Annotated in this window: 106 protein-coding genes, 4 pseudogenes and 1 riboswitch (2 of these 111 cut by a window edge); of the genes and pseudogenes, 63 read left to right on the forward strand and 47 right to left on the reverse strand. The window is 71.9% G+C overall.

Annotation, left to right across the window (positions count from 1 at the left end; translation table 11 throughout):
• The 5 genes from FVS66_RS21995 to FVS66_RS22015 form a co-directional block, all read left to right on the forward strand.
• Positions 1-282, forward strand: partial view of an HAD family phosphatase gene (locus FVS66_RS21995; RefSeq protein ID WP_149182900.1) — the 3' end only. It extends 426 nt beyond the left edge of the window; only the last 282 of its 708 coding nucleotides appear in the window; the start codon falls outside the window, past its left edge; it ends in the stop codon at positions 280-282.
• A gap of 79 nt (positions 283-361) precedes the next feature.
• Positions 362-1369, forward strand: coding sequence for a branched-chain amino acid ABC transporter permease (locus FVS66_RS22000; protein ID WP_149182901.1), 1008 nt, complete (start codon positions 362-364; stop codon positions 1367-1369).
• Positions 1370-1382: 13 nt separating this feature from the next.
• On the forward strand, positions 1383-2375 hold the full coding sequence (locus FVS66_RS22005; RefSeq protein WP_149182902.1) for a branched-chain amino acid ABC transporter permease: 993 nt from the start codon (positions 1383-1385) through the stop codon (positions 2373-2375).
• Positions 2365-3276 carry an ABC transporter ATP-binding protein gene (locus tag FVS66_RS22010; RefSeq protein ID WP_222946969.1) on the forward strand — a complete coding sequence of 304 codons (912 nt, stop codon included), beginning with the start codon at positions 2365-2367 and terminating at the stop codon, positions 3274-3276. The genes FVS66_RS22005 and FVS66_RS22010 overlap by 11 nt, the downstream gene beginning before the upstream one ends.
• Positions 3266-4048 carry an ABC transporter ATP-binding protein gene (locus FVS66_RS22015; protein WP_149182903.1) on the forward strand — a complete coding sequence of 261 codons (783 nt, stop codon included), beginning with the start codon at positions 3266-3268 and terminating at the stop codon, positions 4046-4048. The genes FVS66_RS22010 and FVS66_RS22015 overlap by 11 nt, the downstream gene beginning before the upstream one ends.
• Positions 4049-4077: 29 nt before the next feature.
• On the opposite strand, the gene FVS66_RS22020 is transcribed toward FVS66_RS22015, so the two are convergent.
• The 5 genes from FVS66_RS22020 to FVS66_RS22040 all read right to left on the reverse strand — a co-directional run bounded on the left by FVS66_RS22020 (position 4078) and on the right by FVS66_RS22040 (position 13669).
• On the reverse strand, positions 4078-5337 hold the full coding sequence (locus FVS66_RS22020; protein ID WP_149182904.1) for an ABC transporter substrate-binding protein: 1260 nt from the start codon (positions 5335-5337) through the stop codon (positions 4078-4080).
• 109 nt (positions 5338-5446) lie between these two features.
• Positions 5447-6745: a TIGR02679 family protein gene (locus FVS66_RS22025; RefSeq protein WP_149182905.1), complete on the reverse strand. Its 1299-nt coding sequence runs from the start codon at positions 6743-6745 to the stop codon at positions 5447-5449.
• Positions 6736-10851 carry a TIGR02680 family protein gene (locus tag FVS66_RS22030; RefSeq protein WP_149182906.1) on the reverse strand — a complete coding sequence of 1372 codons (4116 nt, stop codon included), beginning with the start codon at positions 10849-10851 and terminating at the stop codon, positions 6736-6738. Before FVS66_RS22030 ends, FVS66_RS22025 begins: the two co-directional genes overlap by 10 nt.
• A complete protein-coding gene (locus FVS66_RS22035; RefSeq protein WP_149182907.1) occupies positions 10848-12080 on the reverse strand; it encodes a TIGR02678 family protein in 1233 nt (410 codons plus the stop codon). Before FVS66_RS22035 ends, FVS66_RS22030 begins: the two co-directional genes overlap by 4 nt.
• The gene (locus tag FVS66_RS22040) at positions 12077-13669 is read right to left on the reverse strand and encodes a TIGR02677 family protein (RefSeq protein WP_149182908.1); all 1593 of its coding nucleotides are present in this window, start codon (positions 13667-13669) and stop codon (positions 12077-12079) included. The genes FVS66_RS22035 and FVS66_RS22040 overlap by 4 nt, the downstream gene beginning before the upstream one ends.
• A 147-nt stretch (positions 13670-13816) precedes the next feature.
• Between FVS66_RS22040 and FVS66_RS22045 the strand changes: the two genes are divergently transcribed.
• The 3 genes from FVS66_RS22045 to FVS66_RS22055 all read left to right on the forward strand — a co-directional run bounded on the left by FVS66_RS22045 (position 13817) and on the right by FVS66_RS22055 (position 16408).
• Entirely contained in the window at positions 13817-14176 is a 360-nt protein-coding gene (locus FVS66_RS22045; RefSeq protein ID WP_149182909.1) for a zinc ribbon domain-containing protein YjdM, read from the forward strand.
• Positions 14177-14327: 151 nt separating this feature from the next.
• A complete protein-coding gene (locus tag FVS66_RS22050) occupies positions 14328-14669 on the forward strand; it encodes a metalloregulator ArsR/SmtB family transcription factor (RefSeq protein ID WP_149182910.1) in 342 nt (113 codons plus the stop codon).
• Between the two features lie 56 nt (positions 14670-14725).
• On the forward strand, positions 14726-16408 hold the full coding sequence (locus FVS66_RS22055; protein ID WP_149183016.1) for a SulP family inorganic anion transporter: 1683 nt from the start codon (positions 14726-14728) through the stop codon (positions 16406-16408).
• Between the two features lie 133 nt (positions 16409-16541).
• Here FVS66_RS22055 and FVS66_RS22065 read toward each other — a convergent pair whose 3' ends face one another.
• The 7 genes from FVS66_RS22065 to FVS66_RS22100 all read right to left on the reverse strand — a co-directional run bounded on the left by FVS66_RS22065 (position 16542) and on the right by FVS66_RS22100 (position 27526).
• Entirely contained in the window at positions 16542-16763 is a 222-nt protein-coding gene (locus tag FVS66_RS22065) for a Trm112 family protein (RefSeq protein WP_149182911.1), read from the reverse strand.
• Positions 16760-17665 carry a DMT family transporter gene (locus tag FVS66_RS22070; RefSeq protein WP_149182912.1) on the reverse strand — a complete coding sequence of 302 codons (906 nt, stop codon included), beginning with the start codon at positions 17663-17665 and terminating at the stop codon, positions 16760-16762. The genes FVS66_RS22065 and FVS66_RS22070 overlap by 4 nt, the downstream gene beginning before the upstream one ends.
• A gap of 3 nt (positions 17666-17668) precedes the next feature.
• Positions 17669-18430 carry a class I SAM-dependent methyltransferase gene (locus FVS66_RS22075; protein ID WP_149183017.1) on the reverse strand — a complete coding sequence of 254 codons (762 nt, stop codon included), beginning with the start codon at positions 18428-18430 and terminating at the stop codon, positions 17669-17671.
• A 1583-nt stretch (positions 18431-20013) separates the two neighbouring features.
• Positions 20014-24282, reverse strand: a complete 4269-nt coding sequence (locus tag FVS66_RS22085) for an alpha-(1->3)-arabinofuranosyltransferase family protein (RefSeq protein ID WP_149182913.1) — start codon at positions 24280-24282, stop codon at positions 20014-20016.
• 22 nt (positions 24283-24304) lie between these two features.
• Entirely contained in the window at positions 24305-25054 is a 750-nt protein-coding gene (locus FVS66_RS22090) for a class I SAM-dependent methyltransferase (RefSeq protein WP_149182914.1), read from the reverse strand.
• Positions 25055-25060: 6 nt separating this feature from the next.
• Complete coding sequence (locus FVS66_RS22095) at positions 25061-26275, reverse strand: glycosyltransferase family 4 protein (RefSeq protein ID WP_149182915.1); 1215 nt, start codon at positions 26273-26275, stop codon at positions 25061-25063.
• A 291-nt stretch (positions 26276-26566) separates the two neighbouring features.
• Positions 26567-27526 (reverse strand): DUF3068 domain-containing protein, encoded by a 960-nt coding sequence (locus tag FVS66_RS22100; protein WP_149183018.1) that lies wholly within the window; start codon positions 27524-27526, stop codon positions 26567-26569.
• Between the two features lie 240 nt (positions 27527-27766).
• On the opposite strand from FVS66_RS22100, the gene FVS66_RS22105 reads away from it, so the two are divergent.
• Positions 27767-27949 carry a hypothetical protein gene (locus FVS66_RS22105; RefSeq protein ID WP_149182916.1) on the forward strand — a complete coding sequence of 61 codons (183 nt, stop codon included), beginning with the start codon at positions 27767-27769 and terminating at the stop codon, positions 27947-27949.
• A 56-nt stretch (positions 27950-28005) separates the two neighbouring features.
• Complete coding sequence (locus tag FVS66_RS22110; RefSeq protein ID WP_262387134.1) at positions 28006-29220, forward strand: PucR family transcriptional regulator; 1215 nt, start codon at positions 28006-28008, stop codon at positions 29218-29220.
• Positions 29221-29320: 100 nt separating this feature from the next.
• On the opposite strand, the gene FVS66_RS22115 is transcribed toward FVS66_RS22110, so the two are convergent.
• The gene (locus FVS66_RS22115; protein ID WP_149182917.1) at positions 29321-29743 is read right to left on the reverse strand and encodes a YjbQ family protein; all 423 of its coding nucleotides are present in this window, start codon (positions 29741-29743) and stop codon (positions 29321-29323) included.
• A gap of 63 nt (positions 29744-29806) precedes the next feature.
• Here FVS66_RS22115 and FVS66_RS22120 point away from each other — a divergent pair, with 63 nt between their 5' ends.
• The gene (locus tag FVS66_RS22120) at positions 29807-30943 is read left to right on the forward strand and encodes an NAD(P)/FAD-dependent oxidoreductase (RefSeq protein ID WP_262387135.1); all 1137 of its coding nucleotides are present in this window, start codon (positions 29807-29809) and stop codon (positions 30941-30943) included.
• A 51-nt stretch (positions 30944-30994) separates the two neighbouring features.
• Here the strand turns inward: FVS66_RS22120 and mltG are convergent, their stop codons facing one another.
• A complete protein-coding gene (mltG, locus tag FVS66_RS22125; protein WP_149182919.1) occupies positions 30995-31855 on the reverse strand; it encodes an endolytic transglycosylase MltG in 861 nt (286 codons plus the stop codon).
• 261 nt (positions 31856-32116) lie between these two features.
• The gene (locus FVS66_RS22130) at positions 32117-34006 is read right to left on the reverse strand and encodes an ABC transporter ATP-binding protein (RefSeq protein WP_149182920.1); all 1890 of its coding nucleotides are present in this window, start codon (positions 34004-34006) and stop codon (positions 32117-32119) included.
• A gap of 124 nt (positions 34007-34130) precedes the next feature.
• Here FVS66_RS22130 and FVS66_RS22135 point away from each other — a divergent pair, with 124 nt between their 5' ends.
• The 4 genes from FVS66_RS22135 (at position 34131) to FVS66_RS22150 (ending at position 41288) form a co-directional block, all read left to right on the forward strand.
• Positions 34131-34580 (forward strand): MarR family transcriptional regulator, encoded by a 450-nt coding sequence (locus FVS66_RS22135; protein WP_149182921.1) that lies wholly within the window; start codon positions 34131-34133, stop codon positions 34578-34580.
• Between the two features lie 40 nt (positions 34581-34620).
• Positions 34621-37557 carry an FAD-binding and (Fe-S)-binding domain-containing protein gene (locus FVS66_RS22140; protein ID WP_149182922.1) on the forward strand — a complete coding sequence of 979 codons (2937 nt, stop codon included), beginning with the start codon at positions 34621-34623 and terminating at the stop codon, positions 37555-37557.
• Between the two features lie 132 nt (positions 37558-37689).
• Positions 37690-39504, forward strand: a complete 1815-nt coding sequence (locus FVS66_RS22145) for an ABC transporter ATP-binding protein (RefSeq protein ID WP_149182923.1) — start codon at positions 37690-37692, stop codon at positions 39502-39504.
• Positions 39501-41288: an ABC transporter ATP-binding protein gene (locus FVS66_RS22150; RefSeq protein ID WP_149182924.1), complete on the forward strand. Its 1788-nt coding sequence runs from the start codon at positions 39501-39503 to the stop codon at positions 41286-41288. Before FVS66_RS22145 ends, FVS66_RS22150 begins: the two co-directional genes overlap by 4 nt.
• Positions 41289-41396: 108 nt before the next feature.
• Here the strand turns inward: FVS66_RS22150 and FVS66_RS22155 are convergent, their stop codons facing one another.
• Entirely contained in the window at positions 41397-42188 is a 792-nt protein-coding gene (locus FVS66_RS22155) for a metal-dependent hydrolase (RefSeq protein WP_149182925.1), read from the reverse strand.
• A gap of 120 nt (positions 42189-42308) precedes the next feature.
• Here FVS66_RS22155 and FVS66_RS22160 point away from each other — a divergent pair, with 120 nt between their 5' ends.
• Positions 42309-44831, forward strand: a complete 2523-nt coding sequence (locus tag FVS66_RS22160; RefSeq protein ID WP_149182926.1) for a DEAD/DEAH box helicase — start codon at positions 42309-42311, stop codon at positions 44829-44831.
• A gap of 16 nt (positions 44832-44847) precedes the next feature.
• Positions 44848-45729 carry an acyl-CoA thioesterase II gene (locus FVS66_RS22165; protein ID WP_149182927.1) on the forward strand — a complete coding sequence of 294 codons (882 nt, stop codon included), beginning with the start codon at positions 44848-44850 and terminating at the stop codon, positions 45727-45729.
• A 34-nt stretch (positions 45730-45763) separates the two neighbouring features.
• Here FVS66_RS22165 and FVS66_RS22170 read toward each other — a convergent pair whose 3' ends face one another.
• Positions 45764-45967 carry a DUF6011 domain-containing protein gene (locus FVS66_RS22170; protein ID WP_149182928.1) on the reverse strand — a complete coding sequence of 68 codons (204 nt, stop codon included), beginning with the start codon at positions 45965-45967 and terminating at the stop codon, positions 45764-45766.
• Between the two features lie 50 nt (positions 45968-46017).
• Between FVS66_RS22170 and FVS66_RS22175 the strand changes: the two genes are divergently transcribed.
• The gene (locus tag FVS66_RS22175; RefSeq protein ID WP_149182929.1) at positions 46018-46503 is read left to right on the forward strand and encodes a glutathione peroxidase; all 486 of its coding nucleotides are present in this window, start codon (positions 46018-46020) and stop codon (positions 46501-46503) included.
• A gap of 18 nt (positions 46504-46521) precedes the next feature.
• On the opposite strand, the gene FVS66_RS22180 is transcribed toward FVS66_RS22175, so the two are convergent.
• The 3 genes from FVS66_RS22180 to FVS66_RS22190 are packed head-to-tail and all read right to left on the reverse strand — an operon-like array spanning position 46522 to position 50185.
• A complete protein-coding gene (locus tag FVS66_RS22180; RefSeq protein ID WP_149182930.1) occupies positions 46522-48825 on the reverse strand; it encodes an ABC transporter permease in 2304 nt (767 codons plus the stop codon).
• 5 nt (positions 48826-48830) lie between these two features.
• Entirely contained in the window at positions 48831-49673 is an 843-nt protein-coding gene (locus tag FVS66_RS22185) for an ABC transporter ATP-binding protein (protein WP_149182931.1), read from the reverse strand.
• Entirely contained in the window at positions 49670-50185 is a 516-nt protein-coding gene (locus FVS66_RS22190; protein ID WP_149182932.1) for a PadR family transcriptional regulator, read from the reverse strand. The genes FVS66_RS22185 and FVS66_RS22190 overlap by 4 nt, the downstream gene beginning before the upstream one ends.
• Positions 50186-50315: 130 nt before the next feature.
• Here FVS66_RS22190 and FVS66_RS22195 point away from each other — a divergent pair, with 130 nt between their 5' ends.
• The 6 genes from FVS66_RS22195 (at position 50316) to FVS66_RS35175 (ending at position 57556) form a co-directional block, all read left to right on the forward strand.
• Positions 50316-51590, forward strand: coding sequence for an ABC transporter substrate-binding protein (locus FVS66_RS22195; RefSeq protein WP_149182933.1), 1275 nt, complete (start codon positions 50316-50318; stop codon positions 51588-51590).
• 242 nt (positions 51591-51832) lie between these two features.
• The gene (locus tag FVS66_RS22200; RefSeq protein ID WP_149182934.1) at positions 51833-53509 is read left to right on the forward strand and encodes a glycoside hydrolase family 13 protein; all 1677 of its coding nucleotides are present in this window, start codon (positions 51833-51835) and stop codon (positions 53507-53509) included.
• Between the two features lie 100 nt (positions 53510-53609).
• Positions 53610-54950, forward strand: a complete 1341-nt coding sequence (locus FVS66_RS22205) for an ABC transporter substrate-binding protein (RefSeq protein WP_149182935.1) — start codon at positions 53610-53612, stop codon at positions 54948-54950.
• A gap of 14 nt (positions 54951-54964) precedes the next feature.
• Entirely contained in the window at positions 54965-56317 is a 1353-nt protein-coding gene (locus FVS66_RS22210; protein WP_149182936.1) for an ABC transporter permease subunit, read from the forward strand.
• Positions 56314-57231, forward strand: a complete 918-nt coding sequence (locus FVS66_RS22215; RefSeq protein WP_262387136.1) for a carbohydrate ABC transporter permease — start codon at positions 56314-56316, stop codon at positions 57229-57231. The genes FVS66_RS22210 and FVS66_RS22215 overlap by 4 nt, the downstream gene beginning before the upstream one ends.
• 148 nt (positions 57232-57379) lie before the next feature.
• Positions 57380-57556, forward strand: a complete 177-nt coding sequence (locus FVS66_RS35175; RefSeq protein WP_187645646.1) for a hypothetical protein — start codon at positions 57380-57382, stop codon at positions 57554-57556.
• 18 nt (positions 57557-57574) lie between these two features.
• Here the strand turns inward: FVS66_RS35175 and FVS66_RS35180 are convergent, their stop codons facing one another.
• Together FVS66_RS35180 and FVS66_RS22225 are read right to left on the reverse strand one after the other, a co-directional pair.
• Positions 57575-57748, reverse strand: a complete 174-nt coding sequence (locus FVS66_RS35180; RefSeq protein ID WP_187645647.1) for a hypothetical protein — start codon at positions 57746-57748, stop codon at positions 57575-57577.
• 49 nt (positions 57749-57797) lie between these two features.
• Positions 57798-58265 carry a hypothetical protein gene (locus FVS66_RS22225; RefSeq protein WP_149182938.1) on the reverse strand — a complete coding sequence of 156 codons (468 nt, stop codon included), beginning with the start codon at positions 58263-58265 and terminating at the stop codon, positions 57798-57800.
• A gap of 223 nt (positions 58266-58488) precedes the next feature.
• Here FVS66_RS22225 and FVS66_RS36930 point away from each other — a divergent pair, with 223 nt between their 5' ends.
• A complete protein-coding gene (locus FVS66_RS36930) occupies positions 58489-58830 on the forward strand; it encodes a DUF5959 family protein (protein ID WP_399226070.1) in 342 nt (113 codons plus the stop codon).
• A gap of 64 nt (positions 58831-58894) precedes the next feature.
• Here the strand turns inward: FVS66_RS36930 and FVS66_RS22235 are convergent, their stop codons facing one another.
• A complete protein-coding gene (locus FVS66_RS22235) occupies positions 58895-59275 on the reverse strand; it encodes an SUKH-4 family immunity protein (RefSeq protein WP_149182940.1) in 381 nt (126 codons plus the stop codon).
• A 416-nt stretch (positions 59276-59691) separates the two neighbouring features.
• Positions 59692-60954, reverse strand: coding sequence for an acyl-CoA dehydrogenase family protein (locus FVS66_RS22240; RefSeq protein WP_149182941.1), 1263 nt, complete (start codon positions 60952-60954; stop codon positions 59692-59694).
• 142 nt (positions 60955-61096) lie between these two features.
• Here FVS66_RS22240 and FVS66_RS22245 point away from each other — a divergent pair, with 142 nt between their 5' ends.
• Positions 61097-61744, forward strand: coding sequence for a TetR family transcriptional regulator (locus tag FVS66_RS22245; RefSeq protein ID WP_149182942.1), 648 nt, complete (start codon positions 61097-61099; stop codon positions 61742-61744).
• Positions 61745-61764: 20 nt separating this feature from the next.
• Here FVS66_RS22245 and def read toward each other — a convergent pair whose 3' ends face one another.
• Entirely contained in the window at positions 61765-62310 is a 546-nt protein-coding gene (gene def, locus FVS66_RS22250) for a peptide deformylase (RefSeq protein WP_149182943.1), read from the reverse strand.
• 114 nt (positions 62311-62424) lie between these two features.
• On the opposite strand from def, the gene FVS66_RS22255 reads away from it, so the two are divergent.
• From FVS66_RS22255 to FVS66_RS22280, 7 genes and pseudogenes are all read left to right on the forward strand, one after another.
• Complete coding sequence (locus tag FVS66_RS22255; RefSeq protein WP_149182944.1) at positions 62425-63663, forward strand: MurT ligase domain-containing protein; 1239 nt, start codon at positions 62425-62427, stop codon at positions 63661-63663.
• A gap of 25 nt (positions 63664-63688) precedes the next feature.
• Complete coding sequence (locus FVS66_RS22260; RefSeq protein WP_149182945.1) at positions 63689-64417, forward strand: glutamine amidotransferase; 729 nt, start codon at positions 63689-63691, stop codon at positions 64415-64417.
• Positions 64418-64608: 191 nt separating this feature from the next.
• Positions 64609-65634, forward strand: a complete 1026-nt coding sequence (locus FVS66_RS22265) for a 6-phosphofructokinase (RefSeq protein ID WP_149182946.1) — start codon at positions 64609-64611, stop codon at positions 65632-65634.
• Positions 65635-65758: 124 nt separating this feature from the next.
• On the forward strand, positions 65759-66712 hold the full coding sequence (locus tag FVS66_RS22270) for a cytochrome c oxidase assembly protein (protein WP_149182947.1): 954 nt from the start codon (positions 65759-65761) through the stop codon (positions 66710-66712).
• 90 nt (positions 66713-66802) lie between these two features.
• Positions 66803-66961 carry a hypothetical protein gene (locus FVS66_RS35185; protein WP_187645648.1) on the forward strand — a complete coding sequence of 53 codons (159 nt, stop codon included), beginning with the start codon at positions 66803-66805 and terminating at the stop codon, positions 66959-66961.
• 117 nt (positions 66962-67078) lie between these two features.
• Positions 67079-67783: pseudogene (locus FVS66_RS22275) on the forward strand (pectate lyase); the annotation flags it as partial.
• 235 nt (positions 67784-68018) lie between these two features.
• A complete protein-coding gene (locus FVS66_RS22280; protein WP_149182949.1) occupies positions 68019-69029 on the forward strand; it encodes an SDR family oxidoreductase in 1011 nt (336 codons plus the stop codon).
• A 134-nt stretch (positions 69030-69163) separates the two neighbouring features.
• Here FVS66_RS22280 and FVS66_RS22285 read toward each other — a convergent pair whose 3' ends face one another.
• Together FVS66_RS22285 and FVS66_RS22290 are read right to left on the reverse strand one after the other, a co-directional pair.
• Positions 69164-69607, reverse strand: coding sequence for a YetF domain-containing protein (locus FVS66_RS22285; RefSeq protein ID WP_149182950.1), 444 nt, complete (start codon positions 69605-69607; stop codon positions 69164-69166).
• A gap of 10 nt (positions 69608-69617) precedes the next feature.
• Positions 69618-70112, reverse strand: coding sequence for a hypothetical protein (locus FVS66_RS22290; RefSeq protein WP_149182951.1), 495 nt, complete (start codon positions 70110-70112; stop codon positions 69618-69620).
• Between the two features lie 199 nt (positions 70113-70311).
• On the opposite strand from FVS66_RS22290, the gene FVS66_RS22295 reads away from it, so the two are divergent.
• Positions 70312-71049, forward strand: coding sequence for a lysophospholipid acyltransferase family protein (locus FVS66_RS22295; protein WP_149182952.1), 738 nt, complete (start codon positions 70312-70314; stop codon positions 71047-71049).
• 64 nt (positions 71050-71113) lie between these two features.
• Here FVS66_RS22295 and FVS66_RS22300 read toward each other — a convergent pair whose 3' ends face one another.
• The 7 genes from FVS66_RS22300 to FVS66_RS22330 form a co-directional block, all read right to left on the reverse strand.
• The gene (locus tag FVS66_RS22300; protein WP_149182953.1) at positions 71114-71896 is read right to left on the reverse strand and encodes an urease accessory protein UreD; all 783 of its coding nucleotides are present in this window, start codon (positions 71894-71896) and stop codon (positions 71114-71116) included.
• Positions 71893-72588 carry an urease accessory protein UreG gene (gene ureG / locus FVS66_RS22305; RefSeq protein WP_149183021.1) on the reverse strand — a complete coding sequence of 232 codons (696 nt, stop codon included), beginning with the start codon at positions 72586-72588 and terminating at the stop codon, positions 71893-71895. Before ureG ends, FVS66_RS22300 begins: the two co-directional genes overlap by 4 nt.
• A 92-nt stretch (positions 72589-72680) precedes the next feature.
• Positions 72681-73355 carry an urease accessory protein UreF gene (locus FVS66_RS22310; RefSeq protein ID WP_149182954.1) on the reverse strand — a complete coding sequence of 225 codons (675 nt, stop codon included), beginning with the start codon at positions 73353-73355 and terminating at the stop codon, positions 72681-72683.
• A 17-nt stretch (positions 73356-73372) separates the two neighbouring features.
• Positions 73373-75115 (reverse strand): urease subunit alpha, encoded by a 1743-nt coding sequence (locus tag FVS66_RS22315; protein WP_149182955.1) that lies wholly within the window; start codon positions 75113-75115, stop codon positions 73373-73375.
• Positions 75108-75419 (reverse strand): urease subunit beta, encoded by a 312-nt coding sequence (locus FVS66_RS22320; protein WP_149182956.1) that lies wholly within the window; start codon positions 75417-75419, stop codon positions 75108-75110. Before FVS66_RS22320 ends, FVS66_RS22315 begins: the two co-directional genes overlap by 8 nt.
• Before the next feature lie 13 nt (positions 75420-75432).
• On the reverse strand, positions 75433-75735 hold the full coding sequence (locus FVS66_RS22325) for an urease subunit gamma (RefSeq protein WP_149182957.1): 303 nt from the start codon (positions 75733-75735) through the stop codon (positions 75433-75435).
• A 135-nt stretch (positions 75736-75870) separates the two neighbouring features.
• The gene (locus tag FVS66_RS22330) at positions 75871-76497 is read right to left on the reverse strand and encodes a TetR/AcrR family transcriptional regulator (RefSeq protein ID WP_149182958.1); all 627 of its coding nucleotides are present in this window, start codon (positions 76495-76497) and stop codon (positions 75871-75873) included.
• A 105-nt stretch (positions 76498-76602) separates the two neighbouring features.
• Between FVS66_RS22330 and FVS66_RS22335 the strand changes: the two genes are divergently transcribed.
• Complete coding sequence (locus FVS66_RS22335; RefSeq protein ID WP_149182959.1) at positions 76603-77601, forward strand: ABC transporter permease; 999 nt, start codon at positions 76603-76605, stop codon at positions 77599-77601.
• Positions 77602-77682: 81 nt separating this feature from the next.
• Here FVS66_RS22335 and FVS66_RS22340 read toward each other — a convergent pair whose 3' ends face one another.
• The gene (locus FVS66_RS22340) at positions 77683-77952 is read right to left on the reverse strand and encodes a type II toxin-antitoxin system Phd/YefM family antitoxin (protein ID WP_149182960.1); all 270 of its coding nucleotides are present in this window, start codon (positions 77950-77952) and stop codon (positions 77683-77685) included.
• Between FVS66_RS22340 and FVS66_RS22345 the strand changes: the two are divergent.
• From FVS66_RS22345 to FVS66_RS22355, 3 genes and pseudogenes are all read left to right on the forward strand, one after another.
• A pseudogene (locus FVS66_RS22345) lies at positions 77935-78405 on the forward strand (ATP-dependent Clp protease proteolytic subunit); the annotation flags it as partial. The gene FVS66_RS22340 and the pseudogene FVS66_RS22345 sit on opposite strands and share 18 nt — an antisense overlap.
• A 2-nt stretch (positions 78406-78407) precedes the next feature.
• Positions 78408-78716, forward strand: a complete 309-nt coding sequence (locus tag FVS66_RS22350) for a hypothetical protein (RefSeq protein WP_187645649.1) — start codon at positions 78408-78410, stop codon at positions 78714-78716.
• Between the two features lie 316 nt (positions 78717-79032).
• Positions 79033-79217, forward strand: a riboswitch (cyclic di-AMP (ydaO/yuaA leader).
• A gap of 3 nt (positions 79218-79220) precedes the next feature.
• Positions 79221-79739: a C40 family peptidase gene (locus tag FVS66_RS22355; RefSeq protein ID WP_399226047.1), complete on the forward strand. Its 519-nt coding sequence runs from the start codon at positions 79221-79223 to the stop codon at positions 79737-79739.
• Positions 79740-80032: 293 nt separating this feature from the next.
• Here FVS66_RS22355 and FVS66_RS22360 read toward each other — a convergent pair whose 3' ends face one another.
• Positions 80033-80476: an ATP-binding protein gene (locus FVS66_RS22360; RefSeq protein WP_149182963.1), complete on the reverse strand. Its 444-nt coding sequence runs from the start codon at positions 80474-80476 to the stop codon at positions 80033-80035.
• Positions 80477-80718: 242 nt separating this feature from the next.
• Here FVS66_RS22360 and FVS66_RS22365 point away from each other — a divergent pair, with 242 nt between their 5' ends.
• Together FVS66_RS22365 and FVS66_RS22370 are read left to right on the forward strand one after the other, a co-directional pair.
• Positions 80719-81585, forward strand: a complete 867-nt coding sequence (locus FVS66_RS22365; RefSeq protein WP_149182964.1) for a helix-turn-helix transcriptional regulator — start codon at positions 80719-80721, stop codon at positions 81583-81585.
• 14 nt (positions 81586-81599) lie between these two features.
• Entirely contained in the window at positions 81600-81815 is a 216-nt protein-coding gene (locus FVS66_RS22370; RefSeq protein WP_149182965.1) for a DUF397 domain-containing protein, read from the forward strand.
• Here the strand turns inward: FVS66_RS22370 and FVS66_RS22375 are convergent.
• On the reverse strand, positions 81808-82956 hold the full coding sequence (locus tag FVS66_RS22375; RefSeq protein WP_149183023.1) for an 8-amino-7-oxononanoate synthase: 1149 nt from the start codon (positions 82954-82956) through the stop codon (positions 81808-81810). The two genes, FVS66_RS22370 and FVS66_RS22375, sit on opposite strands and share 8 nt — an antisense overlap.
• Before the next feature lie 167 nt (positions 82957-83123).
• Here FVS66_RS22375 and bioB point away from each other — a divergent pair, with 167 nt between their 5' ends.
• From bioB to FVS66_RS22415, 7 genes are all read left to right on the forward strand, one after another.
• On the forward strand, positions 83124-84341 hold the full coding sequence (gene bioB, locus FVS66_RS22380; RefSeq protein WP_149182966.1) for a biotin synthase BioB: 1218 nt from the start codon (positions 83124-83126) through the stop codon (positions 84339-84341).
• Positions 84334-85629 carry an adenosylmethionine--8-amino-7-oxononanoate transaminase gene (locus FVS66_RS22385; protein ID WP_149182967.1) on the forward strand — a complete coding sequence of 432 codons (1296 nt, stop codon included), beginning with the start codon at positions 84334-84336 and terminating at the stop codon, positions 85627-85629. Before bioB ends, FVS66_RS22385 begins: the two co-directional genes overlap by 8 nt.
• A gap of 1 nt (position 85630) precedes the next feature.
• A complete protein-coding gene (bioD, locus tag FVS66_RS22390; RefSeq protein ID WP_149182968.1) occupies positions 85631-86350 on the forward strand; it encodes a dethiobiotin synthase in 720 nt (239 codons plus the stop codon).
• A 117-nt stretch (positions 86351-86467) separates the two neighbouring features.
• Positions 86468-86812, forward strand: coding sequence for a VOC family protein (locus FVS66_RS22395; protein ID WP_149182969.1), 345 nt, complete (start codon positions 86468-86470; stop codon positions 86810-86812).
• Between the two features lie 80 nt (positions 86813-86892).
• Positions 86893-87573 carry a class I SAM-dependent methyltransferase gene (locus tag FVS66_RS22400; protein ID WP_149182970.1) on the forward strand — a complete coding sequence of 227 codons (681 nt, stop codon included), beginning with the start codon at positions 86893-86895 and terminating at the stop codon, positions 87571-87573.
• A 368-nt stretch (positions 87574-87941) separates the two neighbouring features.
• On the forward strand, positions 87942-88625 hold the full coding sequence (locus FVS66_RS22410) for a metalloregulator ArsR/SmtB family transcription factor (RefSeq protein ID WP_149182972.1): 684 nt from the start codon (positions 87942-87944) through the stop codon (positions 88623-88625).
• A complete protein-coding gene (locus FVS66_RS22415) occupies positions 88622-89986 on the forward strand; it encodes an MFS transporter (RefSeq protein WP_149182973.1) in 1365 nt (454 codons plus the stop codon). The genes FVS66_RS22410 and FVS66_RS22415 overlap by 4 nt, the downstream gene beginning before the upstream one ends.
• A 30-nt stretch (positions 89987-90016) precedes the next feature.
• Here FVS66_RS22415 and FVS66_RS22420 read toward each other — a convergent pair whose 3' ends face one another.
• The 3 genes from FVS66_RS22420 to FVS66_RS22430 form a co-directional block, all read right to left on the reverse strand.
• Positions 90017-90229 carry a hypothetical protein gene (locus FVS66_RS22420; protein ID WP_149182974.1) on the reverse strand — a complete coding sequence of 71 codons (213 nt, stop codon included), beginning with the start codon at positions 90227-90229 and terminating at the stop codon, positions 90017-90019.
• Between the two features lie 150 nt (positions 90230-90379).
• A complete protein-coding gene (locus FVS66_RS22425) occupies positions 90380-90751 on the reverse strand; it encodes a fic family toxin-antitoxin system, toxin component (protein ID WP_149182975.1) in 372 nt (123 codons plus the stop codon).
• A gap of 16 nt (positions 90752-90767) precedes the next feature.
• On the reverse strand, positions 90768-91019 hold the full coding sequence (locus FVS66_RS22430; RefSeq protein ID WP_149182976.1) for a toxin-antitoxin system HicB family antitoxin: 252 nt from the start codon (positions 91017-91019) through the stop codon (positions 90768-90770).
• Positions 91020-91119: 100 nt separating this feature from the next.
• Between FVS66_RS22430 and FVS66_RS22435 the strand changes: the two genes are divergently transcribed.
• From FVS66_RS22435 to FVS66_RS22445, 3 genes are all read left to right on the forward strand, one after another.
• Complete coding sequence (locus FVS66_RS22435) at positions 91120-91548, forward strand: GNAT family N-acetyltransferase (protein WP_149182977.1); 429 nt, start codon at positions 91120-91122, stop codon at positions 91546-91548.
• A gap of 220 nt (positions 91549-91768) precedes the next feature.
• Positions 91769-93139: a hemolysin family protein gene (locus tag FVS66_RS22440; protein WP_149182978.1), complete on the forward strand. Its 1371-nt coding sequence runs from the start codon at positions 91769-91771 to the stop codon at positions 93137-93139.
• On the forward strand, positions 93136-94152 hold the full coding sequence (locus FVS66_RS22445) for a hemolysin family protein (RefSeq protein ID WP_149182979.1): 1017 nt from the start codon (positions 93136-93138) through the stop codon (positions 94150-94152). Before FVS66_RS22440 ends, FVS66_RS22445 begins: the two co-directional genes overlap by 4 nt.
• 39 nt (positions 94153-94191) lie before the next feature.
• On the opposite strand, the gene FVS66_RS22450 is transcribed toward FVS66_RS22445, so the two are convergent.
• Positions 94192-95127, reverse strand: a complete 936-nt coding sequence (locus FVS66_RS22450) for a maleylpyruvate isomerase N-terminal domain-containing protein (protein ID WP_149182980.1) — start codon at positions 95125-95127, stop codon at positions 94192-94194.
• Positions 95128-95243: 116 nt separating this feature from the next.
• Between FVS66_RS22450 and FVS66_RS22455 the strand changes: the two genes are divergently transcribed.
• From FVS66_RS22455 to FVS66_RS22465, 3 genes and pseudogenes are all read left to right on the forward strand, one after another.
• Positions 95244-96023, forward strand: coding sequence for an SGNH/GDSL hydrolase family protein (locus FVS66_RS22455; RefSeq protein ID WP_149182981.1), 780 nt, complete (start codon positions 95244-95246; stop codon positions 96021-96023).
• A gap of 100 nt (positions 96024-96123) precedes the next feature.
• A complete protein-coding gene (gene purB, locus FVS66_RS22460; RefSeq protein WP_149182982.1) occupies positions 96124-97557 on the forward strand; it encodes an adenylosuccinate lyase in 1434 nt (477 codons plus the stop codon).
• Positions 97558-97570: 13 nt separating this feature from the next.
• Positions 97571-97740: pseudogene (locus FVS66_RS22465) on the forward strand (mismatch-specific DNA-glycosylase); the annotation flags it as partial.
• Positions 97741-98001: 261 nt separating this feature from the next.
• Here the strand turns inward: FVS66_RS22465 and FVS66_RS22470 are convergent.
• Positions 98002-100428 (reverse strand): FtsX-like permease family protein, encoded by a 2427-nt coding sequence (locus tag FVS66_RS22470; RefSeq protein WP_149182983.1) that lies wholly within the window; start codon positions 100426-100428, stop codon positions 98002-98004.
• Positions 100425-101189, reverse strand: a complete 765-nt coding sequence (locus FVS66_RS22475; RefSeq protein ID WP_149182984.1) for an ABC transporter ATP-binding protein — start codon at positions 101187-101189, stop codon at positions 100425-100427. The genes FVS66_RS22470 and FVS66_RS22475 overlap by 4 nt, the downstream gene beginning before the upstream one ends.
• Positions 101190-101454: 265 nt before the next feature.
• On the opposite strand from FVS66_RS22475, the gene FVS66_RS22480 reads away from it, so the two are divergent.
• Positions 101455-102033: a TetR/AcrR family transcriptional regulator gene (locus FVS66_RS22480; protein ID WP_149182985.1), complete on the forward strand. Its 579-nt coding sequence runs from the start codon at positions 101455-101457 to the stop codon at positions 102031-102033.
• Here the strand turns inward: FVS66_RS22480 and FVS66_RS22485 are convergent.
• From FVS66_RS22485 to FVS66_RS22495, 3 genes and pseudogenes are all read right to left on the reverse strand, one after another.
• Positions 102023-102355 carry a hypothetical protein gene (locus tag FVS66_RS22485; RefSeq protein ID WP_149182986.1) on the reverse strand — a complete coding sequence of 111 codons (333 nt, stop codon included), beginning with the start codon at positions 102353-102355 and terminating at the stop codon, positions 102023-102025. The genes FVS66_RS22480 and FVS66_RS22485 overlap by 11 nt on opposite strands.
• An 18-nt stretch (positions 102356-102373) precedes the next feature.
• Positions 102374-102513, reverse strand: a pseudogene (locus tag FVS66_RS22490) (IS5/IS1182 family transposase); the annotation flags it as partial.
• A 42-nt stretch (positions 102514-102555) separates the two neighbouring features.
• Positions 102556-103116 (reverse strand): hypothetical protein, encoded by a 561-nt coding sequence (locus FVS66_RS22495; RefSeq protein ID WP_149182987.1) that lies wholly within the window; start codon positions 103114-103116, stop codon positions 102556-102558.
• Between the two features lie 1266 nt (positions 103117-104382).
• On the opposite strand from FVS66_RS22495, the gene FVS66_RS36190 reads away from it, so the two are divergent.
• From FVS66_RS36190 to FVS66_RS22540, 9 genes are all read left to right on the forward strand, one after another.
• Positions 104383-104664, forward strand: a complete 282-nt coding sequence (locus FVS66_RS36190; protein WP_262387141.1) for a site-specific integrase — start codon at positions 104383-104385, stop codon at positions 104662-104664.
• A 64-nt stretch (positions 104665-104728) separates the two neighbouring features.
• Positions 104729-105832, forward strand: coding sequence for a tyrosine-type recombinase/integrase (locus FVS66_RS22505; protein ID WP_149182988.1), 1104 nt, complete (start codon positions 104729-104731; stop codon positions 105830-105832).
• A 16-nt stretch (positions 105833-105848) separates the two neighbouring features.
• Positions 105849-106202 (forward strand): helix-turn-helix transcriptional regulator, encoded by a 354-nt coding sequence (locus FVS66_RS22510; protein ID WP_149182989.1) that lies wholly within the window; start codon positions 105849-105851, stop codon positions 106200-106202.
• Positions 106199-108655 (forward strand): hypothetical protein, encoded by a 2457-nt coding sequence (locus tag FVS66_RS22515; RefSeq protein ID WP_149182990.1) that lies wholly within the window; start codon positions 106199-106201, stop codon positions 108653-108655. The genes FVS66_RS22510 and FVS66_RS22515 overlap by 4 nt, the downstream gene beginning before the upstream one ends.
• Positions 108652-109182 (forward strand): hypothetical protein, encoded by a 531-nt coding sequence (locus tag FVS66_RS22520; protein WP_149182991.1) that lies wholly within the window; start codon positions 108652-108654, stop codon positions 109180-109182. The genes FVS66_RS22515 and FVS66_RS22520 overlap by 4 nt, the downstream gene beginning before the upstream one ends.
• 146 nt (positions 109183-109328) lie before the next feature.
• On the forward strand, positions 109329-109658 hold the full coding sequence (locus tag FVS66_RS22530; protein ID WP_149182992.1) for a helix-turn-helix transcriptional regulator: 330 nt from the start codon (positions 109329-109331) through the stop codon (positions 109656-109658).
• A 4-nt stretch (positions 109659-109662) separates the two neighbouring features.
• The gene (locus FVS66_RS36195) at positions 109663-110619 is read left to right on the forward strand and encodes a hypothetical protein (RefSeq protein ID WP_262387142.1); all 957 of its coding nucleotides are present in this window, start codon (positions 109663-109665) and stop codon (positions 110617-110619) included.
• Positions 110573-111253 carry a hypothetical protein gene (locus tag FVS66_RS36200; RefSeq protein WP_262387143.1) on the forward strand — a complete coding sequence of 227 codons (681 nt, stop codon included), beginning with the start codon at positions 110573-110575 and terminating at the stop codon, positions 111251-111253. Before FVS66_RS36195 ends, FVS66_RS36200 begins: the two co-directional genes overlap by 47 nt.
• A gap of 43 nt (positions 111254-111296) precedes the next feature.
• Entirely contained in the window at positions 111297-111806 is a 510-nt protein-coding gene (locus FVS66_RS22540) for a hypothetical protein (RefSeq protein WP_262387144.1), read from the forward strand.
• Between the two features lie 113 nt (positions 111807-111919).
• Here the strand turns inward: FVS66_RS22540 and FVS66_RS22545 are convergent, their stop codons facing one another.
• On the reverse strand, positions 111920-112760 hold the 3' portion of the coding sequence (locus FVS66_RS22545) for an acetylhydrolase (RefSeq protein ID WP_149181395.1). It continues 233 nt past the right edge of the window; the window shows 841 of its 1074 coding nt (coding positions 234-1074); its start codon lies beyond the right edge, outside the window; its stop codon occupies positions 111920-111922.

Consider the following 112760-nt stretch of genomic DNA (forward strand, 5'->3'; position numbering starts at 1 on the left):
GAGCCGGACGTCTTCCTGGAGGCCGCCCGCCGGCTCGGCGCCGACCCGGCCGAGTGCGTCGTCCTGGAGGACTCTCCGCCGGGCGCCGCGGCGGCCCTCGCGGCCGGCATGCGGTGCATCGCCGTACCGTACGTGCCGGCGACGGCCGACGACCCGGCGTTCCTGCGCGCGGGGCTGCTGTTCCGGGGCGGTCAGAGCGAATTCAGCGCGTCCGCGGCGTACGCGTTCACGGCGGGCCGCACGGGTGGCGGCGGGCCCGGAGGCCGGGCATCGGCGCGCTGAGCGTCGCCGACGGTGCGAAACTGAGTCTCACGGGGTGCGCGGGCACTCGCGCCGACTCCCGTCCCCCACCGGAGCTGCCGTGCGTCATCAGCGGTTCTTCGCAGCAGTACTCGCCCTGTTCCTCGTGGCGGCCCCCGCGGTCCCCGCGGCGGCGCGGAGTAAGGCACAGGGCGAGGAGGTCCCGCGCGGCCCGACGTTCTGGGACCGGGCACTGCAGGCCCTGCTCGACGGGGTGCAGTTCGGCGTCATCATCGCGATCACCGCCGTCGGCCTGTCCCTGATCTTCGGGACCATCCATCTGATCAACTTCGCGCACGGCGAGCTGGTGACCATCGGTGCCACCTTCGCCTTCTTCCTGAACGTCTCCCCCTCCGGGCCTGGCTGGCATCTGATCCCCGCCGCCATCGCCGCCACCGCCTTCGGGGCGGTCATGGGCGCGGCCATCGACCGGGGTCTGTGGCGGCCGCTGCGGGCCCGCGGCACCGGGCTGATCAACATGTTCATCGTCACGATCGGCCTCTCGCTGCTGCTGCGGCACGTGGTGCTCGTGCTGTACGGGACGCGGCCGGGCTCGTACGCCCAGTACGACATCCAGAAGGCGTTCGACCTCGGCCCGGTCGGCATCACCCCCCGGGACCTGACCGTCACCCTGCTCGCGATCGCGACGCTGCTCGGTGTGGCCGCGCTCCTCGGGCGGACCCGGATCGGCACGGCCATCAGGGCCGTCTCCGGCAACCGGGACCTCGCCGAGGCGTCCGGTATCGACGTGGGACGTGTGGTCCTGGTGGTGTGGATGATGGGCGGGGCACTCGCGGCGCTCGGCGGGGTGTTCTTCGGGCTCGTCGAGATCATCAGCTGGGACATGGGCTTCAAGCTGCTCCTGCTGATGTTCGCCGGGGTCATCCTCGGGGGGCTCGGCTCCGCGTACGGGGCGATGGTGGGCAGTCTGGTCATCGGCATCGTCGCCCAGATGTCCACGCTGTGGTTCCCCGTCGACCTCCAGTACGCGTGGGCGCTGCTCGCGCTGATCGTCGTGCTGCTCGTCCGGCCGCAGGGCATCCTCGGCCGCCGCGAGCGGGTCGGATGAGAGGCGGTGGGCCATGGACTTCGAGATCGTCCTCACCGACGCCCTGCGCTCCGGCCTCGGCCCCATCGCGGCGATCTTCGCGCTCTCCGCGATGGGCCTGAACCTGCACTTCGGCTACACGGGCCTGCTGAACTTCGGGCAGGTCGGCTTCATGCTCGTCGGCGGGTACGGGCTGGCGATCACCGTGGCGACCTGGGGCGGCTCCATGTGGCTGGGCGTCCTGGTCGGCACCGCCTCCGCGGTCGTCCTCGCGCTGCTGCTCGGCCTGCCGACACTGCGGCTGCGCGCCGACTACCTGGCCATCACCACCATCGCCGCCGGTGAGACGCTACGGCTGTTCTACCGGTCCAGCTGGGCCGAGCCCACCACGGGCGGCGTGTTCGGGCTCCAGCGGTTCGCCAACGACTTCTACGACCTGAACCCCGTCCCGCCGGGTACGTACGGCTTCTGGCTGGTCCGGTTCAGCTCCCGGGACCTCTGGGTGCTGATCGTCGCCTGGTCGCTGGTGGTGGTCGCCGGGGTCCTGCTGGCCCTGCTGGTGCACAGCCCGTGGGGCAGGGTCGTCCGGTCGATCCGCGACGACGAGACGGCGGCGCGCAGCCTGGGCAAGAACGTGTACGCCTTCAAGATGACGAGCCTGGTGCTGGGCGGTGTGCTCGGCGCGGTCGCCGGCATGCTCCAGGCCATCCAGGTGCAGTCGGTGAACCCGGACAGCTTCGACCCCGGGGTCACCTTCTTCCTGTACACGCTGCTGATCCTGGGTGGTGCGGGGCGGATCCTCGGGCCGGTCGTCGGGTCGGTCCTGTTCTGGTTCCTGCTCGCCTTCGTGGACAGCGCGCTGCGGCAGGCCATCGGGGCGGGGATCATCTCGCCCGAGGTGATCAGTACGTCGGAGGTCGGTGCCGTCCGGTTCGCGCTCGTGGGGGTGGCGCTGATACTGCTCATGGCGTTCCGGCCGCAGGGGATCCTCGGCAGCCGGAAGGAGATGCTGCTCAGTGGCCGCTGACCCGCCCGTCCCGTCCGCACCCGGGCCCGCACCGGAACCGGTGGCCGCACCGGGAGCAGGGGCCGCACCGGAGCCCGTGCCCGGTGTGCGCAAGAGCGACCCGCTGCTGGTGATCGACGGGGTGACCCGGTCCTTCGGTGGTCTGGTCGCCGTGGCCGTCGACCACCTGGAGGTGCAGCGGGGCACCATCACGGCCCTCATCGGGCCCAACGGCGCCGGGAAGAGCACGCTGTTCAACGTGGTGAGCGGCTTCGACCGGGCCGACAGCGGCGAGTGGTGGTTCGAGGGGCGGCGCCTCACCGGCCGCTCGGCGCACCGGATCGCGCGGCGCGGACTGGTCCGTACGTTCCAGCTCACCCGGACCCCCGCCCGGCTCACCGTGCTGGAGAACCTGCTGCTTGCGGGCGTGGGTCAGCGGGGCGAGCGGCTGCTGCCCGCGCTGCTGCGGCCGGTCTGGCGCGGCCAGGAGCGGGAGCTGGTGGAGCGGGCCGACGAGCTGCTGGAGCGCTTCCGGCTCACCGGGCTCCGCGACGCGCATGCCGGCACCCTCTCCGGCGGCCAACGCAAACTGCTGGAGCTGGCCAGGGCGCTGATGGCGCGTCCGGTGATGGTCATGCTGGACGAGCCGATGGCCGGTGTGAACCCCGCGCTGACCCAGTCGCTGCTCGGTCACATCACCCGGCTGCGGGACGAGGGGCTGACGGTGTGCTTCGTCGAGCACGACATGGACGTGGTGATGGGCATCAGCGACTGGGTGGCCGTCATGGCCGGCGGGCGGCTGGTGGCCGAGGGGCCGCCGTCCACGATCGGCCGCGACCCCGCCGTGGTGGACGCCTACCTCGGCAAGCGGCACGACGAACCGGGAACGACGAACGGCGAGGAGGGCCACCATGACCGGTGACGCCTCGGGGAACACCCCCCGGAACGGGGCGGGGAACGGCACCGGCGACGAGGCCGTGCTGGTGGCGGACGACCTCTACGCCGGGTACGTACCGGGCGTCGACGTGCTGCGCGGCTGCAGCATCGAGGTGCGGCCCGGCGAGCTGGTCGGGGTGATCGGCCCGAACGGCGCGGGCAAGTCGACCCTGGCCAAGGCGGTGTTCGGGCTGCTGCGCGTCCGCGAGGGGACGGTGCGGCTGCACGGCGAGAACGTCACCAACCGGCCCGCGCACGAGCTGGTGCGGCGCGGCGTCGGCTACGTACCGCAGCTGGCGAACGTCTTCCCGGCGCTGACGGTCGAGGAGAACCTGCGCATGGGCGTGTACCTGCGGCCGAAGGACTTCGCCGGGCGGGCGGCCGCCGTCGGGGAGCTGTTCCCGGTGCTGGCCGCCCGGCGCAGGCAGAAGGCCGGTTCGATGTCCGGCGGTGAGCGGCAGATGCTCGCCATGGCCCGGGCGCTGATGATGGAGCCGCAGGTGCTGCTCCTCGACGAGCCGTCGGCGGGGCTGTCGCCGATCTACCAGGACCAGGTGTTCGAGCGGGTCAGGGAGATCAACGGCGCGGGCGTCGCCGTGCTCATGGTCGAGCAGAACGCCCGCAAGTGCCTGCAGATCTGTGCCCGTGGGTACGTCCTGGACCAGGGCCGCAACGCACACACGGGCACAGGTGTGGAGTTGTTGCACGATCAGCGGGTGATCGACCTCTATCTCGGTACGCTCGCCCGCGTCCGCTGACGCCTGTCGGCCCGGCCGACGGGACGGGGTCAGTCCTCCACGCTCGTCTGCTCGGTCCGCACGGTCGTCAGCTCACCCTCCTCGGTGTACTCGTAGACCTCGATGGTCGCCTGGCTGGGCTCACCCGCGTCGGTGAAGTCGAGCGGGCCGCTCACACCGTCGTAGTCGATGTTCTTGCCGTCGGCGATCAGCTGCTTGCACTGGGCGAACGAGTTGCACTTCTCGCCGTCCTTGGTGACCGGGATCATCTCCTTGACGAACTCGCGCGGGTCGTCGGTCTTCGCCTGCTCCGCCGCGAGCGCGATGGTGGTCACGCAGTCGAACGTCTGCGGTGCGAACTGCAGCACGTTCAGGTTCGGCGCGAAGTCCTGCAGCGAGTTCACGAACTGCTCATTGGTCTCCGACGCCGGTGCCGTGCCCTTCATACCGGCGATACGGCCGGGGTCGTTCGGTGCGACGAGCCCGGGCAGCTCCTCGCTGCGGAGTCCGTCGGTGCCGTACACACCGCGCTGAGCGGGGCCGATACCGGCCTCGATCAGGCCCTGGATGATCTGCGTGCCCTCCTCGAAGGCGATGACGACGGTGGCGTCCGGCCGCGAGTTCTCGACCCTCTGGATCAGCTGGTCGAAGTTGGTGGCCTTCGGGTCGTAGGTCTCGGCGACCGTCACGGTGGTGCCGCCTGCCTCCAGAGCCTTCTGGGTGGCGTCCAGCAGCCCGCGTCCGTAGTCGTCGGCGCGCGCGACGAGGGCGACCCGCTCGTGCCCGTCGCCCTGGATGGTCTCCGCCAGGACCGGGCCCTGCAGGGCGTCGCTCGGCGCGGTACGGAAGTAGTAGCCGCCGTCGTCGTAGTCGGTGAAGGTCGGCGCGGTGTTGGAGCCGGAGCACTGGACGACGCCCTCACCGGTCACCCGGTCGATGAACGCCAGCGACATCGCGGAGGCGGCGGCGCCGACGATCGCGTCGACCCCGGCGTTCAGGACCCGGGCGGCCGACTGGGACGCCACGGCCTCCTGGCCGGCCTCGTCGGCTCCGACCACCTTCGGGATCGGGTTGCCGAGGACGCCGCCGGCGTCGTTGATCGTCTTGATGGCGAAGTTGGTGGACTGGATCATGGGCGGCCCGAGGAAGGCCAGCTGTCCCGTCTCCGGGAGCACATAGCCGAGCTTGAGGACGTCGTCCTCGGCCGCCCGCGCCTCGGCGGACGCGGCGCCGCTGTTCGCGCCGCCCATGGCGACCAGGAGCGCGACCGCACTCAGGAAGATCGCGGACCGCCGTATCGGGGTGTGCATGTCCGCCTCCCGTAGGTAGAGGCTGTGGTCTCTCTGTATCGAGCCTAGGACTCCTCCCGGGGTGGCGCGCTGTGGCCGGAGGGCCGGAGGTGTCGCCCGGACACCCGGTTCAGGGCCGTCCCCGCAGGTCGGACAGCAGGAGGTCCAGCTCTCGCTCCTCCTCGACCCGGATACCGGCTTCCGCGAGGGCCTCGGCGAGGTCGGGATCCCACGGTGTCCGGGTCGGGACACCTGTGAGAGGTCTGGGCGCGAGCTTCGAGTCGCTTCCCACGAGGGCCGCACGATAGTCGGCGGCGGTATACCGCCAGGGACGCCACGGAACGCGGCTCAGCAGGGCTCCGGCGATCCGAAGGCCACCCCAGTCGAAGTCGCCGTGATAGTAGAGGTCCGAGCCGTTGCCGTGCAGGTGGCGCAGCAGGGCGAGTGCGGCGGCCGAGGGCTGGCCCTGGAGACAGATCATGGGCGGGCAGGCGGGGCCGAGGGCGTCCGCCGCCGCGGCGAGGACTGCCGGGTTCTCGCAGATCCGTACCGCTGGGGAGGCGACGGAGGGCGGGCGTCGGATGAGCTGGCGGAGTGTCAGGACGGCTGGTTCGCCTTCGTCGGCCGTCCAGTCGAGGGCGGGGGTCCCTCGCAGGTTCAGGGTGAGGACCGTCGAGGACAGTTCGTCCTTCAGCAGGCCTGCCGATGCCCAGGCGTCCCGCCGCCATTCGGCGCCGCTGCCGTCGGCGAACCCTGTCAGAGCGCGGATCCCGGACAGTGTGAGAGTGGCCTGCGGCGTGCCGTCGTCCAGGGCGTGGGCCGAGCCGAGGACGTGGGCGGCGAAGGCTGCCAGCGAGACGGCGGGCTCGGCCGGAAGCGCGCGGAGAGCGGCGCAGACCCCCGTGAGCAGGGTGTGCACGGCGCCGGGGGTGCGGCCAAGACGCCGGGCGAGGCCGTCGGCCCGCACCCTCGCGGCCCAGGCGGCGAGCTCGGGCCGGTCCAGGACGAGCGCGTCGAGGGGTGCGTACGCCCGGTCCCAAGCAGCGTCCTCCGCCGCCCTGACCTGGGCGAGCGGGGTGACGGGGCCGGTGAGGGCCGTGACGGCGGCGGCGAGGCCGTCCGGGCTGATGCCCGAACGGCGCAGCACGGCGTCGACGGCTTCCAGCCGTACGGTGAGGGAACGGCCACCCCCCGGGGCTCGGGCCAGCAGCCGTTCGACCGCGGAACGCTGGCCTGGAGTGGGGGCGGCCAGGGAGACGGCGCCGGTGAGGGGTTGCCCGGCCGCGAGCCGACCGCGTACCCGTTCGACGAGCCACCCGAACTCCGGCGCGCCCAGGAGGCGGCGCAGTCGGGGCACGTCGACCGTGCCGTCGGCGACCCGCCCCGCTGCGGCGCCGGGCGCTGCGTACCCGTCGTGCGTCAGGTCCACTGTGGCTCCCGTTCCGGCCGGGCGGCCGCGTCCGGTGCCGGTTGCCGCGCGGGGTCGTCACGGCGCTGTCGTCTCGTACCGTCCCACTCCCAGCGGGTGACGAGGACCGCCGCCACCTCGTCCGTGCGCGACAGCTGGGCGATGGCGATGCCGGGGACCTGTGGGTAGCAGGCCCATTCCCGTTCGCTGGTCATCACCACGTCCAGGTCGAAGGCGCTCAGCAGGCCGAGGCACTTGGCTCGCGAGTCGTCGTCCACTCCCGCGAACGCCTCGTCCAGCGTGACCAGACGGGGCGCGTGCGGGCTGCCCGCGCTCGCGTAGTGCGAGGAGGCGGCGGCGAACAGCGGTACGGAGACGGCGAGGACGCGTTCGCCGCCGGAGGCGGGGCCGGTGGCCGGGACCCAGCGCCCGTGCTGGTGGCGTTCGACGCCGAACTCGTGCCAGGAGCGGTAGTCGAGCGCGGCGGTGAGGTGTTCGAGCCAGCTGCCCGAGCCGTCGTCGGACTGCTGGCGGGCGATCTGGGCCTGGAGGAACTCGCCGACCGCCGTGCGGTCCTCGGCGGTCCACGCGTCGGCGGACTGGCGCAGCCGCTCCCGGGCCTGGGCGAGTCCGGGCGGGGCCTTGCGCGAGGGCCGCCATACCAGCCGGAGCTTCATGCCGGTGGAGGTGGGGCGGTCCTCCAGTTCGGCGTTCATGTCCCGCACCTGGCGTTCGGCAGTGCCGATGAGTTCCTGGAGGGTGCCCGCGACCTCGTTGATCAGGTGGGTTTCGAGGATCTCCCGTTCGTGCGCGGACAGGATGCGGGTGAGCTCGCCGACCTCCTTGGCGAGCGCTTCGGCGAGTTCGGGTACGGCCCGCTCGCGGCCCTGGTAGACGATGTCGACGACCATGCCGTCCTCGACCATGCGGGCCGAGGCGCTGTGTCCGTGCCGGGAGAGGGTGTCCTGGAGGGTCTTGAGTTCTTCACTGAGCCGACGCTGGACGCGCTCCCAGGCGGCATCCGTGTCGTCGACCGAGGAGAGTCCGGTCTCGATGGCGCGGGCGAGCGCGATGGCCGGGGTGGCGGCCCAGGAGCCGTCGTCGGCGGCGGGGACCGCGAGTTCGGGCAGCGCGACCGCGACCAGGCCAGTGGCCGTGAAGCCCTGGAGCGCGGCGATGGCCGCCGCGCGTGCGCCGACGGCTTCCGTGAGGTCCTTCTCCAGCTGCTCGATCCGCCCCTCCGCCCGGCCGGCCTCCCGATCCGCCTCCGCGTGACGCCGCAGGGCGGACTTCTGGTCGGCCTCGCACATCCGCTGCGCCTCGGCAGTCTCGGCGAGTCGCCGTTCGAGCTCCGCGACGGCCACTCCGACGGTGGAGCGCAAGGTCAGGTGGCGCTCGTCCGCCGCTGCCGCCTCATGCTCCGCGTCTTCGGCCCGCTGGGCGAGGTCGACGGCCCGCCGCTGCGCGTCGGTCGCCTCGGCGCGCTCGTCGTCGACCTGGCGTGCGGCCTCGCCTTGTTCGCGCACCGCGGGCCACAGGGCGGCCAGCGCGGCAGCGAGGGAGCCGAGGGCGTGACGTACGGCGGTGAGTCCGGCCCGGTCGGCGGGTAGCCCCAGATCGGTGGCGCTCTCGGTGAGTTCGGCGGCGGCACGCTCGGCTTGCCCGGCCACCTCGGTCACCTCGGCGGCACGCTCCTCGCACCGCATGCGGGCCTTGCGTACGGTGTCGGCGGCGGCGCTCACGAGCGCGTGTGCCCGGGTGAGCGGCGACTCGTCGGGGACGGAGGCGAGTTCGGTGTCGAGCGTGCGACGGCGGCCTGCGATCGCCTCGGATCGGTCCGCGACGACTGCCGACTCCTCGCGCAGGGCGGCGAGTTCGATGCCGACCGCGGCGACACGGGCCCTCCGTGCCGCCTCGCGCGCGCCTTCGCCGATGTACTCGGCGGCGGGCTTGGCCCATGTGCCGGTGAGCGCGCCGACCCGGAAGCGTCCGTCCGCTGCCACCCATGTCCCGGCTCCTCCCCCGCTGTCCAGGCCGATGGCGGCGAGCAGACCGATCACCGTCGCTTCGTCCGGGGTCGCGGCCCGTCCGTCGCCGTGGCCCATGGCCGGGCGCAGCACGTCGGCGAGCGAGGGGCCGCTGACCGGTCCGTTCGACGGGGAGAGCAGCACGTCGTGCCCGTTCACGGCGAGGGCGGAGCCGTCGGGGAGCACCCAGGCGTCGAGGAGGCCGGAGGCTTCCAGCGCCGCTTCGAGCCCCGCGCGTTCGGGTTCGGGCAGGTCGTCACGGAAGTCGACCAGGCGCCAGAGCGGGGCGCCCGGCAGCTGTTCGCGAAGGCCGGGGGTGCGGGTGGCAGGGGGCCGGGGCTCGCGTCCTCCGCCGGCTTCCAGGGCGGCGAGCTCCCGCCGCGCCTCGTCGGTGCGCTCCGCCAGCTCGGAGGCCCGGCGGGCGGCTTCGGCCGCCTGATCGGCGAGGTCCGCCGAGCGGACGGTGTGCGCCCTGGCTGCGTGGACGCGTGCCGGGTAGGGGCCGTCGAGGTGACGGGTCCATTCCTGGAGTTCGTCGAGGAGGCCGGTCTCGTCGGGGAAGGCCAGCTCCGTCCAGGCCCGGGCGCAGTCGCGTACGTCGTCCAGGAGGACCTGTCCGGCCCGCGCGCAGCCCTCCTCCGTCGCGCCGTGCGCTTCGGCGGCCAGAGCGAGGTCGGTCTCCGCCTCGTCGAGACGGCCCGACGCCCGGCGGTGCGCGGCGGCGGCCCGCTCGGCTGCTTCGAGGAGGCCCTCGACGTGGGCGAGGGAGCGCTGGGCGCGGCCCGCGGCGTCCTCGGCGGCGCGCCGCAGTTCGGGCTCCGGCAGCCGGTCGTCCAGGGGCAGGGCGATGTGCGCGGCGGTGGCGTGCTCCCTCGCCTGGGCGAAGGTCTCCTGGACCCTGAGCCGCGTGGCACGGAGCCGGTTCTCGGCAGCGCCGAGCCGCCCGAGCACCTTGGTGTGGAGAGCCGTCGCCTGCTCCCGGTCCCCCCGCGCCCGGTCCGCCGCCTGCGCCGTTCGCGTCATGGCCAGCGCGGCGTGCTCCAGTTCCCGCGCGTCGCGCATCTCGGGCGCCTCGCGCAGGGCCTTGTCCTGGGCCCGCAGGCGTTCCGCGGTCTCCGCCAGGGAGCTGATCTCCTCCCCGGCCGCCGCCCGCTTCTCCTCGGCGCGCCTGCGCCGCTCCTGTGCCTCGGCCAGATCCCGTTGCACGCGCTCGTAGCGGGAGTGTTCGGCACGCGGAAGCCGTGCCCGGCGGCGGGTGGCGATGCGGGCGTACCGCCGGTAGTGCTCCAGGAAGGTGGAGGCGGCCCGTTCGGCGGCGGAGGCGGCGGCGAGCTCGTCCTTCTCCTCGTCGAGGGAGCGGAACGCCTCGGCCACGTCGGCGATGACGGCCTGGTCCATGGGCGGCAGGGCCTCGGTGAGAGCGCGGGAGAGGGCGGCTTCGTTGGGTCGCTTGGAGAGCTGGGGCTGACGCAGCTGGACGAGCAGGTCGACCAGGGCGGCGTACCGCTGCTCTCCGAGGCCGAAGAGTGCTTCGTCGACGGCTCGGCGATATGCCTTGGCCTGGTCGTACACCATGCCGTGCCCGGCGACCGCTTCGGCGAGCCGATCCCGGGACAGGGCCGTGCCGGTGGCGTCGAGCAGCCGGAAGGTCTCCTCCGTGCGCTCGGTGGAGCCGTGGTCGACACGCCGGCGGGTGACGGCGTACCAGTGGCGGGCGACGCCCCGCCCGCTGACGGCCTTGAGCCCGCACAGCAGTGTACGGAAGTGCTGCTCGCCGGTCGTGTCGTCGAGCCTGCCGAACTCGATCCACGTGTAGCCGAGCCGTTCGGAGTGCGGGTGCTCGCCTCCGAGGAGCAGGTTCCACTCCATCCTCTTGCCGGGGTCGCCGTCGGGTTCGACGCGGCGCGGGCTGAGGTCGCCGTCGAGCAGGAACGGCAGCGTCAGGGCGAGCACCTTGGACTTGCCGGTGCCGTTGTTGCCGCGCAGCAGCAGGCGCCCGTCCCGGAAGTGGAACTCCTCCACGTCGTAGTGGAACAGGTCGACGAGCCCGACGCGCAGGGGCTGCCAGCGGGATCGCCGTGGGGTCGGGAGGCGGGTCACGGAGCGGCCTTTCGCTGTGGGGGCACTGAGGCGGAGCCGGGCTCGCGGATGACGGTCTCGCCGACCGCGTACCGGGCGAGGGCGGGGCGGGCCGCGACCGTGTGCCGGGTACGGGCGACCAGGCCGAGCGCGGTGAGCCGGGCGACGGCCTGTTCGACGAGCTCGGTCTCCATACCCGGCTCCCGGGCGGACTTCGACCAGAAGCCGCCGTGCTCGGCCGCGAGTTCGCGGACTCGGAGGGCGAGGGCTCCGAGGGTGACCGGCCCGTCGGCGCCGGCGAGATGCTCGGCGATCAGCAGGGTGATGTGGCCGTGGGTGCCCTGTTCGGGCATGCGGAGGTCGGTCAGGTCGTCGTCGGGGTCGACCATGGCGAGCCCCTCGGCCCGCACCTCGGCGACGAGTCCCGTCAGCTCGGTGATCCGGGCGGTGAGGAAGCCGCGCTGTCGGGTGAGGTAGCCGAGCTCGGCGTCGGTCAGTTCGTCGTAGTAGAGCACCGGGTCGTCGAGGAGCCTTCGGGTGAGTGAGCGGCGCATGGCGCGGAAGCGCAGCTCGTCGCTGTCCAGGGCGGTTTCCGCGACGAGCTCGGCGAGCCGGTCCTCGAGGTTGTCCGCCCGCACGGTGGAGGGGCCCCGCCGGGTGGCGAGGAGGCCGGCCAGGACCCGGCGTTCCACGTCGTACAGGACGTCGCCCACCCCGCTGACGTACGCCTCCTCCTCGCCCGCGACGCGCCGCAGCACTCCGAGGTCGAGCAGGAGCCGTACGACGGCGGCGAGGTCGAGGCGCTCGTCACGGCGTTCCAGAACGAACTCGACACCCGCGGCGGCGAGTCGGGGATCGGCGGCGTCGAGGACGATCTGGTCGGCGAGGCGCCCGAGAGCGATCTGGGCCTCGCCGCGTTCCAGGGCGGCGAGCGCGAGGCAGAACAGGACGTAGCGGCGACGGGTGAAGGGGGCGGCGCCCCGGCTCGCCTCTCGGGCCGGGTGCGTGGGGTCGGTGAGGACGCCGGGCGTCTTGCGCAGCCGCGCCGTCTCGGCGTCCGCCTGGAGGGACCAGCCCGTGTTGCGGTCGAACCACTCCCGGAGTTCGGTCGCGTGCCGGCGGACGAGACGGAATTCGTCGGCGTGCCGGCCGCGCGCGAGAAGGAGGGGGTGCTTCAGCAGGGCGCGCGCTGCTTTGCGCAGGTCGGCGGCGTGCTGGCCCTCCAGCACCTCGGCGAGCGGTGCGGTCATCGGTCGGGTCCTCCGTCCGTCGGCTCGTCTCCGTCCGTCAGGTCGACGATCTCGACAAGGTGGTCCGGGCCGCTGAAGACTCCGCCGGGCGTGCGGATCTCGGCGGTCGTGCCGTCGGTGACAGCGGTGAGCCTGATCTCCATGGAGCCGTCGTTGCTGGTGGCCACGGTGTGCCTCATCCCGGGTCGCCAGGTGGCCAGCGCGTCTCCGAGCAGCTGGAGGAACAGACCGAAGGAGGCCGGGTCGAGCTCGCCGAGGCCGGACAGACGCGTGACGCCGTCCGTGACGAGCCGAGCGCGGGCGGCCGCGGTCTCCGCGGCCTGCTTGGCCGCCGTCTCGGCGAGAGCGCGCCGCCGCTGCTCCCTGTCCTCGACCTTGCGGGGCTTGCCGCGCCGCTCGTAACTCCCGGTGCGGCGCAGCTGGGGACTGATCCGCAGCGGCTCCGCCTCGGCCCACGGGGTGGCAGCCGGTACGGGCCGTGCCGCACGAGCAGCGAGGGTGTCCGCGTCAACGGTGAGGTGCCGCGCCGGATAGAGACCGAAGGCGGCCCGCCACAGCCGGTGCCGGGCGTCGTCGTCGGGTGCCTCGGCGAACCAGCGTGCCAGGGTCCGGAAGTCCGCGGACCGGTCCGAGCGCCCCGACCGGCGCTCGTTCAGCGCCCGTACGACGGCCAGGAGCTGCGGAATCGCACCGAGAGCCCGGCCGCGTAGCAGCCGGGCCTGCGACTCGCGCCCGTCCCTGCTGATGAACCACGCTCCGAGCCCCGCCCAGCGCGCGGCCCACCGCTCGAACGCCTCGTCCGCGGCGCGTTCGGCCTCCTCCGGCGCTGCGTCGGCGGCCTCCCGGCCGGCGGCGGCCCTCAGCAGAGGCTCGGCCCTTCCGTCCTCCTCCAGCTCCAGGATCAGCCGGGCGATACGCCCGCCCAGCGTGATGAGGTCCTGGATGAAGCGCTCCAGGTACTGGATGAGCCGGTCCTTGTACGCGAGGAAGACCTCCTCCTCGACGTCGTGCAGGTCGATGGTCCGCTGAAGCGAGCCCATGAAGGCCCGTGCGTTGTCGGCGAGCGCCGCGAAGCGGCTGGCCAGCGTGTCGAGCGCCAGGTGCGCCTTGGCCGGGTCGGGCTCGTCCTCGGCGGCCAGGACGAGCAGGGCGCGCAGCTGGGTGACGATGTCGTGCAGCGCGACGGCCTGCAGCGCACCGCGACGGCCGAGCGCTTCGTCGTAGGCGGAGAGGGCCTCCTCGGCTGCCTCCCCCTCCCGCGTCAGCTGGTAGATGAACCGCTTCCGGTAGAAGTCCTCGACCGCGGTCACGCGGGCGGTGTCCGGATCGGCCCGCAGATTGCCCCAGCCGACGAGCTTGTCCAGCGCGCCGACAACGGCCTCCGGCTCTGGGGGGCGGATGTCCGCCGGCAGTGCGGCGTGCACGTCCTCAGGACGCAGATGAACCGCGAACCGCTCTTTGGCCACCAGGAACACCCGTATCACTCCGCGATAGAGCGGGGTGTTCGGCACGGTGAGGTGAGCGAAGGGGCCGAAGCCCACCGGCTCGGGACCCGGAACGGCCGAGGCGGTTGAAGCGGTGACGGTCATCGCCAGGCATTCTCCCTCAGACGCTGCCATCACCGGCGCGGGCCGGCGTACCTGGCTGATTCACGCCGTCGCGATCCACGCGAGACAGCAGGCCGCGGGCCTGGCGGCAGGCCGACCAGGGGCGAGCCCGGAACGTAAACTGGCCAGGTGAACGAGAATCTTCCCCCGTGTCCCCAGTGCTCCAGCGCCTACACCTACCAGATGGGCGCATTGCTCGTCTGCCCCGAATGCGGCCATGAATGGTCGGCGACCGCCGAGGCGGCCGACGGCGGCGGTGGCGGTGGCGAGAAGGTGATCAGGGACTCCGTCGGCAACGTCCTGGCCGACGGCGACACCGTCACCGTCGTCAAGACCCTCAAGGTCAAGGGCAGCCCGACCGGCATCAAGGCGGGCACCAAGGTGCGCAACATCAAGCTGGTGGACGGCATCGACGGCCACGACATCGACTGCAGGATCGACGGCTTCGGCCCTATGCAGCTCAAGTCCAGCGTCGTCAAGAAGGCCTGAGCCGCACGTTCCGCATCGCTTCGACACTTCTATTGATTGCATAATTCGGCAATTCGATACATGATGGTTTCACTGTGTTCGCAGCTGGCTGCGGGCACAACACCAGGCGAGCCCTCGCCGCGCGCGAGGCGATGAAGGAGAGTGCGAGGCCGTGTCGGTTCCGCTGTACCAGGCCAAGGCCGAGTTCTTCCGGATGCTGGGGCACCCTGTGCGCATCCGGGTCCTTGAGCTGCTGCAGGAGGGGCCGAAGGCCGTGCGGGATCTGCTCGCCGCGATCGAGGTCGAGCCGCCGGCTCTGTCCCAGCAGCTGGCCGTCCTGCGCAGGTCCGGAATCGTGACGTCCACACGCGAGGGTTCGACGGTGGTCTACCGGCTCGCGGGCGGTGACGTGGCCGACCTGATGCAGGCCGCGCGGCGCATCCTCACCGAGATGCTGGCCGGGCGGAACGAGCTGCTCGCCGAGCTCCGGGAGGCCGAGGTCTCCACTCGGTGAACGCTGTTCTCGCCAGGGTGCGTGCACTGCTGCCCGGGCATGCCGACTTCGCCGCCATGGGCCGCAACCCGCGCCGTGATCTGCTCGCCGGTCTGACCGTGGCCATCGTGGCGCTGCCGCTCGCGCTCGGCTTCGGGGTCTCCTCCGGCCTCGGCGCCGAGGCCGGCCTCGCGACCGCCGTGGTGGCCGGTGCGCTCGCCGCCCTCTTCGGCGGATCGAACCTTCAGGTGTCCGGGCCGACCGGGGCCATGACCGTCGTCCTCGTCCCCATCGTCGCCCAGTACGGGCCGAGCGGAGTCCTCACGGTCGGGCTGATCGCCGGCGTGATCGTCGTCGGCCTGGCCCTGGCCCGGGCCGGACGGTACATGGCCTACATCCCAGCCTCGGTGGTGGAGGGCTTCACCCTGGGCATCGCGCTGGTGATCGGCCTCCAGCAGGTGCCGAACGCGCTGGGCGTCGCCAAGCCCGAGGGCGACCGGGTCCTCGTGGTCACCTGGCGCGCCGTCGAGGAGTTCGTGCGGTCCCCCAACCTGACGGCCCTCGCGCTCGCGCTCGGTGTGGCCGCGATCATGCTGATCGGGGCCCGATGGCGTCCGACGATCCCGTTCTCGATCGTCGCCGTGATCGTCGCCACGGTCGTAGCGCAGTTGTTCCACCTCGACGCGGCGAAGCCGATCGGCGAGCTGCCCGCCGGGCTGCCCGCACCCTCCCTCGACTTCGTCGACCTCTCACAGCTGGGGTCCCTTATCACGCCGGCCGCCGCGGTCGCGGCCCTGGCCGCACTGGAGTCGCTCCTTTCGGCACAGGTCGCTGACGGCATGACCGTGGGCCAGAAGCACGACCCGGACCGGGAACTGTTCGGGCAGGGGCTCGCAAACCTGGCCGCACCGCTGTTCGGCGGCGTCCCGGCGACCGGCGCCATCGCCCGTACGGCGGTCAACGTCCGTACCGGCGCGTCCTCCCGGCTCGCGGCCCTCACCCACGCCGCCGTCCTCGCCGTGATCGTCTTCGCCGCCGCTCCCCTGGTCTCGAAGATCCCCCTCGCCGCGCTCGCCGGCGTGCTGCTCGCCACGGCCGTCCGGATGGTGGAGGTCGGCTCGCTGCGAGCGATGGCGAAGGCGACCCGTTCCGACGCCGTGGTCCTCGTGCTCACCGCCGTGGCCACGCTCGCTCTGGACCTCGTCTATGCGGTGATCATCGGCATGGTCGTGGCCGGCGCCCTCGCGCTGCGCGCCGTGGCGAAGCAGGCACATATCGCCGAGGTCGACTTCCGCCCCGACCTGCCCGGCGCGCACAGCGATGAGGAACACGCGCTGCTCGCCGAACACATCGTCGCGTACCGGATCGACGGCCCGCTCTTCTTCGCCGCCGCTCACCGCTTTCTCCTCGAACTGACCGAGGTCGCCGACGTGCGGGTCGTGATCCTGCGCATGTCCCGGGTCACGACCATCGACGCGACCGGCGCGCTCGTCCTCAAGGACGCCGTCGAGAAGCTCAACCGGCGCGGCATCGCCGTCATGACCTCCGGGATACAGCCGGGCCAGCGCCAGACCCTCGAATCCGTCGGCGCCCTGGACCTGCTCCGCCTCGACGGGCGGGAGTACGCCACCACGCCCGAGGCCATCGCCGGGGCCCGCGCCCACCTCCAGGGCACGGGCGTCCTTGCCGCCCCGGCCCCCGTCCCCGTCCCCGCCCCCGTCCAGCCGACCCGTACCACCGTCGAGGACCCCGCCCGATGAACGCCCCCACGACCCGCCGCATGGCCGAGATCACGGGCCTGGAGGCCCTGTGGCTCCTCCAGGGCGCCGCCCAGGGACGCCTCGCCTATGTGATGCGCGAGCAGGCCGTTGTACGGCCCGCCGTCCGCGTCCCTCACGAACTGCCGGAGTCGGGCAGTGCGGCCGGCAGTGGGTCGTGTTCCTGCTCGACGGCGGGCTCGCCGGAGGAGGGGAGCAGTTGCGGGACGCCGTCGATGATCGGATAGCGACGGCGCAGGCGCGGATTGTAGAGAGCGCCCCTGATCTCGTCGAGGATCAGCGGACCCTTGTCGAGTGGGCAGGCGAGGATCTTCAGCAGCGGGTTGTCAGGCTTCATGGCCGGGTTCCTCCGGAGGTGTCGGTGTCCGCGTCGTGTCGCGGCAGGGTGAGCAGGACCGTCAGGGCCAGTACGGTGCCGCCGAGACGCAGTAACAGCCGCAACGGGTCGTCGGGCAGCGGCTCCTCGAACGCGATCGTGCCGCTCACGATGGTGAACACGCAGGTCACCGTCGAGCACACCGGGACGATCAGTGACGCCCGGCAGCGCTGCAGGGCGGTCTGCGACAGCACCAGTCCGCTGACCCCCGTGAACAGCAGAAGGTACGGGTGGGGGGAGGCGAACAGGGCCGGAACAGAGCCCAGAAGGTCGGAGGTGTCCAGGTGCCCGGAGATGCCCTTGATGGCGAGCGAGCTGACCCCGTAGAGCAGACCGACCGCCACCGCGTAGGCCACTCCGGTGGTCGGCTGCCGGTGGCGCCGACGGGCGCGCCGTTCCGCGGCCGCGTACAGCGACAGCCCGGCCGCGAGTGTCGGCACGCACAGTCCCAGCAGGATGCCCGCGGACGCGCTGCGGCTGATCTCCTCGCTGGTCTCGTACAGCGAGGCCACCACCATCACCAGCGCCAGACCGATGACCGCCACCGCGCGCCGCTCACGCCCGGAGGGGCGCTCACCGAGCACCACCGATGAGAGCACCAGCAGGAGGACCAGCCCGGACAGGAACAAGCCCTGGGCAGCGGCGATCGGCAGTGTGCGGTAGACGGCCAACTGGGCGGCGAACCCCAGGGCCAGCGCCATGGCCCCGCAGATCCACAAGGGCCTGCCGGCCAGCAGGAGCAGAGCTCTGCCCGGCTGTGCGGCGCTCAGCGGCGGCATGCCGGCCAGCGCCCGCTTCTCCAGGACGAAGCCGGTGCTGTACAGGACGTTCGCCACCAGCGCGGCGGCCACACCCCACACCACGGGCTACACCTTTCTCGCATGCACGAGGATGATGGAGGCGAGGGACGGCAGCCCACAGGCCAGGCGGTCCAGCGGTCGGAGCGGGCGCGGCACTCCGTGGAACGGCGCACCGGCGACCGTCACCACCTCGAACCCTGACGCCGCCACGAACTCGCGCAGCGCGCGCACCGTGTACAGCCGCAGATGGCCCGCCACCTCGCTGCCCGGCCTGCCGTGGATGCGGCGCAGACTCACCTCCGAGAACACCGGCTGGACTCCGGCGAGCAGGAGCCCGCGGTTGTACCAGGCGGCGAGGTTCGGCGTGGAGAGCATCAGATGCCCCCCGGGGCGCAGCACCCGGTGCAGTTCTTCGAGGGCACTGTCGGGGTCGACGAGGTGCTCGACGACCTCGCTGAACAGCACGGCGTCGGCGCTGCCGGAGGCGAAGGGCAGCCCACTGCCGGTCAGCTCGCCGCGGACGACCTGGCTCAGGCGCGACGCCGCCCGGCGCAGCGCGTCCTGCGACCAGTCGATCCCCACGATGCGGTGCCCGTCCAGTACGCGGGCGGCGGTCGCGCCCGCCGAGCCGTCCCCGCAGCCCACGTCGAGCACGGTCGCGGCCGGGCGGCCGGGCCCCACGGGCCCGAGCGCATCGGCCAGCATCCTGGCCTGGCGCAATGTCCGGGCACGCCCGGAGGCGACGGGAACGGTGTGGTTCTCGTAGAAATCGCGCAGCCCGGGGAGGGGCGTCGTCGGCGAAGACACCGGTGCCTCGGGCGATGTCATGGCGGCGGGGCCGGTGGGTGAGGGGGTCATGATGGCCTCTTGTGGTTCTCCCCGGCGGAGCGGGCTCCACCCGGTGTCGGGTCCGGATGCGGTGCGTCGCGGCCCTACAGCCCGCCGGCCTTCCGGAGCGTCGGCTTCCGGCCTGAGATCCTCAGCGTTCGACCGGGACAGGGTGACCACCGACGTCGTCGAAAAAGACTGATCGAACAAGTCGGCCAAGTGCGCGCCCGCCGCGTCACCGAGCAGCGCCCTCGACCAGCGCAGCGTCACATGCAGTCGCCCGCCGGTGGAAGCCGCCGCCACGCTCAGCCCGCGCGGCATCCGCGCCGGAGCGGAGAACCACACGGCTGTCGCCCGGCCGGCGTCGCCGAAGTCCAGGGCGTACGGCACGCGTCCGATGTTGGTGACCAGCGCCGTCGACGTGCAGGGCGCCGCCGCCCGCCGCGCGCCACGGGTGAGCGCGCCCCGGACCCCGACCGGCAGCGGCAGTGCGGTCAACAGGCTCGCCCCAAGCCCCAGTGGCGCACCGTGGGAGGACTTGAGCTCGCGGGTTCGCCCAGCGGTGGTGCGCAGCAACCGGACCACGGCTGCCACGTCCGGCCGCTCACCGAGCAGCAGTTCGGTGTCGCGCGGGTCCTCGGAGGTCATGGCCACTTCGACGAGCCGGGTTCCGTTCCCCATCGGCATCTCCCTGCCGCGCGGGCGGTCGTCGACGGGCATCGTGATCCGCACCGGCCCGGCCGGCCGCCCCTGCGAGACGTTCCAGCGGCCCACCATCAGTGAAGTGGCGACCAGCAGCTGGTCGTTGACGGTCCAGGGATGGGGGCCTCCGGTCCGCGCCGCACGCCGCGGAACAGGCAGTTCCATTTGCAGCATGCCGTTGCCCACGGCACCGGCGCGCACCGGCTCGGGGCGGGAGTCCGGCGCGACCCGTACGGGCCGCGCGCATACCGCACGGCCGGTGCCGCCGGTCGCGCTCGGGGCCGGACCCGAGCGGCCCGGCCGTACCGGCCCGGGGACCGGGAGAGCGGCCACGTCGGCGTACTGTTCGGCGGTCGTGGCGAGCACCCTCAGCCCCGAGGGGGCGTCAAGCGCCGTGTGATGCATCGTCAGCAGCAGCACGGTCCGGGTCTGCGAAGGCCCACCGCCCACCGACGGCTCACCGGCGGCCGTCTCCCCGTGGACCTCGACGACTTCCAGGCGCATCGGCGGCGACAGGGTGAGCGACGGGCATTGCGTCAGGGCCCGGGCCCTGGCCTGCGCCAACGCGCCGGGGCCCCGCCCCGCGAAGCTCACCGGGTCGCTGTCCGGTTCGCCGGTCAGCTCCCACGCGAAGAACTGCCGGTGCCGGCGGCCGGGCACTTCCCGCATCAGCACTCTCGGATGGGTCAGCAGCGCCCGCCGGAACGCGGTCCGCAGCCGTGCCGGGTCCAGCCGTCCGGGCAGATGGACCTCAACGTGTACGGTCTCCGGTTCGTCGTCACTGAGGCAGTGCCGCGACACCTCATCGATGGTCGGGAAGGGAATCCGGACCCCGCCGGGAGGGGTTGCGGTCCCCCGCCCGGCGGTGGTCCACGGCGAGATCACGCGGGGCCACCGCCTCCCGGCTGCCGGCGGGGCGGCTCGGGCAGGTCCCCGTCGTCGGTGCCTCCCTGCCGGGCCGTCGCCACCGGTCCGGCTTCGGGCTCGTCGGGACCGTCGTCGTATTCGCGCCCGGCGGCCGCGGAAGCCGGGCTCACCGCCGTCACCAGGGCGGCAGACAGGGCCACCAGTGCCAGTACCTGCGCGAAGCCGCTGAACGCGCCTTGCCCGACGGCGACCGGCTCCCCGGCTCCGACGGCCGCGACTATGCCGGCTCCGGCCATCGTCGCCGCCGCGGTCGGCACCAGAACGGCCGGCCGGAACCGCGCCGTCACGGCGAGTACGGGCACCACCAGGGCCAGCGGACCCGCCGCCACCGCGACGACCGCGGTCAGCGCCAGCGTCCCGAGCACCATCCCCGGGGCCGCCGGCTCGGGCAGCTGCTCGTCGGTTCCGCCGACGTTGCGCCTGCGGCCCACGAAGGCGAGGGCGCCGAGCGCGACGAGCGCGAGCGCACCGCCGATCAAGGCTGCCCGGTACGGCCCGGAGGGCTCGAACTCCAGGTTCACCGTGCCGGACGCCCCCGCCGGGATCAGCCAGGCCTGCTGCCAGCCGTCGAGACGCACCGACTCCAGCTCCGTGCCGTCCAAAGTGGCCTTCCAGCCGTCGTTGGCGTTCTCGTAGGTCTGCAGGTACGTGGCCTCGCCGGAGCCGGCCGACACCGAGACGGTCCGGCTGTCGTCGGTCCACTTGGTGACGGTGGCCTCGCGACCCGCTGCTCCCGCCATCTCCTGCGGAGTACCCCGGGTCAGCGTGACGTCGGTAATCGCCAGCGGGCCCGCGTCACCCGCCTCCACCTCGTGATCGCCGGGCGGAAGTTCCAGGGTGCCGTCCTTCTCCTCACCTGCGCAGAGTGCGACGGTGACGGGAAGCCGCTCGGTGAGGTCCCGGACGAATCCGGAGGCTTCCGTCTTGTGCAGGACACCGCCCACAGCAAGGTCCGGGCCCTCACCGCACGGCAGCGAGAAGCGCGCGGACGGCTTCGGACGCGGCACCCGCAGATCGGCCAGTGCGGGAACATGCACCTCACTCAGCCCGACCGGCAGCTGCAACTGCGCGTCCGCCACCGGATTGTGGACGGTGAGCGGGGCGACCCTGCTGATGACGATGTCAAGCCGGTTCGTCTCGATCTCCGGGAAGCGGACCCGCCCGTTCTCGTCCACGTCAGCCGTCGCGGCGCCGTGCGGGGAGCTGATCATCACCTGCTCCGGTCGGGTGGACACCCCACCCGCCGGAGCGAGGATGATCTCGTCGATCTTCTCCTTCTTGGGCCAGCTCAGGTGGACGACCGGCCGGTCGCCCGCGATCCAGGCGGTCGTCAGATCGCCGTCGACCAGGTTGCGGGCGCTGAGTGACATGCCGTTGCGGCTGGTGGAGTCCACGGAGGCCGTCACCCGGTTCTTCGATCCGGGAGCCGAACGGTCGAGCAGTTCGTCCAACGGCCCGCCGGGGACGGCGACGGCTCGCGCCGACACCTTGTACTCGCCCGTTTCCCGGGTGCTGAACCGCCGGTGCAGTCCCACCTCGGCCGATACCGGCGACAAGCCGCCCGCGTCGGTGCCGCGGTGCAGGGAGTACACGCTCGCCGCCGCGTCGGTGCGCTCCGCGTCTGCAGGCAGCACCAGCATGCGCGTCACCTGCACATCCGGGATCGACACCTCGGAGAAGCCGGCCCCGGACAGGCCCGGCCGCGCCTGTTGCGCGGCAACGATGCCGATCTTCATCCAGGAGGCCTCGCCGGAGGGCGCCCTTACGGTCTGCGGCAGGCCGTTCGTCCGCAGCGGGCTTTCGGCCGAACCGCGGTCGGTCTCGATCCGCACCCGCGTGGGCGCCGCGCGCATGCCGTCGCCCGGCAGGGGCGTCAGCTGGATGGAGGCAGGGATGTCGGTCGGCCGGGAGAAGTCCACTCTGAGCCACTGTCCGACCGGCTTGCCCGGGCTGCCCTCGGCCCAAGCGGTGTCCGGGTTGCCGTCGAAGGCGTTCGCCGGGTCGTACTGCGGCAGGTGGAACAGCCAGTTGCCACTGCTGGAAGCCGTCACGGACTCAGCGCCACGCAGCACCGCCGTCGTCTGATGATCGGTGCCCTCCGACGGCAGGATCTGTTTGGGCTTCTCGCCCGGGTTCTGCAGGCTGCCGGAGTGATTGCGCTCGTCCGCGGTGTACGTGTACGAGGTGTTGTTGTTGACCAGGCCGAACCGGGTGTCGGCTCGCCGCAGCCCGTCCGCGACCGCCTTCACCGGTGCGATGACGCCCTTGGGAAGTCTGTCCCCGGCCAGTACGGCCGGCCGGTCGGTCATCGAGGGATCGGCGGACAGCTGGAGCAGCGCCTCGGGTCCGCCACTGACCACGGCCGTGTCGGCCACGGCCGACACACCGACCCTGTCGGGCCGCGTGTCGCGGTCCTGCGGCTGATAGATCTCCACGGCCCGGAGCCGCGGATAGAGCCCCTGGACCTGTAGCGGGGTGTCGGGGGCGATGCGCCCGCCGGTCACCAGCGGGCCGAACGCGGCGACCTTGCGGTAGCCGGACGACTCCAGGGTCCGCTTCACCGTCTGCGGCGGGACATATCCGATCTGGTCGGGGTCGAGGTCGTTACGGACGACCACCTCGTGCATGCCGGCCCGGGCCAGGTACGCCTGAAGGCCCGGAACCTCGGTGCCGGACAGCAGGGCCTGCTCGACGGCGTCCGTCACACGACGTGAGCCGGGCGTACCGAAGGGGACGAAGTCACGCTGCGCCCAGGGTGTTTCGGCCAGCACGTCGAACGGCTGGTCGATGGGGGAACCCCAGGTGTAGATGCCGTGCGCCGTCGCCGGTACGACCAGTGCCCGGCTCTTCGGGGCGTTGTCCTTGAGCCAGCCGGCGGCCTTCTCCCAGTGGGTGGGCAGTTTGGTGAACGCCCCGGGCTGCAGGATCGAGCCGTTGACGTACGGCAGCGCCAGACCGGGCAGTACCAGCACCGCCACGGCCGCAGGCGCCCAGCGGCGACCGGGAAGTGCGCGAGGACTCCTGCTCACGGACAGAACGGCCGTCAGGTGGGCCAGTCCGAGAGCGAGCGCGAGGGCCAGTCCCGGCTGGAACTTGTAGATGTTACGGAACGGCTTCAGCGCCCCGTCCAACCAGTCCTGGACGACACCGTGGAACGGACCGCCGAAGGCGCCGCCGTACCCGGCGAGCGCGATCAGGACGACGGCCAGGACGGTCAGCAGCAGCCAGCGGCGCTCCGGCAGGTCCCGGCGGGCGAGGCCTGCCAGCCCCAGCGCCGCGGCGAACGCCGAACCGAGGATGGTGATGACGGAGGTCGCGACGGCCCAGCCGGCCGGCAGCCATGCCTCACCGAAGTTCAGATAGGCCACCCAGTTGCCGGCGCCGCGCAGCAGCTCGGTCGCGGACATGGTGGCCGTGGTGGTGTCGGCCTGCTCGACATACGGCATGAAGTTCTCGCCGTAGATGCCGAGCAGGAGCAGCGGCACCACCCACCACACGGTGGCCAGCGCGACGCCCGGTATCCACCAGCCCAGCAGCGCGCGCCGGCGCCGGCCGGGCGGGCGGCTGAGCAGGAACAGACCCACGGGCAGCAGCGCGGCCAGCGTCGAGGCGGCGTTCACCCCACCCATGAACGGGATCAGCAGGGCCGAACGTGCCGCAGCCATCCGCGGGCTCAGCGCCGCGGAGGTCAACGGCAGCAGCACCCAGGGCAGCAGGGCACCGGGGAGCGCGGCGGCGGAGGTCGATCCGATGACGATCGTGAAGGTGGGCCACAGCGCGTACACCACCGCCCCGAGCAGCCGGGTCGCGGGTGTACCCACGCGCAGCCGTTCGGCGAGCCTGAGCGCGCCCCAGAAGGCGACGGTCACGATGATCGACAGCCAGAGCCGCTCGGCCAGCCATACCGGCACCTGCAGGAAGTCCATGAACAGGTAGTAAGGGAGCGCCGGGAAGGCGTAGCCGATGTACTGGTTGGCTATACCGCCAAGGCCCACGTTGCCGTTCCACAGCGAACCGAGGTCGCCGAGGAAGCGCTGGGGATCGAGCGCGACGCCGAGTTTGGTCTCGAACGTCATCTTCCCCGGGGACACCGCGAGGAAGGACACCAGCACGACGGCCCAGAAGCCGAACAGCAGGCGTCGTCCGCGCGGGGCCTCGGACGCCCCGGACGGCGTCGGGCCGGGCTGCGGCGCCCGGGTGGGCGCCTGGACCGTAGTGGTCATGACCGTTCCTCGCTTCGCTTGCTCATGGGCTTCGCCTGAGAATCAGCAGCAGATTCCAGGTGGCGATCTCGCGGAGCCCCGGCACCCGGGTGATCATGCTCGCGAGGAACGGCCAGTAACGGGACCGCGCCGTGACGACCCGCACGTCGTCGCGGCCACGGACGTGCCGCAGGGTGGGACCGATGTGGACGGGGAACAGGTTCTCGCCGACGGTGTGCTTGGCCTCGCGGCCGGTGCGCCGTTCGTAGCGTGCGCGGGCCCGGTCGGCCCCGAGGTAGTGCCACGGCGCGCTCTCGTGACCTCCCCAGGGAGAGAGCCAGTTGGTGAACGACAGGTAGATCAGTCCGCCGGGGCGGGTGACCCGCACCATCTCGCTGATGAATGTCTGCGGGTCCGACACGTGCTCCAGCACATTGGACGAGAAGCACACGTCAGCCGCACCGTCGGCGAGCGGCAGCAGATAGCCGTCGGCGAGCACCGCGTCCTCGGTGACCGTGCCACGGGCGCTCAGCTCCCGCGGGTCGGGCTCGAAGAGGTAGCTCTGCGCGCCACGGCGGCGGAACTCCTCGGTGAAGTGGCCGCTGCCGCCGCCGATGTCGACGACGATCTTGCCGGGCAGGTCGATGTGACGTGCCACTTGTGCGACCGAGTCACGGGCCAGCAGGGTGTAGCACCGCTCGGGATCGCTCTGTTCGCGCATGAACGCCCGGAAGAGAGCGGCCGATCGCTTCAGCGACGGATCCTTGAAGGCGCGTTCGGTGATCTCAGGCATGGCCCCTCATCTGCCGCGTCTCGGGGCGCCGGCGAGCGCCGCGGCCTCGGCGGCGACCGCCTGGAACTGACGGACCGTCACGCTCCAGCGGAAGCGCTGGGCGCGATGCGCGGCGGCACGCCCCATGACTGCGCGCCGGTCGGCACTGAGGGACAGGGCGCACCACGCGGCGGCGAACGAACTCTCGCCCCGGGCCAGCACCCCGGTCTCTCCGTCCTCGACGGAGTCGCACAGGCCAGGTATGTCGAAACCGATCGCCGGGGTGGCCCGCGCGGCTGCCTCGGTCACGACCAGCCCCCAACCCTCGACGAGGGAGGGGTGCAACAGCAGCCACGCCTCGCACATCAGCCGGTGCTTCTCGGCCTCCGACACCCGGCCGGCGAACGTCACAGCGGGGCCGGCCATGGCTTCCAGCCGCTCCCGTTCGGGGCCGTCGCCCACGATGACGAGACGGCCGCCGGTGACGGGGCGGACCCGCTCCCACAGCCGTAGGAGCAGGTCGATTCGCTTGTACTCCACCAGCCGACCGACGGCCAGGAACAGCGGTTCCTTCGCCTCGGGCAGCAGCGGGCCGGGGTCCTCGACACCGTTGTTGACGATCCGGATGCGGTCCGCGGCCACGCCGATGCCGCGCAGCTCGGAGGCAGTCGACTCGGAGACGGCCACCATCAGGTTGTCGCGGTGGGTGCCTGCCAGCGCCCAGTGCTCCAGCCTGCGGCCGAGCCGGGCCGCCGGGCCCGGGTAACGCATCTGCCAAAGATCAGTGTGCACATGGTTGACCAGGCACAACGTTGGTCCGCGATGCCACAGCGGCGCCAGGTACGGCATGCCGTTGCACACTTCGACCAGCAGGTCGCAGTCGCCGACCTCGCGGGCGAAGGTCGCCTTGGCGCGCAGGAAGTGACCTGCGTCACTTCCTGCCGAGACCACCCGGTAGTGGCGTTCGGCGGCCGGGCCGCCGCACACGAGCGTGACCTCGTGGCCGCCGGCGGTCAGACCGTCGGCTATCCGGTCGATGAGCAGTTCCGAGCCGCCGGCGGCCTGGTTGCCCAGGTCACGACGGGCGAGGAAGGTGATCCGGCGCGGCAGATGTGCCAGGGCGGATGCGATGTGCGGGTCAGTGGCGGGCGAGTCGGTGACTCGGCTGCCGGTGCAGGCTTGGGCGGGGACGGAAACGGAGTCCTTCTGACTGGGGGTCAGAGCGGAGGCGCGCTGGGGCATAGAGGTGCTCCAACTCGGCGGCTGCGGGGGCAGGCGGGTGAGGGATTGCCGGGCTTCCGGGGATGAAGCGCTGGGCTGGCTCGGTGTGCGGATACTGCGGGTACTGCGGTACCGGACCTGGATGTGCGGTTGATCTGTCAGCGCCGGGGCGGCTGCGGACTCCTGGGATGGGAGCCGACTCAAACCGGGAACACTGGGCTTACTCAGGGGTAACGTCAGTGTTCGTTCAAGCGACTCGTTCCGGCTACGCTCATCGGTGACAAGTTCGGGCTATTCGACAACCCGTTTTCATCACTCTTCTGAGTGTTCCGGCTGTCGACGGCCGCGGATCACCAGCACAGCGCCGGCGGCGGCGGCGAGCAGACCGCCCGCGATCCCGCCCCAGAGCGGCGCGGTCTCGCCGAGCAGCTTCAGCCGACTGCTGTCTTCGGAGGCAAGCTTCACCTGCTCGCGCCGGGTCGCCTCGGTGAACTCCAGCCGCTTGCTGGACAGCAGGGTGACCGAATCCTTCTGCGAACCCGGGGCCCGCAGCGTCTTCGTCGGCGCGATCATCGCATTCATGATCCGACCCGTGCGCCGGTCCACAGTCAGCTCGATCCCCGCGTTGGAGTACCACTCCTCGGCCAGCACCTGGCCCGGCCCCGAACTGCCCACCAGTGCGCCGGGCACCTGACGGGTGCCGATCGCGGTGGCCTCGACGGTGCCGACGAAGCGGTAGCCCTCATGCCCGTCGATCCTGGTGGTCCCCTCGAACTTCAGCGGCACTGTGGCACCCAGGGTGCTGTCCCACCAGGCGTAGGTGCGCTTCTCGACGTCGAACGGGAACTTCAGGTAGGCCTCGCCCTCGAACTCGGGCTTCTCCTCGCAGCAGCGCACCGGCAGGTTCGTCCGGCGGTCGGTCACCCAGCGTTCGGTGGTCCACTGCAGGGATTTCCGCGGGTCGGCCAGCGGCAGCGTCTTCGGCGTGTCGATCTGTGTCGACACGTCCCAGATCGCGTTTCCGCTGCGCTCGCCGCCGGCTACGTCACCCAGCACCCGGCGAGTGATCGTTATCGTCTGGTCGCCCACCGTGGAGACGGACTCGGTGTCGAAGTAGCTGCCCTGCCCGGTGAAGACCGTCGTGGAGTTCACATCGGTCGGTGTGCGCTTTGCACGCGGCTCCACGTACCAGACGAGCAGCTGGGTGAGCACCAGCAGAAATACTCCGGCACCCAGCAGAATCAGGGACAAAAGTGATGTTGAACGGCGCATGCGGGTACTCCGATACGGGCGCGATATGCGGGGGTGGTTCATGGGCTGTGCGGGAAGGGTTCGCACGCACGGATTTCAGCGTCCGGGGCGAGGAGTGGCTTACCCGGGAGTAACAGTGCCTGTGAACGGCGAAATTAGGCGGAGCTTGACCACCTGTCAATGCGCTCGCATACTGACCGCGCCGGACCGGGCCGGCGCGCTGGGTGACAGACCTCATCGACTGAGAGGCCGATCATCCTCATGCCCAGACTGCTCGCCGCCTTCCTGACCTGCGTCGCCTCCGCCGTTCTGGCCGCAGGCGCCGCATTCGGAATCGTCGCCGCTCTCGACACAACCCCCGAGCAGCAGAATGTGCCGCTCGTCACGTTCCCCGACCCACCCGCCGACGGGACGCCCAGCACGCCGGGCCCCGGCGCGGGCTAGGTTGGAAAGTGCAGGCCAACAGACCGAGCGGCCGGACGGACATCCAGGAGCGGGCTGTGGGAGCGTCGTCAGCGTGGCACGACGTGCCACGAGAGCGGATTCAGCGGTTCGCCGACCGCGCCCTGGAGCAGGTCCCCGAGCTGGCAGAGGACATCCTCGCCGCGATCCGACGGGAATATCCGGGTCTGACGTTCATCCCTGACGAGTCCGGAGAGCCGAAGGCCCTGGTGGCGATCCGGCACGCGCTGGAACTCTTCGTGGAGCAGATGACCACGGGGTCGGACCGGCCTCGCGCCCTTCCCGAGATGTTCCAGGACTTCGGGCGCGGCGAGGTCACGCACGGGCGCAGCCTGGACTCCTTGCAGGGGATCTACCGGCTGGGCGTGCGCCTTTCCTGGCGGCGCATGGCGGAGATCGGCCAGCAGGTCGACATCCCGCCCTCGGCCATGTACGAACTCGCCGAGTCCGCCTTCGAGTACCTCGACGTCATGGTGGCCCAGTCGGTACGCGGCTACGCCGAGGCCGTCGCCCGCCACGCCGGGGAGCGGCTGCGCCTGCAACGACTTCTCGTCGATCTACTGCTCACCGAGCACCGCACGGATCCGTCCGTCTTCCTCGCCGACCGCGCGGCCGACGCGGGCTGGCAACTTCCCGAAAAGGTGGCGGTGGCCGTGCTGCTTCGCCCTGCCCTGGAGGCTGTCGCCCCTGCCGTGGGCGACGAGGTGTTGCTCGACATGGAGGGCGAGCAGCCGCGCCTGGTCGTGCCGGACCTGGACGCTCCCGGACGCGCGGAGTTGCTGCACCGGGCGGTGGCCGGTTGGTCCGGCGCGATCGGCCCGTCGGTTCCCCTTGCGGAGGCCGTCACGTCGCTGCGCTGGGCGGAGGCCGCCGTCGGGATGATCGAGCAGGGCCTGCTGCCGCGAGGGCGGCTCCTGCACTGCGGCGAGCACGTCGAAGCCCTGGTACTGCTGCCGGCAGGGGAGTTGATCGACGATCTGGCGCGGCGGCGGCTGGCGCAGCTGGACCGGTCCGTCGGCCCGGCGCACGCCCACCGTCTCGCCGAGACCCTGCTGGCCTGGCTGGAGACGCGGGGTGGCGCCCCGGAGGTGGCCGCCCGGCTCGGAGTCCATCCGCAGACCGTGCGCTACCGGCTGAAACAGCTCCGTGAGTTGTGGGGCGAGGACCTGGACGACCCGGACCGCCGCTTCGAACTGGAGCTGGTGCTTCGCACCCGGCGGCTGCGCGGAGATCTCGCCCCACCGTCCGGCTGACCCTGTGGCGACGCTGACGGCACGCCCGACGCCCCGCGCCTGGCAGCGTCGGGGCGCCGCAGCGTGAGGCGAAAGGACGGCCGGCCCCAGGGGATCTCGGTCAGCTCAGGAAACTCAGCCGGACCTGGCGTTCCGGGTTGTCCTTGTTGGTGTCGACCAGGCATACCGACTGCCAGGTGCCGAGCGCCAGCCGCCCGCCGACGACGGGGAGCGTCGCGTGGGGCGGGACGAGGGCGGGCAGGACGTGGTCGCGGCCGTGGCCGGGGCTGCCGTGGCGGTGCTGCCACCGGTCGTCGGCGGGGAGGAGTGTGTGCAGGGCGGCCAGCAGGTCGGCGTCGCTGCCGGATCCGGTCTCGAGGAGGGCCACGCCGGTCGTGGCGTGCGGGGCGAAGACGTTCAGCAGGCCGTCCCGGCCCGCCGCCACCTCGCCCAGGAAGGAGGCGCACGCCTCGGTCAGGTCGTGGACGACTTCGCGGTTCCCGGTGGTGATGTGCAGCGTACGGGTGGTGAATGCGTCGCTCATGCCTCCATGGTGCCCGCTGGGCGGCCCGGGAAGATCCACCGCACCCGCGGAGTTGGTAGAACCGTGAACGAATTCGAGGTGCGGCGTGTACGGGACGTGGACGTGGTCGTCGTGGGTGCCGGCCAGGCGGGGCTGTCCGCCGCGTACCACCTGCGGCGCGTCGGTTACGAGCCGGGCCGGGACTTCGTCGTCCTGGACCACGCGCCGCGGCCGGGCGGCGCGTGGCAGTTCCGGTGGCCCTCACTTACGTACGGCAAGGTGCACGGCATGCACGCGCTGCCCGGCATGGAGCTGACCGGGGCCGACCCGGGCCGTCCGTCGGCCGAGGTGATCGGCGCGTACTTCGCCCGGTACGAGGAGGGGTTCGCGCTGCGGGTGCGCCGGCCGGTCCGCGTCACGGCGGTGCGGGACGGCGAGGGCGGCCGGCTGTGCGTGGAGACGTCGGAGGGCGGGTACGCGGCGCGGGCGCTGATCAACGCCACGGGGACCTGGGACCGTCCGTTCTGGCCGCGCTATCCGGGGCAGGAGACGTTCCGGGGGCGGCAGCTGCACACGGCTGACTATCCGGGGCCCGAGGCGTTCGCCGGGCTGAGGGTGGTCGTGGTGGGCGGCGGGGCCTCCGGAACGCAGCACCTGATGGAGATCGCCGAAGTGGCGGCGGAGACCACGTGGGTGACACGGCGCGAGCCGGTGTACCGCGAGGGGCCGTTCGGAGAGGCCGAGGGGCGGGCGGCGGTCGCCCTGGTGGAGGAACGCGTACGGCGGGGGCTGCCGCCGCGCAGCGTGGTGAGCGTGACCGGGCTGCCGGTGACCGCCGCGATCCAGGACGCCCGGGAGCGCGGCATCCTGGACCGGCTGCCGATGTTCGACCGGATCACGCCGACCGGTGTCGCCTGGGACCGGGGAGCCGGCCCTGCCGGGCGAGGCCGAGACCTTGAGGGAGGACGGACCGTGGAGGCGGACGTGATCCTCTGGGCGACCGGGTTCCGGGCGGCCGTCGACCATCTGGCGCCGCTGAGGCTGCGCGAGCCGGGCGGTGGGATCGCGCTGGACGGTACCCGCGCCGTGCGGGACGAGCGCGTTCACCTCGTCGGCTACGGCCCGTCGGCTTCGACCATCGGGGCGAACCGGGCCGGGCGGGCTGCCGTGCGGGACATCAGACGTCTGCTGGAGCATGAGTCGGAGCCTGCCGTCGTCTGAGGCCGTGGTCGTCCCGGGCCGCGGTCGTCCGAGGCCATGGCCGTCGCCGTGTCAGGGGGTCGCGCTTCTGCGGTTCTCGTTGAACTCGTCGACGTTCATGAGGTGTTCGTCGTAGTCGGCGGTGAAACGGGTGTCGCCGGGCTCCACGGTCACGAAGTACAGCCAGTCGCCGGGCGGCGGGTCGATCGCCGCGTGCATGGCCTGCTCGCCCGGGTTGTCGATGGGCGTCGGGGGCAGACCCGTACGTGCGTAGGTGTTGTACGGGCTGTCGATCCGGGTGTCGGAGTGCGAGGTGTCGAGCGAGGAGCGGCCGAGCGCGTAGTTGAGGGTCGAGTCCATCTGGAGGGGCATACCGAGGGCGACCCGGTTGTGGACGACCCGGGCGACCTTCCCCATGTCCTGCTCGGTGTCGGCCTCGGCCTGGACGATGCTGGCGATGGTCACCGTCTCGTAGAGGCTGAGGCTGTTGCGCTGGGCGCCCTGGGTGATCCGGTCCTTCCCGAACCGCTCCGTGGCGGTGGTGACCATGTAGCGCAGCAGACTCTTCGGGGTCGTCGTGTCGTCGATGGGGTACGTGGCGGGGAACAGGAACCCCTCGGGGTTGCCCCGGGCGACGGCCGGCAGGTCGAGTCCGGCGGTCGCGGTCGCGGCGCGCGTGGTGCCGGACGGCATACGGAGGGCCTTGTCCACAGCTGCGTACACCTGGTCGGCGCGCCAGCCCTCCGGGATGAGCAGGGTCCTGGTCGGCTTCCGCGGCTTCTCCACGGGGGGCTCCTCGACGAGGAGCAGCGGCACCAGGACGCCGGCCGCGACGAGGGCGAGCACGCCGGTGATCAGGGCCAGCCGGCCGCGGAGGGTCAGTCGTGGCCATCGCCGCCCGCGCAGGGACTTCCTCTGGAACTCGTACCTCATGCGGGCACGCTAACCCGCCAAACGCCGAAAATCTGACATATCCGACTTATCGACACGCATCACAGGAACACGCGAACGCGGGATCGGATGTTCGTCAGAACGTGTGGTCGTAACGGAATCCATTGCTCAACCGGCGTGCGGCGCATGATGCTTACGGTGCGCAAGCAACGGGCTGCAGACCGCGATTGCGCCGTCCCGCACATGCACGAAGCACAAGGAGATTCCACCGCATGAACCTCATCACCGACCTGCTCGCCGGTGTCATCCACTTTGTGGGCTGGCTGGTCTGACGCTCGTTCGACGCGGCGCCGTCGCTCCCCCGTCCCACGGGAGCGGCGGCGCTTCCGTGTCCATGCGGACATCACCCTGCACCAGCGCGGTGTAGCGACCGCCCCGGGCGAGCAGCTCGGCGTGGCTGCCCCGCTCGACTATGCGGCCCGCGTCGAGCACGACGATCTGGTCGGCGTCCCTGATGGTGGAGAGCCGGTGCGCGATGGTGATGGTGGTCCGCCCGGCCGACAGTGCGTCGATGGCCTGTTGAACGGCGAGTTCGGTGCGGGTGTCGAGGGCGCTGGTCGCCTCGTCCAGGATGAGCACGGGCGGGTCGCGCAGGATGGTCCGGGCGATGGCGAGGCGCTGCTTCTCGCCGCCGGAGAACCGATAGCCGCGCTCGCCGACCAGGGTGTCGTACCCGTCGGGCAGTGCGGCGATGTGGTCGTGGATCTGCGCGGCCCTGGCGGCCGCCTCGATCTCGGCGTCGGTGGCATCGGGCCGGGCGAAGCGGAGGTTGTCGGCGACCGACGCGTGGAACAGGTAGGTCTCCTGGGAGACGACACCGACACCCCTGGCGAGGCTGTCGAAGTCGAGGTCGCGTACGTCGACACCGTCGAGGGTGACGCGGCCGCCGGTGACGTCGTACAGCCGGGGCACCAGATAGCTGAGGGTGGACTTGCCGGAGCCGGTGGCGCCGACCACGGCGAGCCTGCTGCCCGCCGGCACGGCGATGTCGATGCCGTCGAGCGTGGGGCCGCTCTTCTCGTCGTCCCTGTCGTAGTGGAAGTCGACGTTCTCGAAGCGGACCTCGCCGCGGATCTCCTCCAGGCGCACCGGCCGCTCGGGCTCGGTGATGTCGACCGGCAGGTCGAGATACTCGAAGATCCGCTGGAAGAGGGCGAGCGAGGTCTGGATCTGCACACCGGTGGAGAGCAGGCTGACGGCGGGGCGGAACAGACCCTGCTGGAGCGAGACGAACGCGACGAGAGTGCCGATGGAGATGGCGGCTCCGCCGGCCTGGAGAGCGAAGCCGGCCGCCCAGTAGAGCAGCGCGGGCATCGCGGCCATGACGATGGAGACGGACGCCATCCGCCACCGCCCGGCCATGGAGGAGCGGACCTCGAGGTCGACGAGGCGCTCGGACTCGGTGGCGAAGGACCGGGTCAGCGAGTCGCTGCGGCCCATGGTGCGGCCCAGGAGGATGCCGCTGACGGAGAGCGACTCGGTGACGGTCGCGGCCATGGCGGCCATCTGCTTCTGCCGCTGCGTGGTGATCGTCTTGCGCTCGCGGCCGACCCGGCGGCTGATCCAGACGAAGACCGGCAGCAGGACGAGCGAGACGAGCGTGAGCCGCCAGTCCAGCGCCAGCATCGCGACGACGGTGGCGACGACGGCGGTGAGGTTGGAGACCAGGGACGTCGCCGTCGAGGTGACCGTGGCCTGCATACCGCCGATGTCGTTGGCGATGCGCGACTGCACCTCGCCGGTGCGCGTCCGGGTGAAGAAGGCGAGCGGCATGCGCTGCAGCTGGGAGTACACCGCGGTGCGCAGGTCATGCATGACGCGCTGCCCGACCGTGGTGGAGATCAGCGTCTGCAGGACACCGAAGACGCTGGTCACCACCGCGGTGAGGATCATGCCGAGGGCGAGCAGGCTGAGCAGCCCGGTGCGGCCCTGCGGGATGGCGGTGTCGAGGATCTCGCGCAGCAGGAACGGCGACGCGACCCCGACCAGCGACGAGGCACCGACGAGCAGACCGACGAAGGCCAGCCGGCCGCGGTAGGGGCGGAAGAGCCGGAGGATGCGCCGGATCTGGGCCGGCGGCTGGTCCGGGTCCGGGGGTGGCGGCGTCCAGGTGGACTCGGCGTGGATACGCATGGGCTCCTTCGGGCCGGTCGATCGCGCGCCCCGCGGCGACGGCGCCGGGCGCGACACTGGATTGCGAGCCTAGCTCATTGTTACCTGTATTCACAATGAGCAAGGTCCTGATACTCTTCGGATTATGAACGCTTCCGACGCCGACGGCCTGCTGGCCGAGCAGCTGCTGCGGCTGACCCGCCGCCTCCACCGCAGCCAGAAGCGGCAGCTGGAGGCCGCGGACATCAGCATCACGCCCGCCCAGTCGCGTCTCCTGCGGACCGTCGCGCACTACGAACGGCCGCCGCGCATGGCCGACCTCGCCGAGCGGCTGGAGGTCGTGCCCCGGGCGGTGACCAGCCTGGTCGACGGGCTGGAGGCGAGCGGCCGGGTGCGCCGCGCCCCCGACCCGGCCAACCGCCGCGTCGTCCGTATCGAGCTCACCGACGAGGGGCGCGCCACGCTGAGGCAGCTGCGGAGCGCACGCAGGGCCGCCGCAGAGGACATCCTTGCTCCACTGGACGCCGAGCAGCGCGAGGTGCTCGGCGGGCTGCTGTCCGCTCTGGTCGACGGGGTGCCGGAGCGGCGCTGCTGAGCCGCCGTGCGCCATGCGTGCACCGTCGAGGGGATGTGACATGCCGCTGCTGGAGCCGAAGCCGGACCCCCTCCGCCCGGGCGACACCGGGCGGTCCCCGTCCCCCGACCGGCTGGCCGACCTGATGGCGCACGGCACGCCCTCGGGGATGCGCGAGGAGCTGACCGCGGTGCTCGGTCCCGACAAGGTGCTGTGGCGTGTCTCCGACCTGGTGCGGTACGCCTCGGACGCCAGCCCGTACCGCTTCGTGCCGCAGGTCGTGCTGGTCGCGGAGGACATCGACGACGTCTCCGCGATCCTGTCGTTCGCGCACGGCAAGGGCCGGGAGCTGGTCTTCCGGGCGGCCGGTACGAGCCTGAACGGGCAGGCGCAGGGCGAGGACATCCTGGTGGACGTGCGGCGCCACTGGGAGGGCGTCGAGGTCCTCGACGGCGGTGCCCGCGTCCGCGTACGGCCCGGCACGACGGTCGCCCGGGTGAACGCCGCGCTCGCCCGGTACGGCCGGGTCCTCGGACCCGACCCCGCGAGCGCCGTGGCCTGCACGGTCGGCGGGGTCGTCGCCAACAACGCGTCCGGTATGACGGCCGGGACCACGCGCAACGCATACCGGACCGTCGCGTCGCTCACCGTCGTCCTGCCGACCGGCACAGTCGTCGACACGGGCGACCCGGACGCCGACGAGGAACTGGCCCGCGCGGAGCCCAAGTTGTGCGAGGCGCTCCTCGGCCTGAAGGCGGAGATCGAGGCGGACCCGGAGCTGAGGGCTCGTATCCGCGCCAAGTACCAGATCAAGAACACCAACGGCTACCGGCTGGACGCCTTCCTCGACGGCGGGACACCCGTGGAGATCCTGCGCGGCCTGATGGTCGGCTCCCAGGGCACCTTCGGCTTCATCGCCGAGGTGGTACTCGACACGCTGCCGCTGGACCGCGCGGTGTCGACGGCGCTGTTGCTCTTCCCGTCGGCGGCGGCGGCCGCCGCCGCCGTTCCCCGGTTCAACGAGGCGGGAGCGCTCGCCGTCGAGCTGATGGACGGCAACACCCTGCGGGCCTCCGTGAGCGTGCCCGGTGTGCCCGCCGACTGGGCGGAGCTGCCCCGGGCGTGCGCGGCGCTGCTCGTCGAGTTCCGCGCGCCGGACGAGGCCGCCCTGGAGGCGCACGAGTGGGCGGCGATGGAGGTCCTCGACTCGCTGCGGCTGATCGCGCCCGTCCCCTCGGTGACCAACACCTTCACCCGCGACCCGGGGACGATCGGCCGGTACTGGCAGGCACGCAAGGCGTTCGTCACCGCCGTGGGCGGCTCCCGCACCCCCGGTACGACGCTGATCACGGAGGACTTCGCGGTGCCGCCCTCACGGCTCGCCGACGCCTGCGCGGCCCTGTTGGAGCTTCAGGCCCGGCACGGCTTCGACGCCGCGGTCGCCGGTCACGCCGCTCATGGCAACCTCCACTTCCTGCTGGCCTTCGACCCCGCCGACCCGGACGACGTGGACCGGTACGCGGCGTTCATGGACGACTTCTGCCGGATGACGGTCGAGCGGTTCGACGGCTCCCTCAAGGCGGAGCACGCGACGGGCCGCAACATCGCCCCGTTCCTGGAGCTGGAGTGGGGTCCGAGGGCCACGGATCTGATGTGGCGTACGAAACAGGCCATCGACCCGGACGGCGTGCTGGCCCCGCGCATCGTGCTGGACCGCGACCCGCGCGCGCATCTGCGCGGCCTTAAGTCCGTCCCGGCGGTGGGGCCGCTCGTCGACGCGTGCATCGAGTGCGGCTTCTGCGAACCGGCCTGCCCCAGCCGGGACCTGACGACCACGCCCCGTCAGCGGATCGTGCTGCGCCGGGAGATGGCCCGGCAGGCCCACGGCTCGAGGGTCGAGGGCGCGCTGGCCGCCGCGTACGGGTACGACGCGGTGGACACGTGCGCGGTCGAGGGGTCCTGCCGGACGGCCTGCCCGGTGGGCATCGACACGGGCGCGCTGATGAAGCGGCTCCGCCATCTGCGGCACTCGCCGCGCGAGGAGCGGGCGGCGGCGCTGGCCGCACGGAGCTTCACAGTGGTGGAGCGGGCGGCCAGGCACGCGGTGGCCGCCGCGGAGCTGGCCGGGCGCATCGCGGGCACCCGGCTGCCGCACGCCGTGACGGGGGCGCTGCGGACCGTGCGCCCCGACCTCGTCCCGGAGTGGCTGCCGGAGATCCCGGGCGCGGCAGCCGCCGAACTGCCCTGTACGGAACGGGCCGGGGCGGCCGCCGTGTACTACCCGGCATGTGTGAACCGGATCTTCGGCGAGCCGCTCGGCCACCGGGGCCCGTCTCTCCCCCGGGCGGTCGTCGACCTGTCGGCGCGCGCGGGGCGGCCGGTGTGGATCCCCGGCGACGTACGGGGCACGTGCTGCGCCACGATCTGGACGTCCAAGGGGTACGAGGAGGGCGCCGCCGTGATGGCTCGGCGGGTCGTCGAGGCCGCCTGGGGGTGGACCGGCGGAGGCCGGCTGCCGCTCGTCGTGGACGCCTCTTCCTGCGCCCTGGGGCTCGGCCGCGAGATCGTGCCGTACCTCGACGGACAGACCAGGGAGCTGCACGGCGAGCTGACCGTGCTCGACTCCCTCGTGTGGGCCGCCGACCACCTCCTCCCCCACCTGGCAACACGACGCACGGTGCGCTCCGCCGTCGTCCACCCGACCTGCTCGATGCGCCATCTGGGCGTCGACGGCCGGCTGGCCGCGCTCGCCGCCGTCTGCGCGGACGAGGTGGTCGTGCCCGAGGACGCGGGCTGCTGCGCCTTCGCGGGGGACCGGGGCATGCTGCACCGCGAGCTGACCGAGTCGGCGACGGCCCGCGAGGCCGCCGAGGTGCGGGCCCGTACCTTCGACGCGCATCTGTCCGCGAACCGCATGTGCGAGATCGGCATGCAGCATGCGACGGGCCGCCGCTACTGCTCGGTGCTGCTGGAGCTGGAGCGCGCCACGCGCGCGTAATCGGCGGGAGATGTCGGCGAGTTCTGTGTGGCTCGGTGCGGAAAACCGTTTGCCCCCACCTGGGCCGTGGCGCGAACCTTGCACGTCTTCGTTCCGCGCGCCTTCTTCCGGGTGCCAGAGGTCTGGGGCGTCATGCAGATCCGTCATCTCCCGTACGCCGATCCTGGCGAACCCGACGTCCGGTCGGGCGCGCGCTTCCTGCTCTGGCTGGGCCGCGAGCAGTGGGCCGGCCAGCTGGCCGCGCTCTGCTGGGCCCTGCTCATGCAGCTCGGTATCGCCGCGCTGCCGCTGGGCGTGGGCCTCGCCGTCCAGGCGGTCGTGGACCGCTCCGGCGGCGACCTGGCCGTGGCAGGGGTGGTGCTCACCCTGCTGGGTGTGGCCATCGCTGTCGGCGACATGCTGCTGCACCGCGCCGCCGTCACGAACTGGATCACGGCGGCCGCCCGGGTGCAGCAGCTGCTGGCCCGCAGAACGGCGGAGCTGGGCGCGGTGCTGACCCGTCGGGTCGCGGCGGGCGAGGTCATGGCGGTGTCCACGGGCGACGTCGAGCGGATCGGGTGGTTCGTGGAGGTGCTGTCGCGGTTCGCGGCGGCGGTTCTCACCCTGCTGGCGGTCTGCGTGGGCCTGGTGCTGTACCAGCCGGAGCTCGGCGTCGTCGTGGCGCTCGGCGTGCCGGTGCTGGCGGTGGCCGCGCTGCCGCTGCTGCCCCGGGCGACCCGGCGGGCGGACGTCCAGCGTGAGAAGGCGGGGCGGGCCACCGAGCTGGCCTCGGACACGGTCGCCGGGCTGCGGGTGCTGCGGGGCATCGGTGGCGAGGAGCTGTTCCTGACCCGCTACCGCGAGGCGTCCCAGGAGGTACGGGCCGCGGCCGTGCGCAGCGCCCGCTCCTGGGCGCTGATCGCGGCTGTACAGGTGGTGTTGCCGGGGCTGCTGTTGATCGGCGTGGTGGCGTACGGGGCGAAGCTCGCGTTCGACGGGCGGATCTCGGTGGGCGAACTGGTCACCGTGTACGGGGCGGTGATGCTGACGCAGCACCCCTTGCGCGGTTTCGAGGAGATGGCGATGGCCTACTCGTTCTCGCGGCCGTCGGCCAAGCGGGCGGCGCGTGTGCTGGCGCTGAGCCGTACCGGACCGGTGGCCGGGACCGACGAGGTGCCGCGCGGCGATCTGTACGACCCGGTGACCGGTCTGCTGGCGCCCGAGGGGTGCCTCACCGCCGTGGTGTGCGGCGACCCGGACGCGGCGGGGCGGCTGGCCGACCGGCTCGGCGGTCATCCGGCCGGGGCGGGCGCCGAGCCGGAGACGTCGGTGCTGCTGGGCGGCGTGCCGCTGGACGCGCTGCCGCTGGAGCGGGCCCGTACGGCGGTCCTCGTGCAGGACAAGGACCCGGTGCTGCTGTCGGGCACCCTGCGGGAGCTGCTGGACGTACCGTCGTCCGGCGCGGTGAACCCACGGGACGCGCTGGCGGCGGCGGAGTGCGGCGATGTGCTGGACGCGCTGGCGCAGGCGTCGCCCGACCCGGGCGGCGACCCCATGGGCACCCGGATCACGGAGCGCGCCCGGTCCCTTTCGGGCGGCCAGCGACAGCGCCTGGCCCTGGCCCGCTCGCTGGTGACCGACCCCGGGGTGCTGGTCCTGGACGAGCCGACGTCGGCCGTGGACTCGCACACCGAGGCGCGGGTCGCGGCGGGCGTCCGGCGGCTCCGGGAGGGCCGTACGACGGTCGTCCTCGCCTCGTCGCCGCTGCTGCTTGACGTGGCCGACCGGGTGGTGCTGGTGCACGAGGGGAAGGCGGTGGCGGTCGGCACGCACCGCGAGCTGCTCCGTGACGAGCCGCGCTACCGGGCGGTGGTGTCCCGCGAGGCCGAAGCGTCCCCGCCCGAGCCGTCCGCCTCCCCCGCCTCCCCCGCGTCCCCCGAGTTCGCAGACATCGAGGAGTCCGCATGATCGGCCTGGCGCCACCGGAGTACGACCCGGCGGCCCCGCATTCCGCGGCCACCCTGCCCGTGGGCTCGCCCGCGACCGTGCGCGCGTATGTACGGGAGCTGCTGCGCCGCCATCGCCAGGCGTTCGCCGGGCTCGTCGCGGTCAACGCGGTCGCCGTCGTGGCGTCGATGACCGGCCCGTATCTGCTGGGCTCGCTGGTGGACCGGCTGGCCGCGGGGACACGCGAGCTGCACCTGGAGCGGACCCTGGCGCTGTTCGCCGTCGCGCTGCTCGTACAGGCGGTGTTCGTGCGGCTGGTGCGGCTGCGCGGGGCGATGCTCGGGGAGGAGATGCTGGCCGATCTCCGCGAGGACTTCCTGGTGCGGTCGGTGGGGCTGCCGCCGGGGGTGCTGGAGCGGGCCGGGACGGGTGATCTGCTGTCGCGAATCACCACCGACATCGACCGGCTGGCCGACGCCATGCGGCAGGCCGTGCCGCAGCTGGCGATCGGCGTGGTGTGGATGGGCCTGCTGCTCGGCGGTATGGCCGCCACCGCGCCGCCGCTGGCCCTCGCGGCCCTGGTGGCGGCGCCGCTGCTGCTGGTGGGCTGCCGCTGGTACTTCCGGCGGGCCCCGTCGGCGTACCGCTCGGAGGCCGCCGGGTACGCGGCGGTGGCAGCCGCGCTCGCGGAGACCGTCGACGCGGGCCGCACGGTGGAGGCGCACCGGCTGGGGGCGCGGCGGGTCGCGCTGTCGGACCGGCGGATCAAGGAGTGGACGGGTTGGGAGAGGTACACCCTCTACCTGCGCTCGGTGTTTCTGCCGGTCATCAGCCTCACCCACGCCGTGGTGCTCGTCGCGGTCCTGCTGATCGGCGGCGTGCTGGTGCTGCGCGGGTGGCTGGACGTCGGCCAGCTGACCACGGGGGCGCTGCTGGCGCAGATGCTGGTGGACCCGATCGGGATCATCCTGCGCTGGTACGACGAGCTTCAGATCGCCCAGGTGTCGCTGGCGAGGCTCGTCGGGGTCCGGGACATCGAGCCGGACGCCGGCGACGGCGCCGTACGGCCCGAGGGGCGGGACGTACGGGCGGACGAGGTGCGGTTCGGCTACCGGGAGGGCGTCGACGTGCTGCACGCGGTGTCGCTGGCGGTCGCGCCGGGCACGCGGCTGGCGCTGGTCGGGCCGTCGGGCGCGGGGAAGTCGACGCTCGGACGGCTGCTGGCCGGGATCTACGCGCCGCGCTCCGGGCGGGTCACGCTGGGGGCGGCGGAGCTGGCGAGGATGCCGGCCGAGCGGGTACGGAAGCATGTGGCCCTGGTCAACCAGGAGCACCATGTGTTCGTCGGGACCCTGCGGGACAACCTGAGGCTGGCGCGCCCCCAGGCGGGTGACGGGGAGTTGTGGGCGGCGCTGCACGCGGTGGGCGCCGACCCGTGGGCGCGGCCCCTGGACGACGGCCTCGACACCGAGGTGGGCTCGGGCAGCAGGGCGCTGACCCCGGCGCAGGCCCAGCAGGTGGCGCTGGCCCGGCTGGTGCTGGCGGACCCGCACACCCTGGTCCTGGACGAGGCGACGTCGCTCCTCGACCCGCGGGCGGCCCGCCATCTGGAGCGGTCCCTGGCCCGGGTCCTCGAGGGGCGCACGGTGGTGGCCATCGCGCACCGGCTGCACACGGCGCACGACGCGGACCTGATCGCCGTCGTGGAGCGCGGCCGGATCAGCGAACTGGGCAGCCATGACGCGCTGGTCGCGGCGGACGGCGCGTACGCGGCGCTGTGGCGGTCCTGGCACGGCGAGACCTGACGGTCCGCCGGGCGCGCCCCGGCCGGGTCGTGCCCGCTCCGGTCCGACGCTCCCCGGCCCTGCCCGTACGGTCCTGCCCGCCCCGTCCTGCCCGCCCGGTCCTGCCCGTCAGACCACGTTGAGCGCGACCGCGCCGCCCACTCCGCCGAGGACCATGAACACCGGCATGAGGACCTTCACCTCGACCCAGCTGCCCGCCTTGAACCGGAGGGCCTTCGGCGGCCCGATCGGGTACCAGCGCTTCCGGCCGACCGGGATGGGCCACAGTATCGGGCAGCCGGACACGGTCAGCGCGTCGCCGATGTCGTGCACCAGCGCGCCGAGCACGATCGGCAGCCCGAGCCATATGTACTCCTGCCCGGGCGCTTCGAACAGCCAGCTCGCCCCGTTGCCGGGCTGGTCCAGTACGCCCGCGAGGATCCACGCGCTGGTCGCGCCGAGCAGCCACACCAGGACGTCGCTGGAGACCCGGGCGGCCCGCCACAGGAGGCCCTCGACGGCCAGCACCAGGTGGACGAAGAGGATCGCGAGGACCGCCCACCGGCCCCCCGCGACGGCGATCCCCGATGTGCCGGCGCCGATCGCGACGGCCCACAGCCAGGTGTGCGTCAGCGTGCGGTGGCCGCCGCTCCTTCGCGGGTCGGCGGGCTTCCGCGTCGCCTTGTAGACGGCGTACGAGAGTTTGTCGACGACCTCGCACAGCCAGCGCGACAGGGGTCCGAAGGCGCGCGAGATCGTCGCCGACTTGTGGTCCAGGTCAGGGGCAAGCGCGGCGCCGGCGCAGATCAGCGCCCCGACGACGAGGACGGGCCACGGCATGGGGTGGCCGGCCGCCGCGGTCGCGGCGCCCACCCCCAGCCAGGCTGCCGCCCCGGAGAGAGAGTGCGCCGGTCCCATCATGTGCGTGCCCGCCCCAGTGCTCGTGTGGTGTTGCCGAGTTGACGGCACAGGGTATCGCCCGTGATCTTCGAGCCGGTGGCCGGTTCCCGCTTCGCGGGGGAAGGCAGGCAAGATGGAGGCGTGACCCTTATCGATCAGCTCCCGCAGACCGCCGATCCCGATGACCTCTTCGAGGCTTTCTCGTCATGGGCGGAGGGCCGGGGCATCTCCCTCTATCCGGCCCAGGAGGAGGCGCTGATCGAGGTGGTGTCGGGCGCCAACGTGATCCTCTCCACCCCGACCGGTTCGGGAAAGAGCCTGGTCGCCGCGGGTGCGCATTTCACGGCGCTCGCCAACGACCAGGTGACGTTCTACACCGCGCCGATCAAGGCGCTGGTCTCCGAGAAGTTCTTCGATCTGTGCAAGCTGTTCGGCACCGAGAATGTGGGCATGCTGACCGGCGACGCGTCCGTGAACGCCGACGCGCCGGTGATCTGCTGCACGGCGGAGGTGCTGGCGTCGATCGCTCTGCGCGACGGCAAGCACGCCGACATCGGCCAGGTCGTGATGGACGAGTTCCACTTCTACGCGGAGCCGGACCGCGGCTGGGCGTGGCAGATCCCGCTCCTGGAGCTGCCGCAGGCGCAGTTCGTCCTGATGTCGGCGACGCTCGGCGACGTCTCGATGTTCGAGAAGGACCTGACGCGCCGCACGGGCCGCCCCACGTCGGTGGTCCGCTCGGCGACCCGCCCGGTCCCGCTGTCGTACGAGTACCGGACGACGCCGATCACCGAGACGCTGACCGAGCTCCTCCAGACCAAGCAGGCGCCGGTCTACATCGTGCACTTCACGCAGGCGGCGGCCGTCGAGCGGGCACAGTCGCTGATGAGCATCAACATGTGCTCGCGCGAGGAGAAGGACCGGATCGCCGAGCTCATCGGCGGCTTCCGGTTCACCACGAAGTTCGGACGGAACCTGTCGCGCTACGTCCGGCACGGCATCGGTGTGCACCACGCGGGCATGCTCCCCAAGTACCGGCGCCTGGTGGAGAAGCTCGCCCAGGCCGGTCTGCTGAAGGTGATCTGCGGTACGGACACGCTGGGCGTCGGCGTCAACGTCCCCATCCGTACGGTGCTGTTCACGGCGCTGACGAAGTACGACGGGAACCGGGTGCGCACGCTTCGCGCCCGCGAGTTCCACCAGATCGCGGGCCGGGCCGGCCGGGCCGGGTTCGACACGGCCGGGTTTGTCGTCGCGCAGGCGCCCGAGCATGTCATCGAGAACGAGAAGGCACTGGCGAAGGCGGGCGACGACCCGAAGAAGCGCCGCAAGGTGGTCCGCAAGAAGGCCCCGGAGGGCTTCGTCAACTGGTCGCAGAACACCTACGAGAAGCTCATCGGGTCCGAGCCGGAGCCGCTGACGTCCCGGTTCCGGGTGACGCACACGATGCTGCTGTCGGTGATCGCCCGGCCCGGCGACGCCTTCGCGGCGATGCGTCACCTGCTGGAGGACAACCACGAGCCGCGCAGGAACCAGCTGCGGCACATCCGCCGCGCGATCGCCATCTACCGGTCGCTGCTGGACGGCGGCGTCGTCGAGCAGCTGGACGAGCCGGACGCCGAGGGCCGCACTATCCGGCTCACCGTCGACCTCCAGCAGGACTTCGCGCTGAACCAGCCGCTGTCGACGTTCGCGCTGGCCGCCTTCGAGCTGCTCGACCCGGAGTCCCCGTCGTACGCGCTGGACATGGTGTCGGTCGTCGAGTCGACGCTGGACGACCCGCGGCAGATCCTCGCGGCCCAGCAGAACAAGGCGCGCGGCGAGGCCGTCGCCGCGATGAAGGCCGACGGCGTCGACTACGAGGAGCGGATGGAGCGGCTCCAGGACGTGTCGTACCCGAAGCCGCTCGAAGAGCTGCTGTGGCACGCGTACAACCTGTACCGGAAGTCCCACCCGTGGGTCGGCGACCACCCCGTGTCGCCGAAGTCGGTGATCCGCGACATGTACGAACGGGCGCTGTCCTTCACGGAGTTCACGTCCTTCTACGAGCTGGCGCGGACCGAGGGCATCGTGCTGCGCTATCTGGCGGGCGCGTACAAGGCGCTGGACCACACGATCCCGGACGATCTGAAGACCGAGGACCTGGAGGACCTGATCGCCTGGCTGGGCGAGATGGTCCGGCAGGTCGACTCCAGTCTGCTGGACGAGTGGGAGCAGCTGGCCAACCCCGAGGTGGAGACGGCCGAGGAGGCCCAGGAGAAGGCCGACCAGGTCAAGCCGGTCACGGCCAACGCCCGTGCGTTCCGGGTCCTCGTACGCAACGCGATGTTCCGGCGCGTGGAGCTGGCCGCGCTCGACCACGTCGACGAGCTGGGCGAGCTGGACGCGGAGTCCGGCTGGGACGCGGACGCCTGGGGCGAGGCGATGGACAAGTACTGGGACGAGTACGAGGACCTGGGCACCGGCCCGGACGCGCGGGGCCCGAAGCTGCTGTCCATCGATGCGTCCGACGAGAACACAGCCCACGGTCTGTGGCGGGTCCGGCAGACCTTCGCGGACCCGAACGGCGACCACGACTGGGGCATCAGCGCGGAAGTGGACCTGGCGGCCTCCGACGCGGAGGGCCTGGCCGTCGTCCGCGTCACCCACGTCGGCCCGTTCTGAGGACCCGGAGAACCCGATGACGAACCCTGCCAACGCCGCCGAGCGCCTCGTCGACCTGCTCGACCTGGAGCAGATCGAGGTCGACATCTTCCGCGGGCGCAGCCCCGAGGAGTCGCTGCAGCGGGTCTTCGGCGGACAGGTCGCCGGTCAGGCCCTGGTCGCGGCCGGCCGCACCACCGGGGGCGACCGGCCGGTGCACTCGCTGCACGCGTACTTCCTGCGGCCGGGCATCCCGGGCGTGCCGATCGTGTACCAGGTGGAGCGGGTGCGGGACGGCCGCTCCTTCACCACGCGCCGGGTCACGGCGGTCCAGCGCGGCCGCACGATCTTCAACCTGACGGCGTCCTTCCACCAGCCGGAGGAGCCCGGCTTCGAGCACCAGCTGCCGCCGCGCCTGGACTTCCCGGACCCCGAGACGCTGCCTCCGGTCGCGCAGGAGATCCGTGAGCACCTGGGCGCGCTGCCGGAGGCGCTGGAGCGGATGGCCCGGCGTCAGCCGTTCGACATCCGGTACGTGGACCGGCTGCGCTGGACGGCGGAGGAGATCAAGGACGCGGACCCGCGCAGCGCGGTGTGGATGCGCGCGGTGGGCCCGCTGGGCGACGACCCGCTCGTCCACACATGCGCGCTGACGTACGCGTCCGACATGACCCTGCTCGACGCGGTCCGCATCCCCGTCGAGCCGCTCTGGGGGCCGCGGGGCTTCGACATGGCGTCGCTGGACCACGCGATGTGGTTCCACCGGCCGTTCCGTACGGACGAGTGGTTTCTGTACGACCAGGAGTCCCCCATCGCGACGGGCGGGCGCGGCCTGGCGCGGGGGCGGATCTACGACCGGGAGGGCAGGCTGCTGGTGTCGGTGGTGCAGGAGGGGTTGTTCCGACCGCTGAATCCGTGACGGCGGGTGGGCTCCTCAAGCGCCGGACGGGATCTCACAGGCCGGGCAGCGGGTCCTGGTCGACGTCGTGGCGGCGCGGCCGGATATCGGGCCGCGCCGGGTGGAGCTTGGCGTCGCACGACGGGCCGAGGCCGGTGCGGCGGGAGCCGCGGCCGGTGAGGGGCTGCCCGCACAGCCGGCACCACACGGGCGGCCGGGCGTCGTCGGGCACCGAGGCCGGAAGTTGCTGATCGTTCATGTGTACGTGTCTACCCTGTCGTCTGTTCCACTGACGACGAGGAGACCTTGATGAGCCTGTACGACATTCCGCTGCACACCCTGTCCGGCGACCCCGTGAGCCTGGCGGACTACCGGGGCCGTGCGGTGCTGGTGGTGAACGTCGCGTCGAAGTGCGGGCTGACGCCGCAGTACGCGGGCCTGGAGCGGCTGCAGCAGCAGTACGGCGAGCGCGGGTTCACCGTGCTGGGCGTGCCCTGCAACCAGTTCGCGGGCCAGGAGCCGGGCAGCGCGGAGGAGATACGGACGTTCTGCTCGACGACGTACGGGGTGTCGTTCCCGCTTCTCGAGAAGACGGATGTGAACGGCGCCGGGCGGCACCCGCTGTACGCGGAGCTGACGAAGGCCGCGGACGCGGACGGCGCGGCCGGGGACGTGCAGTGGAACTTCGAGAAGTTCCTGATCTCGCCCGAGGGTGAGGTCACCCGGTTCCGCCCGCGCACCGAGCCGGAGGCCCCGGAGCTGCTCGCCGCGATCGAGGCGCTGCTCGGCGCCTGACGAGACTCCGGCCTCTCGTCAGGCGACCGCGCTCAGTGTGTCCGCCAGCCTGCGGCGGGCCGCGCGGGCGGCGGGGACGGCCGCGAGTGCGATCGCGCCCAGGACGGCGCCGGCCGTGAGGGCCAGCAGGTGGAGGAGCGGGGGGCCTTGGGCGATGCCGGCGCCCACGCCGCTCGTTCGGCCCTCGTGGTCGATCAGCCAGTGGGCGAGCGGCACCCCCAGGGCCGTACCGGCGAGCGCGGCGGCCAGGGCGGTGCAGCCGACGGCGGTCACCGTCACGGCGGTGACCTCGCGGGGCGACAGCCCCATGGCCTTCAGCGCCAGCAGGTCGCGCTCCCCGTCACGTACCGCTCCGCCGATGGCCGTCGACACCTCGGTCAGGCCGATCAGGGCGAGGACGATGATCAGCCCGGCGACCACACCGCGCAGGGAGGCGAGCCGGTCGGCGGGGCCCGCGACCGCGTGGATGTCCAAGCGGCCCGCCGCCGCCTCGGTCAGTTCGGCCCGCACCACGCGCGGGTCGGCGCCGGGCCGGAGCAGTAGGTGGTAGACGGTGGGCTGCAGGGCCGGGTCGTTCTCGCGGAGGGTGTCGAGCGAGGTGGAGATGGTCCGGCCGCCGTTCTCGGGCTCGATGCTGCGGCCGACGAGGTGCAGCACCTGGGGGTGACCCTCGACGGTGACCCGCACCCAGTCGCCGACCCGGACGCCGAGCAGGTCCAGCAGACCCTGTCCGGCCACCGCCTCGTCGAGGCCCCGCGCGAGGCGGCCCTCGACGACGGAGTAGGGGTAGGGGTCCTGGCGGGTGCCGAGGCCGCGCAGGGCGATCGTGCCGGTCTGGCCGGGGACCAGGGCGGCGACCTCCAGACCGCGGTGGGCGGCGATCACGTCGGGGCTGCGCTGGAGCAGGGCGCGGGCCTCCCGGTCGCCGAGGCCCTCGGCGGGGCGCGCGGTGAGCGCGGCGGCCAGGCCGAGCTGTTCGGGGCGGGAGTCGAAGCGTTCGATGGTGGTCAAGGCGCCGAGGGCCACGGTGATCAGCAGCAGCGGCAGGGCGAGCCGGGCGACGGTGGCGGGCGTGTGGCGGCCGCGGCCGAACGCGCGGTGCCAGCCAAGGACCAGGGCGGGCGGTACGCCGGGCAGGGCCAGGGCGCGCCGGACCGGGCGGGAGAGGCCCCGGCCCGCTGCGGTGCCCACCGGGGACCCGGCGGGGACGGGCGGGACACGGCCCGCGCGCCAGGCGGCGAGGCCGGTGGCGGCGCCGATCAGGACGACGACGGCGACGGGGATGCCGAGGAGGGACCCGGCGTGTCCGGGCAGGCCCTGCCAGACGCCGACGGCGTCGCCGAGGCGCCCGGGTATGCGGCTGCCGAGCGCCTGGGTGAGCGCGCTGGCGAGGGCGGCGCCGAGGGCCGCGTACGCCAGGTGCTGGGCGAGGAAGACCCGGACGACCTGGCCGGGGGTGAAGCCGATGGCCTTGAGGACGGAGATGTCGCGGAGGTGGCCGCGTACGCGCGTACTGATGGCGCCGAACACGGCGAGCGCGGCGGCGGCCAGCGCGCCGAGCCCGAACAGGCCGAGGACCTGGCCGAGGAGCCGGGTGTCGCCCTGCGCCTCGGCGCGGGCCTGCCGCCAGTCGGTGACATCGGTGACCGCTCCGGCGCCGAGGGTCGTGACGGCGCGCTGCACGGCGTACTCGGTGTCGTCGCCGTCGGTGAGCCGCAGGCCGGTGACGCGGCCGGGCTGTCCGGGGGTGGTGCGCACGGCGGTGGGCGGGGCCCAGACGGTGCCGGGGCGTTCGCCCGGCCGGTAGCGGGGCTCGGCGCTGTCGGCGACGCCGAGGACGGTGAGGGTCCGGCCGTCGCCGCCGGGCAGGGTGAGGGTGTCGCCGGGCTCGGCGACCAGTGCCTCCGCGAGGCTGCTCTCCAGGACGACGCCGTCGGGCACGGCCGGGTCGAGCCAGCGGCCCGCGGTGACGAGGGGGCGGCCGGTGGTGGGCGGCCGGTCGGCGGTGGCGCGCAGCTCGACGGCGGCGCGGGCGCCGCGCGAGGCGACGCCGGTGGCGACGGTGTCGTACGGGCCGGCCGTGGCTGCGACACCGTCGAGTTCGGCGAGCCGGGCGGGGTCAGCGGTGCGGCCGGTGTGGATCCAGACGTGCGCGCCCTGGGACTGGGTGAAGACCCGCTGCCAGGGGTTGGTGGCGTAGCCGAAGAGGGCCGCCGCGAGGAGCAGGGAGGCGACGATCCCCGCGGTGGCTGAGACGAGGAACAGCGCCTCGCCGCGGTGGGTCCGCAGATCGGCGTGCGCCCAGCGCAGCATGGCCCGCACGCCGGTCAGTCCCTCAGCTCGACGACGCGGGCGGGTCCGGTGGTACGGCCCCGGCGCCCGCCGTCGCGCCCGCCGCCGTCCTTGCCGTCGTCACCGTCGTCCCCGAGCGAGGCGTCGTCCGTGACGCGGCCGTCGAAGAAGCTGATCACGCGGTCGGCGGCGCTGGCGAGCCGGGCGTCGTGGGTGACGAGGACGATGGTCTGGCCGCGTTGGTGGAACCGGCCGAGCAGCCGCATCACCTCGCGGGTGCCCTTGCTGTCGAGGCTGCCGGCCGGTTCGTCGGCGAGGAGCAGCCGGGGCTGGTTGACCAGGGCGCGGGCGAGGGCGACGCGCTGCTGTTCGCCGCCGGACAGCTCGCCGGGCATGCTGCGCGCCTTCGCGGCGAGGCCCAGCTCGGCGAGGAGCTTCTCGCGCTCGGCGCGGGCGTGCTTGGCGGAGGCGCCGGCGAGCAGGGCGGGGAACTCGACGTTGTCGGCGACGGTCAGGTTGGAGACGAGGTTGAAGAACTGGAAGACGATGCCGATGCTGCGGCGCCGCTCCACCGCCCAGCGGGCCTCGGTGTAGGCGGCGGTGGACTCGCCGTCGAGCTTGATCGTGCCGCTGTCGGGGCGCTGGAGCCCGCCGAGCAGGTGGAGGAGGGTGGACTTGCCCGCGCCGGAGGGGCCGGTGACGGCGACGAACTCGCCGCGCCGCACGGTCAGGTCGACCCCGCGCACGGCATGGACGGGGCCGCCTTCGCCGTGGTGGGTCCTGGTCAGGCCGTGGGCCTCCAGCAGGGGTGCCGGGGCGGCGGCGGTGTCGCTCACGGCGGGTTCTCCGGCGCTTGTCGCGGCTTCTCCGGCGCTCATCGCGGCTCCTCCAGCTCCTCCTGGCAGCGCTCCAGCCAGTCGAGGTCGGCCTGGAGGTGGAGCATGGCGCCCTCGATGAGCAGGTGGGCTGTGCGGTTGTCCCGGTTCTCGGTGGCGGCCAGCTTGGAAAGGGTGCGCATGGTCCTGAGGTACTCGCGTCGCTGCTTGTTGATGAGGGATATCTGGTCGGCGAGGCCGGTCCGGGGCGCGAGGGCGAGCTTCATGAAGAACTCGTCCCGTACCCGCGGTTCGTCCGCGGTCTCCTCGAACCAGGCGCTCAGCGCCTCACGTCCGGCGGCGGTGAGGCGGTAGATCTTCTTGTTCGGCCGGTTCGACTGGGCGACTTCCTCACCCTCGATGAGTCCCGACTTCTCCAGTCGGCCCAGGGTCACGTAGATCTGCCCGACGTTGGGCTGAGGGTACGCGGCACCCAGCAGTTGCTCAAGGTCCTGCTTGAGCTCGTAGCCGTGCGCGGATCCGTCAGCCAGGAGAGCGAGGAGCTGCATGCGCACTCGTGGGCTCTCCTTCTATCGCGATCCGGGTTCAATGTGCTCTGCGCCCTAGTATCGCCCAATGCCTAACAGGTATACATGCCACTGACCTGACGAAGGTGTCCGGTACTGGTGTTACAGGGAGGAACCTATGCGGTGGACGCGTGCCGCGGGTAGGGGGCTCCTTGTCGCGGTCCTGCTGCTGGTGGGATCGGTGGCGTCCGGCGTGCCCGGGGACGGGCCGCGGAGCGCGGGGCGGGGTCCGGTGACGCTGGCCACGGCGGGCGACCTCACCGGATACCTGGGCCCGCTGCTGGACGACTGGAACCGGGAGCGGCCGGCGGAGAAGGTCACGCTCGTCGAGCTGCCCGACTCGGCCGACGAGACCCGGGCGCAGATGATCACGGATCTGCGGTCCGGCGCGGGCGGCCGTTTCGACATCCTCAACATCGATGTGGCGTGGACGTCGGAGTTCGCGGCGGCCGGTTGGATCGCTCCGCTGGAGCGGGACCGGTTCGCCCTGGACGACTTCCTCCCGCCGGTCGTGGACACGGCGACATACGAAGGCCGGCTGTACGCCGTGCCGTATGTGACGAACGCGGGCATGCTCTTCTACCGCGAGGACCTCCTGGTGGCGGAGGGCGAGCGACCCCCGCGCACCTGGGCGGAGCTGGAGCGGCAGGCGCGGACGATCGCGCCGAAATACGGCGTCGGCGGTTACGCCGGGCAGTTCCTGCCGTACGAGGGGCTCACGGTCAACGCCACGGAGGCGATCTACTCGGCGGGCGGCGCGGTCCTCGGTGACGAGGGCGGCCGGGTCGCCGTGGACTCGGCCGCGGCGCGGTCCGGGGTGGCGTTCCTGGGCCGGGGTGTGCGGGACGGCTGGATCCCCCGGGAGGCGCTCACGTACAAGGAGGAGGAGTCCCGGCAGGCGTTCCAGGACGGCCGGCTCCTCTTCCTGCGGAACTGGCCGTACGCCTGGGCGGGCGCCTCCGGGAGCGACTCGAAGGTCGCGGGCCGCTTCGGCGCTGTGCCGCTGCCGGGCCCGGACGGGCCGGGGACGAGTGTCCTGGGCGGGGCGAACCTCGCGGTGAGCAGCCGGACGCGGCACGCGGAGACGGCGCGCGACCTGCTCGCGTATCTGACGAGTGACGCGGTGCAGCGCAGAGTGCTGACGGAGGGCGCGCTGCCGCCGGTGCGGGCCGCGCTGTACGAGGACGCGTCGCTGCTGCGGCGGTTCCCGTATCTGCCGGCGCTGCGGGAGAGCGTGCTGGCGGCCCGGCCTCGCCCCAAGAGCCCGCAGTACGAGCAGGTCAGTCTGGCCGTCCAGGCCGTGATGCACGACGCGATGGCACAGCGCCAGTCGTCCGAGGCCGCGGTGCGGCGGCTCGCGGCGGAGCTGGACGCGATCGCGCGCCGCGGCTGACGCACGCCGCTTCGGATCTCCCGGAGACCCCCTCTTAGTTACCTGTTAGGCATGGGCGCCGCATCGGAGGCGCATATTTCAGCGTTCCCCCAGGGTGACAAATCGGTACATAACCAGGTAACCGGCCAGTGTTTATTGCATCGTCGTTGACACGAGGTAAAGCGTGCTACCTAACATGCATGCATAACCGCTGCTCCCTCTGAGCGGCGCGCACCCTTCACGCAGAAACAGGTCAACGGGTGATGCTCACAGCCCCGGCCGACGACGGCCTCTCGCACCGCCTCACGCACCCCTGGTGGCGCGACGCAGTGATCTACCAGGTGTACGTCCGCAGCTTCCTGGACAGCACCGGCGACGGGATCGGCGACCTCGCCGGTGTCCGCACCGGACTGCCGTATCTGAAGAAGCTCGGCGTGGACGGCATCTGGCTGAGCCCCTTCTATCCCTCGCCGCAGCACGACCACGGCTACGACGTCGCCGACTACCGCGACGTGGACCCGGTCTACGGCGACCTCGACGAGTTCGGGCTGCTGGTGGCGGACGCCCACCGGCTCGGGATCAAGGTGCTGCTCGACATCGTCCCGAACCACTGCTCCAGCGAGCACCCCTGGTTCGGCGAAGCGCTCGCCGCCGGCCCCGGCAGCGAGGCCCGCGCCCGGTTCCACTTCGCCGAGGGCCGGGGCCCGGGCGGCGACGTGCCGCCGAACAACTGGCACGCGATGTTCGGCGGCCCCGCGTGGAGCCGGGTGACCGAGCCGGACGGCACCCCCGGCCAGTGGTACCTGCACATGTTCACGCCGGAGCAGCCGGACCTGAACTGGCGCAACCCGGACGTCCCCGCGCACTTCGACGAGGTGCTGCGGTTCTGGCTCGACCGCGGCGTGGACGGGTTCCGGATCGACGTGGCCGCCGGGCTGTTCAAGCACCCGGACCTGCCGGACTCCCCCGACCCGGAGGCCGACGCCCGCACCCGCGACTCGGTCAACCCGCTCGCCTGGAACCAGCCCGAGGTGCACGGCGTATGGCGCCAGTGGCGGAAGGTGTGCGAGGAGTACACCGCGAGGGACGGCCGCGAGCGGCTGCTCGTCGGCGAGGTGTCCGTGCCGACCGCCCGCGAGCACGCCCAGTACGTCCGCCCGGACGAGCTCCACCAGGCGTTCTTCTTCGACCTGCTGGGCGCGCCCTGGGACGCCGCCGCGTTCCGGAGCGTCATCGACGAGGCGCTGCGGGACATCGCCGGAACCGGCTCCAGCGTCACCTGGGTGCTGAACAACCACGACCAGGTGCGGACCGTCACCCGGTACGGGGAGTCCGGCACCGAGGGCAGCGGTCTCGGGGCCGCCCGCGCCCGGGCCGCCGCGCTGCTGCTGCTGGCGCTGCCCGGCGCCGCGTACATCTACCAGGGCGAGGAGCTGGGCCTGCCGGAGGTCGTCGACCTGCCGGACGAGGTGCTCACCGACCCGATCTTCCGCCGTACCGGCAGCCGGGCCCGGATCCGCGACGGCTGCCGCGTCCCGCTCCCCTGGTCCGGGCACGCCTCACCGTTCGGGTTCAGCGCGGGCCCCGAGGGCGTACGGCCGTGGCTGCCGCAGCCGGGCTGGTTCGCCGAGCACGCCACCGAGCGGGCGCTCGCCGACACCCGCTCGTTCTGGCACCTGTACCGCGAGGGCCTGCAGCTGCGGCGCGGGCTGCCCCAGCTGGGCGAGGGCGCCCTGCGCTGGCTGGACGCGCCGCCCGGGGTCCTCGCGTTCGAGCGGGGCGACGGGCTGGTGTGCGCCGTGAACTTCGGCACCGCGCCGGTGCCCGCCCCGGTCCCGGGGACGCCGCTGCTGGCGAGCGGGATGTGCCCGCCGGGCGCGCTGCCGGGGTCCACCGCGGCTTGGTGGATCACCGACGGCACCGAAAACCCCACCCCGTAACCCCTTCCCTACACCTTCCCTGGACCCCCCACTCGCACCACCACCCCGTAACCCCCACTCGTACCACCCCTTCGAAATCCCACCCCCGAAAGGTACGGACATGATGAGACGACGCTTCACCACAGTGTGCTGCTCGGCCGTCACGGTCGCCCTGGCCCTTGGCGCGACCGCGTGCGGTGGCGGCCCGGTGACCAAGGCGGACGGCGGCAAGGAACTGGCCGGGCAGACCCTGACGATCGCGGGTGTCTGGTCGGGCGCCGAGCAGAAGAACTTCCAGAAGGTGCTGGACACCTTCACCGAGAAGACCGGCGCGAAGACCCGGTTCGTCTCCACCGGCGACAACGTCTCCACGGTCGTCGGCAGCAAGATCGAGGGCGGCAACGCGCCCGACGTGGTGATGGTCCCGCAGGTCGGCGTGCTCCAGCAGTTCGCCAAGCAGAACTGGCTCAAGCCGCTGTCGGACCGGACGGAGAAGGCGGTCGACGCCAACTACGCGCCGGTCTGGAAGAATTACGGCTCCGTCGACGGGAAGCTGTACGGCCTGTACTTCAAGGCGTCCAACAAGTCGACCGTCTGGTACAGCCCCGCCGCCCTCGACCAGGCGGGGGTGAAGCCGCCGACGACGTACGAGGAGATGCTCACCGTCGGCCGCACCGTCGCCGACTCGGGCCTGCCGGCCTTCGCGGTGGCGGGCGAGGACGGCTGGACGCTCACCGACTGGTTCGAGAACATCTACCTGTCGCAGGCGGGCCCGCAGAAGTACGACCAGCTCGCCAAGCACGAGATCAAGTGGACCGACCCGACGGTGGTCGAGGCCCTGAAGACCCTCGGCACGCTCTTCAGCGACGACAAGATGCTGGCCGGCGGCCGGAACGGCGCCCTCTCCACGGACTTCCCCGGCTCGGTCGAGAAGGTCTTCGGTCCCAAGCCGGAGGCCGGAATGGTCTACGAGGGCGACTTCGTGGCCGGTATCGCGAAGGACGAGTTCGGCCGGAAGATCGGCGAGGACGCGACGTTCTTCTCGTTCCCGCCGGTCGGCAAGGGGGATGCGCCGGTGGTCAGCGGCGGCGACGCGGCCGTGGTGCTGAAGGACGGCAAGAACCAGAAGGCCGCGATGGCGTTCATGGAGTTCCTGGCCACCCCCGAGGCGGCCTCCGTGTGGGCGTCCGAGGGCGGCTTCATCTCCCCCAACAAGGGCCTGGACCTGGGCGCGTACGGGGACACCACGCTGCGGGCCACCGCCAAGTCGCTGATCGACGCCGGTGACACGGTCCGCTTCGACATGTCCGACCAGGCGCCGGCGGCGTTCGGCGGCACGAAGGGCGCGGGCGAGTGGAAGATCCTGCAGGACTTCCTGCGCGACCCGTCGAACCCGACCGCCACGGCGGCCGCGCTGGAGGCCGCTGCGGCCAAGGCGTACCGCACCGCCAACCAGGGCTGAGGCGACCTTTCACCATGACCACAGTCACCGAAACCGCCCGGCGGGGGGCCGCGAACGCGCGGCGCCGCGCCGGGCGGCGCCGGCGGATCATCGCCGTCGCCTTCGTCCTGCCCGCGCTGCTGCTGCTCGGCGCGCTGGTGGTGTACCCCGTAGTCTTCTCGGTCGGCCGGAGCTTCTTCGACGCGTCGGGGGCCCGGTTCGTCGGCGGTGAGAACTACGTCGAGATGTTCCGGGACCCGGCCACGCTTAAGGCCATCCGCAACAGCACGATCTGGGTGGTCGTCGCCCCGACGCTGCTGACCGGTCTGGGGCTGATGCTCGCCGTTCTGGTGGAGAAGATCCGCTGGGCGGCCGCGTTCAAACTGCTGCTGTTCCTGCCGATGGCGGTGTCGTTCCTCGCGGCGGGCATCATCTTCCGGCTCGCGTACGAGGACGACCCCGACAAGGGCGTCCTGAACGCGGCGGTGGTCGGCGTGCACGACATGTTCGAGGAGGGCTCGCAGTACCCCGGCGCGAGGGCCAGGGAGGGCGAGTCGCTACGGAAGACCCCCACGGGCTCGTACGAGACGACGGCGACGCTCTCGCCGGGCGACGCGCCCGTTCCGCTGGGCGTGGTGGGGGTGAGGCCCCAGGAGGTCCCGTCCGAGGCGCGGCCCGCGGCGGAGGCGGCGACGGCGGAGGCTTCCGCCGACGAGCTCCGCGGTGTGGTCTACCTGGACTTCACCCCGGGCGGCGGGGGGCGTGCGGGCGAGGTCGACGCGGACGAGCGCGGCCTGCCGGGCCTGACCGTGGAGGCGGTGCGGGACGGCCGTGCGGTCGCCACGGCCACCACGGGCCCGGACGGCGCGTTCGGCTTCGACGGCCTGGAGTCGTCGGGCGCGTACACGCTCCGCCTCCCGGCGGCGAACTTCGCGGAGCCGTTCACGGGCGTGTCGTGGCTCGGACCCGCGCTGGTGACGCCGGCCATCATCGGCGCGTACCTCTGGATCTGGACGGGATTCGCGATGGTCCTGATCGGCGCCGGGCTGTCCGCGCTGCCGCGCGACACGCTGGAGGCGGCGCGGATGGACGGCGCGAACGAGTGGCAGGTCTTCCGGCGGATCACCGTGCCGCTGCTCGCGCCCGTGCTGACGGTCGTCTTCGTCACGCTGGTCATCAATGTGATGAAGGTCTTCGACCTGATCTACATCATCGCGCCGGGCCCGGTGCAGCAGGACGCCACGGTGCTGGCCACGCAGATGTGGCTGGTGTCCTTCGGCGGCGGCAACGATCAGGGGCTCGGCAGCGCGCTGGGTGTTCTGCTTCTGCTGCTGGTGATCCCCGCGATGGTCTTCAACGTCCGCCGTTTCCGCAGGAGCCAGTCATGAGCGCGACAGCGACCACCCCGGTGCGGCCGAGGACGGCGCCACCGGCCCTCCCGTCCCCGCCGCCGCCCCACCGCCGACGCCGTCTGCGCCGCTGGCTGGGCAACGGCGTGGTGCAGGCGTTCCTGCTGGTGATCGGCCTGATCTGGATCACCCCGGTGGCGGGCCTGCTGCTCTCCTCCCTCCGCTCGGCGCAGGACAGCGCGTCGAGCGGCTGGTGGACGGCACTGGGCGACCCGGGCCAGCTGTCGTTCGCGAACTACGCGGCGCTGCTGGAGAACTCGGGCATGACGCAGGCGTTCTGGAACACGGTGCTGATCTCGGTGCCGACCACGGTCCTGGTCGTCGTGCTCGCCGCACTCGCCGGCTACGCCTTCGCCTGGCTGGAGTTCCCCGGCAGGGACTGGATCTTCCTGCTGGTCGTCGCCCTGCTGGTGGTACCGGTCCAGGTGGGCCTGCTCCCGGTGGCGAAGCTCTTCGGCGCGCTGGGCCTGTTCGGCACGATCCCGGGAGTCGTGCTCTTCCACGTCGCCTACGGCCTGCCCTTCGCGATCTTCCTCCTCCGCAACTACTTCGCGGAGATGCCGAAGGAGATGCTGGAGGCGGCGCGGATGGACGGCGGCGGGGAGTGGCGCATCTTCAGCCAGCTGGTCCTCCCCGTCGGCCGCCCGGCCATCGCCAGCCTGGCCATCTTCCAGTTCCTGTGGGTGTGGAACGACATGCTGGTCGCCCTCCTCTTCGCCGACTCGTCGTCCCAGCCCCTGACGGTGGAACTCCAATCGCAGGTCCGCCAGTTCGGAAGCAACATCGACGTCCTCGCCCCGGGCGCGTTCCTGTCCCTGGTGGTGCCGGTGGCCGTGTTCCTGATCTTCCAGCGGCACTTCGTACAGGGGGTGATGGCGGGCTCGGTGAAGTGACCCCGCGCACACCGCGCCTACGACATCCCGCACGCCCCGTCACGTCATGAACACGGTGTGTACCCACCCTGCGCCGCTCACCGTGTGAATGCTCACGATGGGCGGCGAACAGGGTGGGATCGGCGGACCGGCTCCCTAGTCTGGACACATGTCCATTTCCCCGTTCGATGCCGAGACGCCCGACACCGAAGCCCTGAACGCCGCGATCCGCGAGTTGTGGGTACGTTCGGGCGGCACCCTGTCGGCGGACGGCCAGCGGATCTACCAGGCCCTCGTCACCGCGTGGGCGGCCGCCCACCGGGGCGACGTCGCACCGGCCGCGTAGCGGCGCGACGCCAAGCCCTCAGGCCGGGGCGAGGGTGGCGGTCAGCTCGTCCGTGGCGATCAGCAACGACTGTCCGTGGCAGTGGAGGGCCCGCACGGGAGGGCCGGGGCGGAACTCGCGTACCAGCGATGTCCCGACGCCGTCGGCCGTGTCCGGGGTCTCGTGGCGGACAAGGCCGTCCGTCCAGGCCACGGCCAGGACCGGTCCCGCGTCGAGTGCGTCCGGGACCGCGGCGAGTGCGTCACCCGGCCCCTCGTGAAGGCGCCGGGTGACGCGGCGCGGAGAAGCGTCCCCCTTGGACCAGGAGGTGTACGCGCCCCAGGTCGTCACCGAAGGCGACCCCGTCGGGCAGCGCGCACGCCGCCGTGAGCCTGGCGCCTCCCGGTACGTCGGCGGGGAACGCGGCCACTACGTCCCGCAGGTCCTTCCCCACGTCGGCCGTGGCCGGGTCGACGAGCGCCAGCAGGCCGGAGGCGACCGCGCCCGGTGCCGGGGCCGGCTCGCCGAGCAGGGAGACGGCGCCCCATTCGTCGAGCGCGCCGACACTTCCGTCGGGCAGGCCGAACACGGCGGTGAGGCCGCGCGGCTCCGCGCCCGAGAGGCGGGCCTGCGGAAGCGCCGTGACCGGGTCGAGAATCCGTACGTCACCGAGCGGCCCGCCGACCAGCACGCGACCGGTGTGCGTCCACCGCGAACTGGAAAGACGCATAGCGGACCCGGCGAGAGGCAGCCCCGGCCAGGCGGACAAGCCATGCAGTGATGCGAGAGGATGCACATGCGACCATCACGAGAGAGAGGCCGGCGGTGACCGAACCGGACGCAGTGGACCTGATCCACCTGGAAGATGCAGACGGTAACCGCTGCGTCGTCCGAGTGACCGGCCGCTACCAGCGGGGGTTCTGACCGGCCACGACATCCTGCGGGCAGATGTCCTGGCCTCCGCCGACTTCGTTGACGCCCGGCTTGAACTCTTCCTGTTCCAAAAGGACCTCGACGCCTGGCAGCGCGACCTGGCCCGGCTCGCGCCGGGCACGGACGCGAGCATCGGTGGCGACCGCGGACTGAGCCTCGTCTTCCACATGCACGAGGACCGCTCCTTGTCCGTGACCGTTGACGACCCCGACCGCCTCACCGCAATGCTCTGGATCCAGCCGCAGGAGACCTGGGTCCAGGAGCATCACCAGCGACTTGAGCACCTTCGAGAAACCTGGCCGAGTGAAGTCGTAGAGACGGCTCCCATGGCCTACGAGTGGAGTCCCAGCCGCAAGCGTTGAATCGCGACGCCCGCCCGCGAACGCCCTCACTTCTTAAACAGCTCTGGCGGGACAGAACGCTCTTTCAGAAGATGCCGTCCACGATCTCCTCGTACATCCGGTTCCACTCGGATCGCTCCACGGCGAACGGAAGGTCGTCGAACGCCTCAATCCTCCGGCGCAGTTCCTGAGGGTCGAGGTCCTCGTTCTCCTCGCGCTCCTCACAGAACTTCTTCAGGACGATGAGCGAGCGGACGAGGGACTCGACGTTTCTGTGGATCAGTACGGGGTTCCCATCCCCATCATGGGAGAACTCATAGATCCGCCCATCTGCGGGATTCAGGGCAGCGATGGCGGTGGGGAAGTATCCCACCCTCAGCCAGGAGCGGCACGCCTCTGGAGGACCTTGCGCTTGGCGCGCTTCCCGTCGAACGTGGACTTCTTGTCCTGGAACCGTCCGTGCCACTCACCGGGTCGTCGAACAGGTTCTCCAGCGGCGCGACCACCTGCGCCTCGATCTTCTCGACGGCGAGGTCGACGAGTTGCTGTACCAGGAGGTCTATGGCCTCCCGTACGGCCACTGTGAGAGCGGCGGCGGCCGCGGCGAGGTCGCCGATGATGACGTACTTACAGGTGGTGACTTAACATCCTCGCCGCCCTGCAGGACGGCGATTCCCGCACTACCGCGCCGTGGAAGGCTGTGGTGTCGGGTGGGTACATCGAGCAGCAGAACCGACCGCTCTGCCCCGGGCTGAGGCCAACAGCGCAGATCCGTGAACACAGCTGAGGTCAGAGAAACGCCGGTTCGATCGTACAACGGGGTTCCGAAGACGATCTCCGGGTGGGAACGACGGCCAGAGCGCGACGGGGACGAGGCCGGCGTCAGCGGATGGGCATGCCCGAGAGGGTGCGGGCTATGACGAGGCGCTGGATCTCGCTCGTGCCCTCGAAGATGGTGTAGATGGCCGCGTCGCGGTGCATGCGCTCGACCGGGTACTCGCGGGTGAAGCCGTTGCCGCCGAGGATCTGGACGGCCTGGGCGGTGACGGTCTTGGCGACCTCGCTGGCGTACAGCTTGGACATGGAACCCTCGGCGGAGGTGAAGGGCTTGCCCGTCGTGGCCATCCAGGAGGCCCGCCAGACGAGGAGGCGGGCGGCGTCGATCTGGGTGCGCATGTCGGCGAGTTGGAAGGCGATGCCCTGGTTGTCGATGATCGGGCGGCCGAACTGGTGGCGGGTCTTCGCGTAGTCCAGCGCCACCTCGTAGGCCGCCCGGGCCGTGCCCACCGCCATGGCGCCCACCGCGGGGCGGGATGCCTCGAAGGTGGCCATAGCGGCGTTCTTGACCTCTCCCCGCTCCCGGCTTCGCTCGAGCGGGGGAACCCCCATGCCGCTCTGCCGCGCCTTCTCGCAGGCGCGCGCCAGGCGTTCGTCGAGCTTCTCCTTGCCGCCGAGGAGGCAGGAGCCGGGGACACGGACGTCCTCCAGGACGACCTCGGCGGTGTGCGAGGCGCGGATGCCGTGCTTCTTGAACTTCTGCCCCTGGGAGAGGCCGCGGGTGTTCGGGGGGACGATGAAGGAGGCGTGGCCCTTCGAACCCAGGCCGGGGTCCACCACGGCCACCACGACATGGACGTTGGCTATGCCACCGTTCGTGGCCCACGTCTTGGTGCCGTTCAGGACCCACTCGTCCTTGGCCTCGTCGTAGACGGCCCGGGTCCGCATGGAGGCGACGTCCGAGCCGGCGTCGGGCTCGGAGGAGCAGAAGGCGGCGACCTTGACGTCGTCGGCGTCGCCGTACATCTGCGGGATCCAGGTGCCGATCTGCTCCTCGGTACCGTTCGCGAGGACACCGACGGCGGCGAGGCCGGTGCCCACGATCGACAGGGCGATACCGGCGTCGCCCCAGAACAGCTCCTCCATCGCCATCGGGATGCCGAGGCCCGTCGGGTCGAAGAACTGCTGGGCGTAGAAGTCGAGGGAGTAGATGCCGACCTTCGCCGCCTCCTGGATGACCGGCCAGGGCGTCTCCTCACGCTCGTCCCACTCGGCGGCGGCCGGGCGGATCACGTCCTCGGCGAATCCGTGCAGCCAGTCACGGACCTGCTTCTGGTCGTCGTTGAGCTCGAGCGTGAACTCGGCCATGATCCCTCCCGGCGGGGCATAGCGTTACTTGCGGTAACCGCAGTCTGTTACCGGTAGGTAGCCACTGTCAACCGGCAGCGGCGCCGAGGCGGGTGTTACGTTGCGCTGGCCTAAGGAACATCGACGGGCGGGGAGAGACGCTATGGACACCACACACCGGACCGAGCAGCAGCGATCGGCCGAACAACGGCGGCGCGAACTGCTCGAGGCTGCCGACCGCGTGGTCCTGCGCGACGGGCCCCAGGCGTCCATGAACGCCATCGCCGCCGAGGCCGGTATCACCAAGCCGATCCTCTACCGCCACTTCGGCGACAAGGGCGGCCTCTACCGGGCCCTCGCCCAGCGCCACACCGACGCCCTGCTGGGCGCACTGCGTGCCGCGCTGGACGCCCCGGCCGAGCGCCGACAGCGCGTGGAGGCGACCCTCGACACGTACCTCGCCGCGATCGAGGCGCGCCCGCAGGTGTACCGGTTCCTGATGCATCCGGCGGAGGAGGCCGGCCCGCCTTCGGAGCAGGGCTTCGACGTCGGCCGGCACTCCGCGCCGCTGCTGCGCCGCATGGGCGAGGAGCTCACGGAGGTCATCGCCGAGCGCATCGACCTCGGCGGGAACGGCGAAGCACTGGCCCGCGTCTGGGGTCACGGCATCGTCGGCATGATGCACGGGGCCGGGGACTGGTGGCTCGGTGAACGCCCGTGCTCCCGCGCCCAGTTGGTGTCCGCGCTGGCCGACCTCCTGTGGGGGCGGCTTGCCGACGCCGACGACCGTACGGGCGGGCCGGGCTTCTGACCCGGGCTCATATCGCGCCGTCAGCCCCGCCGCGTCCACGGGGCGCGGCGGGCCGCACGCAGCAGCCGCGCGCGGCGCCAGCCCGTGAGCCGGTCCGGGTAGACCAGGCCGTCCAGGTGGTCGCACTCGTGCTGGAGGCAGCGGGCGAAGAAGCCGGTGCCCTCCACCCGCACCGGCTCGCCCCGCACGTCGACGCCCTCCACCACCGCGTGGTCGAAGCGCTCCGTCCCGGCCTCCAGCCCCGGCAGCGACAGGCACCCCTCCGGGCCGCGCACCGTGACCCCGTCCGCCTCCACGAGACGCGGGTTGACGACATGCCCCAGATTCCGGACGTCCTCGTCGTCGGGGCAGTCGTACACGAACACCCGGAGGCCGACCCCGACCTGGTTCGCGGCCAGACCGACGCCGTTCGCCGCGTACATCGTGGCGAACATGTCCTCGACCAGGCGGACCAGGGAGGGCCCGAAGTCGGTGACGGTCTCGCAGGGGGCGTGCAGCACGGGCGAGCCGAGCAGGCTCATCGCCCGTACAGCGCCGGAACTGCCGGGGATCGGCCGGTTTCGCATGGCGTCAGGGTACGTTCCACGCCGCCACCTGCTGTCCGACAGGTGGCGGGGTTCGGGCCCACGACCGGATCTCGATAGGCTGAGGCCGGACCCACGCTAGGAGGAACAAGGACGATGGCAGGCAACTCGGAGCCGCTGTCGCCGCGCGCCAAGCTGGCCGTGACGGCGGGCAAGGCCGCAGCGGCGGTGTCTCGCGCGGCGGGACGCGGCAGCGGATCGGTGATCGGCGGCCGGGTGGCGCTCAAGCTCGACCCCGACCTTCTGGGCCGGCTCGCGCAGCATCTGGACGTCATCCTGGTGTCGGCGACCAACGGCAAGACCACGACCACGCGGCTCATCGCCGAGGCGCTGCGCGCCAGCGGCCCGGTCGTCTCCAACGCCCTCGGTGCGAACATGCCCGCGGGCATCACCTCCGCCCTGGCCGGGGGCTCGGACGCCAAGTACGGCGTCATCGAGGTGGACGAGAAGTATCTCTCCGGAGTGGCGCGCGATGTCACCCCGAAGGCCATCGCGCTGCTCAACCTCTCCCGCGACCAGCTGGACCGCGCCGCCGAGACCCGGATGCTCGCCGAGAAGTGGCGCGAGGGTCTGGCCGGCACGAAGGCCGTGGTCATCGCCAACGCCGACGACCCGCTCGTCGTCTGGGCGGCGTCCTCCTCCGCCAATGTGGTGTGGGTGGCGGCCGGCCAGGAGTGGAAGGACGACGCCTGGTCCTGCCCCGCCTGCGGCGGTGTGATGCAGCGCCCCGGCGACGACTGGTTCTGCGGCGAGTGCGGCTTCCGCCGCCCCGACCCGACCTGGGCGCTCAGCGGCGACCACGTCCTCGACCCGCACGGCTCGGCCTGGCCGATCCATCTCCAGCTGCCGGGCCGCGCCAACAAGGCGAACGCCACGACCTCCGCCGCCGTCGCCGCGGCGTTCGGCGTCCCGCCGCAGGTCGCCCTGGAGCGCATGTACCAGGTGCAGGCGGTCGCCGGCCGGTACGACACCGTCACCTTCCAGGACCGCGAGCTGCGGCTGCTGCTGGCGAAGAACCCGGCCGGCTGGCTGGAGACGTTCTCGCTGATCGACCAGCCGCCGACGCCGGTCATCCTCTCCGTCAACGCGCGCGGGGCGGACGGCACGGACACCTCCTGGCTCTGGGACGTCGACTACACCCGGCTCGCCGGTCACCCCATCTTCGTGATCGGCGACCGCAAGCTGGACCTCGCCGTCCGGCTCGAGGTCGCCGCGCTGGACTTCCGGGTGTGCGAGTCCCTCGACGAGGCGGTGCAGCTGGCCCCGCCCGGGCGGATCGAGCTGATCGCCAACTACACCGCGTTCCAGGACGTACGCCGCCGCGTCGGCAACTGACCACCCACCCCGAAGGACAGAGAGCATGAGCGACAGCAGTCTGCGTCTGGTGTGGGTCTACCCGGACCTGCTCAGCACCTACGGCGACCAGGGCAACGTCCTCGTCGTCGAGCGCCGGGCCCGGCAGCGCGGCCTGGACGTGCAGCGGGTCGACGTACGCAGCGACCAGCCGGTGCCGACCTCCGGTGACGTCTATCTCATCGGCGGCGGCGAGGACCGGCCCCAGCGGCTGGCGGCCGAGCGGCTCCGCCGGGACGGCGGCCTGAACCGGGCCGCCGAGAACGGCGCGATCATCTTCTCGGTGTGCGCCGGGTACCAGATCCTCGGCCATGAGTTCGTCAACGACCTCGGTGAGCGCGAGCCCGGCCTCGGTCTCATCGATGTGATCTCCACGCGCGGCGAGGGTGAGCGGTGCGTCGGCGACGTGCTGGCCGACATCGACCCTCGCCTGGGCCTCCCCCAGCTGACCGGCTTCGAGAACCACCAGGGCGTCACGCACCTCGGCCCGACGGCCCGCCCCTTCGCCCGGACCGTTTTCGGCCAGGGCAACGGCACCGGGGACGGCACGGAGGGCGCGTACAACGACACCGTCTTCGGTACGTACATGCACGGCCCTGTCATGGCCCGGAATCCGCAGATCGCGGACCTGCTGCTCAAGCTGGCCCTCGATGTGAACGCGCTGCCGCCGACCGACGACCGGTGGTACGAGGCGCTGCGCGCCGAGCGGATCGCGGCGGCGAGCCAGCCCGCCTGAGCTGCGGCGGGGCGGCCGTTCGGCCGCCCCGTGACAGCGGCGGCGCGCCCGCTCTTCGTCTGTTCCTCTGAAGTCCGTCCAAAGGTCGGACGTCCGGTTCGGAGGTTTCACGTGGCGCCGGTAGGGTGGCCGTGATCCAACCGGACGACGTGGTCCGGGAGTCGGCCCACGTTGCAAAGGTATTTCGGGCTATGCGCATTGGTGTGCTCACCTCCGGTGGCGACTGCCCCGGTCTGAACGCCGTCATCCGCTCCGTCGTGCACCGCGCCGTCGTTGATCACGGTGACGAGGTCATCGGATTCCACGACGGCTGGAAGGGCCTCCTGGAGTGCGACTACCGCAAGCTCGACCTCGACGCGGTCAGCGGCATCCTCGCCCAGGGCGGCACCGTCCTCGGCTCGTCCCGCGTCCAGCCCGCCCACCTGGTGGACGGTGTCGAGCGGGCGAAGGGACACGTCGCCGACCTCGGCCTCGACGCGATCATCCCGATCGGCGGCGAGGGCACGCTCAAGGCCGCCAACCTGCTCTCCGAGGCGGGCCTGCCGATAGTCGGCGTGCCGAAGACGATCGACAACGACATCGCGTCCACCGATGTGACCTTCGGCTTCGACACGGCCGTCGGGGTCGCCACGGAGGCGCTGGACCGGCTGAAGACGACCGCCGAGTCGCACCAGCGGGTCTTGATCGTCGAGGTGATGGGGCGCCACACGGGCTGGATCGCCCTGCACTCCGGTATGGCGGCCGGCGCGCACGCCATCGTGGTGCCCGAGCGGCCCTTCGACATCGACGAGCTGACCGCCCGCGTCGGCGCCCGGTTCGAGGCGGGCAAGCGGTTCGCGATCGTCGTCGCCGCCGAGGGCGCCAAGCCGCGCTCGGGTTCCATGGAGTTCGACGAGGGCGGCAAGGACATCTACGGCCACGAGCGGTTCGCGGGCATCGCCCGGCAGCTCTCGGTCGAGCTGGAGAACCGGCTCGGCAAGGAGGCCCGCCCGGTGATCCTCGGCCACGTCCAGCGGGGCGGCACACCGACCGCGTACGACCGTGTCCTCGCCACCCGGTTCGGCTGGCACGCGGTGGAGGCCGTACACCGCGGCGAGTTCGGCATGCTGACGGCGCTGCGCGGCACGGACATCGTGATGGTGCCGCTCGCCGAGGCCGTCCGGACGCTCAAGACCGTTCCCACCGAGCGGTACGCCGAGGCCGAGACGGTCCTCTGAGCCACCCGAGTCGTCCGGGGCCGTCACGCGGCCCTGTGAACCGCCCCCGGTCGCCGACGCGGCCGGGGGCGGTTCTAGTCTTGGTGCGGCAACCGGACAACCAGCACGAATCAGGAGCCGCGGGATGGATCACAGCGGGCACGGCATGACGATGGACCTGCCGCCGTTCACGCTGGGACGGGGGCTCGCGTACTCGCCCGACACGTTCTTCCTCGTCGGCTGCCTGGTGGCGCTGGCCCTCTACGGGTGGGGGGTCGTCCGGCTGCGCCGGCGCGGCGACAGCTGGCCGGTCGGCCGTACCGTCTTCTTCACGCTCGGTGTGCTCTCCATCGCGCTGGTCATGTGCACCGGGCTGAACGACTACGGCATGGTCATGTTCAGCGTGCACATGGTGCAGCACATGGTGATCAGCATGCTGTCGCCGATCCTGCTGCTCCTCGGCGCCCCTGTGACGCTGGCGCTGCGGGCGCTGCCGGTCGCGGGCCGGGACCGTGGGAAGGGGCCGCGCGAACTGCTGCTGATGCTGCTGCACAGCCGCTATCTGCGGGTGATCACGCATCCGGCGTTCACGATCCCCATGTTCATCGCGAGCTTGTACGGGCTGTACTTCACGCCGCTCTTCGACTTCCTCATGGAGTCCAGGCCGGGGCACATCACGATGATGGTGCACTTCCTCGCCGTCGGCCTGGTCTTCTTCTGGCCGATCATGGGTGTGGACCCGGGCCCGCACCGGCCGGGCTATGTCATGCGGATGCTGGAGCTGTTCGCGGGCATGCCGTTCCACGCGTTCTTCGGGATCGCGCTCATGATGGCGTCGCAGCCGATGGTCGGCACGTATATGAACCCGTCGGCGTCGCTCGGCATCGACGCGCTGTCCGACCAGAACGCGGCCGGCGGCATCGCATGGGCGTTCAGCGAGATCCCGTCCGTGGTGGTGCTGGTCGCGCTGCTGTACCAGTGGTACCGCTCCGAGCAGCGGGTCGCGAAACGGGCCGACCGGGCCGCGGACCGCGACGGCGACAAGGAGCTGGCGGCGTACAACGCGTATCTCGCCTCGCTCCAGGGGCGCGCCCGGTAGCACGGGGAGACCGGGATGCTCCGGCCGGTGGCGCCGGGGCCTCCTCAGGGGGACGATGGCATCGAGGCCCGCGGCCAGGAGGAGGGCGCGATGTCCGGTGCCACGAAGACCATGGGGGTGCTCACCGTCGGGACGCTCGTCCTGACGACCGCGTACACGGTCGCGCTGGGCAGTAACGGCTGGCTGTGGTTCGCCTGGATCGTGCTCGCTCTGGCGACGCTGGGGGCACTCACGACGCGCGGCACCTGATTTTCCGAGGATTTCCCGCAGGGCGGCAACCCATCCGGTGGCGGCGGCGACCACCTGATGTCAGTGCCCCCCATACGAGGAATCCCATGACTCCAGAGACACAGCCGCGGGCACGGCACCGCCGACGCCGCGTCCGCGTGGCCGACGCCGACGGACAGCAGGCCCGTGAGCAAGACCATCGAGGTCTCCGGCGCGTACGACGGCAAGCTCAAGCGCTTCTACGGGAGCGGGGAACTGGGCGACGGCGGGCAGGACGAGAACCAGTCGCCGCTGTTCAAGCTGAAGGACGGCGCGGTACTCAAGAACGTCGTCCTGGGCTCGCGGGCGGCCGACGGGATCCACTGCACGGGCAGCTGCACATTGCAGAACGTGTGGTGGGAGGACGTCGGCGAGGACGCCGCGTCGTTCAAGGGCAAGTCCTCGTCGTCGGTCTACATCGTCTACGGCGGCGGCGCGCGGAAGGCCTCCGACAAGGTCTTCCAGTTCAACGGCGCGGGCAAGCTCGTGATCAGCAAGTTCCAGGTGGCCGACTTCGGCAAGCTGGTGCGCAGCTGCGGGAACTGCTCCACGCAGTACCAGCGGACGATCATCGTCAACGACGTGGACGTGACGGCCCCCGGCGAGCAGCTGATCGGCATCAACTCCAACTACGGCGACACGGCGGCGCTGCGCGGCATCCGTATCCACGGGGACAGCGGCCGGAAGATCACGCCGTGCGTGCGGTACGAGGGCAACGACCAGGGCAGGGAGCCCAAGACGCTGGGCGGCGGCCCGGACGGGGTCCACTGCCGGTACACCCACGCGGACATCACATTCAAGTGATCCGTCGCAGTACCGGCACCGGTACCGGATAGTGCTCCGGGGCCACGGCGGTGACCGCCGTGGCCCCGGGGCGTGTGCGGCCTCGCGGGCAGTTGCCGTGCCTCGGGCTACGCCGAACGGGGGCACCGTTCACCGGCACCGGCGCGCTTCCCGCGTCGGCGGCCCTGGTGGCCGCCGTGCCGGTGCGGTCGGTCGTGCGGGTGCGGGAGGGCGCTGCCCTACGCAGACTGGTCCCATGAACCAGACCGTGGTCATCACCGGTGCCAGCGGCGGTGTCGGCCGCGCCACCGCCAGGGAGTTCGCACGCCGGGGAGCCCGCATCGGGCTGGTCGCCCGCGGCCGGACGGGTCTTGAGGCGGCGGCGCGCGAGGTCGAGGAAGAGGGCGGCGAGGCCCTGGTCCTGCCGACGGACGTCGCGGACCGGGATCAGGTCCAGGCGGCCGCGGCGGCAGTGGACGAGGCGTTCGGGCCGGTCGACGTATGGGTGAACGCCGCCATGACCTCCGTCTTCGCGCCCTTCACGGACATCGGTCCGGACGAGTTCCGCCGCGTCACGGAGGTGACCTACCTCGGATACGTGCATGGCACGGAGGCGGCCCTGGACCGCATGCTGCCCCGCGACAGGGGCACCATCGTCCAGGTCGGCTCCGCGCTGGGATACCGCTCGATCCCGCTCCAGTCCGCGTACTGCGGTGCCAAACACGCGGTGAACGGCTTCACCTCGTCGGTACGTACCGAGCTGATGCACAACGGGAGCAACGTCCGCGTCACGGTCGTCCAGATGCCCGCGCTCAACACCCCCCAGTTCTCCTGGGTGCTCTCCCGCCTGCCGCGCCATCCGCAGCCGGTGCCGCCCATCTACCAGCCCGAGGTGGCGGCCCGCGCGGTCGTGTACGCGGCCGACCACCCTCGGCGCAAGCAGTACTACACCGGTGGTTCGACCGTCGCGACGATCCTGGCCAACAGGATCGCGCCCGGACTCCTCGACCGATATCTCGCGCGCTCCGCGTACGACTCCCAGCAGACGCACGACGAAGTGCCGCCGGACCGCCCGCACAATCTCTGGGAGCCGCTCGACGGTGAGAAGGACGGCCGGGACTTCGGCGCCCACGGCGTCTTCGACGCGAGGGCCCACGACCGCGCCCCGCAGCTGTGGGCCTCCCAGCACCCCCGGGTCCTGTACGGCGCGACGGCGGCCGCCGCCATGATCACGGCATGCGCCCTGCGGCGACGACGGAACGGCTGACGATCGGGAGGCGCCGTCACGGACCGTCTGCGCGGTGCGGGGCTCCTGGAGCGGTTCCCTCACGGACCGGCCGAACCGGAGCCCGTCGCCCGTAGGCCGTCGGCGGGCGTTCGGTCTGGTCTGGTCTGGTCTGGTCAGCCGCGCGGAATGACGCTGATCCCGCCCGAGGTCTCCAGTACGGCGTACTTGATCTGGTCGAGGCGCTCCAGGCCGTGGCTCTGCCGAGCCGACTGGAGGATCTCCGCTTCGTTCACATGGTGCCGCCGCAGACGGTGTGCGATCGGGCGACCGTTGTCCACGAGGATGGCGGGCCTGCTGTTCGTGATCGTCGAGAACGACGGGAAGCGGAAGCCGAGGTAGTCGGCGAGCCGGTCCACGGCGACGAGCGTGGCGATGACCACGATCCCGGTCGTGAGGGAGAAGTCGTCGCCGAGGAGTGACTGCTGGGTGGCCTGGCTGATCACCAGCAGCAGCACCAGGTCGAAGGTGGTGACATTGGCGAGGGTGCGCTTGCCCGCCACGCGCATGAGGAGCATCAGCACCAGGTAGATGATCAGAGCCCGCAGCACCGACTCCACGCCGGCCTCCTCAGGGGTAGACGAACTGGTCGAACACCACGCGACTGCCCGTGGCCTCGGCCGTGACCGTTGCATCGACCGGCCCGATTCTGTCCGGCCGGTAGGTGACATGGACGACGACGGGCGCGGCGTCGGCGGCGATGACCAGCCGCAGGCCGTCCCGGCCCACGCGCCAGACCTCCGGGTCTGGTGTCACATGCTCGATGTCCACGTCGTTCACCCAGGACGACTCGAGGGTCAGCACGGCCCGGCCTTCGCGGACGCCCGCGGCACCGAGTGTGATGGTGAGGTCGTTGCGGGCCGTGTAGCGGGCGAAGCGGGGGTAGTCCACGCTCATGGGTCCCGCCGACGCCTGTGCCGACGTGACCGGACCCGCCCCGCCGAGGACTCCCAGGAGCGCGACGACGAGCAACGCCGCCATCCCGGCCCAGCCCACCCGCTCGAAGCGGGCCTCCTTGCGCTGGAAACTCTCCGACTCGTCGATCTGAAGACCGCTGGAACCCATGGGACCTCCCGCCCTCAGACTGCCGACCGGTGCCGCGGAGGCCGGGGCCGCCACGCCGTCCGCGTGCGGTAAACGGACGATCCACCGGTCCGGGGTGGCCACATGTGGCGACATCCGCACATGTCCCCGCTCGGCTACGTACTGTCTGACCTGGAGCTGAGCGGCTCGGGGCCCATCCGGTGCAGTAGGGAGACAACCGATGTTCTACTACCTGCTCAAGTACGTGCTCCTCGGGCCGGTGCTGCGTCTGCTGTTCCGGCCGAGGACCGAGGGGCTCGAGCATGTCCCGGAGACCGGCGCGGCCATCGTGGCGGGCAATCATCTGTCGTTCTCGGACCACTTCCTGATGCCCGCGGTGCTGAAACGGCGCATCACGTTCCTGGCCAAGCAGGAGTACTTCACGGGGCCGGGCGTCAAGGGCCGGCTGACGGCGGCGTTCTTCCGCAGCGCCGGACAGATCCCGGTCGACCGGTCCGGCAAGGAGGCCGGGCAGACCGCCATCCGTGAGGGCCTGGACGTCCTGAGCCGGGGCGAGTTGCTCGGTATCTATCCGGAGGGCACGCGCTCGCACGACGGGCGGCTGTACAAGGGCAAGGTCGGCGTCGCGCTGATGGCCCTGAAGGCGGGCGTGCCGGTGATCCCGTGCGCGATGGTCGGCACGTTCGAGATCCAGCCGCCCGGCAAGATGGTACCGAAGATCAAGCGCGTCACCGTCCGCTTCGGTGAGCCGCTGGACTTCTCGCGCTACGCGGGCATGGAGAACGAGAAAGCCGTCGTCCGCGCCGTCACGGACGAGATCATGTACCGGATCCTCGCGCTGTCGGGGCAGGAGTACGTGGACGACTACGCGGCGAAGGTGAAGGCGGCGGAGCCGGAGGCCGCGGCGCCGGTCGTACGTGGGCTGCGGCGGATGCTGCCGTCGCGGTGGCGGCCCTGAGCCGGGTACGGGCGGGCATCAGGGGCGCGGGCGCGGCTCCGCCGCCAAGGACAGGACCGGCGGCCTACGGGCCGGTGAGCGCCGTGAGGGCGTCGTCCAGTACGCGGCGGAGCCGACGGGCGTCCGGGGCCACGGCCGTGACCAGAGCCGCTGGCCCCGCCAGTGGGGTGAGTACGGCCGTGTCGTCCAGTTGCCGGGAATCCACCGGCTTCTCCGCGAACTGGGGGTCCACCACGAGGAGCTGGCCCACCGCGCGGTGGCCCGCCAGGACCGCCGGGCCGTCCCAGCCGCCGGGCGCGCCGGGGCCGCAGGCGAGTTCCTGGTCCAGGAGCGGGCGGCCGGCCCGGAGGACGGTGAGTCGGGTGGTCAGGGTGCCGGGGGGCTCGGCGGTGCGGCCGAGGATCTGTTCCTCGCGCAGGACCAGGCGGGCCGTCGCGGCCAGTGCGACGCGCGTCCGCATGCGCAGGGTGGAGCAGTGCGCGGCGATCAGCTGCTCCGGCAGCCAGGTCAGCTCGGCCTGCTCGCCGACGTCGAGCCGTACGTCGTAGTACGCGCTCTCGCCCGTCTCGCCCGGCAGCGAGACCGTGGCCGCCGCCGAGTCGACCAGCAGCCGGGCCCCGTCCCTCACCTCGGCCTCCAGGGCAAGGCGGTCGCCGCCGAGCGGGGCGCTCATCGCGCCGACGACGGTGACGCGGGCCGTGGCCGGTTCGCCGGAGCCGGAGCCGGAGCGGGAGCGGGAACGGGAACGGGACCGGGTGCGGCGCAGGGCCAGGGGGCCGTCGCTCACCAGGACGGGCAGGACGCCGCCCGGCTCGGCGACGATCCGGGCGGTCGCGCGGACGCTCACGCCGCCCCGGCCGTCGTCCAGGCGGCGAGCCGGGCACGTACCCAGTCGGCCACCGGCGCGACGCCGTTCTCGCCGGTCAGTGAGGTGAACGCGACGGGCAGGTCGCCGCGCTGCTCCTTGGCGTCGCGGGCCATCCGCTCCAGGTCGGAGCCGACGTACGGCGCGAGGTCGGTCTTGTTGACGACGAGCAGGTCGGCGGTGGTGACGCCGGGGCCGCCCTTGCGGGGGATGTCGTCGCCGCCCGCGACGTCGATGACGAAGATCTGCGCGTCGACGAGGCCCTTGGAGAAGGTCGCGGTGAGGTTGTCGCCGCCGGACTCGACGAGGATCAGGTCGAGCGGCCCTACGGTGTCCTCCAGGTCCTCGACCGCTTCGAGGTTCGCGGAGATGTCGTCGCGGATGGCGGTGTGCGGGCAGGCGCCGGTCTCGACGGCCTGGATGCGCTCGGGCGGCAGGACCGCGTGGCGCAGCAGGAACTCGGCGTCCTCGCGCGTGTAGATGTCGTTGGTGACGACGGCGAGGGACAACTGGTCGCGCAGGACGCGGCAGAGCGCGGCAACGGTCGCTGTCTTGCCGGAGCCGACGGGGCCGCCGAGGCCGATGCGCAGGGCGCGGCGGGTGCCGTCGGGGCGGGTGGCGTCGGCGCTGACGGCCGCGGTGCCCGGGTGGCCGTGGGTGTGGTCGAGGTGCATGGTGCGGCTCCCATGAGCGGTCGGAAGGTTGGCCGGGTGGGTGGTCAGGGCGTTCGGACGCGTGGTCGGGGTGGCCGGCGTGGTCAGGGCGGTCAAGAGGCGAAGAGGCGTACGGGCCACGCCGCGTGCTGCTCCGCCGTGATGTCCAGCAGCGGCGCCGACGCCGCCGGCAGGGCGTCGACACCCTCCCGCGCGGCGGCCGTGGCGCGCGCGGCCACGTCGTCCATGTCGGGCGCGAGCCGGGCCAGGACGGCGGTGGCCTGGAACGGGTCGAGGCTCAACAGCCGTACGGCGGCCGTGGCCGGTCCGCTGACGGTCTCGTACACGGCACAGTGCGCGGCCTCCTCGGGGCCGAGACCGGCGGCGCGGGCGGTGGCGCCGAGGACGACCGGCTGGTGGGCGCCGCGCGGGTAGGCCCGGGCCAGCGCGTCCAGTTCGGGGCTGGGCCAGGTGGCGCGGGCGGCCCGCATCAGCTGCCGTCCCAGGCGCCGGGCGGTGGCCCGCAGCGCGGGTGACGGGGTGCGGGCGTCCGCGGCCGCGTCGAGCGCCGCCGCGCCGTGCCCGAGTGCGGCCGCGGCGGCGAGGCCGGCCGCCGTGAGCCCGGTCGTGTGGAGGCGGCCCCGGCAGAAGTGCTCGAGGTCGGCCGCGTCCTTGATGCGGCCCGCCCTGACGGCCGGTTCGGCGCCGCCGGAGTGTGCGTGCCCGCCGGCGGGGAACCGCCCGTCGGCGAGCACGAGCAGTGCGGAGAGACCCGCGGATCGGCTCATCGCGTGACGTCCGTTCCTCAGAAGAGGAAGTAGCGCTGGGCCATGGGCAGTTCCGCGGCGGGTGCGGGTTCGACCGGTTCGCCGTCGATGGTGACCGCGAAGCTGTCGGGGTTCACCTCGACCCGGGGCATGGCGTCGTTCTCGCGCATGTCGGCCTTGGTGACGCCCCGGGTGTCGCGGATCGCGACGCACTTCTTGCCGAGGCCGAGCCGTCCCGGCAGGGCGTCCTCGATGGCCGCCTGGGCGACGAAGTTGACGGAGTTGCTCGCGGGTGCCCGGCCGTGCGCGCCGAACATGGGGCGGGGCAGGACGGGCTGCGGGGTGGGGATGGAGGCGTTGGCGTCGCCCATCTGCGCGTACGCGATCTGCCCGCCCTTGATGACGAGCTGTGGCTTGACGCCGAAGAACGCCGGGTCCCACAGCACCAGGTCGGCGAGCTTGCCGGGCTCGACGGAGCCGATCTCGTGGTCGACGCCCTGGGCGACGGCCGGGTTGATCGTGTACTTGGCGACATAGCGGCGGGCGCGCCGGTTGTCGGCGCGGCCGTCACCGGCGAGGGTGCCGCGGCGCCGCCTCATGACGTGCGCGGTCTGCCAGGTCCGCATGATCACCTCACCGATGCGGCCCATGGCCTGGGAGTCGGAGGAGATGATCGAGATGGCGCCGAGGTCGTGGAGGACGTCCTCGGCGGCGATGGTGGTGGGCCTGATGCGGGACTCGGCGAAGGCGAGGTCCTCGGGGACGGCCGGGTTGAGGTGGTGACAGACCATCAGCATGTCGAGGTGTTCCTCGACGGTGTTGACGGTGTGCGGCCGGGTCGGGTTGGTGGAGCTGGGCAGGACGTACGGCTCGGCGACGACGGTGATGATGTCGGGCGCGTGCCCGCCGCCGGCGCCTTCGGTGTGGTACGCGTGGATGGTGCGCCCGGCGATGGCGGCGAGGGTGTCGCCGACGAAACCGGCTTCGTTGAGCGTGTCGGTGTGGATGGCGAGCTGGGCGCCGGTCTCCTCGCACACGCCCAGGCAGGCGTCGATGGCGGCGGGGGTGGCTCCCCAGTCCTCGTGGATCTTGAATCCGAGGGCGCCGCCGCGCAGTTGGGAGTGCATGGCCTCGCGGGAGAGCGTATTGCCCTTGGCGAGGAGGCCGATGTTGACGGGGAAGCCGTCGAGCGCCTCCAGCATGCGGGCGAGGTGCCAGGGGCCTGGGGTGACAGTGGTGGCCTTGCTGCCTTCGGCGGGTCCGGTGCCGCCGCCGATCAGGGTGGTGATCCCGGAGGAGAGGGCCTGGTCCACAAGGGTGGGCGAGATGAAGTGGACGTGCGCGTCGATGGCCCCGGCGGTGAGGATCTTGCCGTTGCCGGCGATGATCTCGGTCTCGGGTCCGATGACGAGGTCCGGGTGGACGCCGTCCATGGTGTCGGGGTTGCCGGCCTTGCCGATGCCGGTGATCCGGCCGTCCCGTATACCGATGTCGGCCTTGACGACGCCCCAGTGGTCGAGGACGACGGCCCCGGTGATGACGGTGTCGGGGGCGCCTTCCGCGCGTGTGGCGCGGGACTGGCCCATGGACTCGCGGATGACCTTGCCGCCGCCGAACACGGCCTCGTCGCCGGCGCGTCCGGGGCCGCCGGAGCGGTCCTCCTCGATCTCGACGACGAGGTCCGTGTCGGCGAGCCGTACGCGGTCGCCGGTGGTGGGGCCGAACAGGTCGGCGTAGACGGCCCGGTCGAGCAGCACGGGCCGCCGGATGGGCTCAGTCATCGAGGGGACCTCCGGTCTCTCCGCGCAGCCCGGGTACGACCCGTGCTCCCGCGAGCGGTACGAGTTCCACGTCGACCGGGATGCCAGGTTCGAAGCGGACAGCGGTGCCGGCGGCGATGTTCAGCCGCAGGCCGTGCGCGGCCCGGCGGTCGAAGTCCAGTCCGGGGTTGGCCTCGGCGAAGTGGTAGTGGGAGCCGACCTGGACGGGCCGGTCGGCGGCGTTGAGGACGGTGAGGCAGGTGACGGGGCGGCCCTCGTTGATGGCCACGGGCTCGTCCGCGTAGAGGATCTCTCCGGGAATCATGTGTGACGCCCCCTCAGACGATCGGATCGTGGACGGTGACGAGCTTGGTGCCGTCCGGGAAGGTGGCCTCGACCTGGACGTCGTGGATCATCTCGGGAACGCCGTCCATGACGTCGTCGCGGCTGAGCACCTTGCGCCCGGACGCCATGAGTTCGGCGACGGTACGGCCGTCCCGGGCGCCCTCCAGGAGGTGCGAGGTGATGAGGGCGACCGCTTCGGGGTGGTTGAGCCTCACACCGCGTGCCCGGCGTTTCTCGGCGACGTCGGCCGCCACATGGATGAGCAGGCGCTCCTGCTCGTGCGGGGTCAGTTGCACGTTCCACCTCACAGTTCCCGCCCGGCGTCGTCCCGGGCGCAGCGGGACCCTATCCGGCTTCAACACTCTGTTGACCTGCGAGGACGACTGTGTCGGAGAGATATTTCAATCTCTCGCAGAAGTTTTTCCGGGAGGTTAACCGGCCTTTTGCGTGCCCATGGACATCAGGCCGCGCACGCCGTCCTGGAGTACGGCCACGGGGGCGGTGCCGAACACCGCCTGCTGGGCGGCGAACCCCTGGGCGAGGGCGATCATCGTGCGGGCCACATGGTCTGCCGGGATGTCGTCCCGCATCATGCCGGCCGTCTGGTAGGCGGTGACGACCTCGGTCCAGGCGCCGCGCACGCTCGCGTAGCCCTCGCGCATGGCGGCGGAGAGCCGGTCGTTGCGGAGGGCCTCGGTCCACACCTGGATCATCAGGCGGGGCAGACTCTCCCGACCCTCGTACGGGAGGCCGTGTCCCCCGCTGAGCACCTGCGCCATCACGTTGGCGACGAGCTGGTCGGGGGTCGGCGGCGGTGTCTGGGAGACGGCCGACTCGAAGGCCGAACGCATCGCGTCGAGCACCTCCGCGACGATGGCCTCGATGATCTCTTCCTTGCTGCGGAAGTAGCGGTACACCGCCCCGGCCGAGAGGTCGGCCTCTCGCAGCACGTCCTGCATGGACGTGGCATGGAAGCCGTTGCGCGCGAAACAGCGGGCGGCGCCGTTGAGGATCTGGCGGCGGCGGGCGTCGAGGTGTTCCTGGGATACACGGGCCATGATCCCAAATTTAAAACGAACGTTCATTCTTGACAAGCCCGACGGGCTGCGGGACAGTGACTCACGACCGTAAAACGAACGATCCTTCTCTTTACGGAGGCTTCCATGTCCGCCACCCCGCAGCGCCGCACGGTCGCGGTGATGCTGCTGATACCGGCGCTCGTCGCCCTCGCCCTGTGGGCCTTCGCCTGGCCGGCCGCCCGCGTCGCACCACACGACCTGCCGATCGGCGTCGCCGGACCCGAGGCGGCGGCCGCCCAGGTGGAGCGGGGGCTCCAGCAGCGCGAGGGGGCGTTCGACGTGCACCGTTACGCCGACGAGGCGGCCGCACGGGCCGCGATCGAGGACCGCGAGGTGTACGGCGCCGTGATCGTCGCCCAGGAGGGGCCGAAGCTGCTCACCGCGTCCGCAGCGAGCCCGGCCGTGGCGCAGCTGCTCCAGCAGGCCGTCCAGACACAGGCGCCGGGCGGCGCTCCGGTGCCGGTCACCGATGTGGCGCCCACACCGCCGGGTGACCCGCGGGGCTCGGCGCTCCCGGCGAGCGTGCTGCCCCTGGGGCTCGCCGGCATGGCGGGCGGGACCGTGGTGACCCTGCTGGGCCTGCACGGCATACGGGCGGTGACGGCCCTGACGGGCGCCGCGGTACTGGTGGGCCTGGTGGGCGCCGCGCTCACCCACAGCTGGCTCGGCGCACTGACCGGCGACTGGTGGACCGAGGCAGGCGTGCTGGCACTGACGGCCCTGGCCATCGCGGCGACCGTCACGGGGCTCGGGGCGCTCCTCGGGCGGGCCGGACTGGGGCTCGGCGCGCTGCTGATGGTGCTGCTGGGCAACCCCTTCTCAGGCGCGGCGAGCGCCCCGGAGCTGCTGCCGGAGCCCGTCGGGACGATCGGCCAGTGGCTGCCGCCGGGCGCGGGCGCGTCCCTGCTGCGTTCCGTGGCGTACTTCGACGGAGCGGCAGCAGGGGGACACGCGGTCACCCTGGCGCTGTGGGCACTGCTGGGGCTGACGGCGGTCCTCGTGGGCGGCCGCCGGGCCGCGGCAGCGACGGCCGGCCGCTCCTCCGCCGGACGCACTACGCCGGAGCCGGCACCGATCGGCTGACCCGGCTTCTGGACGGCCGCGCGTCCCCCCGCCACAGCGGACGGGGCGCGCGGCCTCCCCTATGCGCGCTCGCGGCGGCGGTCAGCCGCCGTGCGGGCGGTGTTCGGCGGCGATGCCGAAACGGCGGCGTTCACCGGGAGCGGACGGCGCACCACCCAACTCCGTCACCGAGCCGGCCGCCCGCTCCCCGGCCGGCTCCGGCGCGGCTTCGAGTCGCTCCAGGTCAGCGGCGGACACCAGCGCCACCAGCGGCTTCCCGTGGCGGGTCACCACGACGCGCTCACCGCCGTAGACGACGCGGTTGATCGCCGAGCGCTCCCGGCCGGGGAACGGAACGACGTGATCGCCCAACTCGTCCACCTCGAGTACGCGGCGCCCGACCAGGACATCTCGCTCTACATCAACTCCCCGGGCGGCCCGGTCGACATGATGACCGCCGTCTATGACGCGATGCAGGTGATCTCCTGCGACGTGGCGACGACCTGCGTCGGCCGGGCCGCGTCCACCGCCGCGCTCCTGCTCGCCGCCGGTGCGCCGGGGAAGCGCGCGGCGCTGCCGGGCGCCCGTGTGCTCCTCCAGCAGCCGGCCCTGGCGGAGCCGTTGCGGGGACAGCCCTCCGACCTGGACGTCCACGCCCGCGAGCTGCTGCGTCAGCGCGGCCAACTCGTCGACATGCTGGCCCGGCACACCGGCCGGGACCGGGATCGGGTCGAGGCCGACTTCGAGCGGGACCTGGTCCTTGACGCAACCGGCGCACGGACGCACGGCCTGGTGGACCATGTGGTCCGGACCCGGGTGGGGTGACCGTGCGGCCCCAGGAGCGACCTCCGCTGCCGGCGCTGACCCGCGCCGAGGGCGCATACGTGGACGGCTACCTCGACATCGTCGACCTGGTAGGACGTCTCAACCCAGCCCGTGCCACACACACGTACGGCGCAATGCGAGCCGCGCAGGCGCTGGCCCGTCAGGCGGTCGTGCTGCGCGACGCCCTGACGCTGATGCACCGGTGGGGCGAGCACGAGATCCACGACCGGACCCTGGCGCGTGCGCTGCGTGCGCTGGACGGTGAGCGGCGCACCGGTCGGGTGACGTTGCCTCAAGATCGCTTGGAGTGACCGGTTTCGGACCCACACGGGCGAGAGGCGCTCGGCCGTTCGGCTGAGGCAAAGGGAGGAACTTCGTACGGGGCGAGTTGCGGAGCGCGTGTACGAGGTGGACGGCCGCGCGCCGCTCCGCCGCTGGTACGGGGCTCGGCAGGTGCTCGCCAGCGGGCCAGGGAGCCGCTTCTGTCCACCCGATCGGATCAGTCGTGACGAGACTCACACAGCCTCGTCGCACCTCGGATTCGCGGCATCCGACGGGAAAGATCCGTCTCGACGACAAGCCCCCGCCATCCCGGCGGGGCGGTCCGGGCGGACGCCGAGTCCTGCCGCTGTCCGGGCGCCTGGTCGACATCAGTGGATCGGCAGGAGTGGAGGACCCGAGCAGTACGGGGCGGCCACCGCACAGCGTGCGGACCGGTCCCCCTTGGGGTGAAGCCGCATCAGCGGCCGGGCATCTTCGTCCTGTCCGAACCCGACAGGCAATCCTTCACAGGCGGGTTGACGAAGGGTACTGCATTGTCCGCGCAGAATCAGGTCCCGGTCCCGTCCTCCCCCACGTCCGACGTCCACTCCTCGCACCCCATGCCGGCCCGGATCGCCCGGGCCCTGTCGGCCCTCACGCTGGCCGCCGTCGGCGGCACGCTGATCGCCCCCGGCGCGGTCCCGGACGCGCACGCCGCGCCGGCCGCCGCCCACAAGGCGCTGAACGTCGCCGCCTCGAAGAAGGGCTCCCCCTACCAGTGGGGGGCGACCGGCCCGCACCGCTTCGACTGCTCGGGACTGACGCTCTACTCGTACAAGCGGGCCGGCAAGAAGCTGCCGCGCACCGCCCAGTCCCAGTACAACAAGACGCGCCGGATCTCCAAGTCGTACCGCCGAAAGGGCGACCTGGTCTTCTTCCACGGCCGCGGCGGCGTCTACCACGTGGGCATCTACGCCGGGAACAACAGGATCTGGCACTCCCCCAAGTCCGGGTCGTGGGTCAAGCTCGACCGCATCTGGTCGAGGTCGGTCTCGTACGGACGAGTGCGCTGACGCCAGACCGCGGCACGGTCACGGCATGAACCGCGGTACAGGGGTACCCGACGGGAACGTCCGAGAAACGCCCCTGTACCGCACGTGAGGAGACGCCGCTGGAGTGCGCCGACCGGAGCTTCTCGGAACCGCTCCAGGAGCTGAGGTCACGCGGGCCGGCGTCCAGATCCTGTTTCGCGTCTCTGCTCACACCCGCGTCGGGACGGCGGTCCTGACGCCCGCCCTGACCTCAGCGGTGCTGCTGGTCGTCGATGTGGCGCACGGCCGCCCGGAGGGGGCGGCGGCCGGGGCACTCACATTCCTCGTGTGCTCTGGACCGGCACGTTCCAGGGGAGGGCGATCCACACCGTCTTACCGCCCTCGTCGGTCGGTGTGACCGACAGCCGGCCGCCGCACTCGGCCGTCAGCCAGCGGATGATGACCATGCCTCGGCCGTTGTCCTGCTGAACGGCGGCCGGGAGCCGCCGCGGCCACCGTGGGTGGCTGTCCGTGACCCCGATGCGCAGCCGCTCCTCGCGGTCCAGCCGGACGTCGACCGTGAACGTGGGTGACCGGCCGAAGGTGTGCTGAACCGCGTTGGTGGCCAGTTCGGAGACGATCAGCCGGACGGTGTCCGCGGTGTCGGCGTCGCCGCGGAGACCCCATTCGGCGAGCACGTCGGACACATATCTCCGGGCCGCGGAGACCGAGGCGGGATCGCTCGGCAGAGTGACGGACGCTTCCTGATGGTCTGCCATGGCGACGCTGTCCCTTTCCCACCGGGGCCGGTCTCCGACGTGTCGCGGATCTTCCGGTCGGGGCGGCCTCGGATTGTGCTTCGCGCCAGACTGCCACTTATGTCCTCCCACAGGGGAGCGATCCACCAAGATATGCATATATCTGTCGCTCGATGCGGTGAACTCTGCGACGCGAGAACGGATTTACCGGGCACACCGGCGGGTCGCCGCAGGGGTGAGAGGGGACGCGGAAGGAAGTGGCGATGGGCGGCACGCGGAACGGCCCGGCGGTACGCCGGCGCAAGCTGGGCGAGGAACTGCGGAGCCTGCGTCTCGGCGCGGGGCTGACCAGCCGGGAGGCGGCGCGCCTGGTCGGCTGGCACCAGTCGAAAGTGAGCCGGATCGAGACCGGGCGCAGCGGGGTCACGCACGCCGACGTGGTGCGGCTGCTGGATGCGTACGGCGTGGGCGACCGGCGGCTGCGTTCGGTACTGGAGGCCCTCGCGGGGGCGGCCGACCGGGGCGGTACGGGCTGGTGGCGTGCCTACCGTGGGGTGCTGCCGCCGCAGTACCGCGACTTCATCAGTCTGGAGGCCGAGGCGTGCGGGGCGCGGACGCTGGAGACGTCGGTGGTGCCGGGCCTGTTGCAGACCCCGGAGTACGCGCGGGCGGTGACCCGGGCGGCGCTGGAGGGGCTGCCGGATTCGACGGTGGACGCCTTGGTGGAGGTGCGTATGGCCCGCCAGGAGGTGCTGAGCGGGGCGGCGCCGCTGCGGCTCGAGGCGGTGCTCGACGAGGCGGTGCTACGGCGGCAGGTCGGCGGGCCTCGGGTGATGGGGGCGCAGCTGCGGGCTCTGGCGGAGGCGGCGGCGCTGCCCCATGTGCGGTTGCAGGTACTGCCGTTCACCATGGGAGGTTACGTCGGACTTTCGGGATCTTTCGTTATCTTCTCTTTTCCGAACATCTCTGATCTGGATGTGGTTGTTCTTGACCACATGACGCGTAGCCTCTACTTGGAACGGTCGGAAGACCTGGAGGCGTACGGGGCCGCGTTCCGCACCATGCAGGCGCACGCCCTGACGCCCGAGGACTCGTTGGATCTCATCGCCGGGATCGATGACGGCGCGTAGGGAGAGGCACGCCCATGTCTGCTTACCTCGCACACGACGACAACCTCCGCTGGCGGCGCAGCAGTCGCAGCGTGGGCATGAACAACTGCGTCGAGGCGGCAAGCCTCGGCACCGGACAGCTGGCCGTGCGGGACTCGAAGGACACCGGTCGGCGGCCGCTGCGGTTCTCGGCGGCGGCCTGGGAGTCGTTCGTCGGCACGCTCCGGCCGGCGGCCGTCCCGCTCAGCTGACGGGCGGCGCGGTTCGGAGGATCGTGCCGACCGCCACCTCGATCTCTTTTTCCGTCAGGTCCGCTCGGGCGGTGAGCCGCAGCCGCGACACACCGTCCGGCACCGAAGGCGGCCGGAAGCAGCCGACCGCCAGCCCCTCGGTGCGGCAGTCCGCCGCCCAGCGCACGGCCTGCTCCGCCGAGGGCGCCCGCACCGACACCACCGCCGCGTCCGGGCGTACGGCGGACAGCCCCGCAGCGGTCAGCCGGCCGTGCAGCGTGGCCGCCACCGTACGCGCGCGTGCGGCGCGTCCCGGTGTGCGGCGCAGCAGGCGCAGGCTCGCCAGGGCGGCGCCCGCCGCGGCCGGGGCGAGGCCCGTGTCGAAGATGAACGTCCGGGCGGCGTTCACCAGGTGGTCGATGACCCGGGCCGGGCCCAGCACCGCGCCGCCCTGGCTGCCCAGCGACTTGGAGAGGGTGGCCGTGGCGACGACGTCGGGCGCGCCCGCGAGGCCGGCCTCGTGCAGGGCGCCCCGCCCGCCCTCGCCCAGCACGCCCAGGCCGTGCGCGTCGTCGACGACCAGGGCGGCGCCGTGCGCGCGGCAGGCCTCGGCGAGGGCGCCGAGCGGGGCAGCGTCGCCGTCGACGGAGAACACCGAGTCGCTGACGACGAGGGCGCGCCGCCCGGGGTGGGCGCCGAGGGTCTTGCGTACGGCGTCGGGGTCGGTGTGCGGGACGACCGCGGTCTCGGCGCGCGACAGCCGGCAGCCGTCCACGATCGAGGCGTGGTTGCCCGCGTCGGAGACGATGAGCGACCCGCGGGCGCTGAGCGCCGTGAGGGCGGCGAGATTGGCGGCGTACCCGGACGACAGGACGAGGGCCGCCTCGAAGCCGCAGAACGCGGCGAGCTCCCGCTCCAGTTCGGCGTGGAGAGCGGTCGAGCCGGTGACGAGCCGGGAGCCGGTCGAGCCCGCGCCCCAGCGGCGGGCCGCCTCCGCGGCGGCTCCGGTGACCTCCGGGTGGCGGGTGAGACCGAGGTAGTCGTTGCTCGCCAGGTCCAGCACATCGGCGTCGGCGGGGCGCGGGCGCAGCGTACGGACGAGACCGGCGTCGGCGCGACGGCGGGCCTCGGTGTCCGTCCAGTCGAACGGTGCCTCGGGCACGGCGTCGGCGGCGTCCATGGGCATGTCTCGGTCCCCTTTGTAGGCAGCGCACAGACCCTAACGAAGATGGTGCGTGGTCAGAGTGTGGTCATCCACACACCCCAGACGGGCCTCGTTGTGGAGTTCCTCCTTGGCCCCGGGGTATGCCGTAGGCCAGGATCAGCGCCATGGACTTGTTGAACACGCTGGTGGACAAGGGGCTGCGGCGTGAGCTGCCGACCCGAGAAGAGGCGCTCGCCGTCCTGGCGACCTCCGACGACGAGCTGCTGGATGTGGTGGCCGCGGCCGGGAAGGTACGGCGCCAGTGGTTCGGGCGGCGGGTGAAGCTCAACTATCTGGTCAACCTCAAGTCCGGACTGTGCCCGGAGGACTGTTCGTACTGCTCGCAGCGGCTCGGTTCGAAGGCGGACATCCTCAAGTACACCTGGCTGAAGCCGGACGAGGCGTCGAAGGCGGCCGCCGCGGGTATCGCGGGCGGCGCAAAGCGGGTCTGCCTGGTCGCCAGCGGGCGCGGCCCGACGGACCGGGACGTCGACCGGGTCTCGAAGACGATCGAGGCGATCAAGGAGGGGAACGACGGCGTCGAGGTGTGCGCCTGCCTCGGGCTTCTCTCCGACGGCCAGGCGGAGCGGCTGCGGACCGCGGGCGCCGACGCCTACAACCACAACCTCAACACGTCCGAGGGGACGTACGGGGACATCACGACCACCCACACCTACGCGGACCGGGTCGACACGGTACAGAAGGCGCACGCCGCGGGCCTGTCGGCGTGCTCCGGGCTGATCGCGGGCATGGGCGAGACCGACGACGACCTCGTCGACGTCGTGTTCGCGCTGCGCGAGCTGGACCCGGACTCAGTGCCGGTCAACTTCCTCATCCCGTTCGAGGGCACCCCGCTCGCCAAGGAGTGGAACCTCACGCCGCAGCGCGCGCTGCGGATTCTGGCGATGGTCCGGTTCGTCTGCCCGGATGTCGAGGTCCGGCTCGCGGGCGGCCGCGAGGTGCATCTGCGGACCCTCCAGCCGCTCGCCCTGCACCTGGCCAACTCCATCTTCCTCGGCGACTACCTGACCAGCGAGGGCCAGGCCGGCAAGGCGGACCTGGAGATGATCACGGACGCGGGCTTCGAGGTGGAGGGCGCCGGGACGACGACGCTGCCCGAGCACCGCGTGGACGCGGAGGCGGCCGCCGGGTGCGGTACGGGCGGCGGCTGCGGCTCCGGCGACGTGTGCGGCTCCTCGGCGGGTGTGACGGACGCGGCGGGTGTGACGGACTCGGTGGACTCGGCGCCGGCGGACGAGGAGGCCACGCCGTCGTCCGCCCGCGCCGACCTGGTGGCGGTGCGCCGCCGGGGCGCCGGCACGGACCTCGCGCCCAATGCCTGACCCCCTGTACGGCCCCGGCGAACTGCTCGCGCTGGACCGGGAGCACGTGTGGCACCCGTACGGCCCGATGCCCGGACGCGTCGACCCGCTGGCCGTGGAGTCCGCGTCCGGGGTACGGCTGCGGCTCGCCGAACCGGCGCACGGGCGGACCGAGCTGGTCGACGGCATGTCGTCCTGGTGGTCCGCGGTGCACGGCTACAACCACCCGGTGCTCAACGAGGCGGTACGCGCCCAGCTCGACCGGATGAGCCACGTCATGTTCGGCGGGCTCACCCACGAGCCGGCCGTCCGGCTCGCCACCCGCCTGGTGGAGATCACCCCCGAACCGCTGCGGCATGTCTTCCTCTGCGACTCGGGCTCGGTGTCCGTCGAGGTCGCCGTGAAGATGTGCCTCCAGTACTGGCGCTCCACCGGCCGCCCGGCCAAGCGGCGGCTGCTGACCTGGCGGGGCGGCTACCACGGGGACACCTGGCAGCCGATGTCGGTGTGCGACCCCGAGGGCGGGATGCACGAGCTGTGGTCGGGCATGCTGCCGCGCCAGATCTTCGCCGGGCCGCCCCCTGCCACGTACGAGGAGGAGTACGCGGAGGAGCTGCGCGCGCTGATCGCCCGGCACGCGGACGAGCTGGCCGCGGTGGTCGTCGAGCCGGTGGTGCAGGGCGCGGGCGGGATGCGGTTCCACTCGCCCGCGTATCTGCGGGTGCTGCGGGAGGCGTGCGACGCGCACGACGTGCTGCTGGTGTTCGACGAGATCGCGACGGGCTTCGGCCGGACGGGCACGCTGTTCGCCGCGGAGCACGCCGGGGTGGCACCGGACGTCATGTGCCTCGGCAAGGCGCTGACCGGCGGCTATCTGTCGATGGCGGCGACGCTCTGCACACCGCGGGTCGCGGACGGGATCTCGCGGGGCGAGGTGCCGGTGCTGGCCCACGGCCCCACGTTCATGGGCAACCCGCTGGCCTCGGCGGTGGCCTGCGCCTCCATCGACCTTCTGCTGTCCCAGGACTGGGCGGGCGAGGTCAAGCGCATCGAGGCCGGGCTGCGGGAGGGCCTGTCGGCGGCACTGGACGTGCCGGGTGTCCGGGACGTACGGGTCCTCGGTGCGATCGGAGTGGTCCAACTCGACCACCCGATCGACATGGCGGCGGCGACGGCCGCGGCGGTACGGGAGGGCGTGTGGCTGCGGCCGTTCCGGGACCTGGTGTACGTGATGCCTCCGTACGTCACCGGCGACGACGACCTGGCCCGGATCTGCCGGGCGGTGTGCGCGGCCGCGAGGGAGGGCTGACATGCCGGTCGTGGTGGTGAGCGGCACCGGGACGGAGATCGGCAAGACCGTCGTCACGGCGGCCGTCGCGGCGGTGGCCTGCGCGCGGGGGCGGTCGGTGGCCGTCCTGAAACCCGCGCAGACGGGCGTCGGCCCGGGCGAGCCCGGTGACGCGGACGAGGTCGTACGGCTCGCGGGGCCGGGGGCGACGGGCCGGGAGCTGGCGCGGTTCCCCGAGCCGCTGGCCCCGGCCACGGCGGCCCGGCGGGCCCGGATGGCGCCCGTACGGCCGGACGCGGTGGCTGAGGCGGCGGAGAAGCTGGCCGCCGAGCACGACCTGGTGCTGGTCGAGGGCGCCGGGGGGCTGCTGGTGAGGTACGACGAGGACGGCGGGACCCTGGCGGACGTGGCGCGGCTGCTGGGCGCCCCTGTCCTGGTCGTCGCCCCGGCGGGGCTGGGCACGCTGAACCTGGCCGCCCTCACCGGCGAGGCCCTGCGGGCGCGTGGCCTTGCCCAGCTGGGTGTGGTGGTGGGCAGCTGGCCCGAGGCACCCGGGCTGGCCGAGCGCTGCAACCTGGTGGACCTTCCGGACGCTGCGGGCGCGCCCTTGCTGGGCGCGGTGCCGCGCGGCGCCGGCGCCCTGCCGCCGGCCTCCTTCCGCGCGGCCGCGGGCTCATGGCTGGCGCCGGAACTGGGCGGCACCTGGAGCGCCACGGCCTTCGCGACGGCCGCGGGCGCCTGAGCGGTACGCGGAGCCGGCCCCGGCGCGGACGCGACGCCGTCCTGTCGATGCGCGGGCGCTGCGCATGCGGCGGATGCGCCGCCGCCCGGTGCGCCCCGGGCACATACGCTGGCGATCATGCGAGCGACTGTGAGCGAGATCGTGTTCGACTGCGCCGACCCCGCCGCGCTGGTGCGGTTCTGGGCCGGGCTGCTGGGTGGGGACCCGGTGGACCGGGACCCGGAGTGGTCGTATGTGGAGCCGCCCGGGTTCGTCCGGGTGGCGTTTCAGCGGGTGCCCGAGGGCAAGGCGGTGAAGAACCGGGTACATCTCGACCTTGACGCGGGGGACGTGGAGGCCGCGGCCGACGAGGCGGTGGGGACGGGGGCCGTACGGGTCGGCGGGGTCGTTCGGGACGACCAGGGGTGTTTTCAGGTGCTGCGGGATCCCGAGGGCAACGAGTTCTGCTTCCTGGGCGACTGACAGGCTCTCGACGGCCCCCGGCGGGGCACAATCCCCGTATCCGCCCCTTTTTCTGTCGGAGCTGCCGGAGGAGGTCCGCGATGACGGAGCGCAGCACGAAGGCCACCCGGGATCCTGTCCACCATCCGGTGTTCGCCCGCTTCTACGCGCGCGTGAGTGTGCTCGCCGACGCCAAGGGTGGGGTCGCCGCCCTCCGGCGGGAGATGCTGGACGGGCTCGCCGGGCGGGTCGTCGAGGTGGGTGCGGGCAACGGGCTGAACTTTCCGTACTATCCGCCGGCCGTGTCGGAGGTCGTGGCGATCGAGCCGGAGCGGCTGCTGCGGCGGCTCGCCGTCGAGGCCGGGATGCGGGCCGGGGTGCCCGTGGACGTGGTGCCGGGGGCGGCGGAGGCCCTGCCGGTGAAGAGCGAGGCGTTCGACGGGGCGGTCACGTCGCTGGTGCTGTGCAGCGTACGGGACGTGCCGCGGTCGCTCGCGGAGCTGCGGCGGGTGCTCAAACCGGGCGGCGAACTGCGGTTCTTCGAGCACGGCCGGGCACCCGGCAGAGTGCTGGCGGCGACGCAGCGGGGCCTGGACCTCACTGTGTGGCCTCGCCTGTTCGGCGGGTGCCACACCTCCCGGGACCCGCTGTCCGCGATCGAGGCGGCGGGGTTCGAGATCGTCACGTACCGGCGGCTGAGGCTGCCGGAACGGGGTCCTCTGCTTCCGTCGTCGCCGTGTGTGCTGGGCGTGGCGCGGCGCCCCGGGTCCGACACCGCCTGAGCCTGCCGCCGCCGGGTACGCGTACGCCTCCCCGTACGCCTCCGCGCAGCTGCGCCGGCGAGACGCGGGGGCGGCCGCCGTTGGTGATGAGGGCGTTGACCGGGGTCAGCGGGTCGACGGCCATGGCCTTGGCGAACAGGACGCCGAGTGCCAGCGGGAGCAGGGCTCCGGCGAGGGCCGTGCCGAGCGGGGCGAGCCGCCGCGGTGCGAGGCGGTGGCGGGACGGTGCGCGGGTCATGGGGGTATTCCAGCGGCGGGGCGCCGCACGGGACATCCGGTGACGTACTCGGTGACGTACTCAGACTCGGGCCCCTCGCGTACTCACCCCGACCCTGACTACAATCTTCCATGGATTTATGGAGGATAAGATGACAACGGGTACCGGACCCGGCGGCGAGTCCAAGGCGCGGCTGTACGACGCGTTCGCCGCCACGGGCAAGGCGCTGGCCAACGGCAAGCGGCTCGAACTGCTCGATCTGCTGGCGCAGGGCGAGCGGAGCGTCGAGGCGCTGGCGCGGGCGGCGCGGCTGAACGTGACGACCGCGTCGGCGCATCTGCAGACGCTCAAGCAGGCCGGCCTGGTGGCCACCCGCCGCGACGGTGTCCGTATCCACTACCGGCTGGCGGGGGACGACGTGGCGCGGCTGTTCGCGTTGCTGCGCGAGGTCGCCGGTACGCACCAGGCGGCCGTGGAGCCCGCACGGGCCGCGTATCTGGGCCCTGCGGACGATCCGGCCGTGACGCGCGACCAGCTGCTGGCGCGGATCGAGGCCGGGGAGGTCGTGGTCCTGGATGTCCGCCCGCCGGAGGAGTACGCGGCCGGGCACATCCCCGGGGCGGTGTCCATACCCGTGGAGGAGCTGCCCCGGCGCGTCGGCGAACTGCCCGACGGCATCGAGGTCGTCGCCTACTGCCGCGGCGAGTTCTGCGCCCTCGCGCACGACGCGGTGCGTCTGCTCAACGAGCGGGGCCGCAAGGCGGTCCGGCTGGTCGACGGGATGCTGGAGTGGCGTCTCGCCGAGCTCGAGGTGGCCGTCGGGGCCGCCGCGTGAGCACATCGCGCACCCCCGCACCGGCGGCACGGCCGAAGGAGGCCACGCCGGCCGAGCCGCATCCGGCGCAGCGGCACGTCCTGACCGTCCTGGTCGTCTCGCAGCTCCTCAGCGGCGCAGGACTGGCGGCCGGGATCACGGTCGGCGCGCTGCTGGCCCGGGACATGCTCGACTCGACCGGCCTGTCCGGGCTGCCCAGCGCACTCTTCACGGCCGGGTCCGCGCTCGCCGCGGTGGGCGTCGGCCGGGTGTCGCAGCGCCACGGCCGCCGCCCGGGGCTCGCCGCGGGGTACGCGACGGGCGCGCTGGGCAGCGTCGGTGTCATCGTCGCCGCCGTCACCGGCAACGCACCACTGCTGTTCGTCTCCCTGTTCGTGTACGGGGCCGGCACCGCCACCAACCTCCAGGCGCGGTACGCCGGGGCCGACCTGGCCGACGGCCGGCACCGCGGCAGGGCGGTGAGCACCGTGCTGGTCGCCACCACCTTCGGCGGGGTCGTCGGCCCGAACCTGGCGGCGCCCACCGGGCATCTGGCCGCCTCCCTGGGCATCCCGCGACTGGCCGGGCCGTTCCTGCTGGCCGGCGCGGCGTACGCCGTGGCCGCGCTGATCCTGGTGGTGTGGCTGCGCCCGGACCCCCTGCTGCTGGCCCGAAGCCTCGCACTGACAGGGCAGCAGACCGGGGCGGCGACGCCCGTGGGCGCCACCGAGGAGGCCGAACGGCGCGCCGCCGCACAGCCCGCCGCCGCACAGCCCGCCGCCGCACAGCCCGTCCCCGCACAGCCGTCCGCGGCGGACGCCCCGGCGCCGCCGCCGGGCGGTGTGCTGCTCGGTACAGCGATCATGGCCCTCACCCAGCTGGTCATGGTGGCGATCATGACCATGACGCCGATCCACATGGCGGAGCACGGCCACACCACCGCGGCGGCGGGTCTGGTGATCTCTCTGCACGTGGGTGCGATGTTCCTGCCGTCGCCGCTGACGGGGCTGCTCGTCGACCGGGTCGGCCGGCTGTGGACGGCGGGCGCGTCCGGGGTCGTCCTGCTCGGCGCGGGCGTCCTGGCGGCCACGGCCCCGCCCGCGTCCCTGCCGCTCCTGACCCTCGCGCTCGTGCTGCTGGGCCTCGGCTGGAACCTGGGCCTGGTCAGCGGCACCGCACTGATCACCGACAGCGTGGCCCTGGCCACCCGGGCCCGTACGCAGGGCATGGTGGACGTCGCCATCGCGATCTCGGGCGCCGTCGGCGGGATGGCGTCCGGGTTCGTCGTCGCCACCAGCGGCTACCCGCTGCTCGCCGTCACGGGCGGCGCGCTCGCACTGGCTGTGACGGCGGCCGTCGCCGCAACGGTCCGGGCGAGGTGAACGCCGCCGGAGGTCGAGCGTGACGCGTAGTCATCGTTGGCGTCGCGCTCGGCGCTCGGCGTCGGCGTGCCACCAGCCGGGTGGCGAGGGGTGCCCGGGGCGCGAGGTGGGCTGGTCGGGGTGGAGCCCCAGGCGGCGCAGCCCGTCGGGCGGGACGCGGACGTCGATCCAGCCACGCCAGTGCCCGTCGGGCCCGGGGCCACAGGCGAGCCCGCAGTAGATCTCGCCGGCGGCGAAGGGCATCCAGTCGATGCCGCGGTCCCGCAGTCAAGCGCGCAGCGCCGCCATCGGGACCGGGGCGCCCGGCACGTTCTCGTAGGCCACGACGGAAGGCCAGTCGCTGTACGCGGTGTTCATGACGCCATCATGCCGGACCGCCGATTCCCGGGGCGCTCACAGGGTCCACCGCTCCAGCTCGTCGGCGATGTCGCGTACGTCCGCGTCGCCGCCCTTGACCAGCCGCGCCAGATCCCTGACCCGCTCCGGCGAGGTGGTCACGCGCAGCCCGGACGCGGTGAGGTAGCCGTAGGCGACGGCCGAGGCGAACAGTGCGTTGGAGTGCTCCAGTGCCGGGACGTGCAGCAGCAGTTGGAGCAGGGCCGCTGCCCGGGTGTGCGGGTCGTCGTAGACGGGGATGCCGAAGATCTCCGCGTCGTGCCGGCTCACGGCGGCGACGAGCGCGCCCCAGTCGGCGACCTGAGGATCGCCGGGCGCCTTCTGTTCGGCGACCATGAGCAGCCAGGCGAGGTCTATGGAGAGGTTCATACGAGCCGGAGCGCCCTCACCGACCGCCCTCCGTACGGGGCCGGGGGCCCAGCGCCGGATCGCCGCGGAACTCCTCGGCGAAGACCGACTCGTACTGCTTCATGAAGTCGGCCGCCGCGTCCACGAAGGTGCGGCCCGCCTCGCCCACGTCGCGCTGGACGAGCTCCTCGATGTACCGGTTCACACTGACCCCCCGCTGCTGCGCCCTGCGCCGGGCGGCCTCGGCGGTCGCCTCTTCCACCCGTACGTTCAGCTGAGTCTTCGCCACACGACCACGCTAGCGCCATCCCGCTAGCATCAGCAAGGGGTGAGGCGCGGAAAGACATTTCCGATCGGCGGCCGCGCCGGGGCGGTGGTGGGATACCGCCATGACCGATCTGCGTATACGTGCCGCTTCCCCCGCCGACCTCGACACCGTCCTGGCCTTCTGGAAGGCCGCCGCCGAGGGCACGAGCATCAGCGACGACCGCGACGGCGTCGAACGGCTGGTGGCCCGCGACCCCGAGGCGCTGATCCTGGCGGAGGACGGTGGCGGTGAGCTGGTCGGCACCGTGGTCGCGGGGTTCGACGGGTGGCGGTGCCACCTCTACCGGCTCGCGGTCCACCCGGACCGGCGGCGCACGGGCGTCGGCACGGCGCTGCTCGCGGCGGCCGAGGAGCGGTTCGTACGGCTGGGCGGGCGGCGCGGCGACGCGATGGTGCTCGACCGCAACGAGCTCGCCCACCACGCCTGGCGGGCGGCGGGGTACGCCCCGGAGCCGCAGTGGAGCCGCTGGGTCAAGCCGCTCACCGACTGATCACGGCCCGATCGGGTGCCGGTCGCCCGCCGGCCGGTGGCGGAGCGGTCGCGGACCGATCGGCGCACTGCCTCTTTTGCGGGACCTTTACTATGGGTGAACGATTCACGATCGAACTTGAAAGGTGTGAGCGTCCGCCCATGGGCGAGCCTCCCAGTAGCAGAACCCGATATCGCGCGATCATCCCGCCCCTGCCCGATCATGGGACGGAGGTGAACCGATGACGGAAGTGCTGCTGCTCCTTGTGGCACTGCTGCTCGCCCTGGCGTGCGGCGCGTTCGTCGCGGCCGAGTTCTCCCTCACCACGGTCGAGCGCGGCACGCTGGAACAGGCCGTCGAGCGGGGCGAGCGCGGCGCGGCCGGCGCGCTGAAGGCCGTACGCTCCCTCACCTTCCAGCTCTCCGGCGCCCAGCTCGGCATCACGGTCACCAACCTGGTCGTCGGCATGCTCGCCGAGCCGTCCGTGGCCCGGCTCATCAGCGGCCCGCTCCGGGGGCTCGGCGCGTCGGCGTCCGTCGCCTCGTCGCTGGCGCTGGTGATCGGCACGGCCCTGTCGACCGTGGTCCTGATGGTCGTCGGCGAGCTCGTGCCGAAGAACTGGGCGATCTCGTCGCCACTCGCGGTCGCCAAGGTCGTGGGCACCCCCCAGCGGATCTTCAGTGCCTCCTTCAAGCCGCTGATCAGCCACCTCAACAACACCGCCAACCACATGGTGCGCCGCCTCGGCATGGAGCCCGCCGAGGAACTGGCCTCCGCGCGGAGCCCGCAGGAACTGGTCGCGCTGGCCCGCCACTCCGCCAAGGCGGGCGCCCTGGAGGCGGACACGGCCGAGCTGTTCGTCCGCACCCTCAACCTGGCCGAGCTGACCGCCGAGAACGTGATGACGCCCCGCGTCCAGGTCACCGCGCTGGAGGCACAGGCCACCGCGGAGGACGTCGCCAACGCGACCCGCGCGACCGGCCTGTCCCGCTTCCCCGTCTACCGGGGCAGCCTGGACACGGTCATCGGCACCGCCCACATCAAGGACGTCCTGACCGTCCCCGCCGAGCAGCGGTACCGCACCCCGGTCGTCGACCTGCTGCGGGAGCCGGTGCTCGTCCCGGAGTCGCTGACCGTGGACCGACTGCTCGACCGGATGTACGGCAAGGCGACCATGGCCGTCGTGATCGACGAGTACGGCGGCACGGCCGGTGTCGTGACGATGGAGGACATCGTCGAGGAGGTCGTCGGAGAGGTACGCGACGAGCACGACCCGCATGAGACGCCCGACCTGGCGCGCGCGGGCGACGACGCCGACGGACGGGCCCTGTGGTCCGCCGACGGCGCCGCCCGCACCGACCAGCTGGGGCGGATCGGGCTGCGGGTGCCGGAAGGCCCGTACGAGACGCTCGCCGGGCTCGTCGCCACGGCGCTGGGCCGTATCCCCGAGGTCGGCGACACCGTCGAGGAGTCCGGCTGGCTGCTGCAGGTCGTCGACGCCTCGGGGCGCCGGGCGGCTCGGGTCATCCTGCACGCCCCGCCGACCGCGGCCCACGGCGGCGATACGGGCGTCGGCGACTCCGGCGACTCCGGTGAGGGGGTGGACCGATGATCGCCGTCCAGTTGCTGATCGGCTTTCTGACGCTGGTCCTCAACGCCTTCTTCGTCGGCGCGGAGTTCGCCCTGATCTCCGTCCGGCGCAGCCAGATCGAGCCGCACGCGGAGGCGGGCGACCGACGGGCGCGCAGTGTCCTCTGGGGCCTTGAGCACGTCTCGGCCCTGCTGGCGGCCGCCCAGCTCGGCATCACGCTGGCCACGCTGGTGCTCGGCATCGTCGCCGAACCGGCCATCGCGCACATGCTGGAGCCGCTGTTCGGCGCGCTCGGCGTTCCGCACGGGCTCGTCCACCCGGTGTCGTTCGTGATCGCCCTGGCGGCGGCCACGTATCTGCACATGCTGCTGGGCGAGATGGTGCCGAAGAACATCGCGCTGGCCGAGCCGGTCCGTACGGCGCTGATCCTGGGGCCGCCGCTGGTGGCCGTGGCGCGGGCTCTCCGCCCGGTGATCTTCACGATCAACGCGTTCGCCAACGGGCTGCTGAAGCTGCTGCGGGTGGAGGTGAGGAACGAGGTCACGGCGACGTTCTCGGACGACGAACTGGCGCGGATGGTGACCGACGCCGGGGACGCCGGGCTGCTGGACGACCGTGCGGCCGAGCGGCTGCACGACGCGCTGGAGCTGGGCCGCCGCCCGGTCCGGGATGTCGTCATGCCGCTGGAGCGGGTCGTGTACGCGCAGGTCGGCGCCACGCCGGAGGAGGTGGAGCGGCTCGCCGCGCAGTCCGGGTTCTCGCGCTTCCCGGTGGTCGACCCCGCCCGCCACATCCTGGGCTATCTGCATGTGAAGGACGCGCTGGACGTCACGCCGCGCGACCAGCCGTTCCCGGTGTCGGCGATGCGCCCGATCGCGCGGGTGCGGGCCGTGACCCCGCTGGACGACGTGCTCACGGCGATGCGCCGCAGCCGTACGCACCTGGCGGCCGTCCTGGACGACGACGGCCGGCTGGCCGGACTGGTCACGATGGAGGACGTGCTGCGGGAACTGGTGGGTGGGCCGTCCGTCTGACGCCCCGGCGGGCGGGCACGCGTCCCGGCTGCGCGCGGCTCACAGGCGGGTCGCGGCCGGCCATGCGTCGAGGAGCGTGCGGTCGCCGGTGACGGCGTACCGGCGGTCCCCGGCGCCGTACCGCCCGTAGAGCAGGAGCAGCGGCTCGCCGGACGTGGCGTCGACCGTGACCGTGGCTGGGGCTGTCGCGGTGACCGTGGCCGGGGCTGTCGCGGTGGTGGCGACCGTGGCTGTGGCCGTCGTGGCGGCGGTGGCGATGCCGGTCGGGCGGGGACCGCGCTCGCCGTCCGTGTGCCAGGTGAAGCCGCCTCCGCCGAGCCTGAGCGTCCAGGCGAGGTGGACGACCGCCTCGAAGAGGAGCCGCCGGGGGAAGAACCGGACGTGCAGGTCGGCGCCGTGGGACCACATCCCGGCGTCGGGGTCGGCGGCGCGCAGGGTGCGCAGCGTGACCTCGGCGCTCCCGGCCAGCCAGTCGGGGTACTCGGCCGGGTCGCCGGGCAGGTCGAGCGGGACGTCGCGGGGCCGGACGCGGGCGGTGGCGCGGGTGCGGACGAGGAGGTCCGTCCAGCGGTGGGTGGTGCCGTGGTGCCGCACGAGGTCGGCGAGCGTCCAGCCCGGGCAGGTGGACACCGGGGTCGCCGGGTCGGCGTCCCGTACGGTCTTCACGAACCGGGCGACGTGCTCCTCCACGGCGTCGCAGTTGCCCGCGTGCGGGTCGTCGTCCAGGCCGAGGCCGCCCGGCAGCCGGTCCAGGGCGTCGCGCCGGTCGCCGTCCGGTTCCCGCAGGGCGGTGTCGTGGAACAGCCCGGCCAGGCGGCGCCGGTCGGCGGGCGCGAGGCGGCCGAGGCGGTACGCCGTGTGCTCGGTCCGCTCGACGGCGGCGTCCGGGTCGAGGACGTCGTCGTCGCAGGTGTCGACGGTGGTCAGCAGAAGGGCCGGCGCGTAGGCCGGCGCCCGCTCCAGTGCCTCGGTCATGGTGCTCCCCGTCTCTGCCCTCTCGCTCCCCCGGCTGTATCCGCGTTCCCCCCGGCCCCGGGCGACCTTATGCAAGCGGCCTCACACCGCCCGCTCCGCGATACGATCGCTCCGCCATGGAGATCAATGCCACGTACACGAGTCTCGTCGCGGTGGGCGACAGTTTCACCGAAGGCATGTCGGACCTGCTGCCGGGCGGTTCCTACCGGGGCTGGGCCGATCTGCTGGCAGCCCGGCTCGCCGCCCGGACGCCGGGGTTCCGCTACGCGAACCTGGCGGTGCGCGGCAAGCTCATCGGGCAGATCGTCGACGAACAGGTGGGCCCCGCGGCCGAGATGGGTGCCGATGTGATCACGCTGGTCGGCGGGCTCAACGACACCCTGCGGCCCGCGTGCGACATGGGCTTTGTGCGTGGGCGGCTGGAGGAGGCGGTGGAGCGTCTGGCGCCGTCCTGCAAGCAGCTCGTGCTGATGCGCAGCCCCGGCCGCCGCGGGCCCGTCCTTGATCGGTTCCGGCCGCGCATGGAGGAGCTGTTCCTGTACGTCGACGAACTGGCCGCGCGGCACGGCGCGATGGTGGTCGACCTGTACGGGGCGCCTGTGCTCGGCGACCGGCGCATGTGGGACGTGGACCGGCTTCATCTGACGGCCGAGGGGCACCGGCGGGTCGCCGAGGCGGTCTGGCAGACGCTCGGGCACGCGGCGGAGGAGGACTGGAGGGCACCGCTGCCCCCGGAGGTGCGGGCCCCGTGGGTCGAGCGGCGGGTGAGCGACCTGCGGTTCGCGCGGCAGTACCTGGGACCGTGGATCGGGCGCCGTCTGACCGGGCGCTCGTCCGGTGACGGGCGCCCCGCGAAGCGGCCGGAGCTGCTGCCGTACGAGGCGCCGCTGCCGTAGGCGCCGGCCGGGGCACCCGCGCAGTGGCGTGGGTCTCGTAGTAAGGCACAAGGTGGGGCGGGGCGCTGGCCTGCAGGAATCGCCAGTAGAATCCCTTGACGTGACAGCCAAGCCTCGCATCCCCAATGTCCTCGCCGGCCGCTACGCCTCCGTCGAGCTCGCCACCCTCTGGTCGCCGGAGGAGAAGGTGAAGCTGGAGCGGCGGCTCTGGCTCGCCGTGCTGCGTGCCCAGAAGGACCTCGGGATCGAGGTGCCGGACACCGCCCTCGACGACTACGAGCGCGTCCTCGACCAGGTCGATCTGGTGTCGATCGCCGAGCGCGAGAAGGTCACGCGGCACGACGTGAAGGCCCGGATCGAGGAGTTCAACGCCCTCGCCGGGCACGAGCAGGTCCACAAGGGCATGACGTCCCGGGACCTGACGGAGAACGTCGAGCAGCTGCAGATCCGGCTGTCCCTGGAGCTGATGCGGGACCGCACGGTCGCCGTGCTGGCGCGGCTCGGGAAGCTGTCCGCCGAGTACGGCGAGCTGGTCATGGCGGGCCGGTCGCACAATGTGGCCGCGCAGGCCACGACGCTCGGCAAGCGCTTCGCGACGGCGGCCGACGAGCTGCTCGTGGCGTACGCGCGGCTGGAGGAACTGCTGGGCCGCTACCCGCTGCGCGGCATCAAGGGCCCGGTCGGCACCGCGCAGGACATGCTTGACCTGCTGGGCGGCGACGCGTCGAAGCTCGCCGAGCTGGAGCAGCGGATCGCCGCGCACCTGGGGTTCGCGCACGCCTTCACGTCCGTGGGCCAGGTGTACCCGCGCTCCCTCGACTACGAGGTCGTGACGGCGCTGGTGCAGCTGGCGGCCGCGCCGTCGTCACTGGCGAAGACGGTCCGGCTGATGGCGGGCCACGAGCTGGTCACGGAAGGCTTCAAGCCGGGCCAGGTCGGCTCCTCCGCGATGCCGCACAAGATGAACACCCGCTCCTGCGAGCGCGTCAACGGCCTGATGGTGATCCTGCGCGGCTACGCGTCGATGGCCGGCGAGCTGGCCGGCGACCAGTGGAACGAGGGCGACGTGTCCTGCTCGGTGGTCCGCCGGGTCGCGCTGCCGGACGCGTTCTTCGCGTTCGACGGTCTGCTGGAGACGTTCCTGACGGTCCTGGACGAGTTCGGCGCCTTCCCGGCGGTCGTCGCCCGCGAGCTGGACCGCTACCTGCCGTTCCTGGCCACCACGAAGGTGCTGATGGCGTCGGTGCGTGCCGGGGTGGGCCGCGAGGAGGCGCACGAGGCCATCAAGGAGAACGCCGTCGTGGCCGCGCTGGCCATGCGTGAGCAGGGCGTCGAACGCAACGAACTGCTGGACAAGCTCGCCGCGGACGAGCGCATCCCGCTGGACAGGACGCAGCTGGACGCGCTGATGGCGGACAAGCTCTCCTTCACGGGCGCGGCCGCCGACCAGGTCGGCACGGTGGTCGCCCGCATCGAGGAGATCGCCAAGCAGCATCCGGCGGCCGCCGCGTACGCGCCGGGCGCCATTCTCTGACGTAACTTCACGGGTGGCTTCACGCCGGTTCACCGCCGAGGAGCTCCAGGCCGCTCGCGACCGCGTCATCTCCGACGTGGTGGCGGGCGGCCTGTCCGTACTGCTCTGCGGGATCGATCCGAGCCTCATGTCGGGTGTGACGGGCCACCACTTCGCCCGCCCGGCAACCGGTTCTGGCCGCTCGGTACTGGCAGGCTCGCGTATGGAGTACGCCCGCCGCACCCGAGCATTGGACGAGATGGTTCTGTCGCAGCACCCGAGCCCGGCCCGGCGCCCTCCGGCCGGGCAGTGCCGGGCCCGGCACTGCCGCTACGGGCCTATGGTGCCTACCCGTGCGGGTTGAGCGAGTCGAGTACGGGGAGCCCGTTGATGCTCACGTGGATGGTGAACATGACGGCGGCCAGGGCGAGCACGATGAGAAGGATCTTCTTCACAGCGGTCCTTTCAGACTACGGACAGGGCTTCACGGACGGTCAGCCGGCCGGCGCGCCACGCCGCAGCCATGGTGGCCGCGGCTGCCCCGACCAGGACGAGGGTCAGCCACAGCGATACGGCCGGGCCTGACAGATTGAAGGGCAGGGGCAGATGGAAGGCCTGTTCGCCGACGAAGTCGCCGAGCACCCGCGTCAGTGGTAGCGCGACGACGACGGCGATGACCACGCTCATCGCCGCGACCAGCACAGCCTCACTGACGACGATCCGGCGTACCGCGCCCGGCGTGGCCCCGACGGCGCTGAGCACGGCGAACTCCCGGGTCCGCTCGACAACGCTGGTGCTCATGCTGGAGCCGAGGCCGAGCAAACCCACCACGCCCATGGCGGCGGCCAGGGCGAGCAGGATGGCGATGAGCACGGCCACATGCCCGTCCAGCGCTGTCTCCAGCTGGTCGACAGGCATGGTCGAGGCGACATTCACCCCTTCCGTCGCGAGCGTGCGTTCGATCTGGGTCAGCGCGGCCCGGCGGGCGTCGTCGTCGTGACCCTCGGTGGCGACCCGGATCAGCGAGGCCTGTCCGGGCACCGGGACGGCCCGTTCCATGCCGTCCGGCGTGACGTACGCCGTGCCATGGGTGCCGAAGTCGGAGACCAGCCCCACCACGCGCCAGGTGGAGGGCCGGTCGGCGACGGTGAGTGCGACCTCGTCACCGACCTCGATGTCCTGGTATGCCGGGACGAGCTGGTTGAGCACGACCGCGTCGGTGTCATCCGGCCGCAGCCACCGTCCTTCGATGACGGGCAGGGTGAGCATGGGGCTGTCCGGAGCGGCGGCCGTGATGCTGAAGCTGCCATGCCCGCCGTCGGGGTAGGTGTGGCTGACGTCGACGCCGTCCGTGCCGGTCACCGCGGTCTTCCACGAGGCGACCGCCTCCACATCGGCGACGCCGGGCAGTGGGCGCAGCAGTCCGTCGAGCGTGGCGGCGGATACCGGCTCGTTGAGCTTGACCTCCAGGTCGTAGTGGCGGTTGGCCTGCCCGTCGTCGACCAGTGCGGTCCAAGCGCCGGCCGTATTCAGGCCGGTGATGAACAGACCGCCGCCGACGGCGAGCAGGGCGAGATTGAGCGCGAGCCGCCCCTTGCGCCGCATTGTGTTGCGCGATGCCATCACCAGCGACCGGTCGACGCCGCGCAGCGACCCCAGCCATGCCTTGAACCGGGTGCCCCGTACGGAGCCCGCCCCCGTCCCGGTGCCGTGGTCGTCGATGGCCTGCCGCACGGTGACGCGGCTGCCCCGTACCAGCGGCACGAGTGCGACGAGCAGCGGGACGCCGAGGCCTGCGAGTAGCTGGACGGTGAAGACCCAGGCGGGGACCGCGACGCTGACCAGGTCGATGTTGAGGAGTTCCGCAATGACCCCGGCGAGGTAGCGCCCGGTCAGCAGGCTCGGCACGAACGACAGGGCGGTGGCGGCTGCTGCGATGAGCAGGGCCATGAGCAGATACAGCTGCAGGATCTGGCGGGTACGCGCACCGACCGCCTTCATCATCCCGATCTGGCGTATCTGCTGGGCGAGGAGCCCTCCGAGCATCGTCGCCACCAGGATGGCGCTGAGCGCGACCGAAAGCCCGGCGAAGACGAGCAGCAGAAAGGTGACGGACTCCATCTGCGACTGGTGCGGATGGCGGTAGGGCGGCGGCACCTCGATTCCGGTGACGCGCAGGCCGCGTTCGGCGAGTACGGCACCGGCCCGCCCGGCGGCCTGTTCGATCTCCTCGGCGCTGCGCGTCGGGTGAGCGGCGTCCGGGCCGACCACGAGCTTCAGCTCGTCGAGCGCGACGCTCTCCCCCAGGCGCTGCAGCGCCGCCGGGGTGAGGTATCCATAACCGACGGTCTCCTGCTCCGAGGGAGCCAGGCTCGGGTCGTGCACCGCCCCGGTCACGGTGACGCGCTGGGGCTTGCCGTTGGGGGTCTGCACCTCCAGGCTGCGTCCGGTGGCCACGCCGAAGTGGCTCAGGGAGCTGCGTTCCAGCAGCATCTCGGCGGCCGGCGTGGGCCAGTCCCCCTGTTCGACGGTGAAGCTGCTGATGCGCATCGGGTCGTCGGGCGCGACGACCCAGAGCATGAACTTCTCCCAGCGGCCGTCGACGCGGACCCGGGCCTTCACCGAGCCGCGCACGGCCGCGTCGGCGATGTCGGGCTGGTCCAGGACGCCGGCGACGGCCGCCGCGTCGGGTTTGCCCGACAGATGCAGGGTCGCCGACGCCGGGTGGGTGGACAGGTAGCTGCGTTCGATCTCCCGCAACACGATGGTGCGGGCGCCCAGGACGGCGCCGACCGCGGTGAGGCTGACCGCGATGGCGAGGATCATCATGGCGGTGCGGGTACGGGCGGTCCACAGGTCCCGCGCGACCTTGCGCCAGCGCAGCCGGGTCATGCCGTCACCCCGGCGGCACTCGTGCCGGCACTCGCACCGGCGTCCGCGACCCGGCCGTCGGCCAGCGTGATCTCGCGGCTGATGTACCGGCTGACGTCGCGTTCGTGGGTGACCATCACGATGGTCCGGCCCTCGGCGGCGAGGTCGGCGAACAACTGCAGCATCGTGTCGCCGGTTTGCGAGTCGAGATTGCCGGTCGGTTCGTCGGCCAGCAGGATCGGCGGGTCGTTGGCGAGCGCCCGGGCGATGGCGGCCCGCTGCTGCTGGCCGCCGGAGAGAGCAGAGGGCAGTTTGTCGGCCTGCTCGGCGATGCCCATGCGCTCCAGCAGGGCGAGTGCGCGCCCGCGCCGCTCCCCGGCGGGGAACGTGCGGCAGAAGTCCATGGGGATCATCACGTTCTCGGCGACCGTGAGAGTCGGCAGCAACTGGAAGAACTGGAAGACCAGGCCTACCGTCCGCCCGCGCCAGGCCGCGAGCTCGGCCCCGCGCAGCGCGTGGACGGCAGTGCCGACGACGCTGATCTCCCCGGAGGTCGACCGATCGATGCCGGCGAGGAGGTTGAGCAGCGTGGTCTTCCCGCTGCCCGACCGCCCGACAATGGCGACGAACTCGCCGGCCTCGATGTCCATGTCGACGCCCGCGAGTGCGGTGAAGGCACCCGAGGAGAGGTTGTATTCCTTGACGATGCCGCGCACCCGGATTGCCTGGGTGCCGGGATCGGCACCCCTGGTGCCGGACGCGGGCAACGTTGTGTCGCGCATTGGTGGTACCTCCAGAAGAAGCGGCGGCGAGGGCCGAGAAACTGTGCCCGAGCCCCGAACCGGCCGGCTGCGAACGGCATTTCCATGTGAGGCGAGCCGAAGCCTGGCCCCGCATCGTTTCCGAACGATAGGTTTGAAACCGAACAATGTGTTCGGCTCCTACGTAATCGCGAGTTGCCAGGGCAGGGCAACCGTCAAAGCGGGCCGAGCTGTTCGAAACGAAACAGCCGACAGCGAAGTGTTCGGCCAGAGACGGGAAACGCGCATGGCAACGGGTCCGGACAGGCGGGTACGCAAGACCAGGAAGGCGCTGCACCTCGCGCTGCAGCAGCTCATGATGGAGAAGGGGTACGAGTCCGTCACGGTGCGGGACATCATCGAGCGGGCCGATGTCGGCCGCACCACGTTCTACGCCCACTTCACCGACAAGGAGGACCTGCTCCGCCACGGCGTCGAGAACCTGCAGGACGAGCTGCACGAGGCGGGTACCGCCCGGCCCGCCGGCACCGGCCGGTTCTTCGCCTTCAGCCTGCCCCTGCTGGAGCACGCCTACGACAACCGCCACCTCAGCCCGCTCCTGGTGGGGCGGCGAGGTGGCCCGCTGTTGCGGCGGTGGTTCGACGAGATGGTCGCCGACCTCGCCCGCGAGGAGCTGTCCCGGCGGCTGCCGGCGCAGCATCCGACCCGGGTTCCGCTCGCCACGGTCGTGCCGTTCGTCGCCGGCGGGTTCGCGTCGCTGCTGACCTGGTGGATTGATGACGGCCTGCGGTGCCGGCCGACAGAGCTCGACGAGAGGTTCCACGCGGTGGCCGTGCCCGGTGTGAGGGCCGCCCTCAACCTATGACGGCGAGCGTCGAAGTGAGCTCCAGGCCCGCTGTCGTCCCGGACGGCCGCACCGCCCGGTGGGACAGCAGGTTCGCTGGGCGCCCGCTTCCCGGCAGAAGTTCGCCGAGCGGGAGCCGCAGAAGGAGCCGAAGAACCTGCGCAGCCGCCCTACGCACCGGGATGCTCAAGGCCCTCGCGCCGGTCGGCACGAGGGAGGCCATCGACGAGGCGAAGCTCCTGGAATTCCTGCTCTTGATCCCGTACGCGTACGACACCGACTCCGGCATCAGCTCGGTCGCCGCCAGCGAGCACGGGGACACCGAGGAGGAGTTGCGCCACACCGCCCACAGCTACCTGGAGAGGCTCCACGGTCGTCCTCTGCGGACCGCATCCACTCCCTCACGACGCAGCGCGCTGATCAGCTTGCCGAACTGCCGCGGGCTCAATCCGGTGAACGGGGCTATCCAGGAAGCTCCGACGCCGTAATCACACCAGGCACCGCAAGATCTTTTCACGGGCCGCAGTGCTGGCCTACGGGCAGTCAGGAGCGGTATCGCTGCGGCTCCACAGCCTTGAGCAGGCACTTGCGGTCGTCTGCGCCGATCAGCCCGTCCGGAAGATTCTCGTCCTCCAGCAACGCGCGCAGGGCAGAAGCGTGTGCGGCGAAGGCGGCCCTGCACCACTCGCGTTCCGGGTGATCGCAGTCCTTTCCGAATAGCAGCACCTGGCGTTCCTCGTCGGAGTCGACGGGCGATGACAGCTCCGCGGCGACGACCAGGAGGTCGACCAGGCCGGGCCGCACCACGAGGTCAGGGACAGCTGCCAGGCGGATCAGGAAGGGCAGGGCAGGCGGCATCACGGCGCTCACGTGGAAGATGCTGTTCATCAACACATTGCCCAGCACGGGCAGGGCCTTGGGGCCGGCTACCTCATCCAGGAGGCCGCGGAGCAGGACCGGGACCCCCGCAGGGCACCCGGGAATCTGTGACCAGTCGACATCGGCGCAGCCCAGCAGCGCGGGGTGGTCGCACGCAGCTCGCTCCATCTGCGGATGTTCGCGGAGGAACCGAGCGACGGCAGCCTCTTTGACCGCCGCGTCCATCACGCACATCTCTCTGCCCCTACCCCTGCTCCCACGACATCGCCCTAGCGGCGTCCGCAGGGCGGAACTCTTCCCGGGGCGGGCGTCGAACGCAAGCGCCAAGGCCAGTAGCCGACACCTCCCACCCTGGGGATAGTGGCGTACCAGCCCGGCACCGGATTCCGGGACAGCCCTCAGCCTGCCCGGGGACACCTGGCAGGAGCGTTGGGCGGCCAGCGGCACGGGCGAGCTTGCTGGTGCCACCTGGGTGGACCTCCCGCTGTGGATTTCTTCCGGTCACCTGTGCGACATCCCGTGGGTTGCTCTGAGCTTCCCTCAGGTCCTAACCCCGTGGCCAGGCGGTTCGTCCTCTCTCCTGCGTCAGTTCGCAGGCTGACGTAACTTCGGGAATCCTGAAGGTTCTCACTGTGTCCGATCGGTTCACGATCGGGGTGAAGGTGAGGGGGCTCGGGTTGGCTGCGCTGGCTGTCGTACGGGACCTGCGCGATGTCCGGCCGCCAGCCACGGCGGATGAACTGGAGCAGTTCGAGACCGACGTGCTGGCGGGGTTCGTGCTGGCGCGGGCTTCGGCAGGGCTGGCGGACGGCACGATCCGCGGGGACGTCGGGCACCTGGAGCAGATGCGGTCCTGGTTCAGCCGGCCGCTGTGGGAGATGGAGCCGCCTGACGCCGACGCGTACTTCGGGAAGGTGCTGCGGGCTTCGCCAAGTGGCACCCGGCTGGGGCGCTCTCAGGCGCTGACGACGTACTTCCTGTTCCTGGAGTTGCGGCACAAGGTCGAGATCCACCGGATGACCGGTCGGGTGATCGAGTGCCCGATCGACGAGATGAACCGGCCGCGCGGCGCGAAGGACGCGGCACTGCGGATTCCGCCGTCCGGGCCGGAGGTCAAGACGCTGTTCGCCGGATGGGGCGGTGAGCTGGCGACCTGCCGGAAGTTCGCCCCGACCGCCCGGAACTACACCGCCTCTAAGTTGATATCCCAGGTCGGGCTGCGGGTCGGCGAGGCGTGCAAGCTCGATCTGGCGGACATCAAGTGGGATCTGGGCCGCTTCGGCAAGCTCCATGTCCGCCACGGCAAGGGCGCCCGCGGCTCGGGTCCGCGCGAGCGGATGGTCCCCCTGATCAACGGCGCCGACCGCACGCTCCGATGGTCCATCGAGGACGTCTGGGGCCAGTTCGACGACGACCACACCCGCCCCGGAGCCCCGCTGTTCCCCTCCGAACGCAAATGCTCCGACGGCTCCTCGGGCCGGGTCGGCGACGATGCCCTGCGCGGCGGCCTCAAGACCGCGGCCACGGCACATCTGCCGGGCTGGGGGCGACAAACTCACTCCCCACGTCCTGCGGCACTTCTGCGCGTCCGAGCTCTACCTCGGCGGACTCGACCTGATCGCGATCCAGGAAGTCCTCGGACATTCCTGGATCGCCACGACCATGCGATACGTCAACCCTCGGGAGTTGCATCAGACGGGCGAGAAGTTGCAGGTCGGCAGCTCACAGGGCGGGTGTGCCGCTTTCCAAAGCCGCTACGCGCTGGGGGTCTGACCTGGCATGTTGCGGAGGCGATCCCATTTGATGCATGATCTGCCCTCCAGAAGGGATGGTCTGGATGGTGCATCAGCGCAAGGTCGCCCTGGCCGGGTCGGCTCATCTGGAGCTCGTCTCCGGTGTGGTCCAGCTGCGTCCCGAGGACGCGATGTTCGACGCGATGCTGCGGGGCTGGCGGGCCCAGCAGAAGGCACGTGGGCTTCAGGACGAGACGGTCGAGGACCGGGAACGGCTGATCCGCCGGTTCCACGAGTTCGCGAACGGCTATCCGTGGCAGTGGACGCCAGCCCACATGGACGAGTGGTCGGTGTGTCTGACTGGCGAGAAGCACTTGGCGCCGTCCACGATCCGCGGCTATCAGGGCATCGTCCGGCTGTTCAGCGAGTTCGTCATCGACAGCCGGTACGGCTGGGTGCCCGCCTGTGAGGAAGCCTTCGGCGCCTTCCCCGTGGCGATCTGCCACGAGTGGAACACCATCCCGCACCTGCAGGACTACGAAGGCAACCCAGAGGCGAGGCCGTTCACTCGGGAAGAGCTGCAGCGGTTCTTGGACTACTCCGACGACCAGGTCGAGCGTGCGGTGCGTGCGAAGCGCAAGGGCGCGCTGGCCGCCTACCGCGACGCCACCCTGTTCAAGGTCATCTACGGCTGGGGGCTGCGGCGGACCGAGACGTCCAAACTCGATGTCGTCGACTTCGGACGGAACCCGCAGGCCCCGCAGTTCGGGCGGTACGGCACCCTCAACGTCCGCTACGGCAAGGCGAAGAGGGGCCAGCAGCCCAGGCGCCGGAACGTGTTGTCGGTGATGGACTGGGCGGTTGAGGCAGTTACGGACTACGTCGAGAACGTCCGGCCGCGGTTTGGGTTCCCCGACCATCCGGCTCTGTGGATCACCGAGCGCGGTGGACGCCTCCAGCCCGGTTCCATCAACGACCGGTTCGAGGCATACCGCGACGCCCTGAAACTCCCAAAAGACCTAGTTCCGCACTCAATCAGACATTCGTACGTCACCCACATGACCGAGGACGGGGTGGACCGGCGGTTCATCCAGCAGCAGGTCGGCCACGAGTGCGACAGCTCCACGGCGATCTACACGCACGTCAGCGACGACTTCATGAACACTGCCCTGCACAAGGCACTGGCCCCGGCGTTCGCCGGAGTCTGACGGGAAGGACCTGGCGATGACCGCCAAGCTCGACTACCGCTGGCACCTGCGCAAAGTGATGGCGGACCGCGGGATGTTCTCCACCACCGACCTCATCCCGCCGCTCGCCGAACGGGGCATCACCTTGTCCACGAGCCAGGTCTACCGGCTCGCCGTCGAGCGTCCCGAGCGCCTCAGCCTGAAGATCCTCATGGCCCTGCTCGACATCCTGGACTGCCGGATGGACGACCTCATCGAACCGATCGCCGCGGCCGGCACGATGAAGAAGCCGAAGAAGGCCGCTGCTGCCGGTGCCGCACCACCGGCAGCGGACGCGCTCGGTGACCTGAGGCCCAAGCGGGCCCGGATCAGGGGTGTCGACCTGCCGTGACTTCCGTCGACCAGTCGGCCCGTGCAATCACGGACCCCATCGGCCTGATCACGGACCTGATCACCCCCGTCGAGAGGGACCTCGACCCCGCGGCCGTCCGGGCAGTGGTCCTCGGCGTCGCCGGTGGCCGTGCGAAGTCGCGCCGGATCGCCGAAGCCCTGGTGGGCCAGCCCGAGGTCCTGACCGACGGTCGCTCTCCGGCACTCCGGGCCATCGGTGACCTGCTGATCGCGCTCCGCAAGGCCGGGGCGACAACGATCTCGCCGCCGGTCTGCCGCGACTGCGGCAAGCATCTGCGGACCTTCCAGCGCCGAGGCCAGGACTGGTACTGCTCGGTCTGCGGGCAGGAGACCGCCGAGTGCGCCGCCTGCGGAAACACCCGGCGGATCTCCATGCGGGACCGAAATGGGCGGCCGCGCTGTTCGATGTGTCCAGACACCGATCCCCGTGACCCGCTCGACGTCGTCCATGAGGTGATCATCAGGATCAGTCCGGCCGCCGATCGCGAGGTCGTCGCGGAAGCGGTCCGCCGGTCCGCTCCGCGGCCCTCCTACCAGCAGAATCTGGCCTGGGCTCTGGAGGACAACCCCCGCCTGCTGACCGGCGAGGGGCACCTGGCTCCCCTTCGCGCCATCCCGCGGTTCATCGAGCTGCTGCACGCCGCGGGCGTCTCAGGCGTCGCCCGGCCGGCCTGCCCCCGCTGCCAGCGCGTGGTCCGGGTCGACAAGCCCCTCGACGGCCAGCGGGTCTGCCGCAACTGCATCGCCAAGTCCCGCATCGAGGAGTGCTCACGCTGCGGCGCCCGGCGCGAACCCGCCACCCGCGACGCCGAGGGGCGGCCGCTGTGTCCGCACTGCCTGATCACTGATCCCGCTAACTTGGAGGCCTGCATCGTTTGCGGCAACCGCCGCATGGTTTGCACCCGGACTCCCGACGGGCCGATCTGCCCGAACTGCCGTCCTCTGCCCACGCTGGTCTGCTCGATCTGCGGCCGGACGGCGCCCTGCATGCTCTCGAAACTGACCGGGCAGCCCCGCTGCGGCCGTTGCGACCAGCGAGAGGTGCATTGCACCGTCTGCGGACGCTTTCGCGACATCCACTCCGGCACCCTCGACGCCCCCGTCTGCGGCCCCTGCACGAAGCCGGACGCCGAACTCTGGCGCCCCTGCCCGACCTGCGGTGAGGCCGAACGGCTGACCGCACCCGGCCCTTGCCGCCGCTGCACGCTCAAGCAGCGGCTCGTCGCCCTCCTCACCGACGACACGGGCGCCGTCCCGCCGAAGCTACAGGCCCTCCACGACGCCCTGGCCAGCACCCAGCGGACGGCGACAGCTATGAGTTGGCTCTCGAAAGGCATCGTCTCCACCGTCCTGTCCGACCTGGCCTCCGGCCGACGACCCCTGACCCACGAGGCCCTCGACGAACTCCCCGACAGCAAGGTCGTCGAGCATATCCGCAGCGTCCTCGTCGCCACCGACGCCCTGCCGTCCCGCGACGAGCAGATGGTCCGCCTCGAACGACACGTCAAGGACCTCGTCACCTCCCACGCCACCCCCGAGGGACGGCAGATCCTCCACCGCTACGCGACCTGGCACCTGATCCGCCGGCTTCGCCGCCGGAGCCGCGGCAAGGACATCACACACACCCAGCTCAACGTCGTCCGCCAGCACCTCCGGGCCGCCGTCTATCTCCTGGACTGGCTCACGGACCAGGACCTGCCTCTGGCCAGCTGCCGGCAGAGCGACCTCGAACGCTGGATGACCCGCGACGAGACCCAACTGCGAAGAGAGGCAAGCCACTTCGTGCGCTGGGCCCTCGCCCAGAGGATCGCTCGGGACCTCAGCTTCCCGGCGGTGAAGTGGAACGGCCCCTCCCAAGCGATGGACGACGACGCCCGTTGGACCACCGCCCGCCGGTTGCTGCACGACGGCACCATCCGGACCGAAGACCGCCTGGCCGGCCTGCTGTTGCTCCTCTATGCCCAGTGGCCGGCGGCAATCTCCCGGCTGACCACCGCACACATCGAGAAGACGGACGAGGCTGTCCGCATCCGCCTCGGCGACATCGCGGTCACCTTGCCCAGCCCCGTCGCCGAGCTGGCCCTGGAGCAATCCGCCGCTCGTCGCAGCCACGCGGTCCTCGCCCAGACCGACTCTCCCTGGCTCTTCCCCGGCGGCCAGCCCGGCCGACCGATCAGCGCCTGGGCAATGGGCGAACGACTCCGCAAGCTCGGCATCCGGCTCGCCGAGACCCGCTCCACCGCCCTGTTCCAGCTCGCCACCGAGCTGCCCTCCGCGATCCTCGCCCGCACCCTCGGCATCCACATCAGCGTCGCCGTCAAGTGGCAGCGAGCCGCCGCCGGAGACTGGGGCGCCTACGCCGCCGAGATCAGCCGCCGTTCAGCCCCGCTCACCAATCCCCTCGCTCACGACACAGAACAGGGCACCCGATGACCACACCGGACCTCTCGGCCGACTGGCTCACCACCTGGCAAGGCGAGATCACCGTCATGCTTGAGCAGACCCTTGCCCACTTCGAGACCGCCTACGGCTACCCGCCAGGCGACAACTACGTTCTCGTGGCCGATGACCAAAGCCGAGCGGCGGCCGCGCGGCTGGAGGACGCCGCCGTCCCCACTGCCCTGGTCACCTTCTACTCCTCGATCGCCGAGCTGCGGCTCCCCGACGTCGACCACGGACACTTCATCCACTCATCCGACCTGGTGCTCGACCACCTCGCCGAATACGGACCAGTCCGCCTGACCAACGACTGCACCGGCATCGTCTTCGGCAGCGACGGCGGAGGCATCCTCTTCGCTCTCGATCACAGCGAGCAGGTCCACCGATCCACCACAACGTCATGGTTCGACGACTTCGAGCCGACAGCCCCAACCCTTACCCAGTTCCTCGAACAGCTCCACCGAGCCACTGCGGTCTTCACGGACGAGACCAAGCGCGACTCGGCCACCCAACACAGCTGATCGACCCCACCGATGGGCACCGTCCACGAGGCGTTCCAAGAGTTCCAATACCCGACTCCACCATCACATGTCCAGCAGACCCGGGTCGAGGACGCCTGGGTGGCCGGGCAGCAGCAGGCCGCGAAGCGGCTGGAAGGACTTCTGCGATGAAGTGGAACCTGCGGCTGACCGCCGCGAACAGGGGGATTTGGAAAGCCTCCGAGCTTCAGCGGAGCCTGGCCGAGCACGGCCTGGTCATCTCGGCCGGGAAGATGTCCGGACTGTGGTCCGGCCAGCCGGTCTCCCTCAAGCTGGAGGACCTGGACGTCATCTGCGTCGTCCTCCGCTGCGAGATCGGCGACCTCCTCATTCCCGAGCCGGAGAAGGTGCACCGCCCCGGCCAGGAGGAGACGGTCCAGGCCGCTGTCGGCTCGGCCACCGCCGCCCCGAAGGTGATCCCCAAGCGCCGGGACGGCCGGTCGCTGCCGCCGGAGTGATTCGGTGGCACGCTTCCCGAAGGGCTACGTCAAGCCGACCAGTTCCTGCCCGGGCTGCCTGGCCTGGGGCGACTTCCGCGGACGGCTCTGCCACACCTGCTACATGTTCGGCCGGGGGCACGACGCAGCGGAATGCGCCGGTTGCCGTCGCGTCCAGCCGTTGAAGTGGGACTACTGCCGTTTGTGCTGGTGCCAGGCCCGCCTCGGCGCGAAGACAGCCGACGGCCGGCTGGCGGAAGGGACAGACGTGCGGGAGAGGCTCGCCGCCGTCCGGCACCAACAGCTGTTCTTCGTCGGGATGCACTACCGCAAAAGACCGACGCCTCCAGCCCGACGGAAAGGAGGACGGCGTGGCCCCCCGCGCAAACCGCCTCCCGCGTCGGCTTGGCGCCCGGACCCCGGCTGGCAGCAGCCGCCGCTATTCGAGCAGATCCCCCGGCACTTCGGTCGGCTCGACCCGGCCGACGCCGACCTGGCCAGCCCGTGGCTGGCCTGGGCGAAGTACCTCGCCCACCGGCTCGCCGAGGCCCGCGGCTGGGGACGCAACATCCGCTTCGCGGTCAACCGGGGCCTGGCCGTCGTCCTCACCGGTCACGTCGAAGGCGACGTCATCCGGCACACGGAGATCTTCTCCTCGCTACGGGCCCTGGACCTGCCCGTCGGCCACATCGTCGCGGTCCTGGCGGAGATGGGGATCTTCGAGGACGACAGCGAGCCGTCCTTCGAGCGCTGGCTCGTCGGGCGCCTGGAAGGGCTCGCACCCGGCATCCGTTCGGAAGCCGAGCGCTGGACCCGAGTCCTGCGCGACGGCGGCCCCCGCAGTCTCCCGCGCAGGGAGGGTACGGTCTGGCTCTCCCTCAACCAGGTCCGTCCGGCTGCTGGAATGGTCGAACCGCTACGACCACCTGCGGGAGGTGACCCGCGGCGACGTCCTCGCCCACGTCAAGACGCTGCGCGGTAACCAGCGGCGTGACCAGCTCGTCGCGCTGCGGTCTCTGTTCACCTGGGCCAAACGGCAGGGGCTGATCTTCCGCAACCCCACCAGCCGGATCAAGGTCGGGCAGAACGAGTACGCCGTGCTGCAACCTCTCCTCCCCGAGCAGGTCGAACGCTCCGTCGCAGCTGCGACGACCCCGGCGGCGCGGCTCGTCCTCGCCCTCGCGGCGGTCCACGCCGCCCGGGTCGCCCAGATCGCCGCCCTCATGCTCGACGACGTCGACCTCGGCAACCGCCGACTGACCATCGCCGGACGCGCCCGGCCTCTCGACGACCTCACCCTGAAGCTCATGGTGGAGTGGCTGGGCCACCGGCGCCGTCGGTGGCCCAGCACCGCGAACCTCCACCTGCTGATCAACAACCAGACCGCCAACACGACCGGCCGGGCCAGCAACCACTGGATCAGTGCTCCGCTGCGGGGACAGGACGCCACCCTGGAACGGCTCCGTGTTGACCGGCAGCTTGAAGAGGCCCTGACCCACGGGCCTGACCCACTGCATCTCGCCGAGGTCTTCGGGCTCGACGAGAAGACCGCGATGCGCTACGCGGACTCCGCGCGAGCCCTGCTGGAACGGGCCGCTGAACAGCACCTTCGATGAAATCTGCTCGACCCGGACGCACCGTGAAGGGAATCATGGACGAGTGACGTCGACCGAAGCAGCAGCCATCGCCCTACAGGACCATGCCGCCCTCTGGAGCATGGGGGAAATCCGCGCGAGCGATGTCGTCAATGCCGCCTGCGATGCGCTCGTCGCCGGACTCGACACCCCCGGCCTTCGAATCCTCGCCGCCTGCACCCGAGCCGAGGCGGACTACGACGTCCACGACCTGCTTCCCGCAGCTCTCGACGAACTCGGCCTCGCCTTCTATCCGGTGGGCAGCGAGGCCGGTCAGGAAGCCGCCGCCCGAGCCCTCGCACGCCGCATGCTCGCCGGAGAGCTCACGCCTCGGGAGTTCGCCTTCCGGATTCATCAGCGCCACGGACATGAGCTACCCCTGACCGAGCGCCTCGCTGAGCTCGACGACGAGTACGACATCCTCGAATACGGCGACAGAACCGTGGACCAGGTCAATGCCGAGGTCACCGCCGAAGCCCGCCGCCTCGCAGCCCACCCCACGGTTCCCGCCGAACCCACGGATTCGCCCAGCTGATGCACACGGACCGACACGCGAGTTCCCGCTGAACAGACTTCGGTTTCCCTGAACTCGCGGGCCTCCTCGGCCTCGGTACGCTGGAGCAGGCCGCCCGCCGCCTCGTAGTTCCGTTACGAGAGATGGCGGGCGAAGAAGGTCCCTACCCGGCGCCGTACCTCAGCGAGTGTCATCGCAGGGTCGCCGGTGCCGACGAGCGCGGTCCGCGCCGTCGCTGTCACGAGACCGGAAGTCTGGAGTCGAGGGACGAGCGAGCCGTAGTCGGTGAATGCCCAGTGGTTCGCGTCGGGGAGCAGCCTGCTGCGGCCGGGAAGGCCCGCCCAGGACGACTCGATACGGGCGGCGCCGTCGAATCCGTCGGAGCGGAACAGCAGCAGCGGCTGATCGAAGCCGGCCAGCGTCGGGTACAGGTCGAGATAGCCCTCCAGGTTCACCACCGCGCCGACCCGGCGGTCGTCACGGGCCGCGTACACCGCCGCCGTGCCGCCTGCGGAGTGCCCGTACATCCCGATCCGGCAGGTGTCCATGGCCGGTGCGAGCTGTAGGTCGCTGAGCCGGTCCAGGACCAGGCGGAGGTCCGCGATCCGGGTGTCCACCATCGTGCGGAAGGTCGCCGGGTCCGGGGGTCCGATCAGGACGGTCGTCCGCATTCCGGTGGGCAGCTCCACCTGAGAAGCGTCACCGGGGTGGTCGACGAGGACGACCACTCGGCCGTTACTCGCCAGGTCCTCGGCGAGGGTTGTGCCGAGCGTGCGGGAGTCACCACCGCCGGGTGAGTACACCAGCACCGGCCGCCGCCCGGGCAGCGGCGGCGCGCCCATGTACCCGTGGGTGAGGACCGCGCCCCAGTCCACCATTCCCGGCTCCGGCAGTCCCGGATGAACGTGCGGCGCGTACTCGGCGAACTCCCTGGCCTCGGCCGGGGTGAGCTGCGGGGCCCGGGAGAAGCCGCGT

Source organism: Streptomyces sp. TRM49041 (genome assembly GCF_008271805.1).
Classification (GTDB): domain Bacteria; phylum Actinomycetota; class Actinomycetes; order Streptomycetales; family Streptomycetaceae; genus Streptomyces.

Coding starts and splice junctions, on each gene's coding strand:
- def (WP_149182943.1), bottom strand. CDS start 62,310: ATGCGAAACCGGCCGATCCCCGGCAGTTCCGGCGCTGTACGGGCGATG.
- FVS66_RS22265 (WP_149182946.1), top strand. CDS start 64,609: ATGCGCATTGGTGTGCTCACCTCCGGTGGCGACTGCCCCGGTCTGAAC.
- FVS66_RS22385 (WP_149182967.1), top strand. CDS start 84,334: ATGCCTGACCCCCTGTACGGCCCCGGCGAACTGCTCGCGCTGGACCGG.
- FVS66_RS22495 (WP_149182987.1), bottom strand. CDS start 103,116: ATGGACGCGGCGGTCAAAGAGGCTGCCGTCGCTCGGTTCCTCCGCGAA.
- FVS66_RS22310 (WP_149182954.1), bottom strand. CDS start 73,355: ATGAGCCGATCCGCGGGTCTCTCCGCACTGCTCGTGCTCGCCGACGGG.
- FVS66_RS22055 (WP_149183016.1), top strand. CDS start 14,726: ATGGGCCGCAACCCGCGCCGTGATCTGCTCGCCGGTCTGACCGTGGCC.
- FVS66_RS22315 (WP_149182955.1), bottom strand. CDS start 75,115: ATGACTGAGCCCATCCGGCGGCCCGTGCTGCTCGACCGGGCCGTCTAC.
- FVS66_RS22295 (WP_149182952.1), top strand. CDS start 70,312: ATGTTCTACTACCTGCTCAAGTACGTGCTCCTCGGGCCGGTGCTGCGT.
- FVS66_RS22280 (WP_149182949.1), top strand. CDS start 68,019: ATGAACCAGACCGTGGTCATCACCGGTGCCAGCGGCGGTGTCGGCCGC.
- FVS66_RS22240 (WP_149182941.1), bottom strand. CDS start 60,954: ATGGCCGAGTTCACGCTCGAGCTCAACGACGACCAGAAGCAGGTCCGT.
- FVS66_RS22040 (WP_149182908.1), bottom strand. CDS start 13,669: ATGACCGTCACCGCTTCAACCGCCTCGGCCGTTCCGGGTCCCGAGCCG.
- FVS66_RS22510 (WP_149182989.1), top strand. CDS start 105,849: ATGACCGCCAAGCTCGACTACCGCTGGCACCTGCGCAAAGTGATGGCG.
- FVS66_RS22075 (WP_149183017.1), bottom strand. CDS start 18,430: ATGACATCGCCCGAGGCACCGGTGTCTTCGCCGACGACGCCCCTCCCC.
- FVS66_RS22140 (WP_149182922.1), top strand. CDS start 34,621: ATGCCGCTGCTGGAGCCGAAGCCGGACCCCCTCCGCCCGGGCGACACC.
- FVS66_RS22020 (WP_149182904.1), bottom strand. CDS start 5,337: ATGCACACCCCGATACGGCGGTCCGCGATCTTCCTGAGTGCGGTCGCG.
- FVS66_RS22450 (WP_149182980.1), bottom strand. CDS start 95,127: ATGACCGAGGCACTGGAGCGGGCGCCGGCCTACGCGCCGGCCCTTCTG.
- FVS66_RS22145 (WP_149182923.1), top strand. CDS start 37,690: ATGCAGATCCGTCATCTCCCGTACGCCGATCCTGGCGAACCCGACGTC.
- FVS66_RS22260 (WP_149182945.1), top strand. CDS start 63,689: ATGAGCGACAGCAGTCTGCGTCTGGTGTGGGTCTACCCGGACCTGCTC.
- FVS66_RS22420 (WP_149182974.1), bottom strand. CDS start 90,229: ATGCCCTTCGCCGCCGGCGAGATCTACTGCGGGCTCGCCTGTGGCCCC.
- FVS66_RS22530 (WP_149182992.1), top strand. CDS start 109,329: ATGAAGTGGAACCTGCGGCTGACCGCCGCGAACAGGGGGATTTGGAAA.
- FVS66_RS22205 (WP_149182935.1), top strand. CDS start 53,610: ATGATGAGACGACGCTTCACCACAGTGTGCTGCTCGGCCGTCACGGTC.
- FVS66_RS22130 (WP_149182920.1), bottom strand. CDS start 34,006: ATGCGTATCCACGCCGAGTCCACCTGGACGCCGCCACCCCCGGACCCG.
- FVS66_RS22095 (WP_149182915.1), bottom strand. CDS start 26,275: ATGCCCCAGCGCGCCTCCGCTCTGACCCCCAGTCAGAAGGACTCCGTT.
- mltG (WP_149182919.1), bottom strand. CDS start 31,855: ATGAGGTACGAGTTCCAGAGGAAGTCCCTGCGCGGGCGGCGATGGCCA.
- FVS66_RS22480 (WP_149182985.1), top strand. CDS start 101,455: ATGGCAACGGGTCCGGACAGGCGGGTACGCAAGACCAGGAAGGCGCTG.
- FVS66_RS22395 (WP_149182969.1), top strand. CDS start 86,468: ATGCGAGCGACTGTGAGCGAGATCGTGTTCGACTGCGCCGACCCCGCC.
- FVS66_RS22210 (WP_149182936.1), top strand. CDS start 54,965: ATGACCACAGTCACCGAAACCGCCCGGCGGGGGGCCGCGAACGCGCGG.
- FVS66_RS22365 (WP_149182964.1), top strand. CDS start 80,719: ATGGGCGGCACGCGGAACGGCCCGGCGGTACGCCGGCGCAAGCTGGGC.
- FVS66_RS22330 (WP_149182958.1), bottom strand. CDS start 76,497: ATGGCCCGTGTATCCCAGGAACACCTCGACGCCCGCCGCCGCCAGATC.
- FVS66_RS22455 (WP_149182981.1), top strand. CDS start 95,244: ATGGAGATCAATGCCACGTACACGAGTCTCGTCGCGGTGGGCGACAGT.
- FVS66_RS22425 (WP_149182975.1), bottom strand. CDS start 90,751: ATGAACCTCTCCATAGACCTCGCCTGGCTGCTCATGGTCGCCGAACAG.
- FVS66_RS22335 (WP_149182959.1), top strand. CDS start 76,603: ATGTCCGCCACCCCGCAGCGCCGCACGGTCGCGGTGATGCTGCTGATA.
- FVS66_RS22370 (WP_149182965.1), top strand. CDS start 81,600: ATGTCTGCTTACCTCGCACACGACGACAACCTCCGCTGGCGGCGCAGC.
- FVS66_RS22270 (WP_149182947.1), top strand. CDS start 65,759: ATGGATCACAGCGGGCACGGCATGACGATGGACCTGCCGCCGTTCACG.
- FVS66_RS22435 (WP_149182977.1), top strand. CDS start 91,120: ATGACCGATCTGCGTATACGTGCCGCTTCCCCCGCCGACCTCGACACC.
- FVS66_RS22105 (WP_149182916.1), top strand. CDS start 27,767: ATGCCCAGACTGCTCGCCGCCTTCCTGACCTGCGTCGCCTCCGCCGTT.
- FVS66_RS22505 (WP_149182988.1), top strand. CDS start 104,729: ATGGTGCATCAGCGCAAGGTCGCCCTGGCCGGGTCGGCTCATCTGGAG.
- FVS66_RS22135 (WP_149182921.1), top strand. CDS start 34,131: ATGAACGCTTCCGACGCCGACGGCCTGCTGGCCGAGCAGCTGCTGCGG.
- FVS66_RS22320 (WP_149182956.1), bottom strand. CDS start 75,419: ATGATTCCCGGAGAGATCCTCTACGCGGACGAGCCCGTGGCCATCAAC.
- FVS66_RS35185 (WP_187645648.1), top strand. CDS start 66,803: ATGTCCGGTGCCACGAAGACCATGGGGGTGCTCACCGTCGGGACGCTC.
- FVS66_RS22475 (WP_149182984.1), bottom strand. CDS start 101,189: ATGCGCGACACAACGTTGCCCGCGTCCGGCACCAGGGGTGCCGATCCC.
- FVS66_RS22360 (WP_149182963.1), bottom strand. CDS start 80,476: ATGGCAGACCATCAGGAAGCGTCCGTCACTCTGCCGAGCGATCCCGCC.
- FVS66_RS22445 (WP_149182979.1), top strand. CDS start 93,136: ATGATCGCCGTCCAGTTGCTGATCGGCTTTCTGACGCTGGTCCTCAAC.
- FVS66_RS22245 (WP_149182942.1), top strand. CDS start 61,097: ATGGACACCACACACCGGACCGAGCAGCAGCGATCGGCCGAACAACGG.
- FVS66_RS22175 (WP_149182929.1), top strand. CDS start 46,018: ATGAGCCTGTACGACATTCCGCTGCACACCCTGTCCGGCGACCCCGTG.
- FVS66_RS22170 (WP_149182928.1), bottom strand. CDS start 45,967: ATGAACGATCAGCAACTTCCGGCCTCGGTGCCCGACGACGCCCGGCCG.
- FVS66_RS36190 (WP_262387141.1), top strand. CDS start 104,383: ATGCCCTGCGCGGCGGCCTCAAGACCGCGGCCACGGCACATCTGCCGG.
- bioD (WP_149182968.1), top strand. CDS start 85,631: ATGCCGGTCGTGGTGGTGAGCGGCACCGGGACGGAGATCGGCAAGACC.
- FVS66_RS22200 (WP_149182934.1), top strand. CDS start 51,833: ATGCTCACAGCCCCGGCCGACGACGGCCTCTCGCACCGCCTCACGCAC.
- FVS66_RS22225 (WP_149182938.1), bottom strand. CDS start 58,265: ATGCGTCTTTCCAGTTCGCGGTGGACGCACACCGGTCGCGTGCTGGTC.
- FVS66_RS22290 (WP_149182951.1), bottom strand. CDS start 70,112: ATGGGTTCCAGCGGTCTTCAGATCGACGAGTCGGAGAGTTTCCAGCGC.
- FVS66_RS22065 (WP_149182911.1), bottom strand. CDS start 16,763: ATGAAGCCTGACAACCCGCTGCTGAAGATCCTCGCCTGCCCACTCGAC.
- FVS66_RS22085 (WP_149182913.1), bottom strand. CDS start 24,282: ATGACCACTACGGTCCAGGCGCCCACCCGGGCGCCGCAGCCCGGCCCG.
- FVS66_RS22015 (WP_149182903.1), top strand. CDS start 3,266: ATGACCGGTGACGCCTCGGGGAACACCCCCCGGAACGGGGCGGGGAAC.
- ureG (WP_149183021.1), bottom strand. CDS start 72,588: ATGCACCTCGACCACACCCACGGCCACCCGGGCACCGCGGCCGTCAGC.
- FVS66_RS22150 (WP_149182924.1), top strand. CDS start 39,501: ATGATCGGCCTGGCGCCACCGGAGTACGACCCGGCGGCCCCGCATTCC.
- FVS66_RS35175 (WP_187645646.1), top strand. CDS start 57,380: ATGTCCATTTCCCCGTTCGATGCCGAGACGCCCGACACCGAAGCCCTG.
- FVS66_RS22255 (WP_149182944.1), top strand. CDS start 62,425: ATGGCAGGCAACTCGGAGCCGCTGTCGCCGCGCGCCAAGCTGGCCGTG.
- FVS66_RS22400 (WP_149182970.1), top strand. CDS start 86,893: ATGACGGAGCGCAGCACGAAGGCCACCCGGGATCCTGTCCACCATCCG.
- FVS66_RS22155 (WP_149182925.1), bottom strand. CDS start 42,188: ATGATGGGACCGGCGCACTCTCTCTCCGGGGCGGCAGCCTGGCTGGGG.
- FVS66_RS22215 (WP_262387136.1), top strand. CDS start 56,314: ATGAGCGCGACAGCGACCACCCCGGTGCGGCCGAGGACGGCGCCACCG.
- FVS66_RS22165 (WP_149182927.1), top strand. CDS start 44,848: ATGACGAACCCTGCCAACGCCGCCGAGCGCCTCGTCGACCTGCTCGAC.
- FVS66_RS22185 (WP_149182931.1), bottom strand. CDS start 49,673: ATGAGCGCCGGAGAAGCCGCGACAAGCGCCGGAGAACCCGCCGTGAGC.
- FVS66_RS22520 (WP_149182991.1), top strand. CDS start 108,652: ATGACCACACCGGACCTCTCGGCCGACTGGCTCACCACCTGGCAAGGC.
- FVS66_RS22470 (WP_149182983.1), bottom strand. CDS start 100,428: ATGACCCGGCTGCGCTGGCGCAAGGTCGCGCGGGACCTGTGGACCGCC.
- FVS66_RS22005 (WP_149182902.1), top strand. CDS start 1,383: ATGGACTTCGAGATCGTCCTCACCGACGCCCTGCGCTCCGGCCTCGGC.
- FVS66_RS22035 (WP_149182907.1), bottom strand. CDS start 12,080: ATGACCGCACCGCTCGCCGAGGTGCTGGAGGGCCAGCACGCCGCCGAC.
- FVS66_RS22410 (WP_149182972.1), top strand. CDS start 87,942: ATGACAACGGGTACCGGACCCGGCGGCGAGTCCAAGGCGCGGCTGTAC.
- bioB (WP_149182966.1), top strand. CDS start 83,124: ATGGACTTGTTGAACACGCTGGTGGACAAGGGGCTGCGGCGTGAGCTG.
- FVS66_RS22100 (WP_149183018.1), bottom strand. CDS start 27,526: ATGCGCCGTTCAACATCACTTTTGTCCCTGATTCTGCTGGGTGCCGGA.
- FVS66_RS22090 (WP_149182914.1), bottom strand. CDS start 25,054: ATGCCTGAGATCACCGAACGCGCCTTCAAGGATCCGTCGCTGAAGCGA.
- FVS66_RS22115 (WP_149182917.1), bottom strand. CDS start 29,743: ATGAGCGACGCATTCACCACCCGTACGCTGCACATCACCACCGGGAAC.
- FVS66_RS22440 (WP_149182978.1), top strand. CDS start 91,769: ATGACGGAAGTGCTGCTGCTCCTTGTGGCACTGCTGCTCGCCCTGGCG.
- FVS66_RS22195 (WP_149182933.1), top strand. CDS start 50,316: ATGCGGTGGACGCGTGCCGCGGGTAGGGGGCTCCTTGTCGCGGTCCTG.